Annotated in this window: 106 protein-coding genes and 2 riboswitches (2 of these 108 cut by a window edge); of the genes, 46 read left to right on the forward strand and 60 right to left on the reverse strand. The window is 70.6% G+C overall.

Annotated features, from left to right (window positions below; all coding sequences use genetic code 11):
• A protein-coding gene (locus NAG42_RS07300; protein WP_250028981.1) for a lysylphosphatidylglycerol synthase transmembrane domain-containing protein crosses the window boundary here: on the forward strand, nt 1-944 show its 3' portion. It extends 82 nt beyond the left edge of the window; 944 of the gene's 1,026 nt are visible here — the last part of the coding sequence; its start codon lies off the left edge, out of view; it ends in the stop codon at nt 942-944.
• On the opposite strand, the gene NAG42_RS07305 is transcribed toward NAG42_RS07300, so the two are convergent.
• The 5 genes from NAG42_RS07305 to NAG42_RS07325 form a co-directional block, all read right to left on the reverse strand.
• Complete coding sequence (locus tag NAG42_RS07305; RefSeq protein WP_250028982.1) at nt 941-1,639, reverse strand: tetratricopeptide repeat protein; 699 nt, start codon at nt 1,637-1,639, stop codon at nt 941-943. The two genes, NAG42_RS07300 and NAG42_RS07305, sit on opposite strands and share 4 nt — an antisense overlap.
• Before the next feature lie 44 nt (nt 1,640-1,683).
• The gene (locus NAG42_RS07310) at nt 1,684-2,628 is read right to left on the reverse strand and encodes a cyclase family protein (RefSeq protein WP_250028984.1); all 945 of its coding nucleotides are present in this window, start codon (nt 2,626-2,628) and stop codon (nt 1,684-1,686) included.
• A gap of 10 nt (nt 2,629-2,638) precedes the next feature.
• Nucleotides 2,639-3,226 (reverse strand): TMEM165/GDT1 family protein, encoded by a 588-nt coding sequence (locus NAG42_RS07315; RefSeq protein WP_250028985.1) that lies wholly within the window; start codon nt 3,224-3,226, stop codon nt 2,639-2,641.
• 236 nt (nt 3,227-3,462) lie between these two features.
• On the reverse strand, nt 3,463-5,061 hold the full coding sequence (locus NAG42_RS07320; protein ID WP_250028986.1) for an alpha/beta hydrolase: 1,599 nt from the start codon (nt 5,059-5,061) through the stop codon (nt 3,463-3,465).
• Between the two features lie 87 nt (nt 5,062-5,148).
• On the reverse strand, nt 5,149-6,369 hold the full coding sequence (locus NAG42_RS07325; protein WP_250028987.1) for an MFS transporter: 1,221 nt from the start codon (nt 6,367-6,369) through the stop codon (nt 5,149-5,151).
• Between the two features lie 79 nt (nt 6,370-6,448).
• On the opposite strand from NAG42_RS07325, the gene NAG42_RS07330 reads away from it, so the two are divergent.
• On the forward strand, nt 6,449-7,030 hold the full coding sequence (locus tag NAG42_RS07330; protein ID WP_250028988.1) for a TetR/AcrR family transcriptional regulator: 582 nt from the start codon (nt 6,449-6,451) through the stop codon (nt 7,028-7,030).
• A gap of 104 nt (nt 7,031-7,134) precedes the next feature.
• Here NAG42_RS07330 and NAG42_RS07335 read toward each other — a convergent pair whose 3' ends face one another.
• Nucleotides 7,135-7,689 carry a TetR/AcrR family transcriptional regulator gene (locus NAG42_RS07335; protein ID WP_250028989.1) on the reverse strand — a complete coding sequence of 185 codons (555 nt, stop codon included), beginning with the start codon at nt 7,687-7,689 and terminating at the stop codon, nt 7,135-7,137.
• Between the two features lie 139 nt (nt 7,690-7,828).
• Between NAG42_RS07335 and NAG42_RS07340 the strand changes: the two genes are divergently transcribed.
• On the forward strand, nt 7,829-8,704 hold the full coding sequence (locus NAG42_RS07340; RefSeq protein ID WP_250028990.1) for an SDR family oxidoreductase: 876 nt from the start codon (nt 7,829-7,831) through the stop codon (nt 8,702-8,704).
• Between the two features lie 346 nt (nt 8,705-9,050).
• On the opposite strand, the gene NAG42_RS07345 is transcribed toward NAG42_RS07340, so the two are convergent.
• Entirely contained in the window at nt 9,051-9,497 is a 447-nt protein-coding gene (locus tag NAG42_RS07345; RefSeq protein WP_250028991.1) for a MarR family transcriptional regulator, read from the reverse strand.
• A 95-nt stretch (nt 9,498-9,592) separates the two neighbouring features.
• Between NAG42_RS07345 and NAG42_RS07350 the strand changes: the two genes are divergently transcribed.
• Nucleotides 9,593-10,117 carry a hypothetical protein gene (locus NAG42_RS07350; protein ID WP_250028992.1) on the forward strand — a complete coding sequence of 175 codons (525 nt, stop codon included), beginning with the start codon at nt 9,593-9,595 and terminating at the stop codon, nt 10,115-10,117.
• Nucleotides 10,118-10,231: 114 nt separating this feature from the next.
• Here the strand turns inward: NAG42_RS07350 and NAG42_RS07355 are convergent, their stop codons facing one another.
• The 7 genes from NAG42_RS07355 to NAG42_RS07385 form a co-directional block, all read right to left on the reverse strand.
• Entirely contained in the window at nt 10,232-10,537 is a 306-nt protein-coding gene (locus tag NAG42_RS07355; RefSeq protein WP_250028994.1) for a hypothetical protein, read from the reverse strand.
• A gap of 388 nt (nt 10,538-10,925) precedes the next feature.
• On the reverse strand, nt 10,926-12,431 hold the full coding sequence (locus NAG42_RS07360) for an APC family permease (protein ID WP_250028996.1): 1,506 nt from the start codon (nt 12,429-12,431) through the stop codon (nt 10,926-10,928).
• A gap of 53 nt (nt 12,432-12,484) precedes the next feature.
• Complete coding sequence (locus NAG42_RS07365) at nt 12,485-13,474, reverse strand: zinc-dependent alcohol dehydrogenase family protein (protein WP_250028998.1); 990 nt, start codon at nt 13,472-13,474, stop codon at nt 12,485-12,487.
• Nucleotides 13,471-14,343 carry a carbohydrate ABC transporter permease gene (locus tag NAG42_RS07370; RefSeq protein WP_250029000.1) on the reverse strand — a complete coding sequence of 291 codons (873 nt, stop codon included), beginning with the start codon at nt 14,341-14,343 and terminating at the stop codon, nt 13,471-13,473. Before NAG42_RS07370 ends, NAG42_RS07365 begins: the two co-directional genes overlap by 4 nt.
• On the reverse strand, nt 14,340-15,269 hold the full coding sequence (locus NAG42_RS07375) for a carbohydrate ABC transporter permease (protein WP_250029002.1): 930 nt from the start codon (nt 15,267-15,269) through the stop codon (nt 14,340-14,342). The genes NAG42_RS07370 and NAG42_RS07375 overlap by 4 nt, the downstream gene beginning before the upstream one ends.
• Nucleotides 15,270-16,628: an ABC transporter substrate-binding protein gene (locus NAG42_RS07380; protein ID WP_250029004.1), complete on the reverse strand. Its 1,359-nt coding sequence runs from the start codon at nt 16,626-16,628 to the stop codon at nt 15,270-15,272. It lies immediately after the preceding gene.
• Between the two features lie 54 nt (nt 16,629-16,682).
• Complete coding sequence (locus NAG42_RS07385; RefSeq protein WP_250029005.1) at nt 16,683-17,444, reverse strand: DeoR/GlpR family DNA-binding transcription regulator; 762 nt, start codon at nt 17,442-17,444, stop codon at nt 16,683-16,685.
• Nucleotides 17,445-17,720: 276 nt separating this feature from the next.
• Here NAG42_RS07385 and NAG42_RS07390 point away from each other — a divergent pair, with 276 nt between their 5' ends.
• From NAG42_RS07390 to NAG42_RS07400, 3 genes are all read left to right on the forward strand, one after another.
• The gene (locus NAG42_RS07390; RefSeq protein ID WP_250029006.1) at nt 17,721-19,961 is read left to right on the forward strand and encodes a putative bifunctional diguanylate cyclase/phosphodiesterase; all 2,241 of its coding nucleotides are present in this window, start codon (nt 17,721-17,723) and stop codon (nt 19,959-19,961) included.
• Between the two features lie 187 nt (nt 19,962-20,148).
• Nucleotides 20,149-20,460 (forward strand): hypothetical protein, encoded by a 312-nt coding sequence (locus tag NAG42_RS07395; protein ID WP_250029007.1) that lies wholly within the window; start codon nt 20,149-20,151, stop codon nt 20,458-20,460.
• A gap of 164 nt (nt 20,461-20,624) precedes the next feature.
• Entirely contained in the window at nt 20,625-20,960 is a 336-nt protein-coding gene (locus NAG42_RS07400) for a hypothetical protein (protein ID WP_250029008.1), read from the forward strand.
• 29 nt (nt 20,961-20,989) lie between these two features.
• On the opposite strand, the gene NAG42_RS07405 is transcribed toward NAG42_RS07400, so the two are convergent.
• Complete coding sequence (locus NAG42_RS07405; protein WP_250029009.1) at nt 20,990-21,445, reverse strand: NUDIX hydrolase; 456 nt, start codon at nt 21,443-21,445, stop codon at nt 20,990-20,992.
• 9 nt (nt 21,446-21,454) lie between these two features.
• Nucleotides 21,455-23,698: a putative bifunctional diguanylate cyclase/phosphodiesterase gene (locus tag NAG42_RS07410; protein ID WP_250029010.1), complete on the reverse strand. Its 2,244-nt coding sequence runs from the start codon at nt 23,696-23,698 to the stop codon at nt 21,455-21,457.
• Between the two features lie 122 nt (nt 23,699-23,820).
• Here NAG42_RS07410 and NAG42_RS07415 point away from each other — a divergent pair, with 122 nt between their 5' ends.
• Both NAG42_RS07415 and pseI read left to right on the forward strand, forming a co-directional pair.
• Nucleotides 23,821-24,273 (forward strand): GNAT family N-acetyltransferase, encoded by a 453-nt coding sequence (locus NAG42_RS07415; protein ID WP_369077094.1) that lies wholly within the window; start codon nt 23,821-23,823, stop codon nt 24,271-24,273.
• The gene (pseI, locus tag NAG42_RS07420; protein WP_250029011.1) at nt 24,273-25,301 is read left to right on the forward strand and encodes a pseudaminic acid synthase; all 1,029 of its coding nucleotides are present in this window, start codon (nt 24,273-24,275) and stop codon (nt 25,299-25,301) included. Before NAG42_RS07415 ends, pseI begins: the two co-directional genes overlap by 1 nt.
• 40 nt (nt 25,302-25,341) lie before the next feature.
• Here the strand turns inward: pseI and NAG42_RS07425 are convergent, their stop codons facing one another.
• The gene (locus tag NAG42_RS07425; protein WP_250029013.1) at nt 25,342-27,198 is read right to left on the reverse strand and encodes a class I SAM-dependent methyltransferase; all 1,857 of its coding nucleotides are present in this window, start codon (nt 27,196-27,198) and stop codon (nt 25,342-25,344) included.
• A 474-nt stretch (nt 27,199-27,672) separates the two neighbouring features.
• Here NAG42_RS07425 and NAG42_RS07430 point away from each other — a divergent pair, with 474 nt between their 5' ends.
• From NAG42_RS07430 to NAG42_RS07440, 3 genes are all read left to right on the forward strand, one after another.
• On the forward strand, nt 27,673-28,032 hold the full coding sequence (locus NAG42_RS07430; protein ID WP_250029015.1) for a fluoride efflux transporter FluC: 360 nt from the start codon (nt 27,673-27,675) through the stop codon (nt 28,030-28,032).
• Nucleotides 28,029-28,382 (forward strand): fluoride efflux transporter CrcB, encoded by a 354-nt coding sequence (crcB, locus tag NAG42_RS07435; protein ID WP_250029016.1) that lies wholly within the window; start codon nt 28,029-28,031, stop codon nt 28,380-28,382. The genes NAG42_RS07430 and crcB overlap by 4 nt, the downstream gene beginning before the upstream one ends.
• A gap of 334 nt (nt 28,383-28,716) precedes the next feature.
• Entirely contained in the window at nt 28,717-29,397 is a 681-nt protein-coding gene (locus NAG42_RS07440) for a GNAT family N-acetyltransferase (RefSeq protein ID WP_250029018.1), read from the forward strand.
• A gap of 444 nt (nt 29,398-29,841) precedes the next feature.
• Here NAG42_RS07440 and NAG42_RS07445 read toward each other — a convergent pair whose 3' ends face one another.
• The 9 genes from NAG42_RS07445 to NAG42_RS07485 all read right to left on the reverse strand — a co-directional run bounded on the left by NAG42_RS07445 (nt 29,842) and on the right by NAG42_RS07485 (nt 41,017).
• Nucleotides 29,842-31,998, reverse strand: a complete 2,157-nt coding sequence (locus tag NAG42_RS07445) for an MMPL family transporter (RefSeq protein ID WP_250029020.1) — start codon at nt 31,996-31,998, stop codon at nt 29,842-29,844.
• 71 nt (nt 31,999-32,069) lie between these two features.
• On the reverse strand, nt 32,070-32,714 hold the full coding sequence (locus NAG42_RS07450; protein WP_250029022.1) for a response regulator: 645 nt from the start codon (nt 32,712-32,714) through the stop codon (nt 32,070-32,072).
• A 156-nt stretch (nt 32,715-32,870) separates the two neighbouring features.
• Nucleotides 32,871-34,166: a sensor histidine kinase gene (locus tag NAG42_RS07455; protein WP_250029024.1), complete on the reverse strand. Its 1,296-nt coding sequence runs from the start codon at nt 34,164-34,166 to the stop codon at nt 32,871-32,873.
• 83 nt (nt 34,167-34,249) lie between these two features.
• A complete protein-coding gene (locus NAG42_RS07460; protein WP_250029025.1) occupies nt 34,250-36,598 on the reverse strand; it encodes a hypothetical protein in 2,349 nt (782 codons plus the stop codon).
• A complete protein-coding gene (locus tag NAG42_RS07465; protein WP_250029332.1) occupies nt 36,595-37,779 on the reverse strand; it encodes an acyl-CoA reductase in 1,185 nt (394 codons plus the stop codon). Before NAG42_RS07465 ends, NAG42_RS07460 begins: the two co-directional genes overlap by 4 nt.
• Nucleotides 37,779-38,819 carry a LuxE/PaaK family acyltransferase gene (locus NAG42_RS07470; RefSeq protein WP_250029028.1) on the reverse strand — a complete coding sequence of 347 codons (1,041 nt, stop codon included), beginning with the start codon at nt 38,817-38,819 and terminating at the stop codon, nt 37,779-37,781. Before NAG42_RS07470 ends, NAG42_RS07465 begins: the two co-directional genes overlap by 1 nt.
• Complete coding sequence (locus tag NAG42_RS07475; RefSeq protein WP_250029030.1) at nt 38,816-40,045, reverse strand: AMP-binding protein; 1,230 nt, start codon at nt 40,043-40,045, stop codon at nt 38,816-38,818. Before NAG42_RS07475 ends, NAG42_RS07470 begins: the two co-directional genes overlap by 4 nt.
• Complete coding sequence (locus NAG42_RS07480) at nt 40,042-40,779, reverse strand: SDR family NAD(P)-dependent oxidoreductase (RefSeq protein WP_250029032.1); 738 nt, start codon at nt 40,777-40,779, stop codon at nt 40,042-40,044. Before NAG42_RS07480 ends, NAG42_RS07475 begins: the two co-directional genes overlap by 4 nt.
• Nucleotides 40,772-41,017, reverse strand: coding sequence for an acyl carrier protein (locus NAG42_RS07485; RefSeq protein ID WP_250029033.1), 246 nt, complete (start codon nt 41,015-41,017; stop codon nt 40,772-40,774). Before NAG42_RS07485 ends, NAG42_RS07480 begins: the two co-directional genes overlap by 8 nt.
• Before the next feature lie 192 nt (nt 41,018-41,209).
• Here NAG42_RS07485 and pseB point away from each other — a divergent pair, with 192 nt between their 5' ends.
• The 6 genes from pseB to NAG42_RS07515 are packed head-to-tail and all read left to right on the forward strand — an operon-like array spanning nt 41,210 to nt 47,395.
• Nucleotides 41,210-42,190: a UDP-N-acetylglucosamine 4,6-dehydratase (inverting) gene (gene pseB / locus NAG42_RS07490; RefSeq protein ID WP_250029034.1), complete on the forward strand. Its 981-nt coding sequence runs from the start codon at nt 41,210-41,212 to the stop codon at nt 42,188-42,190.
• Nucleotides 42,190-43,314, forward strand: a complete 1,125-nt coding sequence (locus tag NAG42_RS07495; protein ID WP_250029036.1) for a DegT/DnrJ/EryC1/StrS family aminotransferase — start codon at nt 42,190-42,192, stop codon at nt 43,312-43,314. The genes pseB and NAG42_RS07495 overlap by 1 nt, the downstream gene beginning before the upstream one ends.
• Nucleotides 43,315-43,318: 4 nt before the next feature.
• Nucleotides 43,319-44,161 (forward strand): hypothetical protein, encoded by an 843-nt coding sequence (locus tag NAG42_RS07500; protein ID WP_250029037.1) that lies wholly within the window; start codon nt 43,319-43,321, stop codon nt 44,159-44,161.
• Nucleotides 44,162-44,166: 5 nt separating this feature from the next.
• Nucleotides 44,167-45,657, forward strand: a complete 1,491-nt coding sequence (locus tag NAG42_RS07505) for a class I SAM-dependent methyltransferase (protein ID WP_250029333.1) — start codon at nt 44,167-44,169, stop codon at nt 45,655-45,657.
• Nucleotides 45,654-46,379 carry a cytidylyltransferase domain-containing protein gene (locus NAG42_RS07510; RefSeq protein WP_250029038.1) on the forward strand — a complete coding sequence of 242 codons (726 nt, stop codon included), beginning with the start codon at nt 45,654-45,656 and terminating at the stop codon, nt 46,377-46,379. The genes NAG42_RS07505 and NAG42_RS07510 overlap by 4 nt, the downstream gene beginning before the upstream one ends.
• Before the next feature lie 2 nt (nt 46,380-46,381).
• Entirely contained in the window at nt 46,382-47,395 is a 1,014-nt protein-coding gene (locus NAG42_RS07515) for a PseG/SpsG family protein (RefSeq protein ID WP_250029039.1), read from the forward strand.
• Here the strand turns inward: NAG42_RS07515 and NAG42_RS07520 are convergent.
• Nucleotides 47,373-48,386 (reverse strand): NADPH:quinone reductase, encoded by a 1,014-nt coding sequence (locus NAG42_RS07520; RefSeq protein WP_250029334.1) that lies wholly within the window; start codon nt 48,384-48,386, stop codon nt 47,373-47,375. The genes NAG42_RS07515 and NAG42_RS07520 overlap by 23 nt on opposite strands.
• Nucleotides 48,387-48,535: 149 nt before the next feature.
• Between NAG42_RS07520 and NAG42_RS07525 the strand changes: the two genes are divergently transcribed.
• On the forward strand, nt 48,536-50,017 hold the full coding sequence (locus NAG42_RS07525) for an MFS transporter (protein WP_250029041.1): 1,482 nt from the start codon (nt 48,536-48,538) through the stop codon (nt 50,015-50,017).
• 1 nt (nt 50,018) lies between these two features.
• Here the strand turns inward: NAG42_RS07525 and NAG42_RS07530 are convergent, their stop codons facing one another.
• Complete coding sequence (locus NAG42_RS07530) at nt 50,019-51,053, reverse strand: S66 family peptidase (RefSeq protein ID WP_250029042.1); 1,035 nt, start codon at nt 51,051-51,053, stop codon at nt 50,019-50,021.
• A gap of 16 nt (nt 51,054-51,069) precedes the next feature.
• Nucleotides 51,070-51,693 carry a helix-turn-helix transcriptional regulator gene (locus tag NAG42_RS07535; RefSeq protein ID WP_250029044.1) on the reverse strand — a complete coding sequence of 208 codons (624 nt, stop codon included), beginning with the start codon at nt 51,691-51,693 and terminating at the stop codon, nt 51,070-51,072.
• Nucleotides 51,694-51,911: 218 nt separating this feature from the next.
• Here NAG42_RS07535 and NAG42_RS07540 point away from each other — a divergent pair, with 218 nt between their 5' ends.
• The 6 genes from NAG42_RS07540 to NAG42_RS07565 all read left to right on the forward strand — a co-directional run bounded on the left by NAG42_RS07540 (nt 51,912) and on the right by NAG42_RS07565 (nt 62,883).
• Nucleotides 51,912-55,217, forward strand: coding sequence for an ATP-binding protein (locus NAG42_RS07540; RefSeq protein WP_250029054.1), 3,306 nt, complete (start codon nt 51,912-51,914; stop codon nt 55,215-55,217).
• Nucleotides 55,218-55,354: 137 nt separating this feature from the next.
• The gene (locus NAG42_RS07545; protein WP_250029055.1) at nt 55,355-56,434 is read left to right on the forward strand and encodes an ABC transporter substrate-binding protein; all 1,080 of its coding nucleotides are present in this window, start codon (nt 55,355-55,357) and stop codon (nt 56,432-56,434) included.
• Between the two features lie 152 nt (nt 56,435-56,586).
• On the forward strand, nt 56,587-59,325 hold the full coding sequence (locus tag NAG42_RS07550) for an AbfB domain-containing protein (RefSeq protein ID WP_250029056.1): 2,739 nt from the start codon (nt 56,587-56,589) through the stop codon (nt 59,323-59,325).
• A gap of 63 nt (nt 59,326-59,388) precedes the next feature.
• Entirely contained in the window at nt 59,389-60,909 is a 1,521-nt protein-coding gene (locus tag NAG42_RS07555; RefSeq protein ID WP_250029057.1) for a sugar ABC transporter ATP-binding protein, read from the forward strand.
• Nucleotides 60,899-61,867 (forward strand): ABC transporter permease, encoded by a 969-nt coding sequence (locus NAG42_RS07560; protein ID WP_250029058.1) that lies wholly within the window; start codon nt 60,899-60,901, stop codon nt 61,865-61,867. Before NAG42_RS07555 ends, NAG42_RS07560 begins: the two co-directional genes overlap by 11 nt.
• A gap of 2 nt (nt 61,868-61,869) precedes the next feature.
• Nucleotides 61,870-62,883 (forward strand): ABC transporter permease, encoded by a 1,014-nt coding sequence (locus NAG42_RS07565; protein WP_250029059.1) that lies wholly within the window; start codon nt 61,870-61,872, stop codon nt 62,881-62,883.
• Here the strand turns inward: NAG42_RS07565 and NAG42_RS07570 are convergent.
• The 3 genes from NAG42_RS07570 to NAG42_RS07580 all read right to left on the reverse strand — a co-directional run bounded on the left by NAG42_RS07570 (nt 62,880) and on the right by NAG42_RS07580 (nt 65,398).
• Nucleotides 62,880-63,590: a zf-HC2 domain-containing protein gene (locus NAG42_RS07570; protein WP_250029060.1), complete on the reverse strand. Its 711-nt coding sequence runs from the start codon at nt 63,588-63,590 to the stop codon at nt 62,880-62,882. The two genes, NAG42_RS07565 and NAG42_RS07570, sit on opposite strands and share 4 nt — an antisense overlap.
• Nucleotides 63,587-64,108 carry a sigma-70 family RNA polymerase sigma factor gene (locus NAG42_RS07575; protein ID WP_250029061.1) on the reverse strand — a complete coding sequence of 174 codons (522 nt, stop codon included), beginning with the start codon at nt 64,106-64,108 and terminating at the stop codon, nt 63,587-63,589. The genes NAG42_RS07570 and NAG42_RS07575 overlap by 4 nt, the downstream gene beginning before the upstream one ends.
• A 150-nt stretch (nt 64,109-64,258) precedes the next feature.
• Entirely contained in the window at nt 64,259-65,398 is a 1,140-nt protein-coding gene (locus NAG42_RS07580) for a neprosin family prolyl endopeptidase (RefSeq protein WP_250029062.1), read from the reverse strand.
• A gap of 864 nt (nt 65,399-66,262) precedes the next feature.
• Between NAG42_RS07580 and NAG42_RS07585 the strand changes: the two genes are divergently transcribed.
• The 3 genes from NAG42_RS07585 (at nt 66,263) to NAG42_RS07595 (ending at nt 68,798) form a co-directional block, all read left to right on the forward strand.
• Nucleotides 66,263-66,736 carry a cysteine dioxygenase gene (locus tag NAG42_RS07585; protein ID WP_250029063.1) on the forward strand — a complete coding sequence of 158 codons (474 nt, stop codon included), beginning with the start codon at nt 66,263-66,265 and terminating at the stop codon, nt 66,734-66,736.
• A complete protein-coding gene (locus NAG42_RS07590) occupies nt 66,730-67,131 on the forward strand; it encodes a rhodanese-like domain-containing protein (protein WP_250029064.1) in 402 nt (133 codons plus the stop codon). The genes NAG42_RS07585 and NAG42_RS07590 overlap by 7 nt, the downstream gene beginning before the upstream one ends.
• 110 nt (nt 67,132-67,241) lie before the next feature.
• Entirely contained in the window at nt 67,242-68,798 is a 1,557-nt protein-coding gene (locus tag NAG42_RS07595) for a GGDEF domain-containing protein (RefSeq protein WP_250029066.1), read from the forward strand.
• Here the strand turns inward: NAG42_RS07595 and NAG42_RS07600 are convergent.
• Together NAG42_RS07600 and NAG42_RS07605 are read right to left on the reverse strand one after the other, a co-directional pair.
• Nucleotides 68,793-69,341, reverse strand: a complete 549-nt coding sequence (locus NAG42_RS07600) for a hypothetical protein (protein ID WP_250029068.1) — start codon at nt 69,339-69,341, stop codon at nt 68,793-68,795. The two genes, NAG42_RS07595 and NAG42_RS07600, sit on opposite strands and share 6 nt — an antisense overlap.
• A gap of 100 nt (nt 69,342-69,441) precedes the next feature.
• Nucleotides 69,442-70,443 carry a LacI family DNA-binding transcriptional regulator gene (locus NAG42_RS07605; protein ID WP_250029070.1) on the reverse strand — a complete coding sequence of 334 codons (1,002 nt, stop codon included), beginning with the start codon at nt 70,441-70,443 and terminating at the stop codon, nt 69,442-69,444.
• Nucleotides 70,444-70,516: 73 nt separating this feature from the next.
• Here NAG42_RS07605 and NAG42_RS07610 point away from each other — a divergent pair, with 73 nt between their 5' ends.
• Complete coding sequence (locus tag NAG42_RS07610; protein ID WP_250029072.1) at nt 70,517-71,752, forward strand: MFS transporter; 1,236 nt, start codon at nt 70,517-70,519, stop codon at nt 71,750-71,752.
• 6 nt (nt 71,753-71,758) lie between these two features.
• Here the strand turns inward: NAG42_RS07610 and NAG42_RS07615 are convergent, their stop codons facing one another.
• Both NAG42_RS07615 and NAG42_RS07620 read right to left on the reverse strand, forming a co-directional pair.
• Nucleotides 71,759-72,109: an Atu4866 domain-containing protein gene (locus NAG42_RS07615; RefSeq protein WP_250029074.1), complete on the reverse strand. Its 351-nt coding sequence runs from the start codon at nt 72,107-72,109 to the stop codon at nt 71,759-71,761.
• Nucleotides 72,110-72,172: 63 nt separating this feature from the next.
• Complete coding sequence (locus NAG42_RS07620; protein ID WP_250029076.1) at nt 72,173-72,775, reverse strand: TetR/AcrR family transcriptional regulator; 603 nt, start codon at nt 72,773-72,775, stop codon at nt 72,173-72,175.
• A gap of 178 nt (nt 72,776-72,953) precedes the next feature.
• Between NAG42_RS07620 and NAG42_RS07625 the strand changes: the two genes are divergently transcribed.
• On the forward strand, nt 72,954-73,850 hold the full coding sequence (locus tag NAG42_RS07625; RefSeq protein WP_250029078.1) for an ABC transporter permease: 897 nt from the start codon (nt 72,954-72,956) through the stop codon (nt 73,848-73,850).
• The gene (locus NAG42_RS07630) at nt 73,843-74,616 is read left to right on the forward strand and encodes an ABC transporter ATP-binding protein (protein WP_250029079.1); all 774 of its coding nucleotides are present in this window, start codon (nt 73,843-73,845) and stop codon (nt 74,614-74,616) included. Before NAG42_RS07625 ends, NAG42_RS07630 begins: the two co-directional genes overlap by 8 nt.
• A gap of 26 nt (nt 74,617-74,642) precedes the next feature.
• Here the strand turns inward: NAG42_RS07630 and NAG42_RS07635 are convergent, their stop codons facing one another.
• A complete protein-coding gene (locus tag NAG42_RS07635; RefSeq protein WP_250029081.1) occupies nt 74,643-75,662 on the reverse strand; it encodes a coiled-coil domain-containing protein in 1,020 nt (339 codons plus the stop codon).
• 42 nt (nt 75,663-75,704) lie between these two features.
• Nucleotides 75,705-75,837: riboswitch (cyclic di-AMP (ydaO/yuaA leader) on the reverse strand.
• 211 nt (nt 75,838-76,048) lie between these two features.
• Nucleotides 76,049-76,181, forward strand: a riboswitch (cyclic di-AMP (ydaO/yuaA leader).
• A gap of 3 nt (nt 76,182-76,184) precedes the next feature.
• Here NAG42_RS07635 and NAG42_RS07640 point away from each other — a divergent pair.
• On the forward strand, nt 76,185-77,216 hold the full coding sequence (locus NAG42_RS07640) for a coiled-coil domain-containing protein (protein WP_250029083.1): 1,032 nt from the start codon (nt 76,185-76,187) through the stop codon (nt 77,214-77,216).
• Between the two features lie 80 nt (nt 77,217-77,296).
• Here the strand turns inward: NAG42_RS07640 and NAG42_RS07645 are convergent, their stop codons facing one another.
• From NAG42_RS07645 to NAG42_RS07675, 7 genes are all read right to left on the reverse strand, one after another.
• Nucleotides 77,297-79,660, reverse strand: a complete 2,364-nt coding sequence (locus NAG42_RS07645; RefSeq protein ID WP_250029085.1) for a glycoside hydrolase family 65 protein — start codon at nt 79,658-79,660, stop codon at nt 77,297-77,299.
• A gap of 61 nt (nt 79,661-79,721) precedes the next feature.
• Nucleotides 79,722-80,462, reverse strand: a complete 741-nt coding sequence (locus tag NAG42_RS07650) for an HAD family hydrolase (protein ID WP_250029087.1) — start codon at nt 80,460-80,462, stop codon at nt 79,722-79,724.
• An 87-nt stretch (nt 80,463-80,549) separates the two neighbouring features.
• Nucleotides 80,550-81,038, reverse strand: coding sequence for an ATP-binding protein (locus tag NAG42_RS07655; protein ID WP_250029089.1), 489 nt, complete (start codon nt 81,036-81,038; stop codon nt 80,550-80,552).
• Nucleotides 81,039-81,105: 67 nt separating this feature from the next.
• Nucleotides 81,106-82,008, reverse strand: a complete 903-nt coding sequence (locus tag NAG42_RS07660; RefSeq protein WP_250029091.1) for a hypothetical protein — start codon at nt 82,006-82,008, stop codon at nt 81,106-81,108.
• A 108-nt stretch (nt 82,009-82,116) separates the two neighbouring features.
• The gene (locus NAG42_RS07665; RefSeq protein ID WP_250029093.1) at nt 82,117-83,418 is read right to left on the reverse strand and encodes an ABC transporter ATP-binding protein; all 1,302 of its coding nucleotides are present in this window, start codon (nt 83,416-83,418) and stop codon (nt 82,117-82,119) included.
• A 133-nt stretch (nt 83,419-83,551) separates the two neighbouring features.
• On the reverse strand, nt 83,552-85,702 hold the full coding sequence (locus NAG42_RS07670) for a bifunctional glycosyltransferase/CDP-glycerol:glycerophosphate glycerophosphotransferase (RefSeq protein WP_250029095.1): 2,151 nt from the start codon (nt 85,700-85,702) through the stop codon (nt 83,552-83,554).
• On the reverse strand, nt 85,699-87,549 hold the full coding sequence (locus NAG42_RS07675; RefSeq protein WP_250029096.1) for a DUF5941 domain-containing protein: 1,851 nt from the start codon (nt 87,547-87,549) through the stop codon (nt 85,699-85,701). The genes NAG42_RS07670 and NAG42_RS07675 overlap by 4 nt, the downstream gene beginning before the upstream one ends.
• Before the next feature lie 237 nt (nt 87,550-87,786).
• Here NAG42_RS07675 and NAG42_RS07680 point away from each other — a divergent pair, with 237 nt between their 5' ends.
• A complete protein-coding gene (locus NAG42_RS07680) occupies nt 87,787-87,969 on the forward strand; it encodes a PspC domain-containing protein (protein ID WP_438872373.1) in 183 nt (60 codons plus the stop codon).
• An 80-nt stretch (nt 87,970-88,049) separates the two neighbouring features.
• On the opposite strand, the gene NAG42_RS07685 is transcribed toward NAG42_RS07680, so the two are convergent.
• The 7 genes from NAG42_RS07685 to pdxH are packed head-to-tail and all read right to left on the reverse strand — an operon-like array spanning nt 88,050 to nt 93,912.
• Complete coding sequence (locus NAG42_RS07685; protein WP_250029100.1) at nt 88,050-88,850, reverse strand: DUF4230 domain-containing protein; 801 nt, start codon at nt 88,848-88,850, stop codon at nt 88,050-88,052.
• A 42-nt stretch (nt 88,851-88,892) separates the two neighbouring features.
• Entirely contained in the window at nt 88,893-90,056 is a 1,164-nt protein-coding gene (locus NAG42_RS07690) for an acyl-CoA dehydrogenase family protein (protein ID WP_250029335.1), read from the reverse strand.
• Nucleotides 90,057-90,077: 21 nt separating this feature from the next.
• Nucleotides 90,078-90,371, reverse strand: a complete 294-nt coding sequence (locus tag NAG42_RS07695) for a type II toxin-antitoxin system VapB family antitoxin (RefSeq protein ID WP_250029102.1) — start codon at nt 90,369-90,371, stop codon at nt 90,078-90,080.
• A 44-nt stretch (nt 90,372-90,415) separates the two neighbouring features.
• Entirely contained in the window at nt 90,416-91,048 is a 633-nt protein-coding gene (locus NAG42_RS07700) for a nitroreductase family protein (protein ID WP_250029104.1), read from the reverse strand.
• A complete protein-coding gene (locus tag NAG42_RS07705) occupies nt 91,048-91,968 on the reverse strand; it encodes an aldose 1-epimerase family protein (RefSeq protein ID WP_250029106.1) in 921 nt (306 codons plus the stop codon). The genes NAG42_RS07700 and NAG42_RS07705 overlap by 1 nt, the downstream gene beginning before the upstream one ends.
• A gap of 10 nt (nt 91,969-91,978) precedes the next feature.
• Nucleotides 91,979-93,289 carry an MFS transporter gene (locus tag NAG42_RS07710; RefSeq protein WP_250029107.1) on the reverse strand — a complete coding sequence of 437 codons (1,311 nt, stop codon included), beginning with the start codon at nt 93,287-93,289 and terminating at the stop codon, nt 91,979-91,981.
• Entirely contained in the window at nt 93,286-93,912 is a 627-nt protein-coding gene (gene pdxH / locus NAG42_RS07715; protein WP_250029336.1) for a pyridoxamine 5'-phosphate oxidase, read from the reverse strand. Before pdxH ends, NAG42_RS07710 begins: the two co-directional genes overlap by 4 nt.
• A gap of 203 nt (nt 93,913-94,115) precedes the next feature.
• On the opposite strand from pdxH, the gene NAG42_RS07720 reads away from it, so the two are divergent.
• From NAG42_RS07720 to thpR, 4 genes are all read left to right on the forward strand, one after another.
• A complete protein-coding gene (locus NAG42_RS07720; RefSeq protein WP_250029108.1) occupies nt 94,116-95,216 on the forward strand; it encodes a citrate synthase 2 in 1,101 nt (366 codons plus the stop codon).
• 7 nt (nt 95,217-95,223) lie between these two features.
• Entirely contained in the window at nt 95,224-96,339 is a 1,116-nt protein-coding gene (serC, locus tag NAG42_RS07725; RefSeq protein ID WP_250029109.1) for a phosphoserine transaminase, read from the forward strand.
• A 191-nt stretch (nt 96,340-96,530) separates the two neighbouring features.
• Nucleotides 96,531-97,613 carry a septation protein SepH gene (sepH, locus tag NAG42_RS07730; RefSeq protein ID WP_250029110.1) on the forward strand — a complete coding sequence of 361 codons (1,083 nt, stop codon included), beginning with the start codon at nt 96,531-96,533 and terminating at the stop codon, nt 97,611-97,613.
• Complete coding sequence (gene thpR / locus NAG42_RS07735; protein ID WP_284045075.1) at nt 97,610-98,089, forward strand: RNA 2',3'-cyclic phosphodiesterase; 480 nt, start codon at nt 97,610-97,612, stop codon at nt 98,087-98,089. Before sepH ends, thpR begins: the two co-directional genes overlap by 4 nt.
• Here the strand turns inward: thpR and NAG42_RS07740 are convergent.
• Nucleotides 98,059-98,688 (reverse strand): TetR/AcrR family transcriptional regulator, encoded by a 630-nt coding sequence (locus tag NAG42_RS07740; RefSeq protein ID WP_250029338.1) that lies wholly within the window; start codon nt 98,686-98,688, stop codon nt 98,059-98,061. The two genes, thpR and NAG42_RS07740, sit on opposite strands and share 31 nt — an antisense overlap.
• Before the next feature lie 60 nt (nt 98,689-98,748).
• Between NAG42_RS07740 and NAG42_RS07745 the strand changes: the two genes are divergently transcribed.
• The gene (locus NAG42_RS07745; RefSeq protein WP_250029111.1) at nt 98,749-99,081 is read left to right on the forward strand and encodes a hypothetical protein; all 333 of its coding nucleotides are present in this window, start codon (nt 98,749-98,751) and stop codon (nt 99,079-99,081) included.
• A 16-nt stretch (nt 99,082-99,097) separates the two neighbouring features.
• Here NAG42_RS07745 and NAG42_RS07750 read toward each other — a convergent pair whose 3' ends face one another.
• The 4 genes from NAG42_RS07750 to NAG42_RS07765 form a co-directional block, all read right to left on the reverse strand.
• On the reverse strand, nt 99,098-99,547 hold the full coding sequence (locus NAG42_RS07750; RefSeq protein WP_250029112.1) for a hypothetical protein: 450 nt from the start codon (nt 99,545-99,547) through the stop codon (nt 99,098-99,100).
• Between the two features lie 60 nt (nt 99,548-99,607).
• Nucleotides 99,608-100,933 carry an MFS transporter gene (locus tag NAG42_RS07755; RefSeq protein ID WP_250029113.1) on the reverse strand — a complete coding sequence of 442 codons (1,326 nt, stop codon included), beginning with the start codon at nt 100,931-100,933 and terminating at the stop codon, nt 99,608-99,610.
• Nucleotides 100,934-101,000: 67 nt separating this feature from the next.
• Nucleotides 101,001-101,444: a MarR family winged helix-turn-helix transcriptional regulator gene (locus tag NAG42_RS07760; RefSeq protein WP_250029339.1), complete on the reverse strand. Its 444-nt coding sequence runs from the start codon at nt 101,442-101,444 to the stop codon at nt 101,001-101,003.
• A gap of 61 nt (nt 101,445-101,505) precedes the next feature.
• A complete protein-coding gene (locus NAG42_RS07765; RefSeq protein ID WP_250029115.1) occupies nt 101,506-102,930 on the reverse strand; it encodes an NCS2 family permease in 1,425 nt (474 codons plus the stop codon).
• A 173-nt stretch (nt 102,931-103,103) separates the two neighbouring features.
• On the opposite strand from NAG42_RS07765, the gene NAG42_RS07770 reads away from it, so the two are divergent.
• The gene (locus NAG42_RS07770) at nt 103,104-103,316 is read left to right on the forward strand and encodes a DUF2530 domain-containing protein (RefSeq protein WP_250029340.1); all 213 of its coding nucleotides are present in this window, start codon (nt 103,104-103,106) and stop codon (nt 103,314-103,316) included.
• A 7-nt stretch (nt 103,317-103,323) separates the two neighbouring features.
• On the opposite strand, the gene NAG42_RS07775 is transcribed toward NAG42_RS07770, so the two are convergent.
• Entirely contained in the window at nt 103,324-104,196 is an 873-nt protein-coding gene (locus tag NAG42_RS07775; protein ID WP_284044952.1) for a DUF3027 domain-containing protein, read from the reverse strand.
• Between the two features lie 53 nt (nt 104,197-104,249).
• Here NAG42_RS07775 and NAG42_RS07780 point away from each other — a divergent pair, with 53 nt between their 5' ends.
• The 3 genes from NAG42_RS07780 to NAG42_RS07790 all read left to right on the forward strand — a co-directional run bounded on the left by NAG42_RS07780 (nt 104,250) and on the right by NAG42_RS07790 (nt 107,970).
• Entirely contained in the window at nt 104,250-106,265 is a 2,016-nt protein-coding gene (locus NAG42_RS07780; protein WP_308201124.1) for an MFS transporter, read from the forward strand.
• 170 nt (nt 106,266-106,435) lie between these two features.
• On the forward strand, nt 106,436-107,062 hold the full coding sequence (locus NAG42_RS07785; protein ID WP_250029117.1) for a futalosine hydrolase: 627 nt from the start codon (nt 106,436-106,438) through the stop codon (nt 107,060-107,062).
• A gap of 71 nt (nt 107,063-107,133) precedes the next feature.
• Nucleotides 107,134-107,970, forward strand: coding sequence for a 1,4-dihydroxy-6-naphtoate synthase (locus NAG42_RS07790; RefSeq protein ID WP_250029118.1), 837 nt, complete (start codon nt 107,134-107,136; stop codon nt 107,968-107,970).
• A gap of 111 nt (nt 107,971-108,081) precedes the next feature.
• Here NAG42_RS07790 and NAG42_RS07795 read toward each other — a convergent pair whose 3' ends face one another.
• The 3 genes from NAG42_RS07795 to NAG42_RS07805 are packed head-to-tail and all read right to left on the reverse strand — an operon-like array spanning nt 108,082 to nt 109,342.
• The gene (locus tag NAG42_RS07795) at nt 108,082-108,468 is read right to left on the reverse strand and encodes a cold-shock protein (RefSeq protein ID WP_250029119.1); all 387 of its coding nucleotides are present in this window, start codon (nt 108,466-108,468) and stop codon (nt 108,082-108,084) included.
• A 50-nt stretch (nt 108,469-108,518) separates the two neighbouring features.
• Nucleotides 108,519-109,142, reverse strand: coding sequence for an HAD family hydrolase (locus tag NAG42_RS07800; RefSeq protein ID WP_308201125.1), 624 nt, complete (start codon nt 109,140-109,142; stop codon nt 108,519-108,521).
• Nucleotides 109,139-109,342 (reverse strand): hypothetical protein, encoded by a 204-nt coding sequence (locus NAG42_RS07805; RefSeq protein ID WP_250029120.1) that lies wholly within the window; start codon nt 109,340-109,342, stop codon nt 109,139-109,141. Before NAG42_RS07805 ends, NAG42_RS07800 begins: the two co-directional genes overlap by 4 nt.
• A gap of 104 nt (nt 109,343-109,446) precedes the next feature.
• Here NAG42_RS07805 and NAG42_RS07810 point away from each other — a divergent pair, with 104 nt between their 5' ends.
• The 4 genes from NAG42_RS07810 to NAG42_RS07825 form a co-directional block, all read left to right on the forward strand.
• Nucleotides 109,447-111,876, forward strand: coding sequence for a helicase-associated domain-containing protein (locus NAG42_RS07810; protein ID WP_250029121.1), 2,430 nt, complete (start codon nt 109,447-109,449; stop codon nt 111,874-111,876).
• A 217-nt stretch (nt 111,877-112,093) separates the two neighbouring features.
• On the forward strand, nt 112,094-113,755 hold the full coding sequence (locus tag NAG42_RS07815) for a DNA repair helicase XPB (protein WP_250029122.1): 1,662 nt from the start codon (nt 112,094-112,096) through the stop codon (nt 113,753-113,755).
• A 36-nt stretch (nt 113,756-113,791) separates the two neighbouring features.
• Complete coding sequence (locus tag NAG42_RS07820) at nt 113,792-114,982, forward strand: CapA family protein (RefSeq protein WP_250029123.1); 1,191 nt, start codon at nt 113,792-113,794, stop codon at nt 114,980-114,982.
• Nucleotides 114,983-115,129: 147 nt separating this feature from the next.
• Nucleotides 115,130-115,343 carry the beginning of a HAMP domain-containing protein gene (locus tag NAG42_RS07825; RefSeq protein ID WP_250029125.1) on the forward strand. The gene runs 1,973 nt beyond the window's last position, so the window shows 214 of its 2,187 coding nt (coding positions 1-214); it begins with the start codon at nt 115,130-115,132; its stop codon lies beyond the right edge, outside the window.

Here is a 115,343-nt window from a genome sequence, read left to right on the forward strand (position 1 = left end):
TCGTGGCCGTTCTGGGTGCCGAGCTGGTGCTGGGCTGGTCGTCGCTGGCCGGGGCACTGGCCCAGCTGAGCGCCCCGCGGTGGAACTGGGTGGCCGCCGCGCTGGCCGCCGAGCTGGCCTCGATGGGCACCTACGCCCGGATGCAGCGTGCCCTGCTGCGCGGGGCCGGCACCAAGGTCAGCATGCGCAGGCACGTCGCCACGGCGTACGCGGCCCATTCGCTGAGCGCGACCCTGCCCGGCGGGCCGGTCTTCTCGACGACGTTCAACTTCCAGCAGTTGCGCCGGTTCGGCGTCTCGCCGGCGGTCGCCTCGTGGTGCATCGCGCTGAGCGGGGTGCTCTCGGCCGGCGCCCTGGTGGTGATCGGCGCCGTCGGTGGCCTGCTCGCCCGCAACACCGGGAGCTGGCACTCCCTGGTCGGTTATGCGGTCGGCGCCGTCGTGGTCGCTTTCGGCGTACGCCAGCTGGCTGAGCACCCGCACCTGCTGGACCGCCCGGTGCGGGCCCTGCTGGGCGGGGTCAACCGGGTGCGCCGGCGCCCGCCCGGGCACGGCCACGACCGGCTGGTCGGCTTCGTCGGGCAGTTACGTGACGTACGCGTGAATCCGGCCAGCTTCGCCCTGGCGGTCGTGCTCGCGCTGCTCAACTGGTTGTTCGACGCACTCTGCCTGTGGCTGTGCTGCGTCGCGGTGGGGGCGGGCAGCGTCAGCCCGGTGAGCCTGGTCATCGCCTACTGCGCGGGGATGGCCGCGGCCAGCGTGCCGATCGTGCCCGGCGGGCTGGGCGTGGTCGACGCCGCGCTGGTGCTGGGCCTGGTCGCGGGGGGCCTGACCAGCTCGCTGGCCGTGGCCGCGGTGGTGCTCTACCGCCTGATCAGCTTCGGCTTCATCATCGGCCTGGGCTGGCTGGTCTGGCTGGCCATCCGCTACAAGTACCGCACCTAGCTCTTACGCCCGAACAGGCGCCAGCCGCGCTTCTTGGACTCGGCTGGACGCTCGGCCTCGCCGTTGAGCATGGCCAGCCGGTGCTGGGCGACCGGGTTCTCGGGCTCCATGCGCAGCGAGATGAGCAATGCTTGGCGGGCTTGGTCGAGGTGGCCGAGGGCGTCCAGCGTCACGCCGTGCGTGTAGTAGTAGTGCGCCTCGGTCGGGTCGAGTCCGATCGCCGTCCGGGCGGCCTGCTCGGCGTCGGCGACCTGCCGGTCGGCCGAGAGCAGGGCCCAGGCGACCCGGTCGTGCCAGAGCGCGTTGCGGGGATCGGCGATGACCGCGCGGTAGGCCAGGGTGACCGCCTCCTCGTGCCGCCGGAGCACGGTCAGGGCCCGGCTCGACAGGGCGAGCGGCCGCGGATCACCCGGGTCGAGCTGGATGGCCCGGTCGGCCGCGTCCAGGGCGGCGGCCGCGTCGTCGAGGGCGAGCTGGATCCGGGCCAGCAGGATCCACCCCTCCCTCGCGGCCGGGTCGGCGGACAGCGCGGGCTGGAGCAGGGCGACGGCCTGCTCCAGCTCCAGCTGTTCGAACAGGGTGGCGGCCTGGGCGACGGCCACCTCGGTGCGACTGGTGAAGGCACGCGGACCGACGGCCGGCGGCCGGTCGGCGTCGAGCTGATCGGGGTCGGCCCGCAGGGGGTTAGCGGTCACGTGGACCTATTCGGCGGAATCCGGCCGCGAATGAGGCCTTTCGGTCAGGAACGGGAGCGCGGCTCCCAGCCCGCCGACCGGGTGTGGTCGTGCGGCTCGTGAAACGGGACCTGGGCGTACGCCCGCACCGGGAACGTGCCGAAGTCGGTGATCCGCGGTGGCGCGGCGGTGAAGCGCGCGCCGTGCGGCGGCAGGTCGGCCAGGCCGGTGAGGTGCTCGACGATCGGGATGCCCGCGGCCAGCAGGACGGTGTGGGCCGGCCGCTCGCCGCCGGGCACCGGGTCGTCGATGTTCACCGAGTCGATGCCGACCAGCGCGGCGCCCCGCTCGACCAGCAGCGCGGCGGCCTCGCCGGTCAGGTAGGGCGCGTCGACGGCGTACCCGGGCGTACCCCAGCCACGGTCACCGCCGGTGTGCAGCAGGACGGCGTGCCCGGCGACCACGAGCGGCTCGATGTCCGCCTCGGTGACCGCGCGCCGCCCGCTGCCCGCGGTGCGCACCACGACCGCGGGCAGGTCGGCCAGCCGCTCCAGCGGGATCCCGGTCAGATCGGTGCCCCCGGCGAACCGGTGGCGCGGCGTGTCGAGGTAGGTCCCGGTCTGGCCGAGCATCTCGATGCGGTCGAGGCTGAACTCGGTGCCCTCGGCGTAGTGCGGGCGCGACTGCTCCCAGCTCTGATGGGCGGTGACGACCGGGGCGGCCATGCCGGGGTAGGTCGTCATACCGTCCGAGATCACGTGACTGAGCTCGACGAACCGCAGGCGCGGCCGACCGGGCGGACCGGCGACCACCGGCTCGGCGAAGGTGCGGACCCCGGTCAGCTCGACCCGCTCGACGTCGCGCAGGCCCAGCGAGCCGACCAGGATCCGGACGAGATCGGCCTCGGTGACCTCGAGATGCGGCACGTCGACCCGCAGGCCCTGCGCCGCCAGGCGGCCGCCGGTGGTGAAGGTGACTTCGGCGGTCAGTTCCGCCCGGTACTGCTGCACTGGCTCTCCCCTATCGAAGCTCGATGATCGCTTCCACCAGCAACCAGATGCCGAAGATAACGAAGAGTGCCGCCGCGCCGTACTTGATGGCCCGCTCGGGCAGGTGCCGCCCGAGCAGGCGACCCACCAGGATGGCCAGGGCGTCGGCCGCGACCATGCCGACCGTCGAGCCCAGCCAGGTGCCGAACCACCCGTACTGGGTGGCCAGCGTGATCGTCGCCAACATGGTCTTGTCACCCAGTTCGGCCAGGAAGAAGGCGCCGCCGACGGCCAGGATGGCCGAGCCGGTGCTGCGCTCGGCCTTGGTCTTCTCGTCGTCGGTGAGCTTGTCGCCGCGCAGGGTCCAGGCGCCGAAGGCGAGGAAGGCCACCGCCGCGACCAGCGAGATCCAGCCGGTCGGCAGCGTCGCGCCGAGGCCGTAGCCGATCCCGACCGAGACCAGGTGCACCACCGCGGTGGCCACGGTGATGCCGATCAGCACGGGCACCGTCTTGAAGCGGGTCGCGAACGTCATCGCCATCAGCTGGGACTTGTCGCCCAGCTCGGCCACGAAGATCACGGCGAAACTGACCGCCGTGGCGACGAGGAAGCCTTCCACAGATAACTCTCCCGGTATCAGATGACCGGGGAGAGGTTGCGCAGGGCGACCTCGACCCGGCCGTCATGTCAACAGCCAAGCCGAAGGTCTCGCTCGCCTTGTGGAAAGGCCGCGCGGCCGGACCCGAGAGAGAAATCAGGGATCAGTATGTCGACCGCGACATTGGGAGCTACTCCCCTTCGCGGTCTCGAGCATAGCCAACGGCCCCCGCCCGGAGGCAGGGGCCGTGAGCGTGATCACTGGCCGGTGATCAGTTTCCGCACCTCGAGGCGCTCGGCCGGCACCGGCGCCCGCTTCCCCTTGGCCGCCGCGATGGCCGCCGGCGGCTCGATCGGCCGGCAGCGCTTGTCCGAGCGCTCACCCGGCTGCCGCTTCGGGAGCTTGCCGGTGGCCAGGTAGTCGGCGATCGTGTTGTCCACGCACTTGTTGCCATAGAGCGAGCCCGAGTGGGTGGTGCCGCCGACGCTCTCGATCAGCACCGAGCGCGGGAACCGCTTGCGTACCTCGAGACTGCCGCTGAACGGGGTCGCCGCATCCAGCGTCTCGCTGATCAGAAGCACCGGCGCGACGGTCTCGCCGGAGACGGTGACCGGGATGCCGCTGCGCGCCGGCCAGGTGCGGCAGGGCGCGTTGTACCAGGCGTTGGCCCAGGTCTCGAACGGCGCCTTGCGATGCGTCTCCCAGTTGTCCGCGGTCCACTTGGTCCAACTGTCCGGCCAGGCCGCGTCGGTGCACTGCACGGCGAGGTAGACCGCGTAGTTGTTGTCCGCGTCCTTGCCCGTCGGGTTGTTCGCGTCGTAGAGCCGCTTGAGGCCCGACGAGTCCTTCTCGCGCACCCAGTCGCTGAAGGCGCGGCCGATGTCGGCCCAGCCGAAGGTGTAGTAGCCGGCCTGCAGGAAGACGTCGGTGAGCTCGGACGGGCCGATCACGCCCCCGGCCGGCCGCTTCGCCAGCTTCTTCTGCTCGGCGTAGAAGCGCCGCTCGACCTCGCGGCCGGTCCGGCCCAGGCGGTAGGCCTGGTGGTTCTCGGCCAGCCAGCGGAAATAGACCTTGATGTTGCGATCGAACGCCAGGTCCTGGTCGAGGTTCGAGTCGTACCAGACCCGCGCCGGGTTGACGTTGCCGTCGAGCACCATGCGACGGACGCGCTCGGGATAACGCGTGGCATAGACCTGACCGAGGTACGTGCCGTAGGAGAACCCGTAATAGGTGATCTGACGGGCGTTCAGCGCCTGCCGCAGCAGGTCCATGTCCCGCACGGTGTCCAGCGTCTTGAGGTGCTCGAGCAGCTTGCCGCCGGCCTGGCCGCAGGCGCGGGCATAACCCTCGGCCCGCTGGAGCCAGCGCTTCTCGATCGTGGTCGTCGACGGCACGTACGCCGGGCGGTTGTACCGCGTGTAATCGGCGTCGCAGGTCAACGACGGCTTGCTGGCGCCGACGCCGCGCGGGTCGAAGCCGATCCAGTCGTACGCGGCTCCGGCCTTCTTCGGGACCAGGGAGCCCATGACCGACAGCGCCCGGCCCTTGCCCCCGGGCCCACCCGGGTTGACCAGCACGACGCCCTGATATTTGGCCTCGGCGACGGTGTGCCTGATCCGGGACACGGCGATCTGGATCTTCTCGCCGTCCGGGGCGGAGTGGTCGAGGGGGACGGACAGGAAGCCGCAGTCGGCCTTGCGCAGTCGCAGGGCCGCCTCGGCGCAGGAGCCCCACGTGATCGTCGGCACCACCCGGCTTGCCGGGCCAGTGCGTTCGGGGACTGCCTGGGCGTCGCTCGCCGGGGCCCCGATCACCGTCAGGGCGATCGTGGTGGCCGCCGCCAGAAGTCGTCTCATACCAGCCTCTCGTGTCCAATTCGCCCCACTATGGTGCGGCGCGGGCGGCCAGATGAAGGCCGTCCACGCCGGGGCACCACGAAAGGTTCAGGCGGCGACCGGCTTGCGCATCCGCTGGGCGACCAGCGCGGCCGCGCCCAGCAGGGCCACCACCAGGCCGTAGACCAGGGCGGTGTCGTGCAGGCCGGCCGAGGTGGCCGCGAAACCGGCGATCACGGCCGGCACGCTGAAGGCGACGTACGCGATGACCAGCGCGACCGCGAACAGCTCGCCCCGCTCGTGCGGCGCGGCCAGCACGGCCAGGGTGCCGAACGAGGCCAGCGACGAGGCACCGAAGCCGACACCGGAGATGACGGTGCCGATCGCGGCCAGGACGGCACTGCTCAGCTCGAGGCCGGTCACGCTGATCACGGCGCCGGCGGTGAGCAGGCTGCCCGCAATGAGCAGCACCCGCTTGGTGGCCACGTTGCGCAGCAGGAACGAGGTCAGGGCACCGGTGCCGCAAAGCAGGGTGACGACCAGGCCGCCGACCAGGTGGCTGCTGATGCCGAAGACGCCGGCCGCCACCGAGGGGCCGAGCGACAGGTAGAGACCGCCGATCGCCCAGCTCGCCACGATGATCGGCACCAGGGCGAAGAGGTCACCGCGGAGCCGGGCCGGGACGCCGAGCCGGGGCGCCAGGGAGGCGGCCGCGCCCGGACGCCGGGCCGAGGTCTCCGGGATCCGGGCCACGACGGCGGCGGCCAGGACCATGCCGGCCAGGAGCAGGGCCCAGACGAAGTGGGTGGGCGACGGGGCGTACTGGACCAGGACGCCGGTGCCGAGCGCGCCGACGGCCAGCCCGGCGACCGGGGCGAGGCCGTTGATCAGGCCGGCCCGGCCGGGAGCGTGCGGCGGGTTGAGGTCGACCAGGGCCGCGCCCAGAGTGGTCATCGCGGCGCCGGTCGCGATGCCCTGGAGCAGTCGCGCGGTGAGCAGGACCCCGACGTCCCCGGCGGTCAGGAAGAGCACCAGCGAGACGGCCTCGAGCGCGATCGCCGCGGCCAGCACGGGCCGGCGGCCGATGTGGTCGGACAGCGCGCCCAGGATCAGCAGGGAGGCGATCAGACCGACGACGTAGACGGCGAAGACTGCCGTGAGCGTGGTCGCGGAGAAGCTCCACAGGTGCTGATAGACCACGTAGAGCGGGGACGGCGCCGCGGACGCCGCGGAGAACGTCACGAAGATCGCCGCGATGGCGGCGAACGCGACCGGGCGGGAGAGCCGCCTGCTGCGGATCGACGGCGGAGCGTCGGCAACGGTGGTCATGGATGTCCTCCGGTGAAATAACAGACAGGTCTGTCTGACCGCTGAAGACTAGACAGGTCTGTCTGCTATCGTCAACCGCATGTCCGCTGCGTCACCCACCACCCGTAAGCCGTCGGCCCGCGAGCGCCTCCTGGCCGCGGCCGACGAGCTGTTCTATGCCGAGGGCGTGCACACCGTCGGCATCGACCGCATCATCGAGCGGGCCGGCGTCGCCAAGGCCTCGCTCTACAGCACCTTCGGCAGCAAGGACGAGCTGGTCCGGGCCTACCTCGAGGGCCGGCACGAGTTGCGCCGCACCCGCCTGCTGGCCGGCCTCGAGCGGTACGACGACCCGCGCGACCGCCTCCTCGGCGTGTTCGAGGTGCTGGCCGAGCTGACCGGCACGCCGGGCTTCCGGGGCTGCCCGTTCTACAACGCCAGTGCCGAGTCGCCCACCGGCGGCCCGGTCGAGCAGGTCTCGACGGCCAACCGCGCCTGGACCCGGGGCCTGTTCTTCGAGCTGGCCCGTGACGCCGGCGCGAAGGACCCGGCCGCCCTGGCCGACCAGCTTGTCGTGCTCTATGACGGCGCCTCGGCCGGCGGCCGCATGGACAAAAACTCCCGGGCCGCCCTGGTGGCCCGCGAGATCGCCACCATGCTGGTGGCCGCGGCCACGCTCTGACCCCTCATCCCAGAGGCCGTGCCCCTTTCGGCGAGTGCAGCCTCCAGGGCCGCAGTCCTTCGAGGGCGAGCTCAGCCCCGGGCCGCACGCCGTCGAGAGCGAACTCAGCCCCGGGGCCGCACGCCGTCGAGGGCGAGGTCGACCAGGCGGGTGGCCTCGGTGGCCGCGCCGGGGCTGCCTTCGGTGGCCAGCGAGACCGCGTTGACCAGCGTGAGCAGGTCGACGATGGACACCTCCGGGCGCACCGCGCCGGCATCGTGCGCCTGGCGCAACAGCCCACTCCCGGCGTCGACCAGCATGACCTCACACGAGCTGCCCGCCGGCGGCGCCGGATCACGCCCACCGTCGAGCAGCGACCGGGCCAGGCCCCGGGTGGTCGCCCCATAGACCGCGACCGCCCGCAACCAGTCGGCCAGAGCGTCACCCGGTTCGGGGTGCCCGGCCAGCTCGCCCGCTCGCGCGCACAAGACCTCGACGCGGTCGTGGAACACCGCCTCCAGCAGCGCCTGCCGGCTCGGAAAGTGCCGGTGCAGAGTCGCCGAGCCCACTCCCGCCCGCCGAGCGATCTCCTCCAGCGAGGCGTCCGCGCCGTGCCGGGCGATCTCCGCCTCGGCCGCGCTCAGGATCTGGTCGTAGTTGCGTCGCGCATCCGAGCGCATCGGTCGCCCGCCGGCCAATCGAGGACTCCTCCCACGAAATGGAGGGACACCCCACTTATGGTTGACAACCGGGGTGGGCCCCCGGATAGCGTAGCCGACGTAAACGGGGTGTCACCCCACTTAGCCCGAAGGAGTTGTCATGACGCAGCAGGTGGTACTGGTGACCGGCGCGAGCAGCGGGTTCGGCCGGTTGACGGTCGAGGCCCTGGCCCGGCGCGGCCACACCGTTTTCGCCGCGCTGCGGGACATCGGCGGGCGGAACGAGAAAGCCGCCGCCGAACTGCGGGCGATGGCCGGCGCCGAGTCGCTCGACCTGCGGGTCGTCGAGCTCGACGTGACCGATCAGGCCTCCGCCGACCGGGCGGTCGGCGCCGTGGTGGAGGCGGCCGGCCGCCTCGACGTGGTGGTCAACAACGCCGGCCTGATCTTTCCGGGTCCGGTCGAGGCGTTCACCGCGGAGGAGGCGCAGCGCCAGTTCGACGTGAACGTGCTGGGCGCGCTGCGGGTGAGCCGGGCCGCCCTGCCCCAGCTGCGCCGGCAGGGTCACGGGGCGCTGATCCAGGTCGGCTCGATCTCGAGCCGGGTCACCATTCCGTATTCGGGGCTCTACGCGGCGAGCAAGGCCGCACTCGGCAGCCTGACCGAGGCCTGGCGCCACGAGCTGGCGCCCTTCGGCGTGGAGGCGGCCATTGTGGACGCGGCACCGTACCCGACCAGCATCGGCGCCAACGCCGTGATGCCGGTCGATGCGGGACGCTTCCAGGCGTACGGGGAAGGGTTCGGCCGTTTTGTCGGCGAGCTCACCGGGCGGCAGACGCACGATCCCGGTGACCCGCAGGACGTTGCCGACGCGATCGTCGGCCTGGTCGAGACGCCGGACGGCGAGCGTCCCCTTCGGACGGTCGTGGCGCCGGCCGCGCAGTACGACGCCGTCGTGGCCCTCAACGATCGCGCGGCGGAGACCGCCCGGTTGGTAGCGGCCGACATGGGAGTCACGGCATTCCTGGCCGGTTAGGACCGCCCCAGCGATTCGGCCACGGCGGTGGCCGGCGAGAGCGGCTCGGCCACGCAGGTGGCTGGGTAGAGCGGCTCGGACCCGGGTGGCCGGCAAGAGCGGCTCGGCCACGCGGGTCACCGGGGAGAGCGGCTCGGCCTCGGCGAGTTCGGCTGCCACCTCGGCCTCGTGGGCGCGAGCGACAGGATGATCGAGGTGAGGGTGAAGATCGCGAAGCCGGCGTTGTAGATCCGGACCCGCCGTACATGGCGCCGAGCCGGCCCAGGGTGACCACCAGCACGGCGGTGACCAGCATGCAGCCGATCAACATCCGACGCGCGGATCGCCCGCGTCCGGCGACAACCAGTCAGGAAGCCTGCTCGGCGGCGAGGTCGCTGAGGCGCTCGAGCGCCGGCAGGGCGGCGACCACGGCCGCGTGCTCCTCGGGCGCGAGACCCCGGAGCAGCTCGGACAGTGCCTCGGCCCGCACCTGCCGGCGGTGAGCCACGGCGGCCCGCCCGGCTTCGGTGATGCTGACGACCACGGCTCGCCCGTCGTTGGGGTCACTCGTGCGCTCGGCCAGCCCCTCCTTCTCGAGACGGGTGACCAGCTGGGTCATCGCCGGCTGGCTGATGCCCTCCGGGGCATAGAGCTCGCAGAGCCGATGCGGCCCGGACCGCTCGAGTCGGCGCAGCGTGGAGGCGGCGGTCAGGCTCAGTGGCCCGCGCGGCGTCAGCCGGCGAAGCGTCTCGTAGAAGTGCTCGAAGCCGGCGGCGATGGCGGCGTCGTCGTCTGTGGTGGTGGCGGGCTGCACACCTTTTTATATCACCCTCTTATGAACGGAAATTCGCTCGAACGTGCCGAGCCGTCCAGCAGACCGCGCGGCGACCGAAATGTCACCATGCAGTGATGGTCGACCACAGCTCGGACCGCGACTCCTGGCTGCATCCGCACCTGGGCACCACCACCGGCGGCGGTCGCGCTCCCCGCGAATACGTGGTCGCCCTCCGGCACGTCGCGCTGACCCTGGACGCCGACCCGGGCTGGCGCTCGTGGTGGCGCCAGTCCGGCCTGTCGGCCTGCGAGCTGGGCATCGTCGCCGAGGGGCGGCTCGACCACCTGCGGCCGAGCGCCGACATCCGCCGGCTCGACGACCGGTTGCAGGCCAACTTCACGTGCGCGTTCCCCTCGGGCACGGCGTCGGCCGGCACCGAGGTGGCCACCCGCACGGCCGCGGCCGAGGTCCGGGCCATGTTCGAGGTGATCCGCCAGGCGCTCACGCTGCCCGCACTGCCACCCACCCCGCCGGTGCCCAGCCTGCCCAGCGACGTCCCCGACGTGCAGGTCACGGCCAAGCGGCTGCCCGAGCCCACCCACGAGCCCGAGCGGCAGGGCTATCTGACCCTCACCCAGATCCAGGAGTTCTTCGCCTGAGCCGGCCCCCGCGAACCCGGGGCGCCTGAGCCGGCCGCCCCGCACCCGGGGCGCCTGAGCGGGCTGCCCCCCGCACCCGGGGCGAGCGGGACGGGCCACCCCGCGCCCGGGGCGTCACCAAGTCAGCGCGACCAGCTCGCGGAGCTGGGCCAGCGCGTCGGTCTTGGCCGGGCCCTCCGGGAGCTCACGCCGGGCCGCCGCGACCAGGTCCGAGCGCAGCAGCGCATAGATTTCGTCACGGCCCGCGTCGGGCAGGTCGGGGATCCAGAGGCTGCCGAGGTTCTCGTCGACGACCATGCGGAGCCAGGTGGCGGTCTTCTGATCGTCGAGGCGCGGGATGAGGTATTCCAGCGTCCACTCGAAGAGCCCACCCGTCGCCTGCCAGTCCCTGCCCTGCCGGACCATGATGAGAGCCGCCATTGTCGCCGTCCCAGGATGAAGACCCGCGGTGCCAAGCCCTGCTCCGCCACGAACTTTTCCACCTTTGTCACCTGGTCGCCGGTGAACTGCGAGACGTCCACCGGCACCAGGTCCGCCTTTCTCAGATGCAGCACGATCTGCTGCGAGAACCGCGCCCACTGCCGCTCGAACCGGTGCGCCGCGAACGGGCCCACCGCGTCGTAGGACCGGCCGCTCGCATCGAACCAGTCGGCCCGGCAGCCGGGGGCGGCCCGGGTCAGGCGTACGCCCAGCTCGATCTCGATGCGGACGGCCGTCTCGGCCTCGTTGTGCCGATATCGGCCGGTTGCCGGGTCCATCCCCAGCGCACGGATCCGCTCCCGTTCGGGTGGCGGATCCGGCGCGCGCATCAGCTTCGCACTCGCTCGGGCCGGTGCGCGCCCGGCTCCTTGATCGAGGCCCGAGGTCGCGGCAGCTCCGGGGTGACCACCACCGGGACGCCGCCCTGACCGATGCCCGCATAGATCACCGGCCGGGCGCCGCGCACTATCAGCCCGTGCAGCACCCCGAGCAGGGCGACCGCGGCCAGGCCGACCGGCAGAAGCCGGCGCAGCGGTTCGGCCAGATCAACCCAGACCAGATAGGTCAGGGAGCCCAGAGCGACCGTGGCCAGCACCGGACCGGCGAAACGGGTGAACGCGCCCTCGCCGTCGGGCACCCGGTTGAGGTGCAGCAGGGCAGCCACCGAGGTGGCGAGCAGGAGCACGAGGATGCCCAGCCCGCCCGCGATCATCAGGTGGTGCCCGGTCTGCGGCGCGTCGGCCACTCCCACCGCGGCGCCGGTGGCCAGCAGCAGGGCGGCCACGGCGGACTGGGTGAGCGAGGCGGTGCGAGGAGCAAGCGTACGGCGGGAGGTGCGCCCGAGACCGGCCGGCAGGACCCGCTCGCGGCCCAGGGCGAACAGGTAGCGCGACATCACCTGGTGCAGCGCCAGGATCGCCGCCAGCAGGCCAGTGAGCAGCACCAACCGGCCCAGCGTGACGGCCCACGGCGCGAGCCGGGCGGCGGCCAGGTCGAACATGAGCTCGGAGCCGCGAGCCTGGGCCAGCTCGGTGATCCGGCCGGCGCCGGCGGCCGCGCTGAGCGACCACGAGGTGCCGGCCAGCAGCAGGGCGAAGGCGGCCACCGTCGCGTACGTGGCCCGGCCGGTGTCCCGCCGCGGGCGGATCGACTCCTCGGCGTACGCCCCGGCGGTCTCGAAGCCGGCGAAGGCCAGCAGACCCACGGCGAGCAGCAGACCGACAGCGGACCGGTCGATCCCCGGCCCCGGCGGGAGGATGCTGCCGACGGTGAGCCCACCGGCACCCGGGTCGAGCACATTGGCCGTGGCGAAGCCGGCCGCCACCGCGATCTCGGTCAGCACGAGCAGGGCGATCAGACCGCCGGCGACCTCGACCCGGATCGTGCCGCCGAGCGCCACCAGCAGCCAGCAGCCGGCCGCGACCATCCACCACTCGGCACTGACGCCGAACCAGCTGCTCAGCACGGGAGCGGCGGCCGCGCCGACCAGACCGTAGAGACCGAGCTGGATCGCCTGATAGGACGCGAGGGCGAGCCAGGCCGAGCCGGTGCCGGCCGGGCGGCCCAGGCCGCGGGCGACGAAGGTGTACATCGCACCGGCGAAGGGCGCGCGGTGGGCCATGGCCGCGTATCCGGGGGCGAACAGCATGAGCACCACGCCGAGAGCCAGGAAGCTCAGCGGGACGAGAGGCCCGCCGCCGGTGGCATAGGCGGCGGGCACCACGGAGATCAGAACGGCGATCGGCGCGGTCACGGCCAGGGCGAAGAACGTGACCGCGGCCGCACCCAGACGGCCGGCGGCGAGGGTGTGCGGCGAGTCCTCGGTCGGTCCCACGCCTCTATTTGATCTGAAGAGTGACTACCTGACAACTGACCGTGAGGTTTCCCTCAAGGTTCGATGAGGATCTTCCGTCCGACCCCGGCCCGGAACTGGTCGAGCGCCTGGGCGTATTCGTCCAGCGGGAACCGGTGACTCACGAAGATCGCCGGGTCGAGCACACCGGCCGCGAGCAGCTGGCCGGCCCGGTCGAAGCTGTGCAGCACCGCCATCGAGCCGGTGATCGTGATCTCGCGCCGATAGATCTCGTACGGCTCGATCGCGACCCGGGCGTCATAGCTCGACACTCCGAATTGGAGAAACGTGCCACCTCTCCCGACCCTGGATAAACCATCCCGGATCGCCGCCTCGGCGCCGGTGCAGTCGATGACCACGTCGAAACCGCGCGGCGCGTCGAGCTCCTCGGCCGAGGTGGTGGCGGCCGAGCAGCCCAGCCGCTTCGCCGTCGCCAGCCGATCCGGGTTGAGATCCACCATGGACACCGACTCGGCACCGGCCCGCTTGGCCAGCTCCAGCATCATCAGCCCCATCGTCCCGGAGCCATAGATCAGGTACGAGGTGGCCATCGCCCGCGGCAGCACGTCGAATCCGCGCACCGCGCACGACAGCGGCTCGATCAGGGCCGCGTCGCGGGCCGCGAGGTGGTCGGGCAGCGCGAACAGGTTGGCCATCGGCGCCGCCACGAACTCGGCCGCGCCACCGCTCACCGTGACCCCGATCGCGGCCCAGTTCTCGCACTGGTTGCCCCGCGCCCGCTTGCAGTAATAGCAGTAACCGCAGTACAGGGACGGGTCGACCGCCACCTGGTCACCGACCGCGTAGCCGGTGACCTCCGAGCCGACCGCGACGATCTCACCGGCGAACTCGTGGCCCGGCACGATCGGGAAGGACGGCGCGAACTCGCCGTCCATGATGTGCAGGTCGGTGCCGCAGATGCCGACGGCGGCCGGCTTGACCACCACGTCGGCCGGGCCCGGCGCCGGGTCCGGCACGTTCTCGACGGCGATCGTGCCGGGCGTGACGACGACGGCTGCTCTCACTTGACGGCTCCCATCGACAGACCTCGTACCAGCTTGTTCTGCGCCACCCAGCCGGCGATGAGCACCGGCAGGGACAGCAGGGTGGCGGCGGCGCAGAGCCGGGCCAGGAACGCGCCCTCGGACGAGATGAAGCCGACCAGGAAGATGGGCGCGGTGCTCGCGTTCGTAGCGGTCAGGTTCAGAGCGAGGAAGAACTCGTTCCAGCTGAAGATGAAGCAGATCAGCGCGGTCGCGGCCAGACCGGGGCTGACGATCGGCAGGATGATCTTGCGGATCGACATGATCAGGCCCGCGCCGTCGACCTCGCCGGCCTCGAGGACCTCCCGGGGCACCTCCAACAGGAACGAGCGCATCATCCAGACCGCGAGCGGCAGGTTCATGCTCGTGTAGAGAAGGACCATCGTCCAGATGTTGTCGAGCATGCCCAGATGCTTGACCAGCAGATAGACCGGCAGGAACGCGGCCACGACCGGCATCATCTTGGTGCTGATGAAGAAGAACAGCGAGTCGCTCCACTTCGCCACCGGGCGCAACGACAGGGCGTACGCGGCCGGGGTCGCCAGGAGCACCACCAGCAGCGTCGAGAAGACGCTGGCCATCAGCGAGTTGAGCAGGAACGGGGTGATGTTGCGGTCGAAGACCTGGCCGTACTGCGCCAGGGTCGGCGCGAAGAACCAGGTCGGCGGGTTGGTCGCGGCCGCGTTCTCCTGCTTGAAGCTGGTGAGCACCATCCAGATCACCGGGAAGACGAAGACGATGCCGGCGACCCAGGCGACCACCCCCCAGATCGTGTTGTGCCTGGTCGAGCTCTTCCTCTTGTTCTCTGCCACGGGCCGGGTCTCCGCCGCGGGCAGGCTCACCGCCGTCATCGGTTCTCCTCCAGCTTGAAGAGCCCCGAGATGACCCGCAGCGCGAACGTCGCGACGATGATCGTCAGGATCACCACGACCACGCCCGCCGCGGACGCCTCGCCGTACTCGAATTTGCGGAACATGGTCAGGTAGATCTCGTACGGCAGGTTGGTCGTCGCCGTTCCAGGACCGCCCTGGGTGATGGTGAAGATCGCGTCGAAGGTGTTGACCAGGTAGATCGAGCCCAGCAGCGCGCCCAGCTCGAGATATTGGCGCAGGTGGGGCAGGGTCATCCGGCGGAAGATCTGCCACGCGTTCGCGCCGTCGACCCGGGCCGCCTCGATCACGTCGTTCGACTGCGACTGCAGGCCGGCCAGCAGGATCAGCATCATGAACGGCGTCCACTGCCACACCATCGTGGCGATCACGGCACCCTTCGGATACGACGAGACCCAGTCGGTCGAGCCGCCGAAGAAGCCGTTGATCAGGCCGTACGTCGGGTTGAAGATCGCATGTTTCCAGAGCAGCGCCGCCGCGATCGGCATGACCAGGAACGGCGTGATCAGCATGGTCCGGACGATTCCCCGGCCCAGGAACTTACGGTCCAGCAGGAGCGCGAGCATCAGGCCCAGGATCATCGAGAAGACGACCGCGCCCGCCGTGAGCACCACGGTGTTCACCAGCGCCGACCGCAGTCGCGTGTCGCTGAGGACCGTGACGTAGTTGTCGAGTCCGACGAACGGCTTGTCACCCGGTCGCAGCGCGTTCCAGCTCAGCGTCGAGAGATAGAGCGTGTAGAGGAACGGCACCTGAGTGACCACGATGGCGAAGATCAGCGCGGGCAGCAGGGGCGCTCGTCGTATCCAGCGGTCTTTGGCTCCACCCTTGACGGGCAGGACAGGCGGCTGGGTGCGCCTGTCCTGCCGGGCGACCGTGGTGGTCACTTACTTGTACTTCTTCGCCACGTCTTCGGCCTGCTTCTGACCGTCGGCCAGCGCCTTGTCGACCGTGTTGCTGCCGGCGATGGCCGCGCTCACCTCCTGCGACACCTTCGTGCCGAGGTCGGCGAACTCCGGGATGCCGACGAACTGCACGCCCAGCGCGGGCCGGGGCTGCACACCGGGGTTGGTCGGGTCGGCGTGCTCGATCGAGCCGAGCGTGACGTCGGCGAACGCCTTGGCCGACTCCTTGTACTCCGGGATCGAGTAGGTCGAGGTGCGCTTGCCCGACGGCACCCGCGACCAGCCGAGCTGCTGACCGACCAGCTTCTCGTAGTCCTTGCTGGTCGCCCAGGACATGAACTTCCAGGCGGCGTCGGCCTTCTTGGTGGTCTTGGGCATCGCCCAGGCCCACGTCCACAGCCAGCCGGAGTACTCGGTCTTGTTCACCGGGGCGTACGCGTAGCCGACCTTGCCGGCCACCTTGCTGGCGTTCGGGTCCTCCAGCGTGCCCGCGGCCGAGGTGGCGTCGTACCACATGGCCGCCTTGCCCTGGCCGAACGTGTTGAGGCACTCGGTGAAGCCGGACTGCGGGGCACCGGGCTGGCCGTGCTGCTTGAGCAGGTTCACATAGAAGTCGGTGGCCGCCTTGAACTCGGGCGAGTTGACCTGGGCGTTCCAGTCCTTGTCGAACCAGGTGCCGCCGTACGTGTTGACCACGGTGGTCAGCGGCGCGAAGAGCTCACCCCAGCCGGGCAGGCCGCGCAGGCAGATGCCGGAGACACCCTTGCTCTTGTCGTCGAGCTTCGCGGCGAAGTCGGCGACCTGGGCCCAGGTGGGCTTCTCGGGCATCTTGAGGCCCTTGGCGTCGAAGAGCTCCTTGTTGTACATGAGGAACGACGACTCGCCGTAGAAGGGGGCGGCGTACAGCTTGCCGTCCTCGCCGCTCAGCGAGGAGACCATCGGCTTGATCAGGTCGTTCACGTCGTACGCGGAGTCGGCCTGGGCCTGCGTCGACACCTCGTGCAGCCAGCCGTTCTTGGCCCAGATGGGCACCTCATAGGCGCCGACCGTGGCCACGTCGTACTGTCCGCCCTGGTTTGCGACGTCCTGGGTGACCTTGTCCCGCAGTTCGTTCTCCGGGAGGATCGTGAACTTCACGGTGATCCCGGTCTGCTTGGTGAAGTTCTCGGCGGTCAGCTTCTGGATGTCCTCCATCTGCGGGTTGCCGACCATCAGGGCGGTGATGGTGTTGTCGGCCGAGTCACCGCTGCTGCCGCCGGTCGAGCCGGCCCCCGAGCAGCCGGTGGTGACCAGCAGCAGTCCGGCCGCGGTCGCGGCCACCGCCTTGGCGAATCTGGGCATGGTGGAACCTCCGTTTTATTCGAAAACGGCGAGTGGGGAGAGTTTCGTTGTGGTTCAGACCCGGATGACTTGTGGCCCCAGCCGGGCATAGCGGTTCGCCTCGGAAACCGGCAATGAGGTGTCCGTGACCAGTGACTCGAAATCAGATATCTCGGCGAATCGGCAGAATGTGCGAACGCCGAATTTTGTGTGAATGCCGACGAAGACCCGGCGACGAGCGGCCGCCACCGCACGCGCCTTCACGTCCGCGACGGCCGGATCCGGAGTCGTGAGACCGACCTCGCGGGAGATCCCGTTGGCCCCGATGAAGGCCAGGTCGATCACGAAGCCGGAGACCATGGCCGCCGCCCAGTGGTCGACGGTGGCCAGGGTGCGCCCCCGCACCCGGCCGCCGAGCAGCAGAACGGTGGCCGGGGTGGAGGCCGCCAGCCAGGCGGCGGTGTTGAGCGAGGCGGTGACCACCGTGAGCGGACGGTCGGTGGGCAGCTCCTCGGCGATCAGCTGCGGGGTGAAGCCCTCGTCGATGAAAATCGTCTCGGCGTCCCCGATGAGCCCGGCCGCGGCCGCCGCGATCCGCCGCTTCTCGGGTACGCCGCGGATGGTCCGCATGGCGAGGTCGGTCTCGAATTTCGCGGTCTCCACCGGGTACGCCCCGCCGTGCGTCCGCCGGATCAGCCCATGCTTCTCCAACAGGCGCAGGTCGCGGCGAATGGTCTCGGCCGAGACGTCGAGTTCGGCCGCGAGTTTCGCGACTTCCACTTCGCCGTGCCGGCGGGCCAGCGCGACTATCTGATGCTGTCGCTCGTCCGCATTCAATTGCCGTCACCTCCCCGCCCGTCGACCGACCTATTTGTAACACCGGAGAAACCTGTGGCCTCCATCACAAGGTCACAGACTTCGTTGTTTACTTGCCCGTTTGCCCAAGCCTTCCGGCCGACCAAGATCACTCTAAATTAGGGCAGTGTCCGCGAATCGTCTGACCGCTTCGCCGGAAAACATGACCACATCGTGACCGGTCGTGTGAGGTCGGGCGGGCTCGCCACCCGCCCCCGTTTCGCTCAAGTCGGGGCCCGGCCTGACGACTGGCAACGTGTGCTAGCGACGGATCAACTGGGTGAGTTCCTCTCCGCGGTCGCCGACCGGCCTGCCGGTCCGGCCGCCCACGACGCCGCCGTGGAGTGCGCTGCCCGCGCCCTCGACGCGGACGTCGCCGTCCTCCTGATCGACGGGAGTGTGGTGGCGGCCATCGGCCTGCCCGCCGACCAGGTGCCCGCCTATCCGCTGGCCGAGGTCGCGGCGGGCCGGCGCGTCACCCTCGACCTGCTGGACGCCCGGTACGCGGTCACCTACGCCCGGATCGGCGGCGCCTCCCCCGGCGTGCTGGTCCTCGGGCGTACCCGGGAGGCCTTCACCGCCGAGGAGGTGTGCCTGCTTCGCGGCATGGCCCGGGTGCTCGAGCTCAGCCTCCAGTCGCTGCACATAGTCGAGTCGGAGCGCCGCTACGCCGAGGAGAACGGCCGCCTGCTCGGCTATCTCGACCAGGGCCGGCGGGTCTTCGAGGAGATGGCCGCCGTGCAGCGGGCGATCGGCCGGCGCCTGCCCGTCCCCCAGATCTTCGACATGGTCCTGACCGCGGTACGGGACCTGCTGGGCGTCGACATGGTCGCGATCAACCTGGTCGAGCGGGACGACCCGGCGCTGGCCAGCACCGTGGCCGCCTTGGGCGTGCAACCGGAGGTGGCCGCCCGGCGCCGCCGGGTACCGGTGTCCGCGGGCGGTGTCTCGGGCCTGGCGATCCTCGGCGACGAGCTGATCGCGGTCGAGGACTACGCCTCCTGCCCGATCGCGCTGCCGCCGATGACCGCCCTCCAGCTCCAGTCCGTCATGGCCACTCCGCTGCACGAGAACGGGCAGGTCGCCGGCAGCCTCACGGTCGGCACGTTCGGGGCCCGCCGCGACTGGGAGAAGCCGGCCCGCGAGATCCTCCAGGCCTTCGCCGAGCACCTCAGTCTCGCGCTGACCGACGCCCGCACCCAGGAGGCGATGAACGAGGCCTTCCTCGACTCGCTGACCGGCCTCGCCACCCGCGCGCTCTTCCAGGCCCGGATGGAGGAGGCGCTGGGCGCCGCCGGTCTGGGCGCCGCCGTGCTCTTCGTCGACCTCGACCGCTTCAAGGTCGTCAACGACTCGCTCGGGCACGCGGCGGGCGACGCGCTGCTCACCGGGGTGGCCGACCGGATCCAGAGCTGCCTGCGGGAGGGCGACACGGCGGCGCGGCTGGGCGGCGACGAGTTCGCCGTGCTGCTGCCGGGGGCGCTGGGTGCGGATGAGGCCGTACGGGTGGCGAACCGCATCCTGTCCGCCCTGCGCGAGCCGTTCGACCTGTTCGGCGCCGAAGCCTTCATCAGCTCCAGCATCGGCATCGCGTTCAGCGGGCCCGACGAGCACGACGTGGCCGAGCTCATGGTCCACGCCGACCTCGCCATGTATCAGGCCAAGAAGCAGGGCAAGGACCGGTTCGAGGTGTTCGAGCCGGCCATGCAGGAGGCGTTCCAGGCGCACATCGCCCTGGAGGCCGACCTGCGCCGGGCGGTCGTGCGGCACGAGTTCGAGCTGCGCTACCAGCCCATCGTGCACCTGCAGACCGGCGAGATCACCGGCGTCGAGGCGCTGATCCGCTGGCAGCACCCCACCCGCGGCATCGTGGCGCCGATGGACTTCATCCCGCTGGCCGAGGAGACCGGGATGATCGTGCCGATCGGCGAGTGGGTGCTGCGCGAGGCCACCTCGCGGGTGGCCGCCTGGAACACCCGGCGCAGCGGTCCGCCGCTGACGGTCAGCGTGAACGTCTCGGCCGTGCAGCTCGAACAACCGGCGCTGGTCCAGGTGGTGGACTCCGCGCTGAAGTCGGCCGGCCTGGCCCCCGACCGCCTGGTGCTGGAGCTGACCGAATCGCTGCTGGTGGACCACCGGGCGGCGACGCTGGAACGCCTGGGAGCCCTCAAGGCACTGGGCCTCCGCCTGGCCATCGACGACTTCGGCACGGGCTATTCATCGCTGGCCTACCTGCGCCGCTTCCCGGTCGACATCATCAAGATCGATAAGTCCTTCGTGGACGACGTGGTCGACGAGCCGACCGCGGCCGCCCTCACCCACGGCATCATCCAGCTGGGCCGGGCGCTCGAGCTGTCGACGATCGCCGAGGGCATCGAACACGCCGGCCAGCTGACCTCCCTGGCCGGTGGCAACTGCGAGCTGGGCCAGGGCTACTACTTCGCCGAGCCACTGACCGGCACCGCCATCGCCGACCTGCTCTTCCCCGCAGCCGACTGACCCCTCTTGTCCTCCCCGGCCGGACGACCGCTTGGTCTTCCCCCGGCCCGGCTGACCGCCTGTTTCCCCCTCGGCCCGGCTGACCGCCTGCTCTCCCCTCGGCCCGGCTGACCGCCTGCCCTCCCGTCGGCCCGGCCGACCGCCTGCTCTCGCCTCGGCCCGCGGCCTCTTGCGGCACACTCTGGGTGTGCGGGAGCGACCGGCCGGGCTGAGGGAGGACGACGACCTGCTGCGCGGGCTGGCTGACGGCTGGGGGCTGGTGGCGCGCTCGATCGAGTTCCTGCCAGTGGGCGCCTATCACTGGGCCGTGGACGACGGTGCCGCCCGATGGTTCGTCACGGTGGACGCGCGAGCCGATCCGACGCTGCCCCGGGCGCTGGGCACGGCGACGGCGCTGCGGCAGGCCGGGCTCGAGTTCGTCCGGGATCGAGCTGCACCTCACCCCCCGGCGATCGCCGCCTCAACCGGGTCGCCTTGTGCCGATACCGCACTTCCATAGAGGTTCGCCGAAGGGCCTACCCAGATCCTGTTTCCAGGAGGCCGGCCCGGCCGGGTCATAGTCGTGACCGCTGACCGTCAGGCCCGTAATGTCGCCGCATATGACATCACCGACGTGCGTCCCGCCACCGGGGGCGAGGTCCGCGCTTGGGAGAAGAGGCAACTGTGAGCACGATCCCGTTCGACCACACTGACCCCGATCTCGGGGACCTCGTCCCGGAGGGACAGACAGCCGTCATCGTCGACGGGGACGATCGCGTCAAGGTGGGCGTCATCCACGACCCGGAGGACGGGCCGCTGCAGGTCAAGGCCGTCCGTCTACCCGCGTCGATGATTGCCGCGGCTGAGGCGGCTGGACACCCGGCCGGCGTGTCCGGCGTCGTCCGTGAGGCGCTCGCCGACTGGCTGGCCCGTCACGCGGGTCGCGCCAACGAGGTCCGCGACGCCCAGGAGGCCCTCGCGGTCCTGCAACGCGTCATCGGCCACCTCGACGCTGCCTGACGCCACAATCTGGCCGCTCGGCGGAGCGCTCAGCGCACGTGCTGCTGGAGCACAGGGAGAATCTCGGCCAGGTGAGGTGGCTCGAGGCGGTCGGGGAGGGTGGCGAACGCGGCGGGGGTGACCCAGTCGTGGCCGAGCAGTTCCTCCACCTCGTACGGCATCAGGCCGGCGCCGGAGAGGGCCGGGCGCGAGGTGTCGTAACGGGCCGCGAAGAACTGCTCGTCGCCGGTGTAGCGGCGGCCCTTCCACGTGGTCTCGCGATGGACGTCGAGGTAGGTGTCGCCGATCCGGGCCGAGTCCAGTCCGGTCTCCTCGGCCAGCTCGCGGCGGGCCGCCTCGAGCGGGGTCTCGCCCTCCTCGATGCCACCGCCGGGCGGTTCCCAGAGGCGGGAGCCGTCGTGCGGGTCGCGCCAGTTCATCAGGAGCACCCGGCCGTCGGCGTCGAAGCAGATGACCCGTACGGCCGGGCGGTGAAAGCTCCCCATGATCTGACCCTAGGCGCGGGCCACCGCGGGGAGAAGCGCCTCGAAGTCGGCGGCCGGCATCGGGCGGGCGAACAGGAAGCCCTGCGCCGCCTGGTAGCCGAGCTCGCGCAACCGTTCGGCCTGCTCGTGGGTCTCGACGCCCTCGGCCACGGCGTGCAGGTGCAGAGCCTCGGCCAGGTGGACGACGCCCGCCGCGACCGACACGCGGCCGTCGGGGTCGGCCTGGGTGAACGAGCGGTCGAGCTTGACCTCGTCGAGGGGCACGTCGTGCAGCAGGCTGAGCGGGGAACTGCCGGTGCCGAAGTCGTCGAGGGCCAGCCGGACGCCGAGGGCGCGCAGCTCTTCGAGAACCAGGAACGACTCGCCGGGCTCCACCGGCATCGACTCGGTGATCTCCAGGGTGATCTGGGAGGCGGCCACACCGTACTCGTCGAGCAGCCCCGCCACCGTGGCGGCGAAATCCGCTTCGCGCAGGTCCCGGGCCGAGATGTTGATGTTGAGAAGGGTGCCGGCCGGCCAGCCGGCGAGCTGGCGCAGCGAAGCGCGCAACACCCAGCGGCTGAGAGGCACGATCAGACCCGTACGTTCGGCGAGCGGCAGGAAGGCGTCGGGGGCGAGCGTGCCGTGCAACGGATGGTTCCAGCGCACCAGGACCTCGGCGCCCAGCACCCGGGGCTTCTCATCCAGCGTGACGATCGGCTGGAAGAGCAGGAACAGCTGGTCGTCACGGATCGCGTCCTCCAGTTCCGCACCGACCGAGGTCGCCGCCATGTCGGCCGCGTAGTGCAGGGCCGCGGTGCCGGGCAGCGCCTTCGCGGCGTACATCGCGATGTCGGCCCGCCGCAGCAGCACGCTCGGGTCGTCGCCGGCGTGACCGTCGGCGATGCCGATGCTGGCGCGGATGGGCAGTTCGTGACCGTCGACGAGCACGGGCGCCCGCAAGGAATCGATCATGCGGCGGGCGGCCAGGTCGGCGGCGTCCGGATCGGCGCCGTCGAGCACCACCACGAACTCGTCGCCGCCGAGCCGGGCCACGGTGTCCTCGACGCGCAGACAGCCGGCCAGCCGCTGGGCGACCGCGATCAGCAACTGGTCGCCGACCTCGTGCCCGAGCGTGTCGTTGACCTCTTTGAAGTCGTCGAGGTCGATCAGCGCGACGGCCACCGCACGGCCGTCGGGCATCGTCAGCGCCTTCTGCAGCCGCTCGTGGAAGAGCACGCGGTTGGGCAGCTGGGTCAGGGCGTCGTGGGTGGCGTTGTGGTCGAGGCGCAGGAGCAGCCGGCCGTTGTCCTGGAACGCCGTGACCTGGCGGAGCACGACGACTGCGGTGAGCAGTACAGCGCTGACCACGACGATGCGCCGGTCGGTGCTGTCGTCCCGCCAGGTGATCGCGAGCAGCAGTCCGTCCACGACGGCGACGGCCACGTAGGGCAGGAAGCTGAACGGGCGCCGGCGGACCGGTTTGACACCGCGGCGGGGGCCGGTCTGTGCGGTCCGCTGGCGGTGAGCGGCGAGTGCGCCGGCGACGTAGAGCGCCGGCAAGTCGAGCATGTCCGGGAAGAGGTTCGGGTCGAGCGACGAGAACAGCGGTCGCAGCACCGGACCGATCGCGCCGATCAGCACCGCGACGCCGATCATCCGGAGCGCTCCCGGGTCCATGTGGTTCTGGCTGGTCAACAAGAACTTGGCGACCGCGAAGACCGCCAGCAGCGCGAGCACACTCAACGCCAGCGAGGTGAAGATCATCCGAGGATCGCCGTCCTCGAGCGCGTAGCGGCCGGAGAAGTGCCACAGGAAGAGCGCGCAGGCCAGCATCACGGTGCCGGCGTCGAGCACCACCCGGAACACGTCGCCGCGGGTCTGGTGACCGAACGGGAGGCGGAGTAGGGCGTACATCACCAGCACGACGGCGACGCCCTGGAAGGCGATCTGCCCGGCCCCGGCGCCGGCGTGCAGCGGATCGGAGGCGGTGAGCGTGTGATAGGCCTGGGCGGCGTTGCCCAGACCGACCGGGATGCACAACGTGCCGATCCGGCGCCAGAACTGCCGTACGGCCGGTGGGAGGTGCTCGGCGCGCGAGGTCCGGAAGCAGTCGAGGGCGAGCACGCCCGCGCCGACCACGCCGGGTAGCCAGAGGAACGCCCACGGGATCACCGGGTTGATCGCGTTGACCACCACGGCGACAACCGTCACCACCAGCAGCGCTACGGACGCGCGCAGTGGCCGACTGCCACTGCTCCACAACCCGTCCATCCGGTCGCCTCCTCGAGAAAATTGCTCCCGTCAGATCGGCCGGCGGCGGATGAGGGTGAGGAATTGCGCTGTGACCCAGGTCCCCGGCGGGAACGTTCGCCGGGCGGCCATACTTTGACACTGTGCTGCGACCTGCGACCTACGCCGAACGGGACATGATCCTGCCCTGGCGCAACCACGAGTCGGTGCGTGCCGTGAGCCTGACCACGCACGAGATCAAGCCCGAGGAACACGCGAGGTGGTGGGAAAAACGGTGGCGTGATGTGCTGATCTACGAAGACGATCGGGGCACGCCCGCCGGCGTTGTCATCTTCGACGGGAACACCTGGTCCTTCTATCTCGACTCGGCCGGTCTGGGCGACCGGCAACTCGCGGCGTGGATGCGCCTCGAGAAGGAAGCGGTGGACTACGCGTTCGGCACACTGGGCCTGGAGACGCTCGGTGGCGAGACGCTCGCCGACAACAAGCAGGTGCTCGCGCTCCACCGCCGCTTCGGCTTCCAGGAGACGCGGCGCTACGAACGGCTCGTCGACGGCGAGATGAAGACTGTCGTCTGGACGGAGAGAGGGAAGTAATGACTAAGTTCGGGCCCGACAAGCGGCCGTACATCGTCGCGGAGATGTCCGGGAATCACAACGGCTCTCTCGACCGGGCGCTCGCGCTGGTCGACGCGGCGGCGGACGCCGGCGCGGACGCGATCAAGATCCAGACGTACACGGCCGACACCATGACCGTGGACGTGAAGCACCCCCGCTTCCAGATCTCCAAGGGCCACGAGCTGTGGTCCGAGGCCTATCTGTACGACCTGTACGAGCGCGCCCACACGCCGTGGGACTGGCACCAGCCGATCTTCGACCGCGCCCGTGAGCGGGGCATCACGCCGTTCTCGAGCCCCTTCGACCGGACCGCGGTCGAGCTGCTCGAGAAGCTGGACGCGTCGCTCTACAAGATCGCCTCCTCGGAGATCACCGACCTGCCGCTGATCCGCCTCGCGGCGAGCACCGGCAAGCCGATCATCATCTCCACCGGCATGGCCTCGGTGAAGGAGATCGCCGCCGCGGTCGAGGCCGCCCAGGGCGTCGGCGCCACCGACATCACCGTGCTCAGCTGCACCGCGTCGTACCCCGCCCCGCCGGAGTACACGAACCTGCGCCGCATCCCGGTGCTGGCCCAGATGCTCGAGCTGCCGATCGGCCTCAGCGACCACACGCACGGCATCGGCGTGCCGATCGCCTCGGTCGCGTTCGGCGCCTGCCTGATCGAGAAGCACGTCACGCTGGACCGCGCGGACGGCGGCGTCGACTCGGCCTTCTCGCTCGAGCCGGCCGAGCTCAAGGCCATGCGGATCGAGTCGGAGCGGGCCTGGCAGGCGCTGGGCACCACGCACATCGGCCCGACCGAGGCCGAGAAGGAGGGCCTGCGGTTCCGTCGCTCGCTCTACGTCGTGGCCGACGTCAAGGCGGGCGACAAGGTCACCCCCGAGAACGTCCGGTCGATCCGCCCGACCGGCGGCCTCGAGCCCGACGCGATCGGGCTGGTCCTCGGCCGGACGTTCGTGGCCGACGCCGCCAAGGGCACGCCGCTGACCTGGGAACTCGTCTAGCTTGACCGAAAAAGGGGGCCCCGGACGGGGCCCCCTTTTCTCATGCCTGCTGTGTCTTGGCGGCGGCCCGCCGGGCTCGCCGGCCCCGGACGAACTTACGTCCGTCGCGGACGATCACCCGGTAACCGCTGCGGGCGACCATGAGGACCCGGCCCGGCCAGGACTTCTTGTAGAACTGCACTTCCCAGTCCATCTTGCTGACCGCGAGGTCGCGCGACTTGATCATCTGCTCGGTCCAGTCCATCATCGCCAGCAGATGGCTCGCCTCGTACCGCTGGCGCCACAGTGCCTCGGTGAGCTCGCGGAAGCCGGCGACGTCGACCGAGGCGGTGCCGGGCGTGACGGCCAGCAGCTGCAGCCGCCGGTCGTGCTGGTCGGCCAGGCTCAGGTCGAAGTCGGCCGCCTCGAGCTGCACGTGCAGCTCGACCGCCGCGCGCACACGATCGGCGTCGACCCCCCGGCCCACCATGCCGAGCATGATCGCGGTCAGGTCGACCGCGCTCGACGTGATCTGCCACGGGTGCGGCTGACCCGAAGTGATCAGCTGCACGGCGAACTGCCAGACCGCCCGGGTCTCGGCCGTCTCGACCGGGACGGGCTCGGTCGGCTCCCAGCGGGTGGGCAGCAGCGACAGACCCTGCTCGGTGACGAAGACGTCGGCCAGGCCGGCCAGCGCGACCGGGCCGGTCAGCAGACCGTCCTGGGCGTGCGAGTGCAGCCACGCGTCGAACTGGGTCAGCTCGACCCGCAGGGCACGCAGGTCGTTCGTGGCGGCCAGGTGCAGCAGGCGTTCCTCGACCACGTAACCGGCGTCGGCGCCGGGCGCCGACGGCTCGCTGATGCGGCGCAGACCGGCCCGCTCGAGCGGACCCGAGAGCGGCTCGAGGACGGTGGTGCGCACGTCGCCCTCTTGTGAGGCGACCTCGTAGGCGAAGGTGCCGTTCGCGTCGCCGACCAGCAGCTCGTGGCGGTCGATGGCAGGCGTCGTGCCGGCCCTGGCGATGACCAGCCAGGCCGGGGCCAGCGCGGCCTCGGCGCCGGCCCGCAGGGCCCGGCTGACCAGACGGCGCGGGTCGCTGAGCACGGGACGGCCGCGGTAGGCCGCGGTGAACGCCTGGGACAGCGCGGTGCCGAGCCGGGGGCGCAGCGGCGAGGAGACCTGGTCGAGCAGGCCGTCGCCGACCAGCACGGTCGGGACGGACGGGTCGGGGAACACCGCGTACGACGCGCCGACGGTCAGACCGGACTCGGCGAGCCGGGCCGCAAGCTGCTCCTGCGACGCCGGGCGCTGCGGGTCGTGCTCGTCCTCGGGGGAATACCAGTCCGAGTCGAGGCGCTCGCGGGCGCCGGGCTCGAGCCGGACGGTGTGGTGCACACCGAGGTGGTTGTCGTGGACCAGCAGCAGGACGCCGTCGGGACGGACGGCCTCGGCGAGCCGGTCGATCAGGCGGGCCGGGGACATCTGCTCGCCCTCGGCCGAGTTCAGCCGCTCGACGCCGTCGGCCGCGACCACCAGGTCGAACCGCTCACCGGCGTCGAGCTTGACCGCCGCGCCGGACAGGACAGTGACCTGCGAGTGGTTGCGGGCAGCGTCCTCGGCGTCGACCAGCGAGCGGAGCAGCCAGGTGACCGAGGCGCCGCTGTCGGCCAGGGCGACGACGACCTCGTCGGCGTGCGGACCGGCGACCAGGACCGTGCGACCAGGACCGGCGAACTGCCCGATCAGGTGACGAAGGACGGCGCCGCGCGGCAGCGCCTCACTGCGCTGCGGGTCGCGGTCGCTCCAGTTGAACATCTCGCCGCCGATACGCCGCAGGTTGTTGACCAGCGGTGCGGTAAGCGCGGCGGCGAAGTCCGTACCCTGGTTGGGAAGCAGGGCAGCGGAGCGTTCCGACATCACTTCACCCTCTCTGTGGAAGCGGGCCGACCCAGCTTGTGCTGACGGGCCGGCGGGTGGACGTGACCGGTGTGATTGTTGACGTGCTGCATTCCCTCGTCCATCGCCGGCTGCTGGTGCGCTGCCTCTAGTCTCACTCGGGCGCGCGATATCGCCAGGTCTTTCGAGACCTGCAAAGTCGGACGCCGAAAGGTACCACTCAAGGTTAAGTTCCGCGCAGACCGTTAGGGAATCGTTCCCCGGTCGCGGCAGCCAGCCGAACGGGCGAAATGTCCGCGACTGACCAGCAAGCGCCGCCTCGCAGGACACCACCGGCCGGAGCCTGGACGAATCCTGTGTGTCACAGATCACCCGGAGACGACCGTAACTGTCCCGCCCCTCATTCTCACCAAGATCATGACCTACAGTGGACGGCATGGCCGGAGCCGATGCTGCCACGTTTTCCCCGGTCAGAGCCCCGGTGAGGGGACCAGCGTGAACCCCAGGACACTCGCCGTGATCTCCGCCGGCGGAGTCCTGGGCGCCCTGACCCGACACGGTTTGCAGGTGCTCTGGCCGCACGCCGAGGGCGGATTTCCCTGGGCCACCTGGCTGATCAACGTGTCCGGATGCTTCCTCATCGGCGTCATATCGGTGCTCTTGCGTGACTCGCGTTATTGGCGGCTTTTTCTGACGACCGGCCTCCTGGGCGGATATACGACGTTCTCGACGGCGATGACTGATGTCGTGGTGTCACCGACCGTGATCGGCTTGACCTATCTGTTCACGACCGTGATCGGCGCACTGCTGGCCGTCTGGGCCGGCAACGCGCTGACCACCCGGGTACGGCGATGACCGTCCTGCTGATCGCCCTGGGCGCGGCGGTCGGTGCGCCGCTGCGCTACCTGACCGACCAGGCACTGAAGAAGAGGGCCGGGACGTTCCCACTGGGCACGTTCGTCGCCAACGTCCTGGGGTCGCTGCTGCTCGGCTTCGTGATCGGGCTGCCCGCCCCGGCCGGCGTGATGGCGCTGGTGGGCACGGGATTCTGCGGCGCCCTGACCACATATTCGACCTTCAGCCTGGAGGCGCTGACGCTCTACGAGAGCGGCGAGCGGTCACGGGCCACGACGTACGTGCTGGCCAGCCTCATCATCGGCCTGAGCGCAGCAGCCCTGGGCCACCTGGCCGGCTCCACCCTCTGACACCGCTCCGCCGCCCGCCGCACCGCACCCCGACGCCCACCATCCGCCGCACCGCACCCCGACGCCCACCATCCGCCGCACCGCACCCCAGCGCCCGCCACTCGCCGCACCGCGCCCCCGCCAACGCGGCTCTACGGCCGCCACAACTCCCACCGCAGCACCCGCAGCTTCGATTTGCCTGTTTTGCGCAGGGTGCCACCCAGACCCCCGCCCACCCAGGGGCCGAGGGTATGCCTCGTTTGTCAGGGCGCCGCGGTTATCCACACTGGCGACTTATCCACAGAGCGACGGCTCCCGGCCACCGGCGTTCGCCCGATGGATGCAGGATCGGCGCATGGAGTTGGCGAAGATTTTGGAAGCGGCCGCCGGTGGCGTGTTCCCGCCGGCCGACGGCAGCACGACGGTGGTGCCACAGCCCAGCGAGCGTGACGCCGGTGTGCTGGCCTTCACGGCACACACCGTCATCTTTCTCGACGACGACCCGGAGTGGATCCATGCGACCATCGCCGGCCTCGACTGTGATCCGCTCGCGGCCACCATGAACCCGGTCTTCCTGGCAATCCTGATGGCCCGCAGCGGCCGCACGACCGACACGATCGACTTGCTCACCGTGGCGCCCGCGCTTCCCGGGCCACCGCCACTGCCGCTGACCGAGCAAGATCAAGACCATCCTCGCGTACGCCGGGCCCGCAGCCGCCGCGACGACGTGCGCGTCTGGTCGACCCCCGGTGGCCTGCTCACGATCGGCCGCGGCGTGGCCGGGCGTCACGAGGTGTCGATCGAGGTGGACGGCGCCGCCGCCGAGCGCGGTCTGGGCCGCGCCCTTGCCCTGTCCGCCCGCCATCTCATCCCGGCCGACGCGGTGCTCTGGTCCCAGCAGGCCACTGGCAACGCCCGCAGCATCCGCGCCTTCCAGTCAGCCGGCTACCGCCCCGTCGGCGCCGAGCTCGTCCTGCACCCGACGGAGAAGAGCCGAGCCGCCAACGGAGCAGAGCGACCAACGCCGGGCCGATGACTCAGAGCTGCAATCCGTAATGCCCACCGAACGAAACCGACGACGCCGGGTGGGGTGCGGCCTGGCACCGACTCGGACCAAGGAGGTAAGCCGACCGGAGAAGGTAAGCCGGAACCGTGGGAGGTCTGCCGGGACGGCTGCCGACGGTGCACCGGCGCTGGCCCGAAGTCGGCGACCAGGACCGGCCGACGGGTGGCGAACGCGTCGATGCAGATCTCGCGCGGAGCTGTTCCAAGGCGCGGGCAGCCGGGTGGGGGCTGCACCGGACAAGGACGGGGCGCTGACTCTCCTGAGTCGTTCGCGCAGCGCGGCCTCGAACTCCAGCGGCCGGCGACGGGACTGGCGCTGAACCTGGGCTGCGCCGAGGAGGACCGAGTTGAACCGGTCCTGGCCAAAGACGACGGCAGGGCCCCGGCGGATGCCGGGGCCCCGTGGGAGTGGGGGTCAGGAGACCGTGGCCAGCTCGCGGTCGGGAGTGGGGGTGGTGGTCTGCGGGGGCTCGTGGGCGATCTGCGGCAGCCAGCCCAGCCAGCGAGGCAACCACCAGTTCTTCTCTCCCAGCATGGCCATCACGGCGGGCAGAAGCACAGCCCGGATGATGGTCGCGTCGAGCAGGACGGCTGCGGCCAGGCCGATGCCGAGTTGCTTGGTCGACGCCAGGGGCAGCGTCGCGAAGAGGGCGAACACCGCCACCATGACCACCGCCGCGCTGGTGATGACGCCGGCTGTGCGGCCGATGCCTTCGCGGACTGCCTGCCGGGTTGTCAGGCCGCGGTCGTGGCCCTCGCGGATCCGGCTCAGCACGAAGACGTGGTAGTCCATCGACAGTCCGAACAGGATGATGAACAGGAACAGCGGCATCCAGTTGACGATGCCGTCGGCCGCCTGGAAGTCGAGCAGGCTCTCGAAGTGGCCGTACTGGAAGACGAAGACCAGCATTCCGTACGCCGCCGCGACGGACAGCAGGTTGAGCACGACCCCGGTCAGTGCGATCACGACCGAGCGGAACGACACCAGCAGCAGCACGAAGGCCAGTCCGAGCACGAAGCCGAACACCCACGGCATGCTCGCGTCGAGCCGCGCGTTGAAGTCCGCGCTGCCTGCCGCGTCACCGGTCACCAGCGCCGACGGTCCGAACACGGCCGGTGCCACGTCCTCACGGAGCAGCTTCAGCGCCTTGTCGTCGTCGGCCAGACCGACCGAGACGATCGCGACCGTGCCCGCCGGGTTCATGCGCACGTCGACCGGGCCCGAGAGCTGCCCGCCGCTGGCCTTCACGGCCGAACGGAACTTTGCCACCGTCTGCTCGAAGCCGGCGCCGGGCGACCGCACGACCACCTCGGCCGGCGACGTCTCGCTCGGGAAAGCCTTGTCGACCGCCTTGTACGCCTGCACGATCGACGCGCTCGGCGGCAGGTCCTCGAGTCCTTCCGCCTTCGTCTTGAGGTTGAGCGCCGGCGCCGCCAGTGCGCCCAGCACGCCCACCGCCAGCAGCGCCGAGATCAGCGGCTTGGCCAGCACCAGGCGCAGGAACCCGTTCCACATCCGGTTGTCGCTGCGCTTGCGGTACAACCCGGGGATCTTGATCGAGTCGACCCGGTCGCCCAGTGCCGACAGCAGCGCCGGCAGTACGGTCAGGGATCCGAGCACGGCCGTCGCGACCACCAGGATCGTGCCCACCGCAAAGCTGGTGAAGACGGCGTCGTACGTCAGGAACATGCCCGCCATGGCCACCATGACGGTCAGGCCGGAGACCCAGATCGAGCGGCCCGAGGTCTGCGCGGCGATCACGAGCGCCCGGTGCGGGTCGGCCCCGTTGCGCCGCTCGTCGCGTTCCCGGCGGATGTAGAACAGGCAGTAGTCGACACCGACCGCGAGCCCGACCAGCAGCATCACGTGGGCCGTGGTGTCCACCGTCGGTGCCAGCCGGCTGGCGAAGGCGAGGAGGCCCATCGCAGCCATCACGGCCATGATCGCCAGCGCGACGGGCAGCAGGGCGGCCACCACCGCGCCGAAGGCGACCAGCAGGATGCCCAGGGTCACCGGGATCGAGAGGATGCCGAGCTGGGTGAGACCTTTCTCGAGGTCGTCCCCGATCAGCTTGTCGCCGCTGGCCGAGCCGGCCTGGGCGACGTAGAGGCCGGGGTGCCGGGTCTGCGCCGCGGCCACCGTGTCGAGTGCCGGCTGGACCCGGTCGGAGGCTGTCTCGGCGTCGCCGCTGATGCTGAAGGCCACGAGCGACGAGCGGCCGTCCGGCGACTCGATCGGCTTCTGGACGTCGATGACGTCGGTGGTCTTCTTCAGGGCCGCGGTCACGTCGGTGAGGGCGGCCGCCCGGTCGGTGCCGGCCCGGTTCTGCACGATGACCATCTCGCCGGCCGGCTGCGCCGGGAATCCGGCCGCCTCGACGATCCGGTCGGCCTGGCCGGAGTCCCCGTGCCCCATGTCGGCCGAGTTGGCCTCGCGGGTGCCGAACTGTCCACTCACTACGGTGACGGCGATGACGAAGGCGACCCATCCGAGGATCGCGAGCGTTCGGTGGCGGGCGCTCCACAATGCGGCGCGGGCGGCGATGCCCTTGACGTTCCCCCTGTTTTCCATGCTGAGAACGCTATGGAGGCGGGGGGATCCGATCGATACAGCAGCCCGGCGTATCGGCGGTGGGGTTAGCCCTACCCCTGCAGGTAGGCCAGCACTGCCATGACCCGGCGGTGCTGCTCCTCATCCTGGTGCAGGCTCAGCTTGGTGAAGATGTTGCGCACGTGCTTCTCGACCGCGCCGTCGGTGACGACCATCTTGCGGGCGATCGCGGCGTTCGACAGGCCTTCGGCCATCAGGCCGAGCACTTCGCGCTCGCGCGGTGTCAGGCCGCGCAACGGGTCGTCCCGGCGACGCCGGACGAGCAGCTGGCTGACCACCTCGGGGTCGAGGACAGTGCCGCCGCCGGCCACCCGGCGCAGCCCGTCGAGGAAGTCGGCGATCTGGGAGACGCGGTCCTTGAGCAGATAACCGACCGCGCCCAGGCGGTCGGCGAGCAGATCGTCGGCGTACGAGACCTCGACGTATTGGGAAAGCACGAGGATCGGGGTGCCGGGCACCAGGCTGCGCGCCTCGACCGCGGCTCGCAGGCCCTCGTCGGTGTGTGAGGGCGGCATCCGGACGTCCACGATGGACACATCCGGCTTGTGCTCGGTGATCGCCGACACCAGGGAAGGCCCGTCGCCGACGGCCGACACCACGGTGTGGCCGTTCTCTTCGACAAGCCGGACAAGTCCCTCACGCAACAACACCGCGTCGTCGGCAATCACCACCCGCATGCCGTAACTCTGTCAGATCGACCGGAACCACGTCCGTCCGCACGGCGAAGCGGAGGGGGGAAGGGGCCGAAGGAGAAGGCGGAAGGGGCCGAAGCGGAAGGGTGGGACAGCCGCATCGGAGCGACGTCCCACCCTGACCGAGACGGTGCGGACGGATCAGACGGGCAGGGCCGCGGTGAGCCTGGTCCCGCCGCCCGCCGGGCTGCTGACGTCGAGGACGCCGCCGGCCGCGCGGACCCGGTCGTCCAGGCCGGCCAGCCCGTGCCCCTTGGCCACGCTGGCCCCGCCCACCCCGTCGTCGGCGATCGAGACGATCAGGCCGGTGGCGTTGCGCCGCACGCTGACCTGCACCTCGTTGGCGAAGCTGTGCTTGGCCACATTTGTCAGGGCCTCGGCCACCACGAAGTAGGCCGTCGACTCCAGCGTCGGCTCGAGCCGCTCGACCAGCGGCGCGTCCAGCTCGACCGGGACGGTGCAGCGGCCGGCCAGCGCGGTGAGCGCGGCCTGCAGCCCGCGGTCGACCAGGATCGGCGGGGCGATGCCGCGGGACAGGGCGCGCAGCTCGTCGAGGGTCTCGCGGGTCTGGGTCAGCGCCTCGGCCACGGTGGCCCGGGCGGCGGCGGGGTCGGTGGCGAACTGCTGCTCGGCCCGGCCCAGGTCCATCGCGAGGCGCACCAGCCGCTGCTGCGGACCGTCGTGGATGTCGCGCTCCAGCCGGCGCAGTGCGTTGGCCTCGGCCGAGACGGCGGCCGCCTTCTGGTCCTGGGCGACCGTGCGGGCCGCGTTGGCCTCGGCCACCTGCTCGCGCAGCTCGTTGACCCCGCTCAGCAGGCCGCGGGCGAACCACGCCTCGAGCAGCGCCGAGGCTCGCACGACGGGGTAGAGGGTGCCGGCGAAGAAGACGCCGCAGGCGAAGTAGAAGAGCAGCCGGGTGGCCGTGCCGTCGCCCATGCCGAGCAGCTCCGGCAGGTCCTGGTTGTCGGCGCCGCGCGGAATCGACCACTCCCAGAGCCACACGGTCAGGCCGCCGATCGCGCCCGACCACCAGGTGACGACGAGGCTGAACGAGATCGTGCTCGGGATGAACCGGAACATCCCGTGCAGCATGTCGAGCCAGGCCTGCGCGTCGCCCAGCGTGGTCAGCGACTGGCGCACGACGCCGGAGTCGGCGGCCTTCTTGTAATAGGGGTGCCCGACCTTGCGGCCCAGCACCGGGCCGATCCGGGCCCGCTCCAGGGTGGCGAAGCCCCGGGCGGTCATCAGCGTCGCGATCAGGATCGGGAGGCCGACCCAGATGATCACCAGGCCGAGCCCGGTGAAGAACAGCGTCATGAACAGCGTGACGGTGAGGATGCCGAGCGGGAAGCCGATCAGCACGTACTGGGTGTCGATGCCGACCTGGCGCACGAGCCGGGCCAGCGGAGAGCGCGTCGGGGAGGCGTTCGTCGTCATGATGTCGACGCTAGGCATCGGCGGGCTCCGTTCCGATCCTGCTCGCCGCCGTGTCGACGGTAGGGTTAACCCCACCGTACGGGTCAGGGCAACTCATAAATCGACACCGGCCCCGACGAGAAACGCAGCGTCGCCACCTCGGCCAGGTTGGCCGACCGGCCGCCGGCCGCCCGATCGTCGGCGAAGAGCCACTTGACGCCGTAGAGGCGCTGGAGCTCGGCCACGTCCTCCGGCTGGCCGTGCGCGAAGACCCGCTGGTTGAGCAGATAGCGCATGACGTCGGGGGCCGGCTGCTTGAAGTAGCGTTCGCCGTTCACCCCGTCCTCGGCGACCGCCTCGTCGGTGTATCCCCAGCTCTCGACCACGGTGCGCCGGCCGCCCAGCCCGGCCACCCAGAACGCCCGGGAGTCGCAGGTCTGCGTCCAGTCGATCGGGATGCAGTGCACGTTGGTGGCCACGACGTCGTCGCGGCCGGCGTTCTGATCGAGCCATTCGGCCGCGGCCATCTCGCCGCTCAGCACGAGTTTGCCCGGATCCAGGAGCCCGGTCGGCACGGCCCCGAGCGTGGTGTCGACCTCCTCGATCTGCCGTTTGGCCCCGCCGACCAGCCCGGCCATGAGCACGGCGGCCAGCAGCGCGGGCATGATGGCCCGCCACGGGGTCCGACCGGTGATGACGCGGTGCAGAATCAAGCCGATCAGACCGAGGCCGATGGCGATGATCGCCGTGCGGATCAGCGGCTCGGCCAGCGCGAAGATCCAGTTGACGACCCGGTCCATCCGGGGGGCGTACATCTGCGGCGCGAGCAGCGCCCACGTGCCGCCCGCGATCGATCCGGCGAACACCGCTTTCCAGCCGCGGGCCAGGTCGGCCATCACCCAGGCGACCGCGACCGTGCCGAACGGCGCCGCCCCCGTGTAGAAGTACACCTGGCTGGCCGAGGGGTGCCAGAGCAGGAAGGTGGCGCCGAACCCGGCCGCGGTCATCCCGGCCAGCAGCCAGGTCGACGGCTCGCGCCTGGTCGTGCCGGTGACGATGCCGAGCAGCGCGAGCATCCGGGGCGACTGCATGAGCAGCCACCAGATCAGCAGCCCGGCGATGAAGAGCCGGCCCGCCGTGCCGGTCGTCTCCACCCCGTACGGAAGGAACCGCGACCCGTCGATGACGTCCTCATGACCGATGGTGTCGCGGTAGGGCGCCATCCAGTAGAGGACGGAGAGCGGCTGGAAGCCGAGCGTGCCCGCGCCGCCGCCCGCGAAGAGCCGGAAGCCCAGACCGACACCGGCCAGGGTGAGCGCGAAGAGCGCGAGCACGGGCAGCAACCGGCGACGGTATCCGATCAGCACGATCAGGGTGGCGGCGAGGAGCCCGGCGATGAACGGCGGCAACGCGCTCGACTTGGCACCGGCGCAGGCCAGGGCGAGCGGGAAGATCAGTGCCCATCCCCAGCGCAGCCGGCGGCCCCGCAGCACGTCGACGGTGAGCACGACCATCAGCGCCTGCAACGGAAGCACGTACGTCTGGGACGGGCTGAACGCGCTGACCGGGCTCCCGCCGAGCGGGGTGTAGGCGGTCCCGAGCAGCAGGGGAAGGCCCACGATGGCCGCCGTCCCGCCGAGGGCGCCGGCCCACCACTTGCCGCTGAGCGAGCGGACGAGCGCCGCCATCACGAGGACGGCCGTGCCCGCGACCGGCACGATCCACAGGCGCAGCAGCACGACAGCCGGGTCGATCTTGGTGATCATGCTGGCCGTGGCGATGTCGGCGTCGGAGAGGTAGTGGTAGTGCAGCGGGGTGCCGGAGAGCTGTGGCACCTGGAACGGCATCGGCCGCATCATCTCGTGCACGAGCGCCAGGTGGTAATACAGGTCCTGATAGATCACGCCCCCGGCCGGCGGCAGCGGGGTGGTGAGCCAGCCCGGGTATTCCGACAGCACGAGCAGCATGAGCCCGATGGCGACGATCCACGACCAGCGCACCGGCAGCGGCCGGGGCCGGCTCACCCGCCAGTATCGGTGGAGTCGCGGCACGGCCAGGAACGGCACCACGATCAGCGCCGGCCACCAGGGAAGCAGTACGAACTTGTCGAGGGCGGCCGACAACGCCCACGAGCCGAGCATGATCAGCATGCCGGTGGCGGCGCCGAGCCCGAGGTCCTCGGGCACGTTGCCCCGGCTGCCCCGCAAAGCCCGGTAGACCAGCGTGCCGGGCAGCACGACGTCGACGGCGAAATAGAAGGCGTAGAGCGCGATGTCCCGCCCCGAGACGCCCGTGTCGAGCTGCGTCAGGACGAAGGTGACCACCGGGAAGAGCCACGGCAGGATCGCCAGCGGCACCCGCGCCCGGCGAAGGAGCGAGTCACGGCGTCGGGTGGGGACCGCCGAGGGGCGCGCGACCGGCGCCGCCTCGACAGCCTCGAGCACAGCGGTCACTCTACGAGCGTCGTCAACCGGGTGAACTCGCGCGGGAGATCGAATCCGTCCCAGATCGATCCGAAGGTCAGAGCCGAGCCGAACGGGACGATCCGGTCGACCCCGCGCCCACCGAGCTCGAGCGCGAAGGCGCGCAGCTCGTCGGACCCGAAGCCGAAGTGGCTGAACGTCTGGTCCTGCCGGTTCATCGCCGGCACCAGCTCGAGCAGCGAGCCGACCTCGGCGAACGGGAAGGCTCCGGCCCCGATCCAGCGGCGCGGCGCGTCGGGCACGGTGACCAGTGACATCGCGGTGACCGTGTTGGCCGGGAACTCCATCGACGAGACGGCACCGGTCGCGGCCAGCCCGTAGGCGTTGACCCGCTTCTCCACCGCCATGGCGGCGTCGATCTCCCAGCCGCGCTGGTCGACAACCTGCAGCAGCAGCTCGATGAACTCGGTCCGGACGTCGTCGGTGTCCGCACCGACCAGGAACACCGTGCGCGGCGACGAGCAAGCCGCCTGGTCGAACCAGTACGAGTCGTTGGTGAAGCCGAGGACCGCCTCGCGCCGCTTGGCCGGGTCGGCCGCCCGCCAGCCGGCCGCCGAGACGGCGGCCCACGACGTGCGGTCGGGGAAGGTGAGGTCGCGGGCCGACGGGCGCAGCGGGTGCTTGCGGATCGCCTCGACGGCCGAGTCGCCGCCCCAGATGACCCGCAGGTCGGCCCACTGGCTGAGCGCCGCGGTGACCTTGTCGTCGCGCCCGTAGGTGATCATGCGCTGGGTGCGCCCGATCACCGGGTCGGCGTCGGCCAGCACCTCGTTGAGCGCGGTCAGGATGGTGTCGGCCGCGGTGGCCGAGCGCTCCGAGATGCGGACGACGTTGTGGTTGCCGGCCAGGGCCGAGAGCGCCCACGAATACACGAAGATCGTGTCGACGTTGGCCGGCGGGATGTGGAAGACGTTGCCCCGGGGGAAGACGAGCGCGTCGTCCCGCTGGAGGTGGGCCACCGTGCGGTGAAGCTCGGCGGGCCGCAGGAAGAAGCCCAGCGAGCCCAGCTCGGGGTGCCGGCGGGCGACCGCGGGCGCGAGCAGCTTGCGGGCCAGCTTGGCCAGGAAGTCGATGACCCGGGGGTCGCCGACGGTCAGCCGGTCGTCGGACGGGGCGGTGAGGTCACCCTCGGCCCCGAAGCGGTATCGCATCACGCCGCCTCCCGGTAGGTGTCGGAGCAGCCGCGGGCCTCGGCCCGGGGGAGCCGGCCGAGCACTGAGAAGCGCTTGCCGGGCCAGTCGCCGTCGTCGATGCCGTGCACCACGCCCAGATCCTCGGTCAGCAGTACGTGACCGGGGTACGACGTAGGGAGCGTGCTGATCACCTCGAGCAGGCCCGGCTTGCCCGGCGGCAGTTCCTCCCAGGTCACCGGGTCGCGCACGACGACGTCGGCGAAATCGGGGCAGTAGAGCGAGCCACCGGTCGGCCCCTCGAGGAAGATCGTGCCGATCTGCTCGATCATGCCGTAGTAGTTGTGCACCTTGGTCAGCCCGACGCCGGCCAGCCGCTTGCGGAACTCCTCGGGCGAGACGGCCTGGTCGACCAGCTTCTTCCAGCCGCCCGAGTGGATCAGGATGCCGTTGCTGAGGTCGAGGCCGTTGTCCTTGGCCACCTCGTAGAGGTGCAGCCAGACGAGGTAGGTGAAGCCGAAGATCAGGAACGGCTCGTCGCCGTACTGGTCGAGGAAGCCCTTCAGCGCGTCGACGTCGACGTGGCCCTCGTTGTCGAGCGCCCACACGTGGTTGCGCCCGAAGTTGGACATGCCCAGCACGCCGGCGCCACGGGCGCTGAACGACTTGCGGTCCTTGAGCATGGCCTTGGTGTCGACCAGGATCATCGGCAGCCGCTTGGGGCCGAGCACGCTCTGCACGGTGGCGCCCAGCTTGCGGGTCTGCTCGGCGGCCGCGGCCTTGTCGAGGTAGATCTTGCTGACCTCGGCGCCGGTGGTGCCGCTGGACGTGAGGACCTTGTAGACCTGGTCGTCCGGGATGCTCTTGAGCTCGAGGTTCTTGAACAGCCGGACCGGCAGCCAGGGCAGGCCGGCGACGGTGGTGGCGGGCTGGTAGCCGTTGGCGGCCAAAATCCGCTCGTACGGCTCGCAGTTCTCCCGGTGGTGCTCGACCAGCGCGGAGAGCTCCTTGAGAAGGACCTCCTCCTTCGCGGCCTGAGGCAGGGTGAAGACACTACTCACAGCGAAGACTCCAGCGCCCGATAGTCGATCTTGCCGTTGGGCAACAGCGGCAGCGCCTCAACACTACGCACCACGACGCCGGAGAAATGTGTCCCGAGCCACTCGGCGATCTTGGTGCGCAGGCCACGGGCCTCATCGTCGGAAATGTTGGCCGCGAAGACGTTCAGCTTGTCGTCGCCGGCCACCGCGGCCACCGGGAAGTTCTTCTCCACGTCGTCCAGGTTGATCCGGACGCCGAAGACCTTGCCCATCCGCTTGATCCGGCCGGTGATGAAGAGGTAGCCCTCGTCGTCGAGCCGGCCCAGGTCACCGGTGCGCAGGACGCCGCCCTGCTCGTCGCCGAGCACCAGGTCGGCCGCGGTCTCGGCATAGCCCATCATCACGTTCGGGCCGCGGTAGACGACCTCGTCGTCCTCGATCGTGAAGGTGCCGCCGGGCAGCGCGGGACCGACCGAGCCGGCCTTCTCCTCGAGGCGGTCCGGCGGCAGGGTGGCCATCCGGGGCGCCGCCTCGGTCTGGCCGTACATGACGTAGAGCCGGCCGCCGACGGTCGCCATCCGCTGGGCGAAATCGGCCACCAGCTCGGCCCGCAGGCGGCCGCCGGCCTGGGTCAGGCTGCGCAGCGTGGGGTATTTGGCCGGGTCGAACCGCAGCCGGCGGAGCATTTCGTACTGCGACGGCACAAACGCCATCGAGGTGACGCCGTGCTCATTCACCGCCGTCCAGAAATCGCGCTGCATGATGCCGGTGCGCTCCAGCACCACCGTCGCACCCTTGATCAGGTGCGAGTTCAGGACCGACATCCCGTACGAGTAGAAGAGCGGCAGCGTCGTGACGGCCACCTCGTCGGAGGTGATGGCGAGGACCTCGGCGATCTGCTCGGCGTTCGCCTGGACGGCGGCCGCGGAGAGCCGGACAAGTTTCGGGTTGCCGGTCGAGCCGCTGGTGGTCAGCAGCAGGGCGAGGTCGGGATGCACCTCGGTGGTGGTGAAGCGCTCGATCAGGCCGGCGTGGTCGCCGTCGGGGTCGAGCAGCAGCACCGGACGGCCCAGCCGGAAAGCCGCCAGATAGCGGGCGATCGACGCGACGGTCGTCTCGATCGGCAGAAAGACGACCCCGCCCGGCTCCGCGGCCAGCTGCGCCTCGGCGGCGGCGATCGTCTCCTCGGTCAGGGTCTCGCCGGTGGCCGCGTCGATCACGCGGGCACCGGGGTGGAACAGGTTCACAGCGTCAGTCCTCCGTCGACCCCGAGCACCTGGCCGGTCACGAACCGGGCCTGCTCGGAGAGGAGGAACGTGATCACGTCGGCGACCTCGTCGGCCTCGCCCAGCCGGCCCAGCGCGGTGTCGGCGATGCGCTCCTGGCGGCCCTTCTCGTCGAGGGTGTCGAGCATGTCGGTGGCGATGAAGCCGGGCTCGATCGCGTTGACCCGGATGCCCTGCGGCCCGAGCTCTTTGGCGGCCGACCGGGCCAGCGCGGCCACGGCCGCCTTGGAGGCCGCATAGACGGCCTGACCGGCGATGCCGCGCGACGCGGTGATCGACGAGACCAGGACGACGGCCGGGTTGGTGCCACGGGCCAGCAGGCGGGCCGCGCCGCGCAGCGTGTAGACGGCGCCCGCCGCGTTCACCGCGAACAGCCGCTGGATGGTCGCGTCGTCGGTCATGCCGAGCATGCCGGCCGCGTGCGTGCCCGCGTTGACCACCAGCGCGTCCAGCCGCTTGAAGGTCTTGAAGGCCAGCTGATTGAGTTCCTTGGCGGTCTCGGGCTCACCGATGTCGCCGTGACCGCTGACCACGGTCACGCCGTGCTTGGCGGCGAGCTCCTCGGCGACCGGGGTGATCGACTCGGCCCGGTGGGCGTGCACGACGAGGTCGTAACCCCGCTCCGCGAGACGCGTGGCCGTGGCCCGGCCGATGCCACGGGAGGCGCCTGTGATCAGGGCCGCCCGGTTACTCATTGAAGTTGACCCCGTACTTACCGAGGATGTTGATCGCCTCGGTGAAGCTCGACATGTTGATGACGTCGTCTGTGTCAATCATCACCGAGAACTCGTCCTCGATCGCCGCCACCAGAGACATGTGGGCCAGGGAGTCCCACTTCTCGTTGTCCTGGTACCGCAGGTCGTCCACGGGCGCGTCCGCCGGAAGGTCCAGGGCGGTCCGGAACGCCTCGCGCAGTCGCTGCAGGTCACTCACTGGGGTACTCCAAAGGAAGGCGGGTGGACAGAGGCCTCTCAAGTTCGTCGCCGGGGGCGACGAGGTCGTTAATGCTAGCGGAAGCGCCGATGAACTACGGTTAGCGTTTGATGTTGGCCCTCGAATCGGCTGGTGAGCTGGTTATGCTTCCGGCTCGTACTGCGTCCTGACCACCCCCCGGGAGAAAATCAAGTGTCTGTACTCAGCGGATCGTCGATCCTGGTCACCGGTGCCACCGGGTCCTTCGGGAAGGCGTTTCTCAACTACGCCCTGACCCACCTCGACCCGCAGCGCATCGTCGTCTTCTCCCGTGACGAGCTGAAGCAGTACGAGCTCCGGCAGATGTTCGGCGACGACTCGCGACTGCGCTTCTTCCTGGGCGACATCCGGGACAAGGCCCGGCTCGACCGCGCGATGCACAACATCGACTACGTGGTTCACGCCGCCGCCCTGAAGCAGGTCGACACGGCGGAGTACAACCCCTCCGAGTTCGTCGAGACCAACATCAACGGGTCACAGAACGTGATCGACGCCGCGATCGACAAGGGAGTCAAGAAGGTCGTCGCGCTCTCCACCGACAAGGCGTCGAGCCCGATCAACCTCTACGGCGCGACCAAGCTCGTCGCCGACAAGCTCTTCATCGCCGGCAACCACTACGCGGCCACCCACCCGACCCGCCTCTCGGTGGTTCGTTACGGAAACGTTATGGGCAGCCGCGGCTCGGTCGTCCCGCTGTTCCGCAAGCTCGCCGCCGAGGGCAAGAGCCTGCCGGTCACCGACAAGCGGATGACCCGCTTCTGGATCACGCTCCCCCAGGCCGTGAAGTTCGTCGTCGACTCGTTCGACGTCATGCAGGGTGGCGAGCTGTTCGTGCCGCGCATCCCGAGCATGCGGATCCTCGACCTGATCGAGGCCGTCGCGCCCAACTCGGCCACCCACGAGATGGGCGTCCGGCCGGGCGAGAAGCTCCACGAGGAGATGATCGCCGCCGACGACAGCCGTCGCACGCTGCGCTTCCCCGACCGTTACGTGGTGCAGCCGGTCGTGGCGAGCTGGGGCTACGAGGCGCCCACCGGTGGCGAGGAAGTCGCCGACGGCTTCAACTACCGCTCGGACAACAACGACCTCTGGCTCTCGGTCGAGGACATGCGCAAGCTGCTCGAGGAGAACTGATGCTGCCGTACGGCCGGCAGTCGATCGACCAGTCGGATGTCGAGGCGGTCACGGCCGCTCTCGGCAGCGACTGGCTGACCACCGGCCCCCGGGTGGCGCAGTTCGAGGCCGACATCGAGGCGATCGCCGGCGCTCCGGCGGTGACCGTCACCAACGGCACGACCGCGCTGCACACCGCGTACGCGGCGGCCGGGGTCGGCCAGGGTGACGAGGTCATCACCACGCCGATGACCTTCGTGGCCACGGCGTCGTCGGCGGCGCTGCTCGGTGCCACGATCGTCTTCGCCGACGTCGAGGACGAGACGGCCAACATCGACCCGGCGGCGGTCGAGGCGCTCACCACCGAGCGCACCAAGGCGATCGCCGCGGTCGACTACGCGGGTCACCCGGCCGAGTACGACGCCCTCCGCAAGGTTTCCGAGGGCGCGGGCGCGGTGCTGATCGGCGACGCCGCCCACTCGATCGGGACGACCTACCACGGCCGTCCGGTCGGCACGCTTGCCGATCTGACGACGTTCTCGTTCTTTCCGACCAAAAACCTGACGACGGCCGAGGGCGGCGCGGTGGCGTCGATCCGGCCCGACCTGCTGCAGCGGGCGCGCACCTTCCGCACGATCGGCCTGGTGCGTGACAAGAGCCTGCTGCGCTACCCGGACGAGGGCGCCTGGCACCAGGAGGTCCACGAGTTCGGGAACAACTACCGGTTGCCCGACGTGCTCTGCGCACTGGGCAGCTCGCAGCTCAAGCGGCTGGCCGCGTTCAAGGCCCGCCGACAGGAGCTGACCGCCCGTTACGACCGGCTGCTGGCCGACGTGCCGGGGCTGCGCCTGCCGATCCAGCGTGACGGCGTCGACCCGCTGCGCCACTTGTACCCCGTCCGGGTGCTCGGTGGCCGGCGGCGCGAGGTCTTCGAGCGGATGCGCGAGGCCGGCATCGGTGTGCAGGTCAACTACATCCCGGTCTACTGGCACCCGGTCTTCGAGGACCTGGGCTACCGGCGCGGCATGTGCCCGGTGGCCGAGGCCTTCTACGCTGAGCAGCTGTCGTTGCCGCTCTTCGTCGACCTCAGCGATGCCGACCAGGACCGTGTCGTCGAGGCGTTGCGGACCATCCTCGGGAGCTGAACGGGTGCACCACGCCAACCACTTCTACGGCCACGCGCACATCCTCGCGGAGTATTGCGGCCTCGATCCGGAGCACCCGCCCCGGATCGACGGCTATGTGCAGCACGGCTGGAACGTGGTGGACGGGCTCGGCCTCGGCACGCCTTACGTGCCGGGCCGGCCCATCTTCGTCTACTCCGAGCGCACCCGGCGCCGGGCGTGGTCGATGGGGCGCCGGCAGGCCACGGTCGTCGGCGCTCCGTTCCTCTATCTGATCGCCCTGCGGCCCGAGGCGCCGGACGCCCCGCCGCGCGAGGGCACGATCTTCTACCCGTTCCACGGCTGGGAGAAGCAGCAGGTCCTCGGCGACCACCAGCGCCAGGTCGACGAGATCCTCGAGACCGAGACGGGCCCGGTCACCTTCTGCCTGTACTGGAACGAATACCGCAACGACGAGGTCCGGGCCGCCTACGAGAAGTACGGGCGGGTCATCTGCCACGGCTACCGCGGTCAGCAGTGGCGCGACACCGACCGGCACTTCCTCGACAAGCAGCTCGCCGAGATGCGCCGCCACCGGCGGGTGGCCTCCAACCGGCTGAGCAGCGCCATCTTCCACGGCGTGGCGGCCGGCTGCGAACCGGCCGTCTACGGCGACCCGATGCACCTCGACCACGAGGACCGCCCGACCGCCGACCGCATCCGTCGTGAGTGGCCCGAGCTGCACGGCAAGCACCTCGACGGGCAGGCCGCCCGGGCCTCGGCGCTGAGCGAGCTGGGCGACGGGTTCCTGGCCTCACCGGCCGAATTACGCGCCATGCTGGGGTGGACAAAGCATCATCAGGCGGCGACGGCTAGGGTGCCCGCGTGATCGAGATGATCGGGGGCGAGATGCCTTCCTTCACCGAGGACCGTCCCCGGCCCGGCGGGGCCTTGTTCGGCCACCTCGCCGGACTGCTGCCGGACGGCGCCCGGGTGCTGATCGCCGGGCCGCACGACGACGCCCTGATCGACACGATCGCCGCCCGCTGTTCGGCCACCTGCCTCGTCCGCTCCCAGCTCGAGGCGGCCGAGCTCGACGCCCGCGGCCTGCGGGTGCTCTGCGGCACGCTGGCCAAACTGACCGGCGACCAGCAGTTCGACGTCGTCGTCGCGCTCGACGGGCTCGGCCGGTTGTGCTCGGTCGAGGGGCCCCAGCTCGACTGGACCGAGAGCCTCCGAGCGCTGAGCCAGACCCTGCGCCCCGGCGGCACGCTGCTGCTCACCGTCGAGAACGAGCTGGGCGTCCACCGGCTGGTCGACCCGGGCAGCGCGACCGCGGTGCGCACCGACAGCGCCTGGAGCCCGCTCGGCGAGTTCGGCGGCCGGCCCGGCAGCCCGGCCCAGCTGACCGCCCGGCTCGCCGCCGAGGGGCTGTCGGCCGAGTGGCTGGCCGCGGCCTGGCCGGATCCCGGGGCGCCGACCCTGATCGCCACCACCGACGCGATGCGGGACGGGCCGGTCGACACACTGGCCGCCGTGACCGCGGGCGCCGCCGCCCGGGCGTTCGCCGGCCGGCCGGTGCTCAGCGACCCCCGCCGGCTCGCGGCCGCGGCCGTCCGCGCCGGTCTGGGCCCCGAGTTCGCCGCCGCCTGGCTGGTCGCCGCCGGCCGGGGCCCGCGCCCGGAGGCCGTGCTCCCGCTGCCGCCGGTGCTGCTCGGTGACGGCCCGGTGACCGAGCTGGCGCCCGGCCGTGACGGGGAGTGGACCCGGCGTGTACTGCGCGAAATACCTGGTCGTGACGATTCTGGCCTCAGCGGGCCACTCCCGGCGGGTCGTCTGCTCGAAGAGTTGCTCTTGGCCGCCTGCCTGCGGCACGATCTCCCGATCGTGCGGCGGCTGCTCACCGGCTGGGCCGCCGCACAGCCCGGGGCCACCGCCGACAACGTGGTGATCCACCAGGACAAATACTCGATTCTCGACCCCAGCGTTCCGCCGCAGACCGACGTGATCCGCCGGTTCGCCCAGACGCTGCTCGGCGGGGGCTACGCGCACCCCTGGCCGGCCGCCGTCGACCTGGACACTCTGACTTCGATCCTGCACGGCGCCTCGGGCCTGTCCGAGGACGTGCCGCCCGGTCCCGACCTTCCGCTCCCGGACTCACGCCGGGAGCACGAGGATCAGCTCCGGGCTCTGCGCGGGCAAGTGGCCGACGCCACCGCCCGTGCTCAGTGGTACGAGCGTGAGCTCGATAAAAAGGACAAAGAACTTCGTAAGGCTCGTACGCAGATCGCGACCTTCAGCGGCTCCGTCGGCTTTCGCGTGGCGAAGCTGGGGTACGGAGTAGCCCGTAAGGCACGTAATCGCCTTCGAAAAGGACTTTCATGACAACCCTCGGCATCATCCAGGCCCGGATGGGCTCTTCCCGGCTTCCCGGCAAGGTGTTGCGCCAGCTGGGCAGCCGCAGTGTCCTGGAGCGCGTCGTCCGGGCCGCCCAGCAGAGCGGTGTGCTGGACAAGGTCGTGGTGGCCACCACGACCGAGGCGGACGACGACGACGTCGCGACCGAGTGCGCGGCGATCGGCGTGCCCTGCTTCCGGGGCTCGGTCGACGACGTCCTCGACCGGTTCCTGGGCGTTCTCGACGAGCACGAGAGCGACATCGTGCTCCGCTTCACCGCGGACTCGCCGCTGCTCGACCCGGAGCTGATCGCGCTCACCCACCGGGTGTTCCTGGCCGCCGGTGTGGACTACATGACCACGTCGATCACCAAGACGCTGCCGCGCGGCCTGGATGTCGAGATCGTCCGCACGCCGGTGCTGCGCGAGATCGACGCGGTCGCCACCGCGCACCATCGCACCCACGTGACGTCGTACATCTACACGCACTCGGAGAAGTTCGACGTGCTCGGGCTGACCCTGCAGCCCGACCTGTCGCACCTGCGTCTCACGCTGGACACCGAGGACGACTGGAAGCTCATCGAGGCGATCGTCGCGCACTTCGGCGACGAGCCGATCTCGGTCCGCAAGCTCACCGACTGGCTCGCCGGCCGGCCCGAGCTGATCGAGCTGAACGCCCACGTCCTTCAGAAGGCCCTGGTCCAGGCATAGCGGTGACGATCGTCGGTATTCGCTGCGACGCCGGTGCCCGCACCGGCGTCGGCCATCTCGTCCGGTGCGTCGCGCTGGCCGAGGAGCTCGTCTCCCGCGGCGCCGAGGTGCGCTTCCTGAGCGACCTCGGCGGCGTGGACTGGGCCGAGTCCCAGCTCACCCAGCGTGGCCTGCCCTGGCTGCCGCCACCGGCGGACGAGGCCGGGCTGGTCGCCGCCGTCGATCGGCTCGGGCTCGACGCGCTGGTCATCGACTCGTACACCCTGCCGCCGCGGCAGTCGGCGGCGGTCCGCGAGACCGGCCTGCCCGTGCTCGCGATCGTGGACGGTGACTTCCGGGGCCAGACGGCCGACATCTACGTCGACCAGAACCTCGACGCCGTGATCGACGCCGAGGGCGCGCTCGGCCTGGCCGGCCTCGACTACGCCCTGCTGCGCAGCTCGGTGCGCAGCCTCCGGCCGCCGGCCCCGCCGGTGCACACCTCATCGCGTACGCCGAAGGTCGTGGCCTTCTTCGGCGGCACCGACGCCTATCGGGCCGCGCCCGCGATCGCTGTCCTGCTGGCCCAGACCGGGGCCCCGTTCGAGGCGACGATCATCGGCGCCGATCAGAGCCTGCGCGACGAGTTGCACGCGGTCGTGCCGGCCGAGGGGCAGCGCTTCGAGATCATCCCGCCCACCGACGACCTGCCCAAGCTGCTGGCCGAGGCCGACCTCGCGGTGAGCGCGAGCGGCACGTCGACCTGGGAGTTGCTCTGCCTCGGGCTGCCGGCCGCGCTGGTCTGGGTCGTCGACAATCAGATTCTCGGGTACGACCGGACCGTCGCCCGCGGATACGGGGCCGGGCTGGGCCGGCTCGGGCACCTGGGCGCCGACGCCGTCGAGACGCTGGGCGGCCTGCTCACCGACGCGGCCGCCCGCACCGAGCTGGCCCGGCGGGCCTGGTCGGCGGTGGACGGCCGCGGGGTGGAACGGGTGGCCGACGCGCTGCTGGTCAGGGCTGCGTCACCTCGATGACGACCTTGCCCACGACGTGCTGCTCGACGGCCTCGTGGGCCTCGGCGACCCGCTCGAACGAGAACCGGACGATCGGCAGCCCGGCCTCCTCCCCGACCCGGAAGGCGCCGCTGTTCACGGCCTCGGCCACCGCGGCCACCGCGTTGTCCTTCTCCTGCTCCGAAGTCGTGTAGGTCAGCACGAAGTCGAGGCTGGCGTTCTTGAGCATCGCCTTGAAACTGGGCACCGAGAACTTGCCGCCGACGTAGATCGCGATGTTGCCGCCGGGCGCGATCACGTCGAGATCCGTCCCCAGGTTGTCGGTGTTGACCTCGACGATGACGTGCGGGCCGGTCTCACTGAGCTCGCGCACCCGGGCGGTCACGTCCTCCTCGCGATAGTTGATCGCCGCGTCGGCGCCGGCGGCCGCGGTCAGGTCGGCCTTCTCCTTCGACGAGACGGTGGTCAGCACGGTCGCCCCGGCCCACTTGGCAAGCTGGATCGCGGCGTTGCCGACCGCGCCCGCGCCCCCGGCGACCAGCACCGTGCGGCCCTCCAGCGCGCCCGGCGCCAGCCGGTCGGGGCCGTCACTGGCCAGCGTGAGGCAGCGGTGCGCGGTGAGTGCCGGGATGCCGAGCGCGGCGCCGACCTCGAACGGGACGTCCTCGTTCATCCGCACCACCTGGCGGCGGGGAAGCACGACGTACTCCTGCGCGGTGCCGTTCTCCCGCGCGTAGGAGGCGTCCCACACCCAGACGTGGTCGCCCGGCTCCAGGCCGGTCACACCGTCGCCGACCGCGTCCACCACGCCGGACCCGTCCTGGTTGGGCACGCGCGGCGGCGCCACCCCGTCCGGCACCCCGCGGCCGGCCCGGGTGCCGGTGTCGGTCGGGTTGACCGCCGACAGGACGATCCGCACCCGCACCTCCCCCGGTCCGGCAGGCGGCAGATCACGTTCGACGATCCGCAGAACGGACGCGGGACCGGGCTCTTGGAAGACGGCTGCACGCATCATGCATCTCACCCTACGGCGCGGGCGTCCGCCCAGCTCCGACCAGGCTCGGCCCCTCGTCTGTGACACTTCCGCGAAGTAGCGAGGCACACAGTGCGGCCAGTCGGCTGACCGATCCCAGACAGCTTGATCAGGGCTAATGTCGCTGCATGGACCTCACCACCGGTCAACCGGTGCGCTACAGCACGGCCGCCGGCCGGTGGGTGCTGCTCGCCACCGTTCTGGGCACGAGCCTGGCCTTCATCGACTCCACGGTTGTCAACATCGCGCTGCCCGAGATCGGCCGTGACCTCGGGTCCGATGCCGCGGGTCTGCAGTGGACGGTCAACGGATACGCGCTCAGCCTGGCCTCGCTGGTCCTGCTCGGCGGCTCGCTGGGTGACCGTTACGGGCGTAAGCGGATCTTCCTCGTCGGGGTGGCCTGGTTCGCGGCCGCCTCGCTGCTGTGCGGGCTGTCGCCCAACATCGAGACGCTGATCTTCGCCCGGATCCTCCAGGGCATCGGCGGCGCGCTGCTCACCCCGGGCGCGCTGGCCATCCTCGAGGCCTCGTTCACCCGGGAGGACCGGAGCAAGGCGATCGGCGCCTGGTCGGGGCTGGGCGGCATCGGGGGCGCGCTCGGCCCGTTCCTCGGCGGCTGGCTGGTCGACATCGGCGACTGGCGCTACATCTTCCTGATCAACGTGCCGCTGGCCGCCGTGGTGCTCTGGGTCGGGGCCAAGCACGTGCCCGAGTCCCGGAATCCGGAGGCCGCCCGGCAGCTCGACTACGTCGGGGTGCTCACCGGAGCGGCCGGGCTGGCCGGTCTCACCTACGGCTTCACGGCCTGGCCGGTGCACGGGCCCGGCGATCCGGTGGTGCTCACCTCGCTCGCCGTCGGCATCGGCGCCCTCGTCGCCTTTGTGCTGTGGGAGCGGAGCTCGGCGCACCCGATGCTGCCCGTCCGGATCTTCAGGAACAAGGCGTTCAGCGGGGCCAACCTGGTCACCTTCGTGGCCTACGCGGCCAACGGCGGCGTGTTCTTCCTCTTCGTGATCAACCTCCAGGTCGTCTCCGGCTACTCCCCGCTGGCCAGCGGCATCGCCCTGCTGCCGACGACCGCGATCATGCTGGTGCTGTCGGCCCGCGCCGGCGCGCTCTCGCAGCGCATCGGCCCGCGCATCCCGATGACCGTGGGCCCGCTCATCTGTGCCGCCGCCCTGGTGCTGATGTCCCGCATCGGGCCGGACGCGAACTACTGGACCGAGGTGCTGCCCGCGGTGCTGGTCTTCGGGCTGGGGTTGTCGGCCCTGGTCGCGCCGCTGACCGCGACGGCCCTGGGTGCGCTCGAGGACTCGTACGCCGGCATCGCCTCCGGGGTCAACAATGCCGTCGCCCGGGCCGCCGGGCTGCTGGCGGTCGCCGTCCTGCCCCTGGCGGCCGGTCTGGGCAGCGGCAACCTGACCGACGCGGCCCAGCTGCACCCGGTCTATCGCAACACGATGATGATCTGCTCGGCCCTGATGGTGCTGGGTGCCGTGCTGGCCTTCCTGCTGGTGCCCAACCGGCTCGAGTCGCACACGCCGGCTCGCACCTTCTGCGACCCCTGCGCCCCGCCCGTGCAGCCCCAGACGCCCGAGCGGGTCGCTTGATCTAGAAGTGCGCGATGATCCGGCGACCGGGGCCGTCGACGGTCATCCGGCCGCCGTAAGGAAGGATCCACTGCGGGGTCGTGTGTCCGAAATCGATCCCGAAGACGGCCATCGCGCCCGGGTTGTAGGCGGCCAGCGCCTCGAGCACCGCCGCCTGCTGCTCGTCGCGAAAGCGGGCCCGATCGGCCGCTGACGGCCGGTGGCCGATATTGCTCGCCTTGGCCGTGGCGACCAGCACCGCCGGGAACTGCTCGAGCAGGCCGCGCTCGCCGGCGTTACGCAGCATGCGGAAGACCTCCTCGGCCGGCGGTAGCTCCTCCGAGGTCTCGAGCAGCAGGATCGAGCCGGCGTAACGCTCGGGCGGCAGGATCCACCGCGAGGCGGCCAGATTCCAGTGCCAGATCTCCAGGTTGCCGCCCCAGGTCGGCGCGGTGACGACCGTGCCGGGCTGGTGCCAGTGCCATCCCGGGCTGGGCACCGTGGGTCCGGACGTGGTCAGCGAGGCCGGATCCTCCCAGCTCACCTCCTCGTCGCTGAACTCCCTGACTTCCGCGACCGGGAAGTCGCCGGTCTGGAAGAGGGCGGCCCGCAGCGACGACAGGTGCTGGGGGTCGATGCCACCACCGCGCGCGAGATGCACCATTGTGGAGCCGCCGTGATAACCGGCCACACCGTGCATCCACAGCCAGTTGAGCAGGTTCGTGTTGTCCGAGTAGCCGAAGAACGGCTTGGGATCGGCCACGAACGGCGCCGGGTCGAGGTGCGGCAGCACGGTGATCTGGTCGTCGCCACCGATGGTCGCGAAGACCGCCCGGATCGACGGGTCGGCGTAGGCGGCCATCAGGTCGGCCGCGCGGTCGGCGGGCGACGAGCCGAGCTTGCGGGTGGTGGGGAACTCGACCGGCTCGAGCCCGAGCTCCTCGCGGATGCGGTGCAGGGCCTGATCGTGCTGGACCGGGAAGACGCCGGGGCCGGCCCACGAGGGCGAGACGATGGCGACACGGTCGCCGGGTTCTACCTTGGGAGGGGCATCCATGCCCTCCATTGCACCGCTAGATCATCCCCGCACGAAGCGCATATGCCACAGCGTGGGATCGGTTGCGGAGCTTGAGCCGGTGGGTGACTCCATAGATGACGTTCTTCACGGTCCGCTCCGAATAACACAGCTTGCCGGCGATCTCGTTGGTGTCGAACCCGTCGGCCATCAGCCGCAACACGTCGATCTCGCGCGGGGTCAGGCCGGAGGCGTTCAGCCCGTTCGGGGTGAGTACGTCACGCTGCATCCGCTCGACGTGTTTGAGCAGCTCACCGACCAGATTAGGGGGCAGCACGCCACCCCCGGTGGCGGCCGCCTTCACGCTGTGGGCCAGGCGCTCGGCCGACACCGCACCACGCGGCAGGATGGCGACCACGCGGCACTCGACCGCGGTCAGCAAGTCACCCTCGTCGATCTCGCCGATCACCAGCACAACCGGAGCGCCGGTTTCGGAACCGGCCCGGCGCAGCGTCGCCACCACCTCGGTGCTGAGCCGCTCCGCCGCTACGACCAGCACGTCCGCTTCCGCACGCTGGGCATTGCGCACTACGGTGAGGTCGCCGCGGAACTGGAGCAACGCGGCGAGGCCGGCGTGGCTGAGTGGGTCGGTCGCCTGCACGGCGACGCGGATCTGTTCCATGGCGGCCTCCCCATAAAGGTCAGGGAGGTCAGTCTGCGAAAAGCGCCTTCAGGGAACCTTCACGGAACCTTCATCGCGGACGGAAAGCCGATGAACCAGTTGAGCAGAGACCGGCGGCCGCACGGAAGTCCGGCCGACCAGGAGTGCCCCTCCGTGCGCTTTGTGTTATCCGTTGGCACCTCACGGCGTCCCCATTGACAACCGACCCGGGAGGACACGTGCCGAACGTCTTGCGCGTCAGTGTGCTCGGCCCGGTGCGGGCCTGGCTGGGCGGGACCGAGCTCGACCTGGGTCCGGCCCGGCAGCGCGCGGTGTTCGCGGTGCTCGCCGCGCACGCCGGCCGGGTGGTGGGGCGCGATGAGCTGATCACCGCCATCTGGGGCGACTCGCCGCCGGCCACGGCGGTGGGCAGCGTCTACACGTACGTCTCGGGACTGCGCCGGGTGCTCGAGCCGGAGAATCTGAGCTCCGGCTCCGGCGGCTACCTGCTGCGCGCCGAGGCCGACGAGCTCGACTCGGTCCGCTTCCACCGGTTGCGCAGCGCCGCCGCCGACCTGCTGGCCGCGGGCGACGCGGCCGGTGCCATCGCCCGGCTGGACGAGGCCCTGGCGCTGTGGCACGGCGACGCGTACGCCACCCTGGCCGGCCCCTTCCTCGAACTCGACCGTCAGCGGCTGGCCGAGTTGCGGCTGGCCGCGGCCGAGCAGCGGGCCCGGCTGCGGCTGGAGGCCGGCGGTGACGACGGGCTGATCGCCGAGCTCACCGGTCTCGTCCGCGACCACCCGCTGCACGAACCCCTGCACGAGTTGCTGATGCGCGCTCTGCACCGGGCCGGCCGGCACGGCGAGGCCCTCGAGGTCTTCCGGACGGCTCGGCGCACCCTCGTCGCCGAGCTGGGCATCGAGCCGGGCCCGGCACTGCGCTCGTTGCACCGCCAGTTGCTCTCCGGCTCGGCCGAGCGCAGCGCCCCACGTCCGCTGCCCCACGCCCGGACGGTCGTGCCCACACCCATCGCCAAGGCGCTCCGGGACGGTCTCGGCGGCCGGTCCTGGGTCGGGCGGGTGGCCGAGATTGATCATCTGCGTGGTCTGGTCCGCGCGGTCGCGGCGGGCCAGGGCGGAGCCGTCTGGATCTCCGGTGAGCCCGGCATCGGCAAGACCGAGCTGCTCACCCACGCCTTCGCCGACGCGGCCCGATTCGGCTGCCGGGTGGCCTGGGGGGCCGCCGATCAGCTCGGCTCGCGCGTCCCTCTGCAGGTGTTGTCGCGGGCCCTCGGGCTCGAGACGGCGTCCCGGCGGCCGGAGGCCGAGCCGGCCGAGGACCAGATCGTGGCGGCGGTGCGGTCGGCCTGCACGACCGCCCCGCTGGTGCTCGTGGTCGACGACATGCAGTGGGCCGACAGCGCGACCGTCCGGGCCTGGGAACGGCTGTTGACCCTGGTCGAGAAGCTTCCGCTGCTGCTGGTCGCCGCGGCCCGGCCGGACGCGCACCAGGCCGATCTGCGCCGCCGCATCCGGGCCCGGCAGCAGATGCCGCTGGACCTCGGCCCGCTCACCGCGGCCGACCTCGACCGGTTGGTGACCGCCCTGGTCGGCGCCCCGCCCGGCCCCAACCTGCGGGAGGTGACCGCCCGTTCCGGCGGCAACCCGCTCTTCGCCCGCGAGCTGGTCGCGGCCCTGCGCCAGCGCGACGCCGTCGCGATCAGCGGCGGTCGCGCCGAGATCGGCCCGGACGTGACCGTGGAGCCACCGCAGACCCTGCTCGACGCGGTGCACGCCGCGCTCGACGTGCTCTCCCCCGAGACCCGCGAGGTGCTGCGACTGGCCGCGCTGCTCGGCTCGGAGTTCTCGGTGAGCGAGGTCGTGGCGGTCACCGGACGGTCGGCCCTCGACCTGGTCGGCGCGCTCGAGGAGGCGCTGGCCGCGGCGGTGCTGGTCGACAGCGGGACCGACCTGGCGTTCCGGCACCCGTTCCTGCGTCAGGTGCTGGTCGCGAGCGTGCCGCCGGCGCTGCGCTCGGGCCTGCACCGGCACGCGGCCGAGGTGCTGGCGGCCGGGGGCAGCCCGCTCACCCGGGTCGCCGAGCAGCTCAACGCCTCGGCTCCGCTGTCCGACTCGTGGGTGCTCAACTGGCTGGTCACCCATCATGCGGCGGTGGTGCGCCGGGCGCCCCAGATCGCCGGCGACCTGATCCGGCGCACGCTGGCCACCGATCTGCCCTCGGCTGAGGAACGAGCCGTCCTGCTGGTCGCCCTCGTCCGGCTCGAATACCGGCGCGGGCGGGCGCCGCTGCACCAGGCGGAGGAGGCGATGAGCCTGGCCACGGCGCCGGGCGACCGGGCCGAGATGCGCCAGTTGCTCGCCACCATGCGCCACCGCCGGGGCGAGACCGCGGAGGCCGAGGCGATGCTGCACGACGCCGTCCACGACGATCGGGTGCCGTCGATCTGGCGCTCGCGGCACCGGGTGCTGCTGGCCAACTTCCGCCGCGGCGACCTCGAGGATCTCGACGCGGCCGAGCGGCGGGCCCGGGCCGTCCACCACGACGCGGTGGCGGCCGGCCAGCCGTACGAGACCGCCTTCGCCCTGCAGACGATCTGGCTGACCAGCTCGATCCGGCGCGACCACGAGCGCGCACTGGAGCATGTGGACCGGGCGCTGAACGTGGTGCGTGGCCGCCCGGGGCTGGCCGGGACGTATTTCGACCTGCTCGACAACCGGCTGTTCTCGCTGCAGAACCTCGACCGGCTCGACGAGGCGCAGGAGACGCTGCGCATCGCGGCCGACTTCGCCGCCGAAGAGCGCCTGCCGGCCGGGCTGCAGGTGGCGACCGCGGTGCAGGACTACTGGCTCGGCCGCTGGGACGAGGCCCTGGCCGAGGTCGGCGCGGTGACCGAGGACGGCCCGGGCATCACGTTCCACGGTCAGCGCGAGCCGGGCGCGGTGACCATGCTGCTGCACGGTGTCGCCGCGTTGATCGCGCTGCACCGCGACGCGCGCGACCTGGCCGCGGCCCACCTGGGCGCGGCCGACGCCGTGCCGGCCAGCGAGGCCGAGCGCGAGAACTGCGACTTCCTGCTGGTGGCGCGGGCACTCGCGGCCGAGCAGCGGGACCGGCCGGACGAGGCCCTCGAACTGCTCGAGCCGCTGCTGCATCCGGCATATGCCCCGATGATGCTGCGCCACCAGTGGCTGCCCGACGTGCTCCGGCTGGCCCGCCGGCACGACCGTCCGGAGGTCGCCGAGCAGGCCGCCGCGATCTGCGCCACCGAGGCCGCCCGCGAGGTGCGGCCGGCCCGGGCCTACGCGGCGAATCTGCGCTGCCAGGCCCTGCTGCTCGCCGATCCGGCTCCGGCCCTGGCCGCGGCCGCCCACTACCGCAAGGTCGGTCGCACCTTCGAGCTGGCCGGGGCGCTGGAGGACGCCGCCGTCCTCAGCGGCGAGCGGCCCGAGGAGGCCCGCCGCCTGTACGCCTCGATGTCGGCGCGCTGGGACGTCGCGCGCACATCGACTCCCGTGGTTTGATCAAGCACAGTTCTTGCTTCGCGTGCATTCGTGCGCGCCTATGGTGCGGAGTCTTGACAGAAAAAGTTTGATAGTGCGTGAATGTGTTTCGAGGTGGTTACTCCCCGATGTCACATCCACCGCTAAGGAGCACTGTCATGAGCGTTTCCCCCGGCCGTTGGCGGCCGGCGGCCGCCATCCTGGGTGCGGCTCTTCTCTTCACCAGCGCCTGCGCCAAGTCCGAGGACAGCGGCACGACCGCGAGCGACACGCCCGCGTCGGCCGGTGCCCAGGTCGTGCAGTCGGCCGATCCCAGTGCCGCGACCTGCACCCTCGAAAAGTTCGGCGGCACCAAGTTCGACCTCAAGACCGCGAAGGTCGGCTTCTCCCAGTCGGAGAAGGAGGCGAACCCGTTCCGCATCGCCGAGACGCAGTCCATCAAGGACGAAGCCGGCAAACTGGGCATTACCCAGCTCACCACCACGAACGCCAACTCGCAGTTCAACAAACAGATCAGCGACGTCGAGCAGATGATCGACTCCGGTGTTCAGCTGCTGGTGATCGCGCCGCTCAACTCGGACGGCTGGGATTCCGTCTTTGCCAAGGCGTCGGCCAAGAAGGTCCCGATCATCACGATCGACCGCAAGATCAACGCTGACCCGTGCAAGGACTACCTGACCTTCATCGGTTCGGACTTCGCCGAGCAGGGCAAGCGGGCCGCGGACGAGATGGCCAAGGCGATGGGCAACAAGGGCAAGGTCGCGATCCTGCTGGGCTCGCCCGGCAACAACGTGACCACGCTGCGGACGAGCGGTTTCAAGGACCAGATGACCAAGGTCGCGCCGGACATTCAGGTCGTCTTCGAACAGACGGGCAACTTCGCCCGCGAGGAAGGGCAGAAAGTCACCGAGCAACTACTGCAGTCCAACCCGGACATCAATGGCATCTACGGCGAGAACGACGAGATGGCGCTCGGCGCGATCACGGCCCTGAAGGGCGCCGGCAAGAAAGCCGGCGACGTCAAGGTGGTGTCGATCGACGGCACCAAGGGCGCTGTGCAGGCCATCGTGGACGGTTGGGCCTCCGCGGTGATCGAGTCGAACCCACGGTTCGGCCCGCTCGCCTTCGAGACCGCGCAGAAGTTCCTCGACGGTGAGCCGGTCGGCCAGGACATCATCATCCAGGACCGGCAATACGGCACGGACAACGCCAAGACGGACATCAGTAGCGCGTACTGAGCACCGGGCCCGGCGACACGAACTAGGAAGCGCGTCGCCGGGCCCGCTCCGGCCCATCGCTACATATTGAAGTTCGTCTATTGCTGACTGTGTGCGATCACGTCAGTATGTGTGCATCCCCGCACGGCTCACTCTTTCGAAGGAGAGAGAACGTGACCGCACATCCCCGAAGACTGCTGGCCCTCGCGGCCGCGGCGCTGACCGCCACCGCCGGCACCGTCGTCGCCACCGCATCCCCCGCTGCGGCGTTCGTCCCCAAGACGCCGCCGATGACCACGCCGTGGACCGGCCAGGTCAGCACGACCAACCCGCTTCCCGAATACCCCCGCCCCCAGCTGACGCGCACCGACTGGCAGAGCCTCAACGGCATCTGGCAGTTCGCCGGCGCCGCCAACCTCACCACCCCGCCGACGGGCCAGACCCTCGGCGAGGAAATCCTCGTGCCGTACCCGATCGAGAGCGCGCTCTCCGGGATCATGCGCCGCCAGGACTACTCGTACTACAAGCGCTCCTTCACGGTTCCGGCCGGCTGGTCGGGCAAGAACGTCCAGCTCAACTTCGGTGCCGTCGACTGGCAGTCCAAGGTCTGGGTGAACGGCACCCTGCTCGGCACGCACGAGGGCGGCTACGACAAGTTCTCGTACGACATCACCAGCGCCCTGCGCTCCGGCAGCAACGAGATCATCGTCGGCGTCTGGGATCCCACCGACAGCCAGGACATCCCGGTCGGCAAGCAGCGCATCAACCGCGGCGGCATCTTCTACACGCCGTACTCGGGCATCTGGCAGACCGTGTGGCTCGAGCCGACCAACCCGGCCCGCATCACCCGGCTCGACACCACGCCCAACGTCGCGGCCGGCGCTCTCGACCTGATCGTGCAGGCGGCCGGCGCGAGCGGCCAGCCGGTCACCGCCCAGGTGCTCTCGGGCGGCACGGTTGTCGGCTCGGCCACCGGCACGGTCGGCTCGTCGTTCCGCGTCCCGGTGCCCAACGCTCGCTTGTGGACGCCCGACGACCCCTTCCTGTACGACCTCCGGGTCACCCTGGGCAGCGGTGACGCCGTCGGCGGCTACTTCGGCATGCGCTCGCTCGGCAAGGCGATGCTCGGCGGCGTGCTGCGGCCGACGCTCAACGGCAAGTTCGTCTTCCAGCTCGGCACGCTCGACCAGGGCTACTGGCCGGACGGCATCTCGACCGCCCCGACCGACGCGGCGCTGCGGTTCGACCTCGAACAGCAGAAGTCGCTGGGCTTCAACATGGTGCGCAAGCACATCAAGGTCGAGAACGACCGCTGGTTCTATCACGCCGACCGCCTCGGCCTGATGGTCTGGCAGGACATGCCCGCGCTGGCCAGCGGCCGCGAGCCGTCGGCGACCGGGCGCACCCGCTTCGAGAAGGAGCTGCGCGAGCTGGTCGACGAGCACAAGGGCATCACGTCGATCGTCCAGTGGGTGCCGTTCAACGAGGGCTGGGGCGAGTACGACGCCGGCCGGATCGCCGATCTGGTCAAGAGCTGGGACCCGACCCGCATGGTCAACCACAACTCCGGCTCCAACTGCTGCGACTCCGATCCCGATCCGGGCAACGGCGACGTCATCGACGACCACCAGTACGTCGGCCCGGGCATCGGACGGGCGCCGACCGCGACCCGCTTCGTGGTCAACGGCGAGTACGGCGGCCTGGGCCTGCGCACCGGCCGCGAGTGGCCGACAGCCGGCAAGTTCGCGTACGAGTGGCTGCCCGACTCCACCGCGCTGACCAACCGCTACGTGCAGATCACCAGCCGGATGGTCGACCTGATCAACGCCAACGGGCTGTCCGGCTCGGTCTACACCGAGCCGACCGACGTCGAGGAGGAGCTCAACGGCTTCTTCACCTACGACCGGCAACAGCAGAAGATGGACTTCGCCCGGGTCCGCGCGGTGCACCAGCAGGTGCTCGGGGCGGCCAACGGCAGCACCCTCTCGACCGGCAAGCTGGTCTCGCTGCGGGTCACCACACCCGGCTACACGAACCGCTACCTGCGGCACGCCGCCGGCGCCGCCCGCACCGACGTGCTCAGCACGAGCAGCTCCACCAGCGACCGGCAGGACGCGACCTTCTGGGTGCGCCCCGGCCTGTCCAATGCGGCCTGCTACTCGTTCGAGTCGCGCAACTTCCCCGGTCAGTATCTGCGGCACCGCAACAACCGGGTCTACCGCGAGGCCGGCACCGGCGGCACGTTCGCGGCCGACGCCACCTATTGCGGCCGGACCGGTCTCTCCGGGGGCGGCACCTCGCTCGAGTCGGCCAACCTGCCCGGCTCCTACCTGCGCCACCGCGGCGAGGAGGTCTGGGTCGAACAGAACACCGGCGGATCCTTCGCCAACGACGCCACCTGGACGGTGGCCGCGCCGCTGTGGCGCAGCGGGGCCGACCTGACCACCGGTCAGAACCGGTCGTTCCGGGTCACCACGGCCGGCTACGACACTCGTTACCTCCGGCACCGCGACAGCCTGGCCCGCACCGACGTGATCACCACCGGCAGCCCGGCCGCCGACCGGCAGGATGCCACCTTCACGGTCCGCGCCGGCCTGGCCGACACCAGCTGCTTCTCGTTCGAATCGGTCAACTACCCCGGTCGCTTCCTGCGGCACGCCAACTACCGCCTGCAGACGGCGACCAGCGACGGAACGGCGACGTTCCAGCAGGACGCCACGTTCTGCGCCCAGCCCGCCCGCAACGGCGGGGCGGGCAACCTCTCACTCGAATCGATCAACTACCCCGGCTACTTCTGGCGGCACTACGCCGAGGCGGTCTACATCGCCACCAACGGCGGTGGCAACACATGGGACAGCGCCGGCAGCTACAACGCCGACGCGACTTGGAACAACGCCGCCCCCTTGGGGTAGCGGAGAGACCGCCGGGCCGGGTGGTGCCCTGACCACCCGGCCCGGCACCGATAGGAGAGCTGCATGGCGTTGCTGGAAGTCATCGACGTCTCGAAGATATTTCCGGGCGTCCGCGCCCTCGACCAGGTCTCCTTCACCCTGAAACCGGGTGAGGTGCACGCGCTCGTCGGGGAGAACGGCGCCGGCAAGTCCACTTTGATCAAGGTGTTGACCGGCGTCTACCAGCCGGACGGGGGCGAGCTCCGCTATCAGGACGAGCCGGCTCAGTTCGGCACTCCGATGGACGCTCAGCGGGCCGGCATCTCGACCATCTACCAGGAGGTCAACCTCGTCCCGCTGATGAGCGTGGCGCAGAACCTCTTCCTCGGCCGCGAACCTCGCCGCCTCGGCCTCATCGACCGCAAGCGGATGGACCGCGAGGCCGGCGAGATCCTCTCCGGCTACGGCGTCACCACTGACGTCCGCCGCCAGCTCGGCACCCTCGCTCTCGGCGCGCAGCAGATGGTCGCCCTGGCCCGGGCCGTCATGATCGACGCCAAGGTCGTCATCATGGACGAGCCCACCTCGTCGCTGGAACCGCGCGAGGTGCAGACCTTGTTCGGCGTCATCCGCGATCTGCACGCCCGCGGCATCGGCATCATCTACGTCAGCCACCGGCTCGACGAGCTCTACCAGATCTGCGACACAGTCACGATCCTGCGCGACGGCCGGCTGGTGCACACCGGCCGGCTGGCCGACCTGGAACGCATCAAGCTGGTGTCGCTCATGCTCGGGCGTGACATGGCCGAGGTACGCCGGGAGGGGGCGACCGCCTTCTCCGGGGCGGCCACCGCCGACGCCGGCGCCGCGCCCGTGCTGCGGGTACGCGAACTGAACAGCCGGCACAAGCTGCACGACGTGAGCTTCGACGTGCGCCCCGGCGAGGTCGTCGGCCTGGGCGGCCTGCTCGGGGCCGGACGCAGCGAGACCATCAAGGCCATCGGCGGGGCTTACCACCTGGACAGCGGCGGCATCCAGGTCGACGGCAAGGATCTGAAGAAGCCCACCCCCGAACGCGCGGTGCGCTTCGGCATCGCGGTGCAACCCGAGGACCGCAAGGCCGAGGGGATCGTGCCCGGCCTGTCGGTCCGCGAGAACATCGCCCTCGCGGTGCTCCCCCGCGTGTCCCGGTTCGGGTTCGTCTCGGACGCCAAGGTCGACGAGATCGTCGACCGGTACATGAAGCGCCTGCGCATCAAGGCGTCCAGTCCCGATCAGGCGGTCGGCGACCTCTCCGGCGGCAACCAGCAGAAGGTGCTCCTGGCCCGGCTGCTCGCGACCGGCCCCAAGGTGCTGCTGCTGGATGAGCCGACGCGCGGCATCGACATCGGCGCCAAGGCCGAGGTCCAGTCGCTGATCGACGAGCTGGCCGCCGAGGGTCTCGGCGTGGTGCTGGTCTCGTCGGACGCCGAGGAGCTGGTCGAAGGCTCGGACCGGGTGGTGGTGCTGCGCGACGGCGTCGTGGTCGGCACCCTCACCGGCGCCGAGGTGACCACCGAGGACCTGATGTCCACCATCGCGACGGAGGCCCCGCGTGAGCACTGAAACGGTTGCCGCCCGGCCCGTCGTCGACTCCGCCAGACTCAAAGCCTGGCTGCCCAAGTACGGCGTCTACGCCGCCATCGTGCTGCTGGTCGTCTACAACATCTTCTTCACCCCGTATTTCGCGACCTGGAGCAACCTGCGCATCCAGCTGATCCAGGTGGCGCCGATCGTGATCGTGGCGCTCGGCATGGCGCTGGTGATCGGCACCGAGGGCATCGATCTCTCGGTCGGCTCGGTCATGGCCCTGGCCGCCGCCTTCATCCCCCTCTATCTCGGGTACGGGGTGGTGGCCGCGATCCTGGTCGCGCTGATGGCCGGGGTCGCGGTCGGGCTGATCAACGGCATCCTGGTGGCCAAGGTCGGGTTGCAGCCGATCGTTGCCACGCTGGCCCTGTTCGTGGGTGGTCGCGGCCTGGCCGTGGTGATCAGCGAGGGCAAGCTGGTCGACATCCGCAACGACGACTTCCTCTACCTCGGCTCGGGTGACCTGCTCGGCATCCCGGTGCTGGTCTGGATCGCGGCGCTGCTGGTGCTGGTCGTGGCGTTCGTGGTGCGCCGTACGGTCTTCGGCCGGCGGCTGCTGGCGATCGGCGGCAACCGGCCGGCTGCCGAGCTGGCCGGTCTGCCGGTCAAGCGGGTCCTGATCACCGTCTACGTGGTCTGCGCGGTGCTCGCCTCGATCGCCGGGTTGCTCTCGGTGGCCCGCATCCAGTCCAGCGACGCCTCCTCCGTGGGCCTGCTCATCGAGCTCTCCGCGATCACCGCCGTCGTGGTCGGCGGCACCCCGCTCACCGGCGGCAAGGTGCGCGTCCTGGGCACCGTGGCCGGCGCCCTGCTCATGCAGCTCGTGATCGCCACGATGATCAAGCACAACCTGCAGCCCTCCACCACCGAGATGGTGCAGGCGGTCATCATTCTGATCGCCGTCTACGTGGCCCGAGAGAGGAAGACGCGGTGACCATGGGAATCGCATCGGACCCGGAGACCCCGGCGATCGTCGTCGAGGACGTCCGCAAGGCCGAGCGCACCGACCGGATCGTCGGCACGATCCAGCGGCAAGGCGCGCTCGCCGTCCTGATCGTCCTCACGCTGATCGCGCTCGCCACCTTCCCCAACTTCCGCAGCTTCGACAACGCGGCCACCATCCTGGTCGCGGCCGCGCCGCCGATGCTGATCGCGCTGGGGATGACCTTCGTGATCATCACGGGTGGCATCGACCTGTCGGTCGGCTCGCTCTATGTGCTCGGCGGCGTGCTCGCTGCCTGGGCCTCGCAGTACGGGCTCCTGGCCGCGTTCGCGCTGCCGCTGGCCGTGTGCGGGACCATCGGCCTGGCCAACGGGCTCCTTATCGCGTACACCCGGATGGCCCCCTTCATCGTGACGCTGGCCGCGCTGCTGGGCGCGCGCGGGCTCATGCGGGCGATCAGCTCCGAGGGCTCGAACACCTATCTGGTCCAGGACGACGCGTTCCGCAAGCTCGGCAACGGCTCGTTCCTCGACATCGGCTATCAGGTGTGGCTGGTCGCGGCGCTGGTCGTGATCGGCATGGTCGTGCTGGCCCGCAGCCGGTTCGGCCACTCGATCTACGCCGTCGGCGGCAGCGAGGACGCGGCCAGTCTGATGGGCGTGCCGGTGCGCCGCACCAAGGTCTGGGTCTATGTGTTGTCGGGCCTGCTGGCCGGGCTGGCCGGCGCGATCAACGCGGCCAAGCTCGGCTCGGGCGTGACGGTGCTGGGCACCGGCATGGAGCTGGACGCGATCGCGGCCGTGGTGATCGGCGGGACGCTGCTCACCGGAGGAGCCGGCACGATCGCCGGAACCATCGCCGGTGTGCTGCTGCTCGGCGTGATCCAGAACCTGATCAATCAGGTCGGCAACGTCAACAGCAACTGGCAACAGGTGATCAGCGGCGCGTTCCTCGCCCTGGTCGTGGTGGCCCAGACCTATCTCGTACGGCTGAGAAGGGTCACTTAATCGACCTCGGCCGTGCCCAGCACGTGACCCTGGTGGTCCTGGACCTCGATCCGGCTGACATTACGCAGCTGGATCGAGGTCGCGCCGATCACCTTGGCGTTGCCGCTCGGTGTCGGCCCCCAGACCATGGCCTGCTCGACCTGGCCGGACGCACCGCGAACCTGGCAGTGGAACGGCCCGTCGCCGCTGAGCCGGCTGACGTCGAGCGCGACCGAGACACCCCACGTCTTGGGTGTGAGCACCGCCTGACCGGCCATGCCGCTGCCCTGGGCCGGCTCGAACCGGGCGGTCACCAGCTGCGGGCTCGGCAGCGCCTGGGGCCGGCGATCCTCGCGGTTGCCGCGCACCACCCCGATGCCGATGGCCACCGCCACCAGCACCACCGCCGCGGCGGCCAGCCAGCGCACGCCGGCCATCCGGCTCTGCCGGGAACGCTCGGCCCGCAGGCGGCGGATCAGCCCGTCGATGTTCTCCTGGCTCGGCCGAGCCGACATGCTGACCGGGGCCGGCGTGACCCCCTCGTCGGCCCGCTCGGCGTCGGGCAGGCGGCGCAGCAGCTCGGGAACGGCGGCGAGACGGTCGAGCTCGTCCCGGCAGCGGTCGCAGTCGCGCAGATGGGCGTCGAGCCGCTCGGTGTCGCCGTCGTCGAGCCCGCCGAGCAGATAGCCGCCGAGCAGGCGGTGCAGCTCATCGTGGTCGGTGCTCACCGCAGCACCCCCATCTCCTCGAACACGGTGCGCAGGGCCCGCACCGCGTAATAGGCCCGGGACTTGACCGTGCCCTCGGGCACCGCGAGCTTGCGGGCCGCGTCGGCCACACTCTGACCCTCGTAATACATCGCCCGGACGACGGCCTGATGATCGGCCGAGAGCCGCTCGATCGCCTCGGCCACCAGCCAGCCCTCGACCATGCGGTCGACGTTGTCGGTCGACGGCATCGCGTTGACCGCGGCCTCGTCGGCCACCAGATGCGGGCGGCGCTGCTCGGCCCGCCACGCGTTGGTGACCACGTTGCGAGCAATCGTCAGCAGGTAGGAACGGGTGCGGCCGGGGTCGGGGTCGAGGTGGTCGATGTGCTTCCAGGCGCGCAGCAGAGTCTCCTGCACCAGATCCTCGGCCCGGTGCCGATCGTGCACATACCGCAGGACGAAGCTGAGCAGGACCGCGTAGTGCTCGGTGTAGAGCGCGGTCATCAGCTCCTCGTCGGGGCTCACCCGTCGCCTCATCCGCGCCCGCCCTCTCGACCTTCGTTCGCCACCGAGTTGTACACCGCGGCGGTGAACTCGGTTCGACCGGGCATTGGCGAGCACTGTGCAGAATAAGAACGATGCCCGGTCCCCCTCGCCGGGACCGGGCATCGCGTCACATGTCGGACCTCAGTCCTTACAACCCGTCTCTCCCGGGCCGCCGTAGCGGAACGACCGGGTCGAATCCTTCACCGGGAGGACGTTGTAGATGCTGACCGGCGTCGGCCGCATGAAGAGGCTGACCGGCGGGCCGTCGACAAATCCGACGCTCGACATCCGCGCCGCCGCGTTGTCGTCGGTCGGGATCGTGCCGTTGCCCATCGCGGTGCACGGCTTGGCCCGGGTCGCCGCCACCTCGCCGAAGACCTGGACGAAACCGGAGCGGTTGAACGTGATGCCCTGGTCGTTCCAGATCTTCTCGGGGAAGTAACCGACCCACTCGGAGTCGTATGCGACCCACCAGGCGTCCTTGAAATACTGGATGCCGAATTTCTTGGTGACGCCGTAGGTCAGCGTGTCGCCGGGCTTGACGCTCGTGCTGACCTGCTGGAAACCGCAGGTGTTGTAGCAGGTCGGCTCGTCGTTGACCCAGTGGAAGACGAACAGGTGCGGGTCGTCGTCGCCGTTGACCAGGCGGTCGACCGTCCAGCCGATCTCGACGATCTGCTTCTTGTCGGCCGACTGGAGCGCGACCTCGGCCAGCGAGTGGTAATCGTTCTTGTACAGATCGGGCTTGGCGATCGTCACGTTGGAGAAGATGCCGGTGGTGTCGGCGGCCTGCGACCCGACGTTGTAGAAGTACTTGACCTTGTTGTCCTCGGCCTTCACGCCCAGCGGTTTCGGCGGCACGGCGTCGGTCATCTCCGAGTGCAGCACATCGTTCTTGCCGTTGCTGCGGCCCTTCGGCCCGTATCGCCCGCGGGGCACCAGCGAGCCGCTGGCGTCCAGCGGCGCCGCCGAGAGCCCCTGCGCCCGCAGAGTGCTGCTGCTCGCGCCGCCGCGGCCCTTCTTGATCTTCCGAGGGCGCTCGCCCCAGGGCAGGACGGGCGGCGGGGTGAAGTTGGTGACGTCGGCGGCGGGAGTCTCGTCGGCCGCCGGCTCATCACCTGGAGCGTCGGCGGCATCATCGGCGGCAGCCGCGGACGAGCTCGCCTCGGGCGGGCCGGCGATCTGGTCGGCGCCCGCATTCACTGTGGAAACGACGCCGATGGCGCCGACCACGGCGACCGCTAGGCCGGCGGCTAGGAGACCGCGGCGTGACTTCAACACGTGTCCGTCCTCGTTGATCGGGGGGAGTCGGAGGAGGGGGCGAGGCTGCCTCCGGCACCGGTTCTCGGCGGCGAAGTCACCATATAGCTTTCTCGATTGCCGAGCGCCTGCGCAGCGTGATTTCCGCCTTAACGGCTGACGCGGTGAACCGATCCGGTGATGGTTCGGTGCAGTTTGTTTACGCAGCGTATTGGCATGACTCCGGAGGGCCGCACGAGTCCCTTGTGGGGAAAGAGGCTAACCGCCATGAGGTTCTTTCAGGTGGGGCGAGCGGGCAGCCCCTTGATCGATCCTGGCGGCCTGCGCCTCTGCCCTGCTCAGGCACGGAAAGCCTGGCGGCCGACGGAGTTCGGGGAACGAGGCGGCGACATGAATCGACATACCGACGGGTAGATTATTGACGCAACGTGACTTCAGGTAAGGGAATAGCGGGCCACCTGTCCGGATATATCCGCATCAGCGACCGACGATCTTGCACGGTGCGGAGCGATTGCCGGTCAAGTTGGCGCGCTTTCCCGAGTCGATCAACTAATGGACCGGAAATACGTCGCCATTTGTTCCGCCGCCCCGCGGCGAGGGAGCGGGGCGGTGCTCTCAGATCCTGGACGTCGTTTGACGATCTCCCCCCGCCCCGCCAGCATGGTGACCATGCAGCGGATGGGTACCCCTCTCATCGCCGACCTGGCGATCGATCTGGCGCACTGCGCCAGCGCCTGCTGTCCCAGCTGACCAGCACCTTCCGCGCGATTTCCGACATCGCGCGCCCCTGATCGGCCGACCTCCCGCCACGCTCGCCGCTCAGGCGGTACTGTGGCCCTTAACCTACTGGACTGATAGGCAATGTATATAAAGCGAGGAGCTTCCGTGACTGTCGTCGACACCCGTCTCGACCATCTCGCCGTGGCCACGCGCTTCGCCGCCGCCCCGGGCGAGTGGCCGGTGGTCCCGCGGTACAACCCCGTCGACCGCTGGTATCACCGCCTGCACGTCGCCGACGACCACGAGGTCTGGCTGCTGACCTGGCTGCCCGGTCAGGGCACCGAGTGGCACGACCACGGCGGCTCGGCCGGCGCGTTCCACGTCTTCGGCGGCACCCTCACCGAGGACACCGTGGCCGTCACCGACGGCCGTCCGCCCCGGGTCACCTCCCGCGAGCTGGGTGAGGGCGCCGGCCGCCGGTTCGGGAGCCACCACGTGCACCGGATGACCAACCGGTCGCACCAGCCCGCCGTCAGCATCCACGTCTACGGTCCGGCGCTGACCACGATGACCAAGTACCGCCTCGGCGCCGGCGGCCTCGAGACCCTCACCATCGAGCGGGCCGGTGCGCAATGGTGACCGTCGCCCCGCCCGGCTCGCTGAGCATCGACCAGATCCTGGCCAACGCGCGCGCCCGCCTGACCCGGGTCGGCCCCCGCGAGACCGCCGCGGCGCTGGGCCGCGGCGCGGTCCTCATCGACATCCGGCCGGCCGCCCAGCGCGCCGAGTTCGGCGAGATCCCCGGTGCCGTCGTCATCGAGCGCAACGTCCTCGAGTGGCGGCTCGACCCCCGCAGCGAGGCCCGGCTGCCCTTCGCGGGCAGCTACGACCTCGAGGTGATCGTGACCTGCCAGGAGGGCTACACCAGCAGCCTGGCCGCCGCGGCCCTGCTCGACCTGGGCCTCTGGCGCGCCACCGACCTGGCCGGTGGCTTCGCCGCCTGGCAGGCGGCCGGTCTGCCGACGATCTCCTGACGACTTCCCGGCTCCGCCGAGCAGCTCGGACGGGTACGCGACACCCCCGTCCTGAGATAAGTCGACGTCCCCCATAGTTGATCGCACCGTCCAGTGTTGATACTGGGACGATGGAGGGCGAGATCGATGCGGGTGCGCGCCTGCCGGTGCCGGTCACGGTGTTCGGTCCGCTGCACCTGCTGGCGCTCCGCGTCCACCGCCTGGCCGACACCGGCCACGGTCATGAGGCGCTGATCGCGGCCGACGCCTATCTCGCCATCGCCCACGCCGTGGGTGACGACCGCACCGTCCCGTTCCTGGTGCAGGGTCAGATGTATGCCAACCTCCACATGGGACGGCTGACCGAGGCCACCGAGCTCGGCGAGCGGTTGCTCCGGCTGCAGCAGGAGTCCGGCTCGGCGCTCGGCGAGGCCAAGGTCCTCTGCGATCTGGCCCAGGTCGACGTCCTTCGCGGGCGGTATTTCCTGGCCATGCGCAACCTGGCCCGGGCCGCCGTCCTGCTCGATCAGCCCTACACCGATGTCGACCGGCGCATCTCGGCCCTGTGCTCGTTCGCCGAGGCGGCGACGGCCGCCGAGATGTACGAGACCGCGGCCACCACCTACGAGCAGCTCAGCATCGCCCACGCCGGCTTCGGCCTGGTGCACGCGGCCACGCTGCTGCACTGGGGCCTGCGGCTCGGCCACGTCGGCCGGCACGACGAGGGCGCGAACCGGTTGCGGCGCAGCGCCGAGATCACCCGGCGTCAGGTCGAGCAGCGCCCCGACGACATGGTCGCGGGCGCGATGCTGGCCCTGGCCCTGGCCAAGCTGGGCGACGTGGTGCCGGCCGAGAAACTGGCCCGCGAGGCGGTGATGCCGCTGCGCCAGGCCGAGAACTACCGGTACGCCCGGATGGCTCACCTGGCCCTCGGCATCAGCCTGCGCACCCAGGGCGCGCTGGCCGAGGCCCGGACCGAGTTCGTGGCCGCCCGTGAGCTGTGCATGTTCGGTCCGCGCCCCGACGAGAAACCGGTCATCCGGTTCGAGATGGCGCTGACCGCGCTGGCCACCGACGACGGCCAGGCCGGGCGGGACATGTTCGAGGCGGTCGAGGGCCAGACCCGCGAACTCTGGCGGCTCCGCATGCAGCGACTGGCCATGCTGCGCCAGGCCCGCCAGCGCGAGGAGTCCGAGGCCGCCCGGGCCCGGGCCGAGCGCGAGGTGCTGCGGGATCCGCTCACCGGGCTGGACAACCGGCGCCGCTTCGACCTGTTGATGGACCGCATCGACCGCGGGCGGGTCCGGACCCCGCTGGTGCTGCTGCTCGTCGACGTCGACCACTTCAAGGCCATCAACGACGCGTATTCGCACGTCACCGGCGACCGCGCGCTGCGCGAGGTGGCCCGCATCCTGCGCGCCCACTGCCGCGCCGAGGACATCCCGGTCCGTTACGCGGGTGACGAGTTCACCGTCTTTCTCCACGGTGATCTGGCCGTCGGCCGCGAGGTGGCCGAGCGCATCCGAGCCGCCGTGGCCCGCACCGACATCCTCCCCGGCGTCCGGATCACGGTCAGCGTCGGCCTGGCCGTGCTGGCCGAGGGCATGTCCGGCGAGACGCTCTTCCGCGCGGCCGACGATCGTCTCTACGCGGCCAAGTGGAGTGGCCGCAACACCATCGCGTCATAGCGGCTTCACGACGTCGGAGCGGCCGCTGTAGAGGCTGCGCGAGTTGTCCGGGCCGCGTGGCGTGTCCGGGGCGTCGAGCCAGACCACGTACGCCGCTCCGGACTTCAGCCCGCTGATGGTGGCGCTGCCGGTGCATCCACCGGCGGTGGTCACCGTCTTCCACACCGGCTCGGGCTGAGCGCCGCTGACGATCTCCTGCGGCACGGCGGCGACCCGGTAGACGTTGCCGTAGCGGGCCGGCCACTGCACCTTGAGCGAGCGCGCCGCCGGCGTCACGATCATCGGGATCAGGACCCGGCCGATGTCCTGGTTCCAGGCGATGGCGCACTGCTCGCTGGTCGGCAGGAACGACACCGGGGGCAGGGCGGGCGGGAAGGTGCCGGTGCGCTTGGCCACCGTGCTCGGCGTCGCCCGGCCGGGCTCGACGTTCACGTACGCCTCACCGGCCGCCGCCGTGGGGCTCGCGCTGGTCGACGGGCTCGAGCCGTCGCCGCAGGCGCCCAGCAGGAACGGCAGCACCGCGAGGGCCAGTCCTCGGCGCATCTTCCCCCCTTTCCCTCCCGTTCGGCGGAAAGGCGGCGAGGCTTAGTCGGCCGTCGGTAAGGCGGCGAGGCTTGGTCGGCCGTCGGAAAGGTGGCCGGGCCTAGTCGGGCGGCGGGCCGGTGGTGCCCCGGACCACCAGGCGGGGCGGGATCACCACTTCGCGGTGGGCGACCTGCGCGCCGTCGATGCGCTCGACGGCGCGGGCCACGGCCAGCGTCGCCATGGTGTCGATGTCCTGCGCGACGGTGGTCAGGTCGATGTGCCCAAGCCGGCTGAAGCTGCTGTCGTCATAGCCCACCACGCTGATGTCCTCCGGCACCGTCATCCCCTCCCGGCGCAGCACGGTGAGCAGGCCGGTGGCGCTCAGGTCGTTGAACATGGTCACCGCGGTCGGCCGGTGGCGGAGCAGCTCACCAGCCGCCCGGGCTCCGTCGTCCTCGCCGAAACCCCCGGTCACGACCCTTTCGTACGCCTCCAGGCCGTGCCGTCGCATGGCGTCGCGATAGCCCTGGCGCCGTTCCGCCGAGGAGAGCCAGCGGCCGCCGTCGACGTGCGCGATGTCCCGGTGGCCCAGCGCGACCAGGTGGTCGACCGCGAGGTGCAGCCCCCGCCCGTCGTCGGTGCGCACCACGTCGACCTGGCGTTGCCGCACCGTCCGCATCATCGCCACGACCGGCAGCCGCCCGGCCAGCGTGGCCAGCTCGGCCGTCGGGAGCTGCGGGCCCAGCAGCACCAGGGCGGCGCACCGGTCCTGGAGCAGACCCGCGACCGCCGTCCGCTCGTCGCGCCGCGGAGTGACGGCGCTGAGCGTCAGTTCGTAGCCGATCTTCTCCGCCGCGTCGTAGAGACCGGTCAGCAGATCGTCGTGGAACGGGTGCTGCACCCCGAAGACGACGCCGAGCAGCCGGCTCTGCCCGCTGCGCAGGAGCCGGGCCCGGCTGTCCGGCTGGTAGTCGAGGCGCCGGGCCACTTCGAGCACCCGCGCCCGGGTGGCCGCACTGGCTCCGGGGGCGTCGCGCATCACGATCGACACCAGGGCCACCGACACGGAGGCCTCGGCCGCCACGTCGGCCAGTGTCGGCCGTCGTTCTCCCCCGCTCATGTCACCGGAATCTACCTGTGATCACTAGAACGTTCTAGGGTGGCGTGCCCTAGAACGTTCTAGAGTCGAACGGGTGGAGAACCTCACCGCCGGCCGCCGCTGGGCGGCCCTGCTGGCCCTGGCCCTGGGCGGCTTCGGCCTCGGCCTGACCGAGTTCGTGGCCATGGGCCTGCTGCCCGACCTGGCGCAGGACCTGCTGCCCGAGGCGTATGCCCGCTCGGCGCCGGACGCGGTGGCCACGGCGGGCTGGATGATCACGGTTTACGCCCTCGGCGTGGTCGTCGGGGCACCCACGATCGCCGCTCTGACCGCCCGGCTGCCGCGCCGCCGCCTGGTGATTCTTCTGCTCACGCTGTTCGTCACCGGCACGGTCGCCTCGGCTCTGGCCCCGACCTTCGCCCTGGTGCTGACCGGCCGGTTCGTGGCCGCCCTGGCCCACGGCGCCTATTTCGGCGCCGCCGGCCTGCTGGCCGCCTCGATGCTGGGCCCCGGCAGCCAGGGCAAGGGCTTCGCCGTCGTGCTGGGTGGGCTGACCGCCGCCAACGTCTTCGGCGTCCCGTTGATCACCGCGCTGGGTCAGGCGGCCGGCTGGCGCGCGGCCTATCTGGCGGTGGCCGCTGTCTTCGCCTTCACGCTGCTTTTCGTGTTGTTCACCGTGCCCGAGGTGGCCGCCGCCCCGGGCGGCTCGCCCCGCGCCGAGCTGGCCGCCTTCAAGTCCCCGCACGTGTGGCTGGCCGCCGCGGTGGCCGCCGTCGGTTTCGGCGGCTTCTTCGCCGTGAACAGCTACATCGCCCCGGTCACGACCCACGTGACCGGTCTCGCCGAGTCGTGGGTGCCGTGGGTGCTGGCCGTCATGGGCATCGGCATGACGCTCGGCAACGCGGTGGGTGGCTTGACCGCCGACCGCAACCTGCGGCGCAGCATCCTGCTGGGCTTCGTCGCCATGATCAGCACGATCACGCTGTTCGGCATCGTCGCCGCGCACCCGGTCGGCCTCTTCGCCGGCGCGTTCCTGGTCGGCTTCGCCGCCCTCTTCATCGGCCCGGCCCTGCAGGCCCGCCTGATCGCCGTGGCGCCCGGCGCCCAGCTCATGGGGGCCGCGGTCAATCAGTCCGCCTCGAATGTCGCCAACAGCGCCGGGGCCGCCCTGGGCGGCGTCGTGATCGCCGCCGGCTGGGGCTACCTCTCCTCGGTGTGGATCGGCGTGGCCCTCGCCGTCTCCGGCCTCGCCCTCGCTGTCCTCAGCTTCCGCCTGGACCACCATCGCGCTCCGGACGAGGCCGCGCGCCCCGAGCCGGTCACGGTCTGAGCCGGCTCAGCCGGCCCGTCCGAGGCGGTGGCCGGCCATTTCGAGCACGTCGTTGCCGACCGCCACCGGCGTGCGCAGTCCGGACGCATCGCTGAGGGTCAAAGTGCGGCCCGCGAGGTCATAGGTGCCGTGCGCCCGGCGCTTGCGTCCCGCCACCTTCCCCGCGTACGTTCCGTCAGTCTTGATGTCCAGACGAACCGTGCCATCCGCGCTGAGCCAGACACCGACCGGCGCCGAGACCGTCATCTTCGAGGGCCTTCGCCCCGGGGGGCCGGGCTGCTCGGCGGCCTGCCCGCCCATGGCGATCGCGAAGAGGGCGGCCGCGTCCAGAACGGCGGTGTCCACGTGCTTTTGCATGACGGGTCCTTCGGCAGTTCTGCGTCCGCCTCGCGCCCTTCCACCGGTGCAACCCGGTTGCGGTCAGCCCGCCGTGCTGCGCAGCGCCGCCGTGACCGCCGCCATCAGCTTCTCGAGGTATTCCCCGTCCGGTTTGGTCCGCGAGACGGCCAGGCGCCAATACAGCGGGCCCAGGATCAGGTCGACGGCGAGGTCCGGATCGGTGCCCTGGGGCAGCTCGCCCCGGGCCACGGCCTGACCGACCAGCTTCTCGCCGACGGCCTGCTGGTGGGTGCGCAGAGCCTTCTGGAGGGTCTCGGCGATCTGCGGGTTGCGCGCGGCCTCGGCCATCAGGTCCGGGATGATCTGGGACGCGATCCGGTGTTGCAGGGCCCGGCTCACGATCATCATGATCAGCTGGAGGTCGCCGGCGAAGCTGCCGGTGTCGGGCAGCGGGACGCTGCGGCCCGCCACGTCCGACACGATCTCGAGCACCATCTCGAGCTTGTTGCTCCACCGGCGGTAGATCGCCGTCTTGCCGACACCGGCGCGACGGGCCACCGCCTCGATGGAAAGCCGGCCGTAACCCACCTCGGCCAGCTCATACATGACTGCGTCGCGGATCGCCACGGTGATGTCGCTCCGCAGGACGGCCGCTCCGGCAGGTGCTCGCTTTCCTGTCGCCACCCGGTCACTATACGCCAGGACGTAACGGTTGCGTTCCGCCGTTTGGTCGGATAACCTCTCCGGACGTCGATACGAAGCCGTTCCATCGGCAGCGACTTGACATCCTGCTTAAGTGTTCTCGCCTAAGGAACCAGGGCCCAGCACCCCTCACGGGCCGACGAGATCGGAGCACCACCCCATGGCTCAGACGGCGGTTGCCGATTCCGACACCGGGCCATCGCTCACCGAGCTGGCCAGGAGTCACGGCCTGACGAAGGCGGGGCGCCTGCCCCGTCTGCCGGAATACACCCGGCATCTGTGGTCGTACCGTCACTTCATAGCCGCCTTCGCCAACGCGAAGGTGAGTGCCTCGCTGGGCAGCACCAAGCTGGGCGTCGTCTGGCAGCTCCTCACCCCGCTGATCAACGCCGGCGTCTATTACCTGATCTTCGGCGTTCTGATCAACACCAAGCAGGACGTGGACAACTTCATCGCGTACCTCTGCGCCGGTGTCTTCGTTTTCGGCTTCACCCAGTCGGTGGTGCAGGCCGGCTCGCAGTCGATCACCGCCAACATCGCTCTGATCCGGGCGCTGCACTTCCCCCGGGCCAGCCTGCCGATCGCGGTCAGCCTGGTCGAGGTGCGCAACATGATCGCCTCGATGATCGTGCTGGTCGCGATCGTGCTGCTCACCGGCGAGCCGCTCACGGCCCAGTGGCTGCTGCTGATCCCGGCCCTGGTACTCCAGACGATCTTCAACACGGGCCTGGCGCTGTTCGTGTCGCGCCTGATCTCCAAGGTCACCGACATCCGCCAGCTCATCCCCTACATCCTGCGCATCTGGATGTACGGGTCGGCCGTGCTCTACCCGGTCACGTTCTTCGCCGAGCGGATCCACGGCTGGCAGCTCACGCTGGTCGAGTCCAACCCGATGCTGATCTACATCGAGCTGGTCCGGCACGCGCTGATGGAAAACGTCGATCTCGCCCAGCCGGCACCGCTGCTGTGGCTCCAGGCCGCGATCTGGACCGTGCTCGTCGGGTTCGGCGGCTACGTCTACTTCTGGCGCGGAGAGAAGGGTTACGGCCGTGGCTGACCAGCGGCAACCAACCGTCATCGCGGACAACGCGAACATCGTCTACCGCATCTACGGGTCGGTCGCCCCGGGCGCGAACAGCCCGCTGGCCAGCCTCAGGCGGATCGTGACGGGCAAGAAGAGCGCGGCCGTGCGCGAGGTGCACGCGGTCAAGGGCGCCAGCTTCGTCGCCTACCGGGGCGAGGCGATCGGCCTGATCGGCACCAACGGCTCCGGCAAGTCGACGCTGCTCCGGGCGATCGCCGGGCTGCTCCCGGTCGAGCGGGGCGGCGGCATCTACGCGGCCGGCCAGCCGTCCCTCCTCGGGGTGAACGCGGCTCTGATGAACGATCTCTCCGGCGAGCGGAACGTCGAGCTGGGCTGCCTGGCCATGGGCATGTCCCCGGCTGAGGTCAAGGAGCAGGCGCCCGGCATCATCGAGTTCTCCGGCATCAACGACCGGGGCGACTTCAGCTCACTGCCGATGAAGACGTATTCGTCCGGCATGGCGGCCCGGCTGCGGTTCTCGATCGCCGCGGCCAAGAAGCACGACGTCCTGCTGATCGACGAGGCGCTGGCCACCGGTGACGCCAAATTCCGCAAGCGCAGTGAGCAGCGGGTGCGCGACCTGCGCAAGGAGGCCGGCACGGTCTTCCTGGTGAGCCACAGCGAGCAGTCGATCCGGGACACGTGCGAGCGCAGCATCTGGCTCGAGTCCGGTGTCATCCGGGCCGACGGCCCGACCGACGACGTGCTCAAGGAGTACGAGACCTACGTCAACAAGTAGGCAGGTCCCGCACTCCTTCGCCGGAGCTACCGCACCGAGAGGTGCACGTGGTTCGTGTGGTCGCTGGAAGGGTCCCCGTTGCCCCGGGAGTACGCCTTCCAGCCGCTGCTCGGCAGCCAGATGCGCCGGAACCAGATGACGTAGAGCACGCCCAGCCGGCTCGAGTTGCTGATGAAGTAGTTGGCCAGCCGGGTGCCGTAGGCCTTGTCACCACCGGATGCGACCCCGCCGAAGCCCTTCTTCTCGGCCGCGAAGTCGCACGCCTTGCCCTTGGGGTGCTCACCGCTGTTCTGTTCGCGGAAGCAGGCCGCGTACCGGGTGAAGCCATCGGCCCGCGACTGCTCGAGAGCGTGCAGCATGCGCGGGCTGATGCACCCGTTGGTGGTGGGGTCCTCGGCCGTGCACCCCTCGGAGGGCAGTGACCCGTCCGAATTGCGCCGGGCCGGGCTGGCCTTGTCACTCGAACTGGCCTGGCTGTCGGACGGCTCGTCGGCGTCCTCACCGGTCTTGTCCGGACCGCCGGTGTTGGCGGCCTTCAGCGCGGTCTCGGCCTGCAGCTTGCGCTTGGCCATGAGGTTGACCTGCTTCGTCTGGTTGCGCACCTCGGCGTCGATGGCCAGTTTGGCCCGCTGCTGCCCGTCCCGGTTCGCCTTGAGGTCGGCGATCACGGCGTTCTCCTTGACCGCCACGGTCTCGAGCGTCTCGGCCCGGTCGAGGAAGCCACCGGCCGAGTCCGCCGTGAGCAACGCGGTCATCGGGCCGAGCCGGCCGGTCCGGTACGACTTCTGGATGATCTCGTCGATCGCCACCTGCCGCGGAGCCAGTTCGGCGTCGAGCTGCTTGACCTTCGCGGCGAGCTGAGCTTGCCGCTTGCGGGAGAGCTCGAGCGCCTCCTTGGCCTCGACGAAGCCCTTGGAGGCCACCTGGAGCTGCTGGATCAGAGTTTTCGGAGCGCCCTCGCCGTCGTCGCCGTTGTCACCGGGCGCCGCGCCGGCCGGACCGGCCACCGCGACCACGAGGCCGGAGATCGCGACGAGCAGTGCCATCAGGGACGCCAGTCTTCGCCGCACAGAGTTGTGCCGCACATCTGTTCCTTCCGTCGGCCGCCGACCGAGTTAGCTGACGGGTTCGGGACGGAAGTGATCCCTACCGCTTGCGCGGATTCACCCCGGAAAGATTGGTTCCCCGGCTCGCCCGAAGGCGATTAGGCGGCGGCCTCCGGGGGATGGAGACCGCCACCGACCATACCGAACTCATCGACCGATCGACAGTTGTGATACGGACCGCAATTTGTCCACAACCAACGGTCACCGCTATTACGGAATGTGTTGGCACGACTACGAAATTGCCTTTTCACCGGCGCTGAAGCAACGCGAACTCTCGGGTAAACTGGCCGCCGGTTCTGCCACCGTGGCACCGCCCCCGAGGTGCCGGCAGGCCACCGCCCAATCGCCGCGAGGCGAGCCGGGGAACCAGGTCAGTGGGGTGCATCCGCGCAAGCGGTAGGGATCGCTTCCGTCCCGAACCCGTCAGCTAACCCGGTCGGCGGTTTACCGGAAGGAACTGCTTTGACCGTACGACCCCGTCGGTGGCTGACCCTTGCCCTGGCGCCGCTCGTAGCCCTGTCGATCCTGGCCGCTCCCGCTTCCCCGGCGAGCGCCGAGCCTGGTGAGGGCTCGTCGGCCACCCCCGACGAGACGGGCGGCTCCGTCGCCAAGAACGCGACGCTCGACGATGTCATCGAGTCGTCCAACCGGCGTTTCGTCGCCGCCCGGGCCGCTGTGGCGAAATCGACGACCGCGCAGAAGAAGCTGGCCGCTGACATCAAGGTGGCCGAGGGCCGGCGCATCGCGCTGCTGCCCGAGGTCAACGCGATCGCCGCGCAGCAGTACCGCACCGGCCACCTCGGCACAGCCAGCTTCCTGCTCGGCAGCCAGGGCTCGGACGACTTCCTGCACAAGGCGGTCTCCCTCGAGGAGATCAACACCCTGCAGGACCGCAAGCTGGCCGAGCTCAACAAGGCGATCGCGACGGTCAATTCGAAGAAGGCCGCGCTCGACGCCGAGGTCAAGAAGCAGCAGACCAACCTGGTCGCGATGCGCAAGCAGAAAGAGGCCGCCAACAAGGCGCTCTCGCTGGTCGGCGGTCAGAGCCTGACCGAGGGCGTCGTGCTGGCCAAGTCCCCGGTCGCCGCGCCCGCACCACGCGACTCCAACGGCGGCTTCTCGAGCTTGCCCTGCAACGTCGACGACCCGACGACCGGCGGCTGCATCACCGCGCGCACCCTGCACATGTACAAAGAGACAAAGAAGGCCGGCTTCGACAGATTCGTCGGCTGTCACCGCGACGGCGGGCCCTTCGAACATCCCAAGGGCCGGGCGTGCGACTGGTCACTGCAGGACCGGGGCTTCGCGGTCGCGCACAACGCGGACATGAAGACCTACGGCAACAACCTGATGGCCTTCCTCGTGCGCAATGCCGACCGGCTCGGCATCTATTACGTGATCTGGTACAAGCAGATCTGGTTCCCCACGCGCGGGTGGAGCGCTTATCACGGGCCGAGCGCGCACACCGACCACGTGCACGTCTCGATGCTTTAGCCGAGCACAGCTTCAGCCGAGCACAGCGACAGAAAGGGCCCCGGGACGTCATCCCGGGGCCCTTTCTGTCGTACGGGTCCTTACGAAGTGGCTCGCCGCACCGGGGCACGACCGGCCGGCTGGACCGGTGCCGGACCGGCCGGGTGGGCCGCCGGGATCGGCACGGTCACCGGCTTCACCTGGGTGACCTCGACGTCCTTGCCGTGGTGCACGAGCACCAGGCGGGCCGAGCCGCCGCCGTTGCGCAGCGAATAGGTCACCTCGTCGGCGGTCACGTTCACCCGCAACCGCAGCCCCCGCCAGAGCAGCGAGAACTCCAGGTTGTTGATGCGGCTGGGCAGACGCGGCGCGAAGGTCAGCTGACCGTTGAAGTCACGCATGCCACCCAGACCGGCGACCAGCGAGATCCAGGTGCCGGCCAGCGACGCGATGTGCAGGCCGTCCCGCGAGTTCTGGTGCAGGTCGTGCAGGTCCATCAGGGCGGCCTCGCCCAGATAGTCGTGCGCCAGCTCGAGGTGACCCACCTCGGCCGCCAGCACGGCCTGCACACAGGCCGACAGCGACGAGTCCCGGACGGTCCGCGCGTCGTAGTAGGCGAAGTTGCGCGCCTTCTCCTCCGGCGTGAACGCGTCACCGCGGATGTACATCGCCATGACCATGTCGGCCTGCTTGACCACCTGCTTGCGGTACAGGTCGAAATACGGGTAGTTGAGCAGCAGCGGGTAGGCCTCGGGCGGGGTGTTCTCGAAGTCCCACTCCTGGAGCCGGGTGAAGCCCTCGGACTGCTGGTGGACGCCCAGTTCCTTGTCGAACGGGATGTGCACCGAGGCCGCCGCGTCCCGCCAGCTCGCCGTCTCCTCGTCGTCCACGCCCAGCTTGCGGGCCAGGTCGGGGTGACGCTTGGCCGCGTCGGCCGCGGTCAGGAAGTTCTGCTGGGCCAGCAGGTTGGTGTAGATGTTGTCGTTGACCACCGCGGTGTACTCGTCGGGGCCGGTCACCCCGTCGATGTGGAAGCGCCCGTGCCGGTCGTGGTGCCCCAGCGAGCGCCACAGCCGCGCGGTCTCGACCAGCAGCTCGAGGCCGACCTCGCGCTCGAAGTCGTAGTCGCCGGTGGCCTGCACGTAACGGCGGACCGCGTCGGCGATGTCGGCGCCGATGTGGAAGCCCGCCGTGCCGGCCGGCCAGTAGGCCGAGCACTCCTGCCCGCGGATGGTGCGCCACGGGAACGCGGCACCCTGCAGCCCGAGCGTCTGGGCCCGCTCCCGGGCCAGGTCGAGCGTCGAGTGCCGCCAGCGCAGCACGTCCGCCGCCGCGGACGGCTGGGTGTACGTGAGGGCGGGCAGCACGAAGGTCTCGGAGTCCCAGAACGTGTGACCGTCGTAGCCGGGACCGGACAGGCCCTTGGAGCCGATCGGGCGCTGCTCGGCCCGCGCGCCGGCCTGCAGCGTGTGGAAGAGGCCGAAGCGAACCGCCTGCTGCACCTCGGGGTCGCCCTCGACCTTGACGTCGGAGTGGTCCCAGAAGGCGTCCAGGTATTCGCGCTGAGCCTCGACGAGGCCCTCCCAGCCGTCCAGCCGGGCGCTGGCGAGCGCCGCGCCGACCTGGTCGCGCACGGCGGGCAGCGAGCGGTGGCTGGACCAGCCGTACGCGGCCAGCTTGACCACGCGCAACTTCTGCCCCGGCTCGAGCTTGCAGGCCACGGTCGTCCGCAGCCAGTCGGCGTGCCCCTCGGTGGTCACCGCGTGCTTGCCCGGCGTCTCGACGAGGTGCTCCATGGCCGCCGCCATGCGCAGGTCGCTGGCCTTGGTCCGGTGCACCAGCAGACCGCCCGTGCGCTGCTCGAGCATCTCCTCGGCCTGCAGCGGGTGGTCGAGCACGGCCGCGACCCGCGGGTCCTTGCTCGACGTGGGTAGCTGCTCGTTGGCGACCAGCTCGGACTGCAGGATCAGCCGGGCCGAGTCGTCGAGCGGCTCGACCTCGTAGAGGAACGCCACGACCGAGCGCTGGGTGAAGGAGACCAGGCGCACACTGCGCACCCGGATCGCCTGGCCGGACGGGGAGACCCACTCGACGATGCGCTCGAGCGTGCCGGCCCGCAGGTCGAGCACCCGCTCGTGCGACCGCAGCTCGCCGTAACGCACGTCGAAGGGCTCGTCGTCGACCAGCAGCCGCATGAGCTTGGCGTTGGTGACGTTGACCATCGTCTGACCGGACTCGGGGAAGCCGTAACCGGCCTCCGCGTACGGCAGCGGGCGGAGTTCGTAGAACGAGTTCAGATAGGTGCCCGGCAGGCCGTGGGGCTCGCCCTCGTCCAGGTTTCCGCGTATCCCGATGTGACCGTTGGCCAGCGCGAACACGGACTCCGACTGGGCCAGCAGGTCCAGGTCGAGCCGGGTCTCGCGGATGTGCCAGGGGTCGACGGGATAGGCCCGTTCACGGATCACGGTGGTGCCCCTTGAAAATGAGAAAGGAGAAAGTCTTGAAGATATAAACGCTGATACGTGCTCAGCGCGTCAGGAGTTCGGACAGGTCGGTGACCACGATGTCGGCGCCGTTGTCCAGAAGGGCCTGAGTCTGACCCACGCGGTCAACCCCGATCGTGATCCCGAACTTGCCCGCGTGACCCGCGGCCACGCCGGCCAGCGCGTCCTCGTAGACCGCGCAGTTCTCCGGCGCGACGCCGAGCTGCTGGGCGGCGTAGAGGAACGTGTCGGGTGCGGGCTTGCCCGGCAAGTTTTGCTCGCGGGCGGTGATGCCGTCCACGCGTACCTCTATGAGGTCCGCGATACCGGCCGCCTCGAGGACGTCCTTGCAGTTGGCGCTGGCGGACACGACCGCGCGGCGCAGGCCGGCGTCCTTGGCCGCCTTGAGGTAGGCGACCGAGCCGTCGTAGACCTGGACCGCGCCCTCCTGGATCTTCTGGAGGACGAGCAGGTTCTTCCGGTTGCCGATGCCGTTCACGGTCTGCTGGTCGGGACCGTCGTCCGGGGTGCCCTCGGGCAGGGTGATGTGCCGCGAGGCCAGGAAGGTGCGAACGCCATCGGCGCGGGGCCGGCCGTCGACATAGAGGTGGTAGTCGGCGCCGGAGTCGAACGGGACGAACTCTTGCCCGTGCTGCGCCGACCACGCCTCGAGGAACGTGTCGAACGTCTGCTTCCAGGCGGCATTGTGCACAAGGGCGGTCTGGGTGAGCACACCGTCGAGATCGAAGAGGCAAGCGGTCACATGAGGAGGTAGTCCGAGCACGCGCCCAATGTAGTCGCCCCCGGGCACCCATGAGTCCGGAAGGGCGCCTTCACGTTTCGACGACGTGTTAACGCCCTGTTCAAAGTGCTATTTCCGGCCCGTTTCGCCCGGTGCGGCGAGCAAGATCCGCAACCCGATCGTGGTACCGATCGGGCCGGTGGCCACGGTGACCTCGTCGCACAGCTGGTAGGCCAGCCAGATGCCCCGGCCACCCACCTCGAACGCCTCGGGCACCTCGGGCGAGGCCAGGTAGCGCGCCGGGATGCCGGGGCCGGAGTCGGTCACCGTGCACCACGCCGAGTCGTCGGCGAGCCGGAGCAGCAGCCGCCCGTTGCCCCCGGCGTGGAGCACGACGTTGGTGACGACCTCGTTGAGCGCGAGGATGAAGCCGTGCAGGCGGTCCCCGCCGAGCCCCGCCTCGCGGAGCCGGGCCGACGCCTCGTGGCGCACCAGGGTGATGTCGTCGCGGCCGAACCGGCGATCGAGCAGCCGGCCGGAGCCTCTCGACGACGACTCGGCCGAGGCCGCCTCCGCTGCCGGAGCCGGTCGCACACCCTGCTTCACTGTGTCCTCCACCGTGGTGCAGCCTACGCGGTGTGCCACCTCGGTGGCACCACGCGTCCACGATAAGCCCAACGATCGGCTAGAACAGATCGGCGATCGTACGGAAAATTTCCGCGTAGAAATTGCCGTCGATGTCCCGGTACAGGCTGAAATCCTTGTCCGGGCTGCCGAAGAACGGCCGCAGCGTCCACGCCAGCTGGGTGCCGACGAAGCCGAACAGCAGGATCCAGATGTAGAGCAGCGTCATGCTGGGCGGCGTCGGCGGCCCGGCCGGCTGAAGCGGGCGCTGGCGCGGGTGCTGCGACGCGAAACCGGGCGGCGGGATGTGCACGACCGGCGGCTGGACCGGCATCGGGACCGGAGCCGGCCCCGCGGCGGCCGGCGGCGCGGCACCGTTCGCGGTGCCCTCGGCGGGCGCACCGGCGGTGACGAGCTCCTTGGCCGGCTCGGCGGCCGGCGCGACGACGGGAGCAACGGCCGGAGCGAGCAGCCCGTGCTCGTTGAGCACCCGCATGCCGCCGGTCAGGAAGCGCAACCCGACCAGCGCCGACAGCGCCAGGATGACCACGTTGAGCAGCTTGAAGAAGGCGTAGTCAGGCGCGGTGATCAGGAAGAACAGACTGATCGGGGCGAAGGCCAGCGCCAGCATGGCCGTCACGGTCAGCGCCACCATCACCAGCGAGAGCGACTGCCGGATCGACAACCGGGCGCCGAACACCAGGTTGAAGAGGTAGAGCGTCGGCAGACAGATCGTGAGGGTGGCCAGGAACAGCAGCGGCAGCTTGACCGCCGAGGTGAGCGCCATCAGCACGCCGTGGAAGGAGCCGAGCACCGCGCCGTAGACGGCGAGGGCGGCCATCGAGCTGATCATCATCTGGCCGGTGAGCCGGGGCAGGTCGCGATCGTCCACGATCTGCTGCCAGATTCCTTGCCGGTCGCGCAGGATGCGTTCGATAACCAAGAGTCCGGACGCGTTCGCCACGTTCCTACCCCCAAGGTCGGGTCCGTATCGTCGATACGCCATCGCACCGACGTGTGGGCGGAACGGTACGCCATGGGAGCAAGCGGGGAAAGAGCCGCGTGCGAAGCGTCAGCGCCAGCCGACGTCGATCCGATCGCCGCGCTCGTCGAAGAAGTGCAGCGCGTCCATCCGGACGGCCACCGAGAGCGGGTGCCCGGCCGTGACCGGCGGGTACGGCGCCAGCCGTACGCCCAGCTCAGCCGGCCGCCGCTGATGGCGCCCCGGGTCGCTCAGGACGCTTTGGCTCTCGGTCCCGCGTGGCCGGTCGGCCAAGCCGCCGGACCGCCCGGCGAGCCGCTGGAGGGCACCGCCGAACCGCTTGAGCGGCCCGCCCGGAGGCACCTCGTCGTCGCGGACCCGGGCGGCCGGGTCGTCGAGGTGGATCGCGGTCGCGCCGATGTCGAGATACGCCAGCGACTCGTGCCCGTGGTGCTCCAGATAGCGGATGCGGCCGCGCAGGACGTCGCCCGGCACGTCGGGGGCGACCGGGGTGAGCGCCTCGGCCCGCATCCCGACCACGATCCGCTCACCGTGGTAGTGCGACACCGCCCGCGCCCGGATGTCGTTCCAGGGCAGATAGAGCGCCTGCTCGCCGAAGTTGAGCTCGATGTAGCGCTCGAGGTGCACATAGACCGACGCCTCGAGCAGGTTCATCCGCGGGGCGCCGAGGAAGGCGGCCACATAGAGGGTGGCCGGCCGGCCGTACACCTCGGTGGGCGTACCGATGTCCTGCAGCACGCCCTTGCGCATGATCGCCACCCGGTCGGCCATCGTGAGCGCCTCGGCCTGGTCGTGGGTCACATACATGGTGGTGACGCCGAGCTCGCGGGTCAGCCCGGTGATCTCGGCCCGCAGCTCGGCCCGGAGCCCGCTGTCGAGGTTGGAGAGCGGCTCGTCCATCAGGAAGAGGCCGGGGCGGCGCACGATCGCGCGGCCCATCGCCACCCGCTGCCGCTGGCCGCCGGAGAGCTGGCTGGGCTTGCGCCGCAGCACGTCGCCGATGCCGAGCGCGGCCGCCACGTCGCCGACCCGCTCGATGCGGGGGACGGGCTCGATGCCGGAGAGCTTCAGCGGGAAGCCGATGTTGTCGCCGACCGTCATGTGCGGATACAGCGCGAAGTCCTGGAAGACCATGGCGATGCTGCGGTCGCGCGGCGCCAGCTCGAGCACCGGGTCACCGTTGAGCAGGATGTCGCCCTCGCTGGGATCCTCGAGCCCGGCGATCATCCGCAGGATCGTGGACTTTCCGCAGCCCGACGGCCCGAGGAGAACCAGGAACTCACCGTCGTCGACGTCCAGGCTGACGTGGTTGACGGCCACCGTGCCGTCCGGCCACACCTTGGAGACGTCCTTCAGCGAGACGGTCGACACCGCCTACCTCCCCTGCCGGGCAACATCAATGTGATCCCGGTCCCACGATGGCCGGCGATCGGCCTAATTTGACGAGGAGTATCGATGTAACACCATCGGGTGAACGTGCCATTTGCGCAGGGTAACGACGCAGTTACTGCTTTTTATCGAGGAAAACCCGGCGAACTACGCGTTCCGCCGCATGCCCGTCCTCCAGCGAACAGAACCGGGCCCGGAACCCGGCCCGGGCCGCGGCGGCTTCAGCACCGGCGTACGCCCCTCCGGTGAACAGTCCGATCAGCGCCGCGTAGTCGGTGGCGACCGCGCCCGGCGGCTCGGTCAGCAGGTCGAAGTACACGCCGCGGACGTCGCGGTACACGGGCCAGTCCGGCGCGAAGATCACCATCGGCCGGTCCAGCACGGCGAAGTCGAACATGGCCGACGAGTAGTCGGTGACCAGCACGTCGGCCGCGAGGTAAAGCTCCTCGACCACCGGGTGGCCGGAGACGTCGATGGCCGCCCCGCCGACCGGCTCGGCCGGCGTGGTGAAGTAGTGCTCGCGGACCAGCAAAGTCGAGCCCGGGCCGAGTTCCTCGCCGAAGCGCTCGATGTCGAGCACCCGGCGGCCCTCCGGCAGCCACTCGCGGTGCGTCGGCATGTAGAGCACCACGCGCCGGCCGGCCGGGATACCGAGCCGTTCCCGCGCCGCGGCGCGGTCCGCGGCCGTCGCGGTGGCCAGGCGGTCGTTGCGGGGGTAACCGACCTCCAGCGTCTCGTGTGAGCTCGGGTAGGCCGACTCCCACGCGACAGTGGTGAACGGGTTGGCCGTCACGCTGAAGTCCCAGCGGTCGGCGCGACGCATCTGCGCGGCGAAATCGGCGTCCTTCACCCCCGCCGGATGGTCGGCCTGGTCGACGCCCATCTTCTTCAACGGGGTGCCGTGGTGGGTCATGACGTGCGTGGTGCCGCGCCGCTTGACCAGGCGGTTCGGCCAGTTCACGTTGTTGACCAGGTAACGGGCCCGGGCGATGGCCCGGTAGTAGGCGAGCGTGCCCGCCACCACGTGCTCGGTGCCCGGTGGCATCGATTTCGCGTACGGCTCCGCGACCACCCACACCGGACGCAGATGCGGCGCGAGCTCGGCCGCCTTGGCCGCGATGGCCGCCGGGTTGCACGTCACCCCGCGGAACCAGTACGCCCCGTAGAGCGCGAGCGACTGGTCGACCGGCAGCCTCAGCTGCACCCGGTAATAGACCTGGCCCGCGACCTGCCGGGTACGCCGCTTGACCCACTCACCGGCCCGGCCCACCAGCCTCTTGCCCCGGCGGGCCTTCCCGATCGCGAAGTCGAACAGGCGCATCGACCGATAGGAGCCGCGCGCCACCATGCGGTAGCGCACGCCCTCGGCCCCGTCGGGCTGCGGGTAGCCGCCGGGCGGAAGGTGATTTTTGTACATCTCGGACATGCGCCCGAAGAACCGGGCCCTCGACTCGCGGGGCACCCGGGCGTCGTGCCTCAGCACCCGCAGGAAATGCCAGATCATCCGGCGGAAGAGCAGACCGCGCACCTCGTCGGTGGGCGACGCGTACTTGGCGGCCAGCGCGAGCGCGTGCTCCCAGTGGTCGAAGACCTCGAAGTGCCGGTCGCCCACCGTACGGGTGATCGCGCCGGTCCGCCGCTGCCGGTAGTGCACGCAAGTGCGCGGCAGGGTGCTGATCCGCGGCGCGGCCAGCATCACCGGGAAGGAGAACGAGACGTCCTCATACCACCCGGCCTCGAACACGAAGCCCAGGCGCAGCAGGAACTCCCGCCGGACGACCTTGTTCCAGGCGACGTGCAGGATGTTGAGGACCGGGGGCCACTGCTCGACCGAGAAGACGTCCGGCGCCGCGGCCAGCGACTTACGGGCCGTCCCGGCCTGCACCCGGCCGTCCCAGTGCACCCTGTCCCAGCCGACGATGAGCAGGTCGGCATCGGTCTCGCGCAGGCGCTCGGCCGCCGCGGCCAGGGTGCCCTCGGTGAGCCAGTCGTCGGAGTCCACGAACCAGACGTACTCGCCGGTGGCGTGCTCGAGGCCGAGGTTGCGGGCCCGTCCCAGGCCGAGGTTCTCGGGGGCGGTCACCACCCGTACGCGGGGGTCGCGCGCGGCGTACTCGGCCAGGATGGCCCCGCTGTAGTCGGGCGAGCGGTCGTCGACCGCGACGATCTCGAAGTCGGTGAACGACTGGCTGAGCATCGAGTCGAGGCATTGCCGCAGGTAGCCCTGCACCTTGTAAACCGGAAGGACGATGCTGAGGAAGGTCACGGTCGGGGGCCACCTGTCCGCCAGTCGGCGATCGTGTTGACGAGGAACATGCCGCCGACCAGCGCCGCCAGCACCACCATGCCGCCGGTCGAGAAGCCGGCCAATGCGGCCGCGGTCAGCAGCACGACCCGGCCGTCCCAGCCGAGCGGGTCCCCGGTGGCCCGCCCGGCCGGTGTGCCCTTCTCCATCCGGGCCACCAGGTCGTAGTGGTGCAGGGTCAGCATGAAGATCAGCAGGTAGACCACCGGTGTCGGCACCGAGCCGGACAGACCGACGGCCACCACGAAGAGGTACTCGGCCGCGCGCAGGGCGGCCGGGATCAGCCAATCGAGCGGGCCGCCGTGCCGGGCCCGGGCCGGCAGCCCGGCGCCGAGGACGACCAGCGCCAGCACGATCAGGGACACCGTGGCCGGCGGCTCGATCCAGCCGGCGAGCAGCGCCACGACCAGCGCCAGGGCCGCGACAGCGGCCGTCGCGGCGAAGGCGAGCGGGGCCGGCAGCGTGGCCCGCCCGATCAGCTCACGAACCAGCAGACCGTCGTCGCGGAAACGGGCGGTGTCCACCTTGTCGAGCACGCCGACCCGCATGCTGAGCGCCCGCAAAGATCGCAACCCCAGCGTGTACGCCAGGGCGAAGAGACCGCAGACAACCGCGCCGGCCAGCGCGATCCGCCCGTTGGAGAAGATCGCCAGCACCGAGAGCAGCGCCCAGCGCTCGCCGATCGGGAAGACGACGATCCGCTTCAACCAGTAGGCCGCCGAGCCCGTGTCGCCCTGCACCCGGGTCGACGCCGCACTCAGCCGGGCGCCGACCCCACCGGCCGCCTGCGGGCGCGGGTGGGCGGTGGCCTCGTCGTGCAGCGCGCCGTACCAGGCGTCGGTCATGTGGCGCACGGTCTGCAGGACGATCGCGGTGATCGCGAGCGGCCAGGCGTACGGCAGTCCGACGCGCTCGGCCCCGGCGGCCAGCCCGGCATACGCCGCGTACTCCTTCGCCCGGTCGGCCATCGTGTCGAGCCAGCCGCCGAAGGCCCCGAACCGCCGCGTGTAGCGGGCCAGCTGCCCGTCCACGCAGTCGAGCACGAAGCCCAGGTAGAGCAGGATGCCGCCGGCGATCATGGCCGGCCGCGAGGCCTGCCAGAACGCGAGCGCGGCGGCGACCGCGAACAGCACTGAGATCGCGGTGACGCCGCTCGGGGTCAGCCGTAGCCGCGCCGAGGCCTTGGTGACGAGCGGCGACCAGGTGCTGACGGCGTACGTCGTGAAGAAGTCGTCCTTCTCCTTCACCGCCATGCGCAGGCGCGCCTTGTCCTCGTCGACCGCGGCCACCTCGGCCCGGGCCCGGGTCAGCTCGGCGGCGTCGTGCACCAGCTCGGCCCGCAGCAGGCGCACCGGCGTGGCCACCGGCACCAGACCGGCCTCGAGCAGCGCCGGCAGCGGGTCGTCCCGATCGGCCACCTTGACCAGCAGCGGAACGTCGGCCGGGGCCACCCAGATCGCGCCGCCGTAACGCACGGTGCCCGGTCCGCCGAGCGCCGGCAGCACCTTGCCGCGGTCGTCGCGCAGATCGCCGGCGGGGTCGGGGACGACCAGCGCGGTGCTGCGACCGGCCGGCTCGGTGGCCAGCATCCACAGCAGGCTGGGATGGGCGACCAGGTTGCCCGCGCAGACCAGGACGGCCTGGTGCGACTGCTGAGCTCGCTCGGCCACCTCACGCAGGGCGGACGGCCCGGACTCGACCGTGCTCGCCCCGGCTGCGCGCAGGGCCGCCGACAGGTCCTCGGCGAGCCGGGCGGTGGCGGCCGGGTCGAGGGCGTCACCGGCCGGGGTCAGGACGGCCAGCGTCACCGGGAAGTCACTGCCTGCCTCCTAGGGCGCCATCACAGTCCACCGTGCGCATTCACGCCGGGAGGCCGGAAATCGGCACTCAGGTTAACAGCGGACAGCGCGGGGGTACGGGTCACCCTTACGGGAGCCGAGCCACCGTTCTCCACCTGGGGACCGAGGGCGGACGGTCACCGCGCCCATACCGTTGATGAGGAGCCGGCGGACAGCCGGACCTCTCAGATAAGGAGTGAAGTGACCGTGACTCGCCGTCTCGCTCGCCCCCGGGACGACCGCTGGATCGCCGGTGTCTGTTCCGGCCTGGCCCGTCGCTTCGGCGTCTCGCCCGGCATCATGCGCCTGATCTTCGTGATCTCCTGCCTGCTTCCCGGCCCGCAGTTCATCATCTATCTCGTCCTCTGGGCGCTGCTGCCCAACGAGTGACGACCGCTCCGTTGAACTGCCGAGCCCGCTGAACTGCCGAGCGTCGTCCCCGCCCCCGGGCCGGCGCTCGGCGCGCGCGTCTACGGTTTGTCGAAGGTGACCGTGACCGTGGAATAGCCCAGCCGCGTGAACAGGCTCTCGAGCATGCGCTCGGTGTTCTGCCGGGCGCGCTCGTCCAGCCCGCTCGAGCGGGCGGCCTCGGTGATCCGCTGCTGAGCCAGCGCATAGACCTGCTGCTGTTTGCCTGGATCGCTGCGGAAGGCGTCGCCGATGCGGTTGAAGAGCCCCCGCTCCTCGGCCACGACGTAGCTCTTCTGCATGTCGAGCGCGGCGGTCGACTGCTGCGGCGGCGGCAGGGTGATCGTTACCGTCTTGTTGTCCTCGTCGACCTGGAGCGCGCCCTCGGCCAGCGAGCCGAACTCGACATATTGCTCGACGGTGCCCGAGCCGACGAAGAGCGTGCGCCGGTTGACCAGGAAGTCGGGGATGTTCTCCTTGCTCTCCTGCAGGTCGACGATGACCTGGAAGGTGCCGTCGGCCGCCACGTATCGGCTGAGGTCGCGCATCGACTGCAGCAGCACGGGCTGACTGCGGTCAGTGGTCTTGTCGGCGAACGGGTTGTCGAAGCTGGGCAGCACGTTGACCGCGCGGAGGCCGAGGCACGCCGCGACCATCAGCGCGAACACGAAGAACGTGAAGATCAGCAGGCGGGCGAAGCCGCTGACCCTGGTCGGCGAGGGCTGCTCGGGCCCGGACGCGGGCGGCTGGGCCGGCGCGGTCGCGGGCGGCTCCGGCGGCAGGGCCGGATATTCACGCGTCGGCTCGGCTACGCCGTCGCGCGCGGAGACATCGGTGGAGACATCGTCCGGTGACTGGGCCATGGCATCACCGTACGAGGAGGGTGCGACATTTGCAGCCGACCCTCAGGCGAAGGCGTTCAATCCGGTCAATTTCTGGCCGATCACCAACTGGTGGATCTCGGAAGTGCCCTCGTACGTGAGCACGCTCTCCAGATTGTTCGCATGGCGCATAACGGGATATTCCCCACTGATCCCGTTACCGCCGAGGATCGTCCGGCAGGTGCGGGCGATCGCGATCGCCTCGCGCACGTTGTTGAGCTTGCCCACGCTGACCTGCTCGGGCCGCAGCGCCCCGGCCGAGTCACGCAGCCGGCCCAGATGCAACGCCAGCAGGAAGCCCTTCTGCAACTCGAGCGTCATGTCGGCCAGCTTGGCCTGAGTCAGCTGGAAACCGCCGATCGGCCGGCCGAACTGCTCCCGGGTCGTCGCGTAGTCGATCGCCACCCGCAGGCAGTCACGGGCCGCCCCCATCGAACCCCAGATGATGCCGAACCGCGCCTCGGTCAGGCAGGACAGCGGCGCCTTGAGGCCGCGCGCCTCGGGCAGCCGGGCACTGTCGGGCAGCCGGACGTCATCGAGCGTGATCTCGCCGGTGCTGGACGCCCGCAGCGACATCTTCTTCTTGATCTCGCGGGCGGCGAAACCGGGGGTGTCGGTCGGCACGGCGAAGCCGTACACACCCTCCTCGGCTCGCGCCCAGATCACCGCGACGTCGGCCAGCGGGGCATTGGTGATCCACATCTTGCCGCCGTCGAGCACCCAGTCGTCGCCGTCGCGCCGGGCCCGCGTGCTCATGTTGGCCGGGTCGGAGCCGTGGTCGGGCTCGGTCAGCCCGAAGCAGCCGATCAGCTCGCCGGCCGCCATGCCGGGCAGCCAGCGCTGTTTCTGCTCCTCCGAGCCGTACTTCCAGATCGCGTACATCGCCAGCGAGCCCTGCACGCTGACCAGCGACCGGACGCCCGAGTCGGCGGCCTCGAGCTCCATGCAGGCCACGCCGTAGGAGACGGCGGACGCGCCGGCACAGCCGTAGCCGGTCAGATGCATGCCGAGCAGGCCGAGCTTGCCGAACTCGAGGGCCAGCTCGCGCACCGGGACGTTGCCGTTCTCGTACCAGTCGGCGACGTGCGGGCGGACCCGATCGTCGGCGACCCGGCGCACGACCGCGCGGATGTCGCGCTCCTCGTCGGTCAAAAGCGTGTCGAGGTCGAGAAGATCCAGCGGAGCCACCATGGACCTCAACCTAACCGGTCAGGCGACGACGAGCACCCGCGCGTGGATCTGATTGCGCTGCTGCAGCGCCGCCCGGAGCGCGCGGTGCAGGCCGTCCTCGAGGTAGAGGGCGCCGTGATACTCCACCACGTGCGGGAACAGGTCGCCGTAGAACGTCGAGTCCTCGGCGAGCAGCTTGTCCAGCGCGAGCTCACGTTTCGTGGTGATCAGATCGGCCAGCCGGATCGGCCGGGGCGGGATCTCGGCCCACGCCTTCAGGGTGGTGTGGTGATCGGGATACGGGGCGCCGTCCCGGACCGCCTTGAAGATCACGGCCGATCCCCCTCTCCGGAGCTTATGAGATTGCTTTCGCCAGCCTAGCCCGCGGCCCATCGGCCATGATGCACCACATCGTCCACCGGGCGGTGTCCGCGCTTGAGTGACGGAGACCTCTTGTCCGGTGCCCGATAGCCGACGGTCAGGGTGCCGATCGGCGTGTACTGCTCCGGGACGCCGAACGCGTCCTTGAACGCCTGGACCTTCGGCACCGGGATGCCGAAGAAGCAGGACGCCAGTTCCTCGTTGACCGCGCTGAGGTGCATGAGCAGCGCGGCGAAGCCGGTGTCGATGTCCCAGTACGGCACCGGCCAGTGCGACTCGCTGCGGTCGGTCCAGCCCTTGTCGGGCTGGGCGTACCGCTCGAGGTAGGCCGACTTGTTGGACAGGCAGACGACGATCGCCGGGGCGGTCCGCATCCGGGTCAGCCAGTCACCCTTCCACGCCTCGTCGGTCTTGGCGTCGCCCAGGTCGCCCTCGGTCGTCGACTCCCAGTAGAGGTCGCGGTCCTTCTGCTCGGTGAGCACGAGGAAGCCCCAGCCCTGCGAGAACCCGGCACTGGGCGCGCGCAGGCCGTGCTGGACGACCTTGTCGAGGATCTCGGCCGGGACCGGCCGGTCGGGGTCGTAGCTGCGAATCATCCGCCGGCGGCGGACCACCTCGTCGAACTCCATCAGCCCTTGATCCCCCACGAGGCGGTCCAGCGCTCGCCCGGCGCCAGCACGATCAGGTCACGCCCGGTCCGGAAGGCGTCCGGCGGGCAGGTCATCGGCTCGATCGCGACCGAGCGGCGGAACCGCTCCCCGTGCAGGGTGTCGCCCGTGAAGACCTGCCAGTACTTGAACTTGTCGTCGGCCCAGACCACGACCCGGCGGTCGGCGGAAGGATCGGCGATGGTCACCTCGGTGATCCCGTCGGCGCCGTGCGTGATCTCGCCGTAGGTGGTGTCCAGCACCAGGTCACCGATCTTGCGGGGCTCGGTGAAGTCGTACTCCGTGCCGGCGATCTCGACGGCGCCGATCGGCAGCAGCCGGGCGTCGGCCACGATCCGCTTCGCCGCCGGCACCCGCAGCAGCGTGTCGTTCACGCTGACCCCGGGCAGCTGCACGTACGGGTGCACCGAGTAACCCCAGGGGGCGTTGGACGGCGAGTTGTTGACGACCTCCTGGTCGCAGCGCAGGCCCGCGGCCGAGACCGACCAGGTGGTGCGCAGCGTCAGCGACCACGGGTAACCGATCTGGGCCGGCAGCTCGAACTCCAGCGTCACCGCCGACGCGCTCTGCTCGGCCGGCGTCCAGCGGCTCCAGTTGACCAGGCCGTGGATGGCGTTGTGCCGGGCCGGCTCGGTCAGCGAGAGCTGGTATTTCTGGTCCTCGAAGGTGTATTGCCCGTCGCGGACGCGGTTGGGCCACGGGGCCAGGATCTGGCCGGCCGAGGCCGGGGAGAGCTCGTCCGCCTCGAAGCCGTCGAGCACCGCCACGTCGCCGGCGGAGTAGCCGCGCAGCACGCCGCCGACCTCCACGACGACGGCGCTCTGCCCGTCCGCCTCGATGGACCACTGGGTGCCGGACTTCGCGGCAACGACACTCGTCATGGCTTGGACATTATCGGTTCGCGTCGTCGCCGGTGGCGGCCGGTGGCCGGTACTTGAGCAGCGCCGGGAAGGCCGCGGCGAGGATGACTGCCAGACCGGCCGCCGCGAAGCCACCGCCGGCCCACGAGGCGGTCGTCGACGTGAAGTCGGCGGTGGTGCCGGCCCGCAGGTCGCCCAGGCGCGGTCCGCCCGCGACGACCACCGTGAAAACACCCTGCAGGCGGCCGCGAAGCCGGTCCGGTGCGTAGACCTGCAGGATCGACTGGCGATAGACGGCGCTCACCAGGTCGGCCGCTCCACCCACGGCCAGCAGCAGCACCATGAGCCACAGGCTGTGGGCCAGGCCGGACAGCCCGATCGCCACGCCCCAGGCCACCACGGCGATCACCAGCGCCACCCCCTGCCGCTTGACCCGGCCGATCCAGCCCGAGGTCAGACCGCCGATCACCGAGCCGATGGCGATCGCGCTGAACAGCCAGCCGACCGCCCAGTCACCGCCGAACCGGTCGGCCGCCACCTCGGGGAACAGGGCCCGGGGCATGGCGAAGACCATCGCGATGAGGTCGACCGCGAAGGAGAGCAGCAGCACCGGCTGGGTGACCAGGAACCGCAGGCCGACCGCGATGCCCCGCAGACCGGCGGTGGGCTTGGCCTCGGCCGGGTCGTGCTCGACGGGCGGGATGGGCGGCAGCTTCCAGGTCGCCCAGAGCGAGATCGAGAACAGCAGCGCGTCGACCAGGTAGGCCACTGTGATGCCGGCGCCGGTGCTGGCCAGCGCGAAGATCAGACCGGCGGCCAGCGGGCCCAGCACGCCGCCCGCGGTCGAGGTCGTGTAGGCCAGGGTGTTCGCGGCCGGCACGAGCCGCAGCGGCACGATCCGCGGGATGATGGCCTGCCGGGTCGGCGAGCTGATCGCGAAGCCGGCCGACTGCACCGCGGTCAGCGCGAGCAGCAGCCAGCCGCTGTTCACGTGCAGCAACGCCTGGATCAGGAAGCCCAGCGTGCCCAGCCAGGCCAGGACCGAGCTGGCCAGCAGCAGCTTGCGCCGGTCGATGACGTCGGCCGCGGCGCCGCCCCAGAGCCCGAAGATCAGCAGCGGGACCAGGCCGGCGATGCCGAGCAGACCGACCCAGGCCGACGAGTGGGTGATCGAGTACATCTCGACCGGCACGGCCACCGAGGTGAACTGGAAGCCGAAGAACGAGAGCCCGTTGCCGATCCACATCCGCCGGTAGGCGACCACCTTGAGCGGCCGGATGTCGATCACCCAGGACTTGCGCTCGACCACTTCCTCGGTGGATTCGACGGCGTCCTGACTCACGGTGCGAGCCTTTCCACGGCCCAGACCCCGTTCTCCGTACGCCGGTAACGCAGTCGATCGTGCAGACGGCTGCTCCGGCCCTGCCAGAACTCGACCGTCCCGGGCCGGACCCGGAACCCGCCCCAGTGCTCGGGAGCCGGCACCGGCCCGTCGCCGAAGCGCTCCTCGGCGGCGGCGTAGGCCGCGTCGACCGCCGCCCGATCCGGCACCACCGACGACTGCGGGCTGGCCCACGCGCCCAGCTGCGAGCCGCGTGGCCGGGAGCCGAAGTAGGCCTCGGTCTCGGCCCGGCTCACCCGCTCGACGGTCCCGCTCACCAGCACCTGGCGCTGCATCGGGAACCAGGGGAAGACGATGCTCGCGTACGGGTTGGCGGTCAGCTCGCCCCCCTTGCGCGACTCGTAGTTGGTGAAGAAGACGAATCCGCGCTCGTCGAAGTCCTTGAGCAGCACCGTGCGCGCCGAGGGCCGGCCGTCCGGGGTCGAGGTCGCCACGATCATCGCGTTCGGCTCGGGCAGTCCGAACCCGGCGGCGTCGGTGAACCAGGCCTCGAACTGGGTGCGCCAGTCCGCGGCGAGATCCGTCTCGAGCAGGGCTCCACGCGCGGTGTAGTCACGCCGCATGCTCGCGGGCGAGGGTGGTTCGAGGGTCACGTGCTCGCTCCCGTACCGATCGTTAGGACTGCTAAAGACCGTAAGTCGCTTCGGACCATCCGTCAGGTCGGTGAGGATGGGTGTCGCGGAGAGCACATCCCGGTGGGTCGACCCGCCGTTACCCGGCGAGCAAGATGAAACACCTACAGCAACGCGGAGCCCCAGGGAGGGTCGTGACCGACTTCAAGCCCGGGCTCGAGGACGTCGTCGCCTTCGAGACCGAGATCGCCGAGCCCGACGAGGACGGTGGCGCGCTGCGTTACCGCGGCGTCGACATCGAGGACCTGATCGGTCAGGTGTCCTTCGGCGACGTCTGGGGACTGCTCGTCGACGGGCGGTTCGGGCCAGGGCTGCCGCCGGCCGAGCCGTTCCCGGTGCCGGTGCACTCGGGTGACATCCGGGTCGACGTGCAGTCGGCGGTCGCGATGCTGGCGCCGTACTGGGGGCTGGCCCAGCTGCTCGACATCGACGACGAGCAGGCCCGCAGCGATCTGGCCCGGGTGTCGGTCACCGCACTGTCCTTCGTCGCCCAGGCCGCCCGCGGGCTGGGCCTGCCGGCCGTGCCGCAGAAAGACATCGACAAGGCGTCGTCGATCGTCGAGCGGTTCATGCGGCGCTGGCGCGGCGAGCCCGACCCGCGGCACGTCAAGGCGGTCGACGCCTACTTCATCTCGGCCGCCGAGCACGGCATGAGCGCCTCCACGCTGACCACCCGGGTGGTCGCCTCCACCGGCGCCGACGTGGCCGCGTGCATCTCCTCCGGGATCGGGGCCCTCTCCGGCCCGCTCGACGGCGGTGCACCGTCGCGGGTGCTGACCATGCTGGAGGACGTCGAGCGGGGCGGTGACGCCCGGGCGTACGTGAAGGGTGTCCTCGACCGGGGCGAGCGCCTGATGGGCTTCGGGCACCGGCTCTACCGCACCGAGGACCCGCGGGCCCGGGTGCTGCGGCGCACCGCTCGCGAGCTGGGCGCCCCGCGCTTCGACGTGGCGGTGGCGCTCGAGCAGGCCGCGCTGGCCGAGCTGGCCGAGCGCAAGCCCGACCGGCCGCTGCCGACCAATGTCGAGTTCTGGTCGGCCGTCGTGCTCGATTTCGCCGAGGTGCCGGGCCACATGTTCAGCTCGATGTTCACCTGCGCCCGGGTGGCCGGCTGGAGCGCCCACGTGCTGGAGCAGAAGCGCTTCGGCCGGGTCGTGCACCCCGCGGTCCGCTATGTGGGACCAGGACACCGCAAGCCGCAGCAGGTCGAGGGCTGGCCCGAGCTGAGCGCATAATGCTCCGGTGACTGACATCCGGATCCCAGACACGATCAAGCCGGTCGACGGACGGTTCGGCTCCGGGCCGAGCAAGGTGCGTCCCGAGGGTGTCGAGTCGCTGTCCGCGGTTTCGCGCACGTTCCTCGGCACCTCCCACCGGCAGCGCACGGTCAAGGATCAGGTCGCCCGTCTGCGGCGTGGGCTGGCCGAGTTCTTCTCGATGCCCGAGGGCTACGAGGTGGTCGTCGCCAACGGCGGCACCAGCGCGTTCTGGGAGGTCGCGACGTTCGGCCTGGTGCGCGACCGGGCCCAGTTCGCCGAGTTCGGCGAGTTCGGGGCGAAATTCGTCAAGGCCGTCCGGGACGCGCCGTTCCTGGCCGAGCCGACGGTGCACCACGCGCCGGGCGGGCAGGCGGCGTTCCTCGAGGCCGAGGCGGGCATCGACGTGTATGCCTCGGTGCAGAACGAGACGTCGACCGGGGTCGCCGTGCCCGTGCGGCGGGTTCCCGGCGCCGATCAGGGCGCGCTGCTGCTCACCGACGCCACGTCCGGCGGTGGCAGCCTCGACGTCGACCTGCGCGAGACCGATGTCTATTACCTGGCCCCGCAGAAGGCGCTGGGCTCCGACGGCGGCCTGTGGATGGCGCTGATGTCGCCGGCCGCGATCGAGCGGGCCTTCGAGATCAAGCGGAGTGGCCGCTACATCCCCCAGTTCCTCGATCTGGTCACCGCGATCGAGCAGTCCCGGCTGGAGCAGACCTACAACACCCCGGCCCTGGCCACGGTGTTCCTGGCGGCCGAGCAACTCGACTGGATGAACTCGCAGGGTGGTCTCCCGTGGGCGGTCAAGCGCAGCGCCGAGAGCGCCGCCGCCGTCTACGGCTGGGCCGAGCGGTCGGCGTATGCGACACCGTTCGTGACCGACCCGGCGATCCGGTCGGCCGCGGTGGCCACGATCGACTTCGAGGGGGTCGACGCGGCCGCGATCGCCAAGGTGCTGCGGGCCAACGACATCGTGGACACCGAGCCCTACCGCAAGCTGGGCCGCAACCAGTTGCGGGTCGCTCTCTACCCCACGATCGAGCCGTCCGACGTGGCCGCGCTGACCGCCTGTGTCGACTACGTGGCCGAGCGCCTCTGAGTGCTTTCGGTCACGCTCACCGGCGTACGGATGCGGTTGACGTCTCTGAATTCAAGATCATCGCAGCTCAGCGACTTTGACGGCGTGGCATGCCACCATTAGGTGACCAAGGCGCGTACCGTATTCCGAAACGCGCCCGGGTGGCTCACTCTCGCCGAGCGCAGGCCAACGCGACGGGACGGAGGCAACGCATGCGGCCGGTACGCTTCGTCGCCCTTTCCGAGGACGGTCAGGCCATGGTGCTCGCCGACGAGGTCGGCCGGCTCCTGGCTCTCCCCATCGACGACCGGGTCTCCGGCGCCATCGCCCATGACGGGCACCCGGTGTCCCCCGGGTCCATGGTCGCCGTGATGTCACCCGACGCCCCGCCGTCGCTCTCCCCGCGCGACATCCAGTCCCGCATCCGGTCCGGCGAGTCCGCCGAAGACGTCGCCCGCATCGCCGGCGTCCCGGTCGACCGGGTGTTGCGTTATGCGGGCCCGGTGCTGCAGGAGCGGGCCATGCTGGCCCAGCACGCCCGCCGCACCCGGCTCAAGACCTCCGACTCCGGCGCCGCCCTGGCCGAGGTGGTCGACAGCCGCCTGTCCCAGCACGGCATCGACACCGAAAAGATCTCGTGGGACGCGTTCCGCCGCGAGGACGGCACCTGGCGCATCGTCGCCACCTGGCCGTCCGGCAAGGCGACGGCCCAGGCGATCTGGGATCTCGACAAGGGACGCCAGGTCGTCTCGCCGCACGACGACATGGCGCAATACCTGTGCGCCGAGCGGCCCACCCAGATCCTGGGTCAGGAGCCCGCTCCCGAGCGCGCCATGACCGAGCGCGGTGGCCACGGCCTGCCCGGTCCGGCCCGCCCGGCCGAGCCGGCGCGCGGCAGCCGCGGCCTGCCCGCCCCCGCCGAGACGCAGCAGCGTCCGACCCGCGACCCGATCCGGGCCGGCCGTGACGCGCTGCTGGCCTCACTCGATCGTCCACTCAGCCCGTCCGGTGGTCGCAGCCTCGACGCCGGCCCGTCCGAGACGCCTCGCCGCCCGGTCGCCGGTGGCGCCGCCGCCCTGCTCGGCGGTGGCTCGGGTTCGGCCTTCGACGAGGATGCCGACCTGCCCAAGGAGGTGCCGGCCGTGCCCTCGCTGGCCGTCCTGCGCCCCCGGCGCACGGTGGGTCAGGGTGGTCAGCAGCCGAGCGAGACCGACGAGGCCAAGCCCCGCAAGCGACTCCCCAGCTGGGACGACGTCTTGTTCGGCGGCGGTCCTGCGGCCCGCGAGTCGTCCTGACGCGACTCTTTGTCGGCGTCTTCCCGCCGGCGCCTCACCTCGAGGCGCTGCGCGGTGCCCTACCGGCCGATTCACGGCTGACGCCGATCGAGAAATGGCACCTCACCCTGGTCTTCCTGGGCGAGGTCCCGACCTCGGCGGTGATGCCGCTCCTGGCCGACGTGCCGTCACCCGGCCCGTTCCAGCTGCGCCTCAGCGGCGGCGGCCAGTTCGGCACCGCGGCCTGGGCCGGGGTGGACGGTGACGTGACCCAGCTGTCCGAGCTGCGCGAGGACGTCCGCGAAGCCCTGACCCTGGGCGGCTTCCCCAGCGACGACCGCCCGTTCCGCCCCCACCTCACCGTCTCCTACAAATCAGACGGCGCCATCCGGCGGGCCCTGGCCGGCTACCAGGGCGAACCGTGGCCGGTGACGTCCTTCGCCCTGGTGAGCAGCGCCGAGGGCCGCTACGACGAAGTGGCTTCCTGGCCGCTCTGAACCCGGCCTGCCTGCGCCGCGCGCTCGCCCTCCAGGCGGATGCCGTTGAGCAGGAGCCGCAGGCCGTAGTCGAACTGCTCGGCCGAGCCGACCACCGGCAGCTGATCACCGGGCCCGTCCAGCATCCCGCTCACCTGCTGCCAGCGCGCGTCCCGCTCCCCCGCGTCGACCGCCATCCGCAGACCGGCCGCCGCATAGGCCATCAACGCCTGGAACGCGCGGACCACATCGGCCGGCGGCAACCCGGCCTCGGCCAGCGCCCCGGACAACACCCCGGCCACCCGGCGACCGCGCGGGCCCAGGGGCGGCCGCGAGGCGACATGGCCGGCAATGCCGGGATGCCGGAGAGCCACCGTACGCATGCCGGTGAGCACGCCTCGGATCCGCTCGTCCCACGGCTGATCACCGCCCGGCACCGCGACCTCCTCGACCACCGCGTCAGCCACCGCGTCGAGCAGGGCCTCCCGGTTGGGAAAGTGCCGGTAGATCGCCATCGGGTCGCAGCCGAGCTCGGTCGCGATCCGGCGCATGGACATCGCCTGGGCCCCCTCGCGGTCCCCGAGAGCAAGCGTGGCCTGGGTGATCGAAGCGGGACTCATCGGCACAGCGGGGAAGTCTACGCCGTAGACATCGGTGGCCGGCTTGTCTACGGTGTAGACATGCGACTCCTCCGGTGGGGCCGGCTCGCGGCGGCCATTCTCAGCCTGACCACACTCGTCTTCCTCTTTGTGCATGACTCGTGGCGCGCGGACAACCTCTTCCTGGTGCCCGACCTGATCCTGATCACCGCTTTGGTCATCGCGGCGGTGCTACCGGATCGACTCGCTCGAGTGGCGTTGCCGGTCGCCTTCGCCTATACCGCCGGCGTGCTCGCGACCTCGGTGTCTTCCTATGCCGTGCAGAGCGAATTCGGCCTGCCGAGCACGGCGGGAGCCCTGATCGCGCTCACACTGGCGGCCTCGATGACCGCGCGGCGCACTCAGCCCGACTAGCGGCGGCACCGCATGGTCAGCGCAACTGCAGGCCGGCGGCCTCGAGGGCGCCCTCGACCCGTACCCTCTCGATCTCGCGGTCGAGACCGTCGAGCGGACGCAGATTCTCGGTGACGCCCAGACACTCGCAGGCCAGGCAGAGCCGCTCGTCGTAGGCGCGCATGACCGCCGCCTGCCAGCGCACCGACTCGAGCGTCACCCCGCCCCGGCGCTGGCGGTCGAGACGGCGCAGGTCACGCGCCAGCCACTCGATCGGCGCGGGCCCGAGGCGAGCCGGCAGGACGGCCGGATCGGTGTCGCGGAGCTTCTCGTCCAGGCGGATCAGGGCGCCGGCCTGGCCGGGCCGATCGGCGCACGAACGTCTGCGCCGGAACTCGTCACGCCGCAGAGCGACCGCCACCGCGTAGGGCACGGTCAAAGGGAGCACGAGCGCCGCCGAGAGCACAACCATGTGCGCGAGGGCCACGCCATGACGCTAATTCGAAACGTCCCTGATCCGGAATACTCTTTATCTGCCAAATACCCGTCAGGCCGCTTCGCGGATCTTGGTCATCGGCACCTCCACGGCTTCCGTCTCGGCCGCGGGCGGCGCGACGAGGCGCAGCCGGGGCCGTGGCCGCAGGGAGAGCGAGAGCCGTTCCCCGCTGGCCCGCAGCTGCCACACGAGGGCGGCCACCGAGGCGACGAAGCAGATCACCCCGGCGCCGGAGATGCTCGACGGCACCCCGAACCGCTCGCCCCACCAGCCGGCCAGCGATGCCCCGATCGGGGTCGTGCCCAGGAAGACCAGCACGTAGAGCGCCATCACCCGGCCCCGGAACTCGGGGTCGACGCCCATCTGCACGCGGTGGTTGGCCGCCTGAGCCAGATAGATCGAGAAGAATCCGGTCGGCACCAGCAACAGCATCGCCACCACGAAGGTCGGCGCGAAGCCGACCACGAACTCGAGCACGCTGAACGCGAGCGCGGCCCCGATCACCACGTAGGCGCCGGGCCGGGCCCGGCGTGCGCTGCCGGCCAGGGCCCCGCCGAGCGCCCCGACCGCCAGCGCGGTGGTGAGCAACCCGAAAGTGGAGGGGCCGGCGTTGAAGTCGATCTTCGCCAGCGCAGCCAGGGTGACCGGGAAGTTGAAGCCGATCATGCCGACCACGAACATCAGGGCGATCGGCAGCACCAGGTCGGAGCGCCGGCCGACATACCGGAGGCCGTCCATGATGCGGGCGTCCTTCTTGGCCTGCCGTTCGGCCGGCCGCAACTCGGCGGCGCGCATGCGGGTGTAGCTGAAGATCGGTGCGATGGCCAGCACCGTCGCGATCAGGAAGACCGGACCGGTGTCGAAGAGCGCCAGCGCCACGCCGGCCAGGGCCGGTCCGCCGATCCGGGCGACGTTGAAGGTGGCCGCCGAGAGGGCGAGCGCGTTCGGCAGCAGCGGCAGTTCGACCAGCTCGGAGACGAACGACTGCCGCACCGGGGTCTCGACCGCGTTGGCGATGCCGAGCAGGCCGGCGAAGAGGAAGACGTGCCAGAGCTGCACGTGACCCGAGGCGACCAGGACCGCGAAGGTGATCGCCGTGATCGCGAAGGCGGAGTTGGCCGCCACCAGCAGGCGGCGCTTGTCGAAGCGGTCGGCGAGCTTGCCGGCATAGAGGGTGAGCAGCAGCACCGGGACGAACTGCAGCGAGGCCACCGCCCCGAGCGCGGCCGGCGAGTTGCCAGACAGGTCGAGCACCAGCCAGTCCTGCGCGGTGAACATCATCCACACGCCGACCAGCTTCACCAGCTGACCGGTGGTGAAGAGCCGGTAATTGCGAACTCGCAGGGAGTGGAAGGTTGTGTTCAGCACTGACCGCACGCGGCTGCGCCTCCTGTTCGGTCGTACGCGTCATCGTCACGTGACGAAGCACCGCGTAGCCGAACCCTCAGGCGCGGGAGATCTTCTGCAGGATCTCCGAGGCCCGGGCCAGTGTCTCCCGTTCCTCGGGTGCCAGCGCGACCAGCTGGGTGGCCAGCCACTCGTTGCGCGCCCTCTCGAACTGGGCGTGGACTGCCTGCCCCAGCTCCGTGGCCGACAGGATGACCTGCCGGCCGTCGGTCGGGTGCGGGGTCCGCGCCACCAGGCCGCGATCCTCCAGCTTCCCGACGATCTTGGTCATCGTCGGGGGCTGCACGCGTTCCACATCGGCGAGCTCACGCGGAGTCAGCGCGCCGGCCAGCTGGAGGCTGGTCAGCGCGGACAACTGACTGAAGGTGAGATCACCGACCGGACGGGCCTGCCGGACCCGCCGATTCAGCCGCATGATCGACTCGCGCAGTGTCTTGGCCAGCTCGTCCGCTGTCCCTGGCTCCGCCACGGGCCACTCCATCACGATTATTAGCTTAGCTAATGAGCATGGCTAACGACATTCGAACAGGTCATGACCGCGGTCACAGGATCCAAGCCTCCAGCGGACCCCGCAAGAAGTACAGGACGAAAAGCACAGCCACGCCGTACAGGATGGGGTGGATCTCCCTTGCCCGGCCGGTGGCGACCTTCAGGACGACGTACGAGATGACGCCGGCGCCGATCCCGTTGGAGATCGAATAGGTGAACGGCATCAGCGTGACGGTAAGGAAGGCCGGCACCGCGATGGTGTAGTCGGTCCAGTCGATCTGCCGGATGGCCGTCAGCATCAGGAAGCCGACCACCACGAGCGCGGTCGACGCCGCCTCGAACGGAACCACCGCGACCAGCGGCGTCAGGAACATCGCGAGCAGGAAGAGACCGCCGGTGACCAGGTTGGCCGCACCGGTGCGGGCGCCCTCACCGACTCCGGCCGCGCTTTCGATGTACGCCGTGTTGCTCGACACGCTGGCCGCGCCACCCGCGGCGGCCGCGACCGAGTCGACGAGCAGGATCTCCCGCGTACGCGGCGGCATGCCCCGCTCGTCGAGGAGCCCACCCTCCTGGCCGACCGCGACCATCGTCCCCATCGTGTCGAAGAAGTCGGTGATCAGCAGGCTGAAGATGAACATCAGCACGACCAGCCAGCCGGCCCGCGACCACGAGTCGAGCACGTTGAAGTGACCGATCAGCGACAGGTCGGGCGTGCTCACGATCTTTTCGGGCAGCTTGGGGACGTTCAGCGACCAGCCCTTGGGGTGCGCGATCGCCTCGACGATGATCGCCAGCACGGTCGTGCCCAGGATGCCGATGAGGATCGCCCCGCGCACCTTGCGGACGAACAGGATCAGCGTGAAGAGCAGGCCGATCACGAACACCGCGGCCGGCCACGTGGCGAGCTTGCCGCCGAGACCGAGCTCGACCGGCACCGTCGTGTTGGCCGCGTCCGGCACCCGGTTGACAAACCCGGCGTCGACCAAGCCGATGATCATCAGGAACAGGCCGATGCCCACCCCGATCGCCGTCTTGAGCTGCGTCGGCACCGCCCGGAAGACCAGCTCGCGCAGACCGGTGAGCACCAGGATGGCGATGAGCACACCCTCGATGACCACCAGACCCATGGCGTCGGCCCAGGTCATCTCCGGCGCGATCTCGTACGCCACCAGGGCGTTGACACCGAGCCCGGCCGCCAGGGCGAGCGGGAAGCGAGCCACGACGCCCATCAGGATCGTCATCACACCGGCCACCAGGGCGGTGCCCGCGGCCAGCGCGGCGATCGGCAGCTGGGCGCCGTCGGCGTCCATCCCGTTGCCGATGATCAGCGGGTTGAGCACCACGATGTAGGCCATCGTGAAGAAGGTGGCCAGGCCACCGCGGACCTCCCGGCCCAGGGTCGAGCCCCGCGCCGAGATCTCAAAGAACCGATCGAAACCATTCTTCGACGTACGTGTATCGGCTGCGGTGGACATGCGGCTCTCTCCGGTTCACGGGGTATAGGTCGCCGGAATGTTCTCAGCCCTCGATGACCTGCGCAAAACCGAGGGATGTCGGCCCTGTCACAGGGGCGTACCCGCGATCTCCACGGACCTATCCTGTCGGTGTGAGTGAACCGAAGCCCCGGGTCGAGCCGCTGGACCCACCCATGGTCCCGTTCGCCGTCGGCGGGCTGGCCGCCTTCGCCGTCGCCGCGCTGATCGTGCTGCTGGCCGACGGCCCCGATCGCTGGCTGCAGATCTGCGTCGCGGGTTTCCTGGCCGGCATCCCGGGCCTGATCACGATGATCGTGCACGACCGCCACCGCAAACGCCGCCGCCTGCTGACGCACCCCGAGTTCACGGTGACGTCGCAGTCCTGACAGGGGCTCAGCTGTGGCCGTAATCCTCGGCCGGCTCGCTCTCCTCGACCGAGCCGTGGCCCCGGCTGACCGCGACCGACTCGACCTCGCTGTCGTCATAAACCGTCGGCAGCTCCTCGACCGGCTGCTCAGCCGTGCCGAGCATGGCCTCGGAGTGAGCGCCACAACCGTGGTCGGCGCTCACCGCGCGGCCGTCGTCGGGCGCATAGAGGTTGCCGCAGACGCCGAACATCGCGCGCAGTGAACCGGCCAGCGACAGATAGAAGCCACAGGTGCCGCAGCGGGCATTGCGCGGGGCCGCCACCGAGATCGGCGCCTCGGGTCCGGCCTCGCCGTCATACCACCGCTGGGCGGCGTCGATGCGGCCCTCGCGGGACATCACCCGGGCCCGGCCGAGGCCGATTTCCCAGCTGACCTCCTCGACCGCCGGGTCGTCGCTGAGCACATAGCCCTGGGCGAGACGCTCGTCGTCGGGCGCGGTCGGCATGAGGTCGCCCACGCCGAGGTCACCGGGCTGCAGGCGCTCGTTCCACGGCACCCAGCCCGGGGCGAGCAGCGCATCGGGACCGGGCAGCAGCACGGTCTCGCAGACGGTGACGTGCCGGCTGCGCGGGACGCGGGTGACCGTGACCGCCCAGCGCCAGCCGCGGTAGCCCGCGAGGTGGCTCTCGAAGAGGTGGGTCACGAGGCGGTCGCCCTCGGCGATCGCCTCGAGGTGATCCCCGATGTCAGCCGGATCCACATCGGTGATCGCGCCGCGCGCGACCCCGACCGCATCGGCACAAACCTGGTCGAGGCGGGCAGCACGCGTCGTGGTCCGAGTCGTCACATATTCATTGTCCCCCACCGCCACGGGCGTTCCGCACCGACTCCCCCACATCCGGCCGTCGCGGAAGAGGACAGCGCTCGACTGGATCAGTCAGGATGGGAGCCATGCCGTTGCTTCCCTCCCTCGGACGCACCCTCGGCACCAGCATCAAGGCGGCCCGCCTGCTGGTGCGGGGCTCGGTGCGCGGTGGAGCGTGGGCGACCCGCCGGGTCGGCACGGCGCGGGCCAAGGGGGCGGCCAACGAGACCGGCATGATCCGGCTCTTCGACCTGCACGCGCTCTCCTGCGCCGGTGACACGCTGATCGCGATCGGGCTGGCCGGCACCATCTTCTTCAACGTCCCACTGGGCGAGGCGCGCAGCAAGGTGGCGCTCTACCTGCTCATCACGATGGTGCCGTTCGCCCTGCTGGCGCCGGTGGTGGGCCCGCTGCTCGACCATTTCCGGCACGGCCGGCGCTATGCGCTGGCGGCCACCATGCTGGGCCGGGCCTTCCTGGCCTATGTGATCTCCGATCACCTCTTCGGCTGGGGGCTCTATCCGGCGGCTTTCGGGGTGCTGGCGCTTTCCCGGGCGTACGGGGTGGCTCGCTCGGCCGCCGTGCCCCGGCTGCTGCCCGAGGGCATCGGCCTGTCCCAGGTCGGCGCCCGGGCCAGCGTCTACGGCACCTTCGCGGGCGCGGTGGTCGCGCCGATCGGCCTGCTCGCGTTCAAGTTCGGCCCGCAGTGGCCCCTGCGCGTGGCCATGATCATTTTCATCGTCGGCATGGTGGTGTCGCTCAGGCTTCCGCCGCGAGCCGACTCCGAGCCGCCCGAGGCGGTGCCGCGCCCGTGGCGCGCGATGCTGCGCCTGGGCCGCGGGGAAGACAGGCCGCTCTCCGGCAAGCTGGTGGTCGCGGCCCTGGTCGGCAGCGCCAGCCTGCGCCTGCTCTACGGCTTCATGCTGCTCTTCCTAGCCTTCGTCATCATGGCCGACCAGCTCAGCACCACAGTCCTCGGCAACGACATCGGCCGCCGGGGCGCGGTCGGCCTGATCGGCGGCGCGCTGGCCGTCGGCACCTTCGTGTCCACCGCCGTCGGCACGAGACTGCGCATCCGCCGCCCGCTGGCGCTGCAATCCACCGGCCTGGCCGTGGTGGCCGCGGCCGGCGTACTCACCACGCTGTTCTACAGCCTGGCCACCGTCACCCTGCTGGCCCTGCTCGTCGCGATCTTCAGCGGCATCGCGAAGCTGGCCGTCGACGCCAGCATCCAGGAACGCGTCCCCGAACGCCTGCGGGCCAGCGCCTTCGCCCACTCCGAAACGGTCCTGATGATCGCCTGGGTCCTCGGCGGCGGCATCGGCATCATCCCGCTCCCCGGCCGCCTGGGCATCGCTCTGGCCACCGTCCTGGCCGTCCTGGCCGCCGCCCGAGCCGCCTACGTAGCCACCCGCCTCAACAACGAACGCCTCAGCGGCCGAGCAGACGACCCCACCACCACCGACCCCACCTCCGACTCCACGCCCAGGTTCACCGCCGGCTCCCCAGCCGAAGCCACGTCGGGCTCCCCACCCGGGCCCACGTCGGGCTCCCCAGCCAGGGCAGCGGCCGGCCCCAACCGGGAGTCCGGACCGGTCCGCGCTGCAACGACTACCGACCGGGCCGCCCCACCGTGGTCTCGTCCGAGCCCAGAGACATCGGCGGAGCCGACTGACCCGTGGCCGGAAGCCCCGACTGTCCCGACGCGCACGCGCTCCAACAACGCCCCACCGCGCCGCAGCACACCGCCGCCGACCCAGCCCACGCGCACCGGCCGTTCCGAGCCTGCCCGCCCGGCCGAGGATGGCACAGGCGGCAGCCCCGCCCGTGACAGCCGCCCAGTGAGTGACGGCCCACCCACCCGCATTGATTCCGGCGAGCCCAAGAAGAGCTGGTTCGGCCGCCGCAAGGACAAACGCGCCGCCGCCGAGCCGCCACCACCACGTGCGGGCCAGCCACCCGTGTCCCCTCGGGCGCCCATCCCGGCCGACCAGCCCAAGCCTGACGCCGCGCTCGCGCCGCCTGGATTCCACGTCTATCGGCCGTCCTCAGCCGACCACCCGACCAACGGCACCACCTCCTCCGAAGACCAGGATCGCTGACCCGCGGCCTGGTCCGGCAGTTGTCCACATTTCCGAGTTGTCCACAGCGAAGAGCGCGCCCGGAAGCAGAGATCCACAATTTCCGTCAGCATTGCCGGTGGTGGGGGCTCCCCCCAGGGAGGGTGGGTTCTGTGTTGGGTGCGTCAACTGATCAGCGGGGGCTGTGAGCGATGACCCTGCCCCTTCTCGTTGTCACCGCGGTGGCCGCTGAGGCGGAAGCCGTGCGGGCCGGTGCCGACCCCGCTCATGTCGTGGTCGAGCCGGTCGGGGTGGGGCCCGCCGCGGCCGCCGCCGGCACCGCGCGCCTGCTGGCCACCGGCCGATACCGCGCCGTCGTCTCCGCCGGGATCGCCGGCGGCTTCCCCGGCCGGGCCCCAGTCGGCGCCGTCGTGCTCGGCGCCCGCAGCATCGCCGCCGACCTCGGCGCCGAGACCCCCGACGGCTTCCTCCCGGTCGAGGAGCTCGGCTTCGGCACCAGCGTGGTCCCAGCCGATCCCGCACTCCTGAAGGCGCTCGCCACCGAGCTTCCCCACGCCATCGTCGGCGACGTCGTGACCCTGAGCACGGTCACCGGCACCCAGTCGACCGCCGACCGCCTGGCCGCGAGTTATCCACAGGCTGTGGCCGAAGCCATGGAGGGTTACGGCGTCGCCGTGGCCGCCGCCGGCTTCCCCTTCGCCGAGCTGCGCACCATCTCCAACGCGATCGGCCCGCGAGACCGGTCGGCGTGGCGGCTCAAGGAGGCCTTCGCCGCGTTATCCACAGCTTCTGGGCGGTTGTGGACAGCCTGTGGATAACTTCACCGTGTGGGATGAGAGACAGCGGCGGCAATGCCTGTTGACCATGCGCACCCTCTAGCGTTGACGCCGTGGCGCTCTCACTCGCGGTCTCCCCGTGCCCCAACGACACGTTCGTCTTCCATGCTCTCGTGCATGGGCTCATCCCCGGCGCTCCCGAGGTCGATCTGACCTTCGCCGACGTCGACGTGACCAACACGGCCGCCGAGCGGGGCGAGTTCGATCTGGTGAAGGTCAGCTACGCGGCGCTGCCCTGGCTGCTCGACGACTACGAGCTGCTGCCCACCGGCGGCGCCCTCGGCCGGGGCTGCGGTCCGCTGGTGCTGGCCCGCGAGCCCGGCCTCGACCTGGCCGGCAAGACCGTGGCCGTGCCGGGTGACCGCACGACGGCCTATCTGCTTTTCCGCCTCTGGTCGGCCGACCGCGCCCCGGGCCGCATCGAGGTCGTGCCGTTCCACCAGATCATGCCCGGTGTCGCCGACGGCACGTTCGACGCCGGCCTGGTCATCCACGAGGCCCGGTTCACTTACCAGCGCTTCGGGCTCACGTCGCTGGCCGACCTGGGCGAGTGGTGGGAGTCCGACACCGGCCTGCCCATCCCGCTGGGCGCGATCCTGGCCAGGAAGGGTGTGGTCGACCCGGTCGAGGCGACCGAGTGGATCCGCAATTCGGTGAGCATGGCCTGGGCCAACCCGGACGCGAGCCGCGAGTTCATCCTGGCCAACGCGCAGGAGATGGAGCCCGAGGTCGTCCGGCAGCACATCGAGCTGTATGTCAACGAGTTCACTCTGGAGCTGGGCCGAGACGGTTTCGCCGCCGCCGACGCCCTGTTGCAGCGTGCAGCGGCGGCGAACTTGACGCCGAGTCTGATGGCTCCGCTTCGCTCCGCGGGCGTAGGCGCCTTTTAAGTCGATGAGGGGACAGTCGATTTTCCGCCGTCCGCAAACCCGGCGGCCGTCGAAAAATCGTCTGTCCCCTCATCGACGACGCCTACGCGTGACGGCTCACAGTCGGACCCGTCAGACCTCGAATTCCTTGGCGACGGCGTGGACGAGTTGCGCGATCTTCTGGCCGACTCGCTTGTCGGGGTAGCGGCCGCGGCTCAGGCCCGGCTGCACCTGCGACTCCAGCAGCTTGATCATGTCTTCGACCATGCTGTGCAGCTCCTCGGCCGGCCGACGCCGCAACTCGGCCAGCGACGGCGGCGCGTCGATCAGCTTGAGGCCCATCGCCTGCGCGCCCTTGCGGCTGTCGACCACGCCGAACTCGACGCGCTGACCCGTCTTCAGCTCGGTCACCCCGGCCGGCAGCGCGCCCTTGGGCAGGAACACGTCGCCGCCCTCATCGCTGGTGACGAACCCGAATCCCTTCGTCGTGTCGTACCACTTCACTCGACCCGTGGGCACCGCTGACCTCAACTTCACTCAATGGAAACAACCGCTCACCGCAAGGCTACTTAGCCGCGGGCTCCGGGCCCAACTGCAATTTCCCGCAGCAGCGCCGGCAGCCCGGTGAGATCCTTCAACACGTACGACGCCCCGGCCTGTTCCAGCTCGCCCGGTGAGCACGGTCCGGTGGCCACGCCGATGCCCGGCACGCCGGCTGTCCGCGCGGCCACCATGTCCGCCACGTGATCTCCGACATACCAGCCGGCACCGTGCTCGATCAGCGCCGTCGCCTTGCCCTCGGCGAAGAGGTCACCGGCCAGTTCGTCGGCGACCAGGCCCAGGTGTTCGAGGTGCAGGGCGGCCAACCGGCCCAGTTTCGACGTGACGACCACGACACGGAGACCCATCTCACGCACCGCCGCCAGCGCCTCGACCGCGCCCGGCAGCGGCACGGCCGGGGTGATCGCGTAGTCGGGGTAGAGAGCCCGATAGGTGGTCACCGCCTCCTCGACCTGATCGGCCGGGAACCAGTGGGCCAGCTCGGTCCGCAGCGGCGGCCCGAGCCGGGTGACCGCCAGGTCGGCGTCGACGAAGACGCCCGTTTTCGCGGTCAGCGCACGATAGGCGGCTCGGATGCCCGGCCGGGAGTCGATCAGGGTCATATCCAGGTCGAACCCGACCGCATCGCTCACGCGGGCGTGGACGGGATGTAGTGCAGCTCCTCGACCGGCAGCGGGAAGGTCTGGTCGTCACCGAAGGGCGACGGCGCCGCGGCCCGGTCGGAGAGGATCTCGGAGACGTTCATGTGTTCCTCGGGTCCGCGCGGCTGGGTCTGGCGGTCGGCGGCGCCGCCCTTGACGTCGGTTCCCGGCAGTGTGTTCTTCGCGGCCACGGATGTCCCCTTCAGTGTCCTTGCGAACTGTGTCCCGACAAGATCCCCGGCCCGGACGAGCCGGGCACTCCAATATCGTCCCACGGTCGCTAGCGTTGAACACGATGGCCACCACATTCGCCGATCACCTGCGGTCGCTGACGGACGAGGCGCTGAGCGCGCTCGTTCAGCTGCGCCCTGACCTAGTCGTGCCCGTGCCGGCCGACATCTCCGCCCTCGCCGTGCGGGCGCAGTCCCGCGGCTCGGTCGCGCGCTGCCTCGACGGCCTCGACGAGTTCACCCTGGCCATCCTCGATGCGGCCCGGCTCAGCCGGTCCCCCGAGACCGCTCTGACCTCGGTCGACGCGATCCTCGAGCTGGCCGTGGACGTCGCTGGGGACGACGTCCGCATCGCGATCGACCGCCTCCGGGTCCGCTTCCTGCTCTTCGGCGGCGAGGAGGCGCTCCACCTGGTCGCCGCGATCGACGAGGTCACCTCGCCCTATCCGGCCGGTCTGGGCCGGCCCGCCGACTTCCTCGACCCGCAGGCGGCCGCGCTCTGCTCCGACAAGGCCAAGCTGCGCCGGACGGTGCTGGCCGCCCCCGCGGGGGCCCGGGCCGTACTCGACCGGCTCGCGGCCGGCCCGCCGATCGGCGCCCTGCGCCGCGAGTCGGTCGCCGAGCCCGTGCAGTGGCTGGTCGACAATCACGTCCTGGTGCCGATCAGTGAGGCCGGCCGGGCCCCGCGGGCCGACGGTGAGCTGGTCGAGCTGCCCCGCGAGGTCGGCCTGCTGCTGCGCCGGGACACTGGTCCGCTGGGTGCGCTGCGGCCCTTCCCGCCGATTCCCGAGGGCACCGTCCGCGACCCGAAATCGATCGACTCGGCGGGCGCCGGGCAGGTCATGGAGGCCGTCCGCAGCACGGAGGCCTTGCTCGAGGCGCTCGCCGCCGAGCCGGCCCCGGTGCTGCGGGCCGGCGGTCTCGGCGTACGGGATCTGAAGCGCCTGGCCCGGGCGGCCGGCCTCGACGAGCCGGGGGCCGCGCTGCTGCTCGAGGTGGCCCACGCCGCCGGCCTGCTCGGTGAGGCCGACGCCGCCGGCACCGCACGCTCGGTGACCGTGAGCCGGGCGTCGGGCGCGGTCGACGAGATCTTCCTGCCCACCGGCGCCTACGATCTGTGGCACGCGCTCAGCTTGGCCCAGCGGTGGGTGACGCTGGCCCGGTCGTGGCTCGCGATGACCCGGCAGCCCGGCCTGGTCGGCACCCGGGACGACCGCGATCGGCCGGTCAACGCGCTCGCCCCCGACGCCGAGCGGGCCGGTGCCCCGCAGGCCCGCCGGGAGGGTCTGCTCGTGCTGGCCGACCTCAAGCCGGGCACGGCGCCGCAGGCCGACGAGGTGCTCGGCCTGCTCGCCTGGCAGACACCGCGGCGCTCGCGGGGCCGGGAGGCGGCCCACCGTGACGCGCTGGCCGGCGCGGCCCGGCTCGGCATCACCGCTCTCGGCGCGATCACCTCGTACGGCCGTCTGCTGTTCGAGGACGCCGACGACACCGGCATCGACCCGCTCGGTGTCCGCCCCGGCACGACCGAGCCGCCCGGCGACGTCGTCCGTACGCTGGACGCCCTGCTGCCCGCGCCGGTCGACCACGTGCTCGTGCAGGCCGACCTCTCCGTGGTGGTGCCCGGCCCACCGGAACCCGAGCTGGCGGCCGAGCTCGACGTGATCGCCGAACCGGAGTCGGCCGGCGGCGCCAGCGTGTTCCGGGTCACCGCGGCCAGCGTGCGGCGGGCGTTCGACGTCGGCTACACCGCTGCCGATCTGCATGGGCTGTTCCGCCGCCGGTCGCGCACCCCGGTGCCGCAGACGCTGACCTACATGATCGACGACGCCGCCCGGAAGCACGGCGGGCTGCGCGCCGGCTCAGCCGGGTCCTATCTGCGCAGCGACGACGAGGCGCTGCTGGCCGAGGTGATGGCCGACAAGCGGCTGGGTCAGCTCGGCCTGCGCCAGATCGCGCCGACCGTGCTGGTCAGCCCGCTGCAGGTGGCGCGGCTGCTGGGCGTACTGCGGGAGGCGGGCTTCGCGCCGGTGGCCGAGGATGCCGGGGGCGCCGCTGTGCTCACCCGGCCCAAGGTGCGGCGCGCTCCCACCCGTACGTCGGTGACCTCGCGTCTGGCCGATCAGGCCGGGCCTCCGCAGCTGGCCGGTCCGCGCCTGGCCGGGGTGGTCGAGCAGATCCGCCGGGGTGACATCGCCACCCGGGCGGCCCGCCGGGCCCCGGTCAGCGTGCGCGCGGCCAACGGGCAGGGCGTGCCCGGGCTGACCTCCGTGCAGCAGCACGGGCAGGCGATGGCGGTGCTGCAACAAGCCGTACGGGAAAAGGTGCGGGTCTGGGTGGGTTATGTCGATTCACACGGGGCCACGCTGTCGCGGCTCGTGCGGCCGGTGTCGCTGAGTGCCGGCTATCTGCGGGCCGAGGACGAGCGCACTGAGACCTTGCACACCTTCGCCCTGCACCGGATCACCGCGGCCGTCCCCGACGAAGAGGACTGAACCGGCGAAGAGGACTGAACCGGCGGAGAGGACTGAACCGGCGGAGAGGACTGAACCGGCGGAGAGGACTGACAAGAGAGCGCGCGGGTCGCACACCCCCGTAGCGTGCGACCCGCCTCCCCCGCGCTCTCTAACAACGCGATCAGGGCCCGGAAGGTTGCACCAACTCCGTGTCACACTGGAGGGTCGGTTTCAGCTCTTCGAAGGGTGTTCACACGTGAGCGGCGGACCACTGATCGTCCAGTCCGACAAGACCCTGTTGCTGGAGGTGGACCACCCCGACGCGAAGGCGTGCCGGATGGCCATCGCACCGTTCGCCGAGCTGGAGCGGTCACCGGAGCATGTGCACACCTATCGGTTGACCCCGCTCGGGCTGTGGAACGCGCGCGCCGCCGGGCACGACGCCGAGAGCGTGGTCGACTCGCTGATCAAGTACTCGCGCTACCCGGTGCCGCACGCGCTGCTGGTCGACGTGGCCGAGACGATGGATCGCTACGGCCGGTTGCAGCTGGTCAACGACCCCTCGCACGGCCTGGTGCTGCGCGGCCTCGACAAGATCGTGCTGATCGAGGTGGCGAAGTCCAAGAAGCTGGCCGGCATGCTCGGCGCCAAGATCGATGACGAGACCATCGCGGTCCACCCGTCCGAGCGCGGCCGCCTCAAGCAGGCGCTGCTCAAGCTCGGCTGGCCGGCCGAGGACTTGGCCGGCTACGTCGACGGCGAGGCCCACGAGATCAACCTGGCCGAGGACGGCTGGACGCTGCGGTCCTACCAGCAGGAGGCCGTCGACGGCTTCTGGGCGGGCGGCTCGGGTGTGGTGGTGCTGCCCTGCGGGGCCGGCAAGACGCTGGTCGGCGCGGCGGCCATGGCCACGGCCAAGGCGACGACGCTGATCCTGGTCACCAACACGGTGGCCGGCCGTCAGTGGAAGCGTGAGCTGATCGCCCGCACCTCGCTGACCGAGGAGGAGATCGGGGAGTACAGCGGCGAGCGCAAGGAGATCCGGGCGGTCACCATCGCGACCTACCAGGTCCTCACCTCGCGCCGCGGCGGCGCCTTCACCCACCTCGACCTGTTCGGTGCGCGCGACTGGGGCCTGGTCATCTATGACGAGGTCCACCTGCTGCCGGCCCCGATCTTCCGGTTCACCGCCGACCTGCAGGCCCGCCGCCGGCTCGGTCTCACCGCCACGCTGGTGCGCGAGGACGGCCGCGAGGGCGACGTGTTCTCGCTGATCGGGCCGAAGCGTTACGACGCCCCGTGGAAGGACATCGAGGCCCAGGGCTGGATCGCCCCCGCCGAGTGCGTCGAGGTGCGGGTCACCCTGACTGATGCCGAGCGGATGGCGTACGCGGTGACCGAGTCCGAGGAGCGTTACCGGGTGGCCGCCACGGCCCGCACCAAACTGCCGGTCGTCCGGGCCCTGGTCGAGAAGCACGCCGACGAGCAGGTCCTGGTCATCGGCGCCTACATCGATCAGCTGCACCAGCTGGGGGAGTACCTCGACGCCCCGATCATCCAGGGGTCGACCACCAACAAGGAGCGCGAGCGCCTGTTCGACGCGTTCCGCTCGGGTGAGTTGCGGACGCTGGTCCTCTCGAAGGTCGGCAACTTCTCGATCGACCTGCCCGAGGCGGCGGTGGCCATCCAGGTCTCCGGCACCTTCGGCTCGCGTCAGGAGGAGGCGCAGCGACTGGGCCGGGTGCTGCGGCCCAAGGGCGACGGGCGGCAGGCGCACTTCTACACGGTCGTCTCGCGCGACACGATCGACACCGAATACGCCGCACACCGGCAGCGATTCCTGGCCGAACAGGGATATGCCTACACGATCGTCGACGCCGACGACATCCTCGGCCCTGCTCTGCCCCAGATCGACTGAGCCGGGCGGTCACCCTCGTCGCCTATCCTTGCCGCCGTGTCGAGCAGTGAGAAGGGTCCGGGCCGGGTGGCCCGGGCCGCCCTCGGGCTGGTGGTCGTGGTGACGGCCGTGGGTGTCGCGACCCACGCCATGGGTTTGTGGCAGGTCGGTGACCCGGGTGACCCCGCGGCGGCCGTACGCCCGGTGGCCGAGCCGGTCGCGATCAGTGGCAAGACGGTGACCGTTCTCGGCGCGGGCAGCATCCTGCCCACGCCGGAGCTCGGCGATCAGGCCCGGCGCGACGGCGGCGGCCAGGTGGCCGACTTCCGTCCCGTCCTCGACGCCGCCCGCCCCGCCGTGTCGTCGGCCGACCTGGCCCTGTGCCACCTGGACGCGCCGCTCGCCGCCGGCCGGGCGCCCTACCTCGGTTCGCCGGAGCTGGCCCAGGCGATCGCCGGGGCCGGCTTCGACGGCTGCTCGACCGCCGCCGCGCACGCCTTCGACCAGGGCACCAAGGGCCTGACCAGCACGCTCGACGCGCTCGACAAGGCCAAGGTCGGTCACTCCGGCACCTATCGCAGCGAGGAGCAGGCCGGTCGGCCCCGGCTCTACAGCGCCGGCGGCGTCAAAGTCGCGCACCTGAGCTACACCCTCGGGCTGAACGGTCAGAAGGTGGCTCCCGGCCGTGAGTGGGCCATCGCCCGGCCGACCGTCGCCCGGATCTCGGCCGAGGCCCGGGAGGCCCGCGACGAGGGCGCCGCCATCGTCGTGGTCAGCGTGGACTGGGGCTCGCTGGGCGAGAACGAGCCCGACGTCGACCAGCAGACCCTGGCCCGGGCCATCGCCACGATGCGCAACGTCGACATCGTCTTCGGGCACGGCGCCCACGTCGTCCAGCCGGTCGAGCGCATCGGCAACAAGTGGATCGTCTATGGGCTGGGCGACCTCGCCTCCCGGCATCCGCAGCCGGTCAACGGCAACCGCGAGGGCAGCATGATGCGGGTCACGTTCGCTCCGGCCGACGGAGAGCGGCGGTGGCGGGTGGCGGCGATCGAGGCGATCCCCACGTTCATCGACCTCAATCCCCGTGTCCGGCTCGTGGATCTGGAGCTGGCGCTGGCCAGCCCGGCGCTGCCGGCCGGTCGGCGGAAGATCTACGAGGCCGCGGTCGAGCGGATCCAGAGTCATCTGCTCAATCGCGGCGGCGACGTCTCGACCTTCCACGTACGAGGGACTGTCCGGCGATAAGTCCGAAAAGCCCTGTAGCACATTTGGATGACACCCAAAGATCACCACGCCGACGAACTGAATTGTTATAGTCCCGGCTCGAAACGCGGATGCCGGCGTGCGTAACGGGGAGTGACGCCGGCTCGTTGTCAGGCGCTCACTCCTCAGATGGGAACAGCTGTTTTGGCCATGGTCGACACCCGCGTGGCGTCACCGAGCGGACCGGAGACTCAGGTCCTCTCGACTGACCAGCTCATCGCCTGGCGATGGCGCGCACTCGGTCAACAGCTCCCGGAGTCCGGCTTCCCGGCCGGATCGCACGCGCCGGCCCTGGTCTACCTCTGGACCACGATGCTGATCGCGGCGGTCACGGTGCTCGGCT

Source organism: Paractinoplanes maris, assembly GCF_023544465.1.
Taxonomy (GTDB): Bacteria; Actinomycetota; Actinomycetes; order Mycobacteriales; family Micromonosporaceae; genus Actinoplanes; species Actinoplanes maris.

Coding starts and splice junctions, on each gene's coding strand:
- NAG42_RS07340 (WP_250028990.1), top strand. CDS start 7,829: ATGACGCAGCAGGTGGTACTGGTGACCGGCGCGAGCAGCGGGTTCGGC.
- NAG42_RS07455 (WP_250029024.1), bottom strand. CDS start 34,166: ATGACGACGAACGCCTCCCCGACGCGCTCTCCGCTGGCCCGGCTCGTG.
- NAG42_RS07330 (WP_250028988.1), top strand. CDS start 6,449: ATGTCCGCTGCGTCACCCACCACCCGTAAGCCGTCGGCCCGCGAGCGC.
- NAG42_RS07450 (WP_250029022.1), bottom strand. CDS start 32,714: ATGCGGGTGGTGATTGCCGACGACGCGGTGTTGTTGCGTGAGGGACTT.
- NAG42_RS07625 (WP_250029078.1), top strand. CDS start 72,954: ATGGCTCAGACGGCGGTTGCCGATTCCGACACCGGGCCATCGCTCACC.
- NAG42_RS07370 (WP_250029000.1), bottom strand. CDS start 14,343: ATGACGGCGGTGAGCCTGCCCGCGGCGGAGACCCGGCCCGTGGCAGAG.
- NAG42_RS07445 (WP_250029020.1), bottom strand. CDS start 31,998: ATGGAAAACAGGGGGAACGTCAAGGGCATCGCCGCCCGCGCCGCATTG.
- NAG42_RS07705 (WP_250029106.1), bottom strand. CDS start 91,968: ATGACGAGTGTCGTTGCCGCGAAGTCCGGCACCCAGTGGTCCATCGAG.
- NAG42_RS07780 (WP_308201124.1), top strand. CDS start 104,250: ATGCCGTTGCTTCCCTCCCTCGGACGCACCCTCGGCACCAGCATCAAG.
- NAG42_RS07575 (WP_250029061.1), bottom strand. CDS start 64,108: ATGAGGCGACGGGTGAGCCCCGACGAGGAGCTGATGACCGCGCTCTAC.
- NAG42_RS07535 (WP_250029044.1), bottom strand. CDS start 51,693: ATGGAACAGATCCGCGTCGCCGTGCAGGCGACCGACCCACTCAGCCAC.
- NAG42_RS07520 (WP_250029334.1), bottom strand. CDS start 48,386: ATGCGTGCAGCCGTCTTCCAAGAGCCCGGTCCCGCGTCCGTTCTGCGG.
- NAG42_RS07545 (WP_250029055.1), top strand. CDS start 55,355: ATGAGCGTTTCCCCCGGCCGTTGGCGGCCGGCGGCCGCCATCCTGGGT.
- NAG42_RS07590 (WP_250029064.1), top strand. CDS start 66,730: ATGGTGACCGTCGCCCCGCCCGGCTCGCTGAGCATCGACCAGATCCTG.
- NAG42_RS07380 (WP_250029004.1), bottom strand. CDS start 16,628: ATGCCCAGATTCGCCAAGGCGGTGGCCGCGACCGCGGCCGGACTGCTG.
- NAG42_RS07770 (WP_250029340.1), top strand. CDS start 103,104: ATGGTCCCGTTCGCCGTCGGCGGGCTGGCCGCCTTCGCCGTCGCCGCG.
- NAG42_RS07635 (WP_250029081.1), bottom strand. CDS start 75,662: ATGGCACTGCTCGTCGCGATCTCCGGCCTCGTGGTCGCGGTGGCCGGT.
- sepH (WP_250029110.1), top strand. CDS start 96,531: ATGCGGCCGGTACGCTTCGTCGCCCTTTCCGAGGACGGTCAGGCCATG.
- NAG42_RS07810 (WP_250029121.1), top strand. CDS start 109,447: ATGGCCACCACATTCGCCGATCACCTGCGGTCGCTGACGGACGAGGCG.
- NAG42_RS07410 (WP_250029010.1), bottom strand. CDS start 23,698: ATGGACGGGTTGTGGAGCAGTGGCAGTCGGCCACTGCGCGCGTCCGTA.
- pdxH (WP_250029336.1), bottom strand. CDS start 93,912: ATGCGGCGTGACTACACCGCGCGTGGAGCCCTGCTCGAGACGGATCTC.
- NAG42_RS07555 (WP_250029057.1), top strand. CDS start 59,389: ATGGCGTTGCTGGAAGTCATCGACGTCTCGAAGATATTTCCGGGCGTC.
- NAG42_RS07700 (WP_250029104.1), bottom strand. CDS start 91,048: ATGGAGTTCGACGAGGTGGTCCGCCGCCGGCGGATGATTCGCAGCTAC.
- NAG42_RS07765 (WP_250029115.1), bottom strand. CDS start 102,930: ATGTCCACCGCAGCCGATACACGTACGTCGAAGAATGGTTTCGATCGG.
- NAG42_RS07425 (WP_250029013.1), bottom strand. CDS start 27,198: ATGTCGGAACGCTCCGCTGCCCTGCTTCCCAACCAGGGTACGGACTTC.
- NAG42_RS07505 (WP_250029333.1), top strand. CDS start 44,167: ATGATCGGGGGCGAGATGCCTTCCTTCACCGAGGACCGTCCCCGGCCC.
- NAG42_RS07605 (WP_250029070.1), bottom strand. CDS start 70,443: ATGAGCGGGGGAGAACGACGGCCGACACTGGCCGACGTGGCGGCCGAG.
- NAG42_RS07480 (WP_250029032.1), bottom strand. CDS start 40,779: ATGAGTAACCGGGCGGCCCTGATCACAGGCGCCTCCCGTGGCATCGGC.
- pseI (WP_250029011.1), top strand. CDS start 24,273: ATGACTAAGTTCGGGCCCGACAAGCGGCCGTACATCGTCGCGGAGATG.
- NAG42_RS07685 (WP_250029100.1), bottom strand. CDS start 88,850: ATGGCCCAGTCACCGGACGATGTCTCCACCGATGTCTCCGCGCGCGAC.
- NAG42_RS07565 (WP_250029059.1), top strand. CDS start 61,870: ATGGGAATCGCATCGGACCCGGAGACCCCGGCGATCGTCGTCGAGGAC.
- NAG42_RS07495 (WP_250029036.1), top strand. CDS start 42,190: ATGCTGCCGTACGGCCGGCAGTCGATCGACCAGTCGGATGTCGAGGCG.
- NAG42_RS07760 (WP_250029339.1), bottom strand. CDS start 101,444: ATGGAGTGGCCCGTGGCGGAGCCAGGGACAGCGGACGAGCTGGCCAAG.
- NAG42_RS07355 (WP_250028994.1), bottom strand. CDS start 10,537: ATGGCGGCTCTCATCATGGTCCGGCAGGGCAGGGACTGGCAGGCGACG.
- NAG42_RS07775 (WP_284044952.1), bottom strand. CDS start 104,196: ATGTGGGGGAGTCGGTGCGGAACGCCCGTGGCGGTGGGGGACAATGAA.
- NAG42_RS07405 (WP_250029009.1), bottom strand. CDS start 21,445: ATGGGGAGCTTTCACCGCCCGGCCGTACGGGTCATCTGCTTCGACGCC.
- NAG42_RS07510 (WP_250029038.1), top strand. CDS start 45,654: ATGACAACCCTCGGCATCATCCAGGCCCGGATGGGCTCTTCCCGGCTT.
- NAG42_RS07745 (WP_250029111.1), top strand. CDS start 98,749: ATGCGACTCCTCCGGTGGGGCCGGCTCGCGGCGGCCATTCTCAGCCTG.
- NAG42_RS07440 (WP_250029018.1), top strand. CDS start 28,717: ATGGAGTTGGCGAAGATTTTGGAAGCGGCCGCCGGTGGCGTGTTCCCG.
- NAG42_RS07335 (WP_250028989.1), bottom strand. CDS start 7,689: ATGCGCTCGGATGCGCGACGCAACTACGACCAGATCCTGAGCGCGGCC.
- NAG42_RS07350 (WP_250028992.1), top strand. CDS start 9,593: ATGGTCGACCACAGCTCGGACCGCGACTCCTGGCTGCATCCGCACCTG.
- NAG42_RS07785 (WP_250029117.1), top strand. CDS start 106,436: ATGACCCTGCCCCTTCTCGTTGTCACCGCGGTGGCCGCTGAGGCGGAA.
- NAG42_RS07615 (WP_250029074.1), bottom strand. CDS start 72,109: ATGCAAAAGCACGTGGACACCGCCGTTCTGGACGCGGCCGCCCTCTTC.
- NAG42_RS07600 (WP_250029068.1), bottom strand. CDS start 69,341: ATGCGCCGAGGACTGGCCCTCGCGGTGCTGCCGTTCCTGCTGGGCGCC.
- NAG42_RS07740 (WP_250029338.1), bottom strand. CDS start 98,688: ATGAGTCCCGCTTCGATCACCCAGGCCACGCTTGCTCTCGGGGACCGC.
- NAG42_RS07595 (WP_250029066.1), top strand. CDS start 67,242: ATGGAGGGCGAGATCGATGCGGGTGCGCGCCTGCCGGTGCCGGTCACG.
- NAG42_RS07525 (WP_250029041.1), top strand. CDS start 48,536: ATGGACCTCACCACCGGTCAACCGGTGCGCTACAGCACGGCCGCCGGC.
- NAG42_RS07325 (WP_250028987.1), bottom strand. CDS start 6,369: ATGACCACCGTTGCCGACGCTCCGCCGTCGATCCGCAGCAGGCGGCTC.
- crcB (WP_250029016.1), top strand. CDS start 28,029: ATGACCGTCCTGCTGATCGCCCTGGGCGCGGCGGTCGGTGCGCCGCTG.
- NAG42_RS07320 (WP_250028986.1), bottom strand. CDS start 5,061: ATGAGACGACTTCTGGCGGCGGCCACCACGATCGCCCTGACGGTGATC.
- NAG42_RS07530 (WP_250029042.1), bottom strand. CDS start 51,053: ATGGATGCCCCTCCCAAGGTAGAACCCGGCGACCGTGTCGCCATCGTC.
- NAG42_RS07465 (WP_250029332.1), bottom strand. CDS start 37,779: ATGCGATACCGCTTCGGGGCCGAGGGTGACCTCACCGCCCCGTCCGAC.